Source organism: Actinacidiphila sp. bgisy160 (genome assembly GCF_965342435.1).
Taxonomy (GTDB): Bacteria; Actinomycetota; Actinomycetes; order Streptomycetales; family Streptomycetaceae; genus Actinacidiphila.
Window position 1 is genome coordinate 1 of record NZ_CBDRCM010000021.1, and the last position, 113,453, is coordinate 113,453.

General features: G+C 72.1%; 92 protein-coding genes, 3 pseudogenes and 1 riboswitch. Of the genes and pseudogenes, 62 read left to right on the forward strand and 33 right to left on the reverse strand.

Going from position 1 to position 113,453, the window contains the following annotated elements:
* Nucleotides 1-128 precede the first annotated feature (128 nt).
* The gene (locus ACRWNP_RS18255; protein ID WP_431962560.1) at nt 129-2,579 is read right to left on the reverse strand and encodes a DNA gyrase/topoisomerase IV subunit A; all 2,451 of its coding nucleotides are present in this window, start codon (nt 2,577-2,579) and stop codon (nt 129-131) included.
* 205 nt (nt 2,580-2,784) lie between these two features.
* Between ACRWNP_RS18255 and ACRWNP_RS18260 the strand changes: the two genes are divergently transcribed.
* The 4 genes from ACRWNP_RS18260 to ACRWNP_RS18275 all read left to right on the forward strand — a co-directional run bounded on the left by ACRWNP_RS18260 (nt 2,785) and on the right by ACRWNP_RS18275 (nt 8,055).
* Nucleotides 2,785-4,137 carry a M16 family metallopeptidase gene (locus ACRWNP_RS18260; RefSeq protein WP_431962562.1) on the forward strand — a complete coding sequence of 451 codons (1,353 nt, stop codon included), beginning with the start codon at nt 2,785-2,787 and terminating at the stop codon, nt 4,135-4,137.
* 17 nt (nt 4,138-4,154) lie between these two features.
* On the forward strand, nt 4,155-5,525 hold the full coding sequence (locus ACRWNP_RS18265; protein ID WP_431962725.1) for a M16 family metallopeptidase: 1,371 nt from the start codon (nt 4,155-4,157) through the stop codon (nt 5,523-5,525).
* A 685-nt stretch (nt 5,526-6,210) separates the two neighbouring features.
* Nucleotides 6,211-6,366: riboswitch (cyclic di-AMP (ydaO/yuaA leader) on the forward strand.
* 15 nt (nt 6,367-6,381) lie between these two features.
* Nucleotides 6,382-7,143: a M23 family metallopeptidase gene (locus tag ACRWNP_RS18270; protein WP_431962564.1), complete on the forward strand. Its 762-nt coding sequence runs from the start codon at nt 6,382-6,384 to the stop codon at nt 7,141-7,143.
* Nucleotides 7,144-7,362: 219 nt separating this feature from the next.
* Complete coding sequence (locus ACRWNP_RS18275) at nt 7,363-8,055, forward strand: GntR family transcriptional regulator (RefSeq protein ID WP_431962566.1); 693 nt, start codon at nt 7,363-7,365, stop codon at nt 8,053-8,055.
* 213 nt (nt 8,056-8,268) lie between these two features.
* Here the strand turns inward: ACRWNP_RS18275 and ACRWNP_RS18280 are convergent, their stop codons facing one another.
* Nucleotides 8,269-8,550, reverse strand: a complete 282-nt coding sequence (locus ACRWNP_RS18280; RefSeq protein WP_431962568.1) for an HPr family phosphocarrier protein — start codon at nt 8,548-8,550, stop codon at nt 8,269-8,271.
* 120 nt (nt 8,551-8,670) lie between these two features.
* Here ACRWNP_RS18280 and ACRWNP_RS18285 point away from each other — a divergent pair, with 120 nt between their 5' ends.
* From ACRWNP_RS18285 to ACRWNP_RS18300, 4 genes are all read left to right on the forward strand, one after another.
* Nucleotides 8,671-11,394, forward strand: coding sequence for a GNAT family N-acetyltransferase (locus tag ACRWNP_RS18285; protein WP_431962570.1), 2,724 nt, complete (start codon nt 8,671-8,673; stop codon nt 11,392-11,394).
* Nucleotides 11,395-11,422: 28 nt separating this feature from the next.
* On the forward strand, nt 11,423-12,019 hold the full coding sequence (locus ACRWNP_RS18290; RefSeq protein WP_431962572.1) for a DUF5998 family protein: 597 nt from the start codon (nt 11,423-11,425) through the stop codon (nt 12,017-12,019).
* Nucleotides 12,019-13,203, forward strand: a complete 1,185-nt coding sequence (locus ACRWNP_RS18295) for an alkaline phosphatase family protein (RefSeq protein WP_431962574.1) — start codon at nt 12,019-12,021, stop codon at nt 13,201-13,203. The genes ACRWNP_RS18290 and ACRWNP_RS18295 overlap by 1 nt, the downstream gene beginning before the upstream one ends.
* 63 nt (nt 13,204-13,266) lie before the next feature.
* A complete protein-coding gene (locus tag ACRWNP_RS18300) occupies nt 13,267-13,911 on the forward strand; it encodes a thymidine kinase (RefSeq protein ID WP_018561859.1) in 645 nt (214 codons plus the stop codon).
* Here ACRWNP_RS18300 and ACRWNP_RS18305 read toward each other — a convergent pair.
* Nucleotides 13,908-14,702: a VOC family protein gene (locus ACRWNP_RS18305; RefSeq protein WP_431962577.1), complete on the reverse strand. Its 795-nt coding sequence runs from the start codon at nt 14,700-14,702 to the stop codon at nt 13,908-13,910. The genes ACRWNP_RS18300 and ACRWNP_RS18305 overlap by 4 nt on opposite strands.
* 128 nt (nt 14,703-14,830) lie before the next feature.
* Here ACRWNP_RS18305 and ACRWNP_RS18310 point away from each other — a divergent pair, with 128 nt between their 5' ends.
* Nucleotides 14,831-15,670: a sulfurtransferase gene (locus tag ACRWNP_RS18310; protein WP_431962579.1), complete on the forward strand. Its 840-nt coding sequence runs from the start codon at nt 14,831-14,833 to the stop codon at nt 15,668-15,670.
* A gap of 22 nt (nt 15,671-15,692) precedes the next feature.
* On the opposite strand, the gene ACRWNP_RS18315 is transcribed toward ACRWNP_RS18310, so the two are convergent.
* The 6 genes from ACRWNP_RS18315 to ACRWNP_RS18340 form a co-directional block, all read right to left on the reverse strand.
* Entirely contained in the window at nt 15,693-15,941 is a 249-nt protein-coding gene (locus tag ACRWNP_RS18315; RefSeq protein ID WP_431962581.1) for a hypothetical protein, read from the reverse strand.
* Nucleotides 15,938-17,593 (reverse strand): FAD-dependent oxidoreductase, encoded by a 1,656-nt coding sequence (locus ACRWNP_RS18320; RefSeq protein WP_431962583.1) that lies wholly within the window; start codon nt 17,591-17,593, stop codon nt 15,938-15,940. Before ACRWNP_RS18320 ends, ACRWNP_RS18315 begins: the two co-directional genes overlap by 4 nt.
* 140 nt (nt 17,594-17,733) lie before the next feature.
* The gene (locus ACRWNP_RS18325) at nt 17,734-18,483 is read right to left on the reverse strand and encodes a ferric reductase-like transmembrane domain-containing protein (protein ID WP_431962585.1); all 750 of its coding nucleotides are present in this window, start codon (nt 18,481-18,483) and stop codon (nt 17,734-17,736) included.
* A gap of 629 nt (nt 18,484-19,112) precedes the next feature.
* Entirely contained in the window at nt 19,113-20,213 is a 1,101-nt protein-coding gene (gene sepH, locus ACRWNP_RS18330; RefSeq protein WP_431962587.1) for a septation protein SepH, read from the reverse strand.
* A gap of 331 nt (nt 20,214-20,544) precedes the next feature.
* Nucleotides 20,545-21,867, reverse strand: a complete 1,323-nt coding sequence (locus ACRWNP_RS18335) for a D-arabinono-1,4-lactone oxidase (protein WP_431962589.1) — start codon at nt 21,865-21,867, stop codon at nt 20,545-20,547.
* Nucleotides 21,824-23,071 carry an MFS transporter gene (locus ACRWNP_RS18340; RefSeq protein ID WP_431962591.1) on the reverse strand — a complete coding sequence of 416 codons (1,248 nt, stop codon included), beginning with the start codon at nt 23,069-23,071 and terminating at the stop codon, nt 21,824-21,826. Before ACRWNP_RS18340 ends, ACRWNP_RS18335 begins: the two co-directional genes overlap by 44 nt.
* 137 nt (nt 23,072-23,208) lie before the next feature.
* Here ACRWNP_RS18340 and ACRWNP_RS18345 point away from each other — a divergent pair, with 137 nt between their 5' ends.
* Both ACRWNP_RS18345 and ACRWNP_RS18350 read left to right on the forward strand, forming a co-directional pair.
* Entirely contained in the window at nt 23,209-24,342 is a 1,134-nt protein-coding gene (locus ACRWNP_RS18345; protein ID WP_431962593.1) for a ferrochelatase, read from the forward strand.
* 29 nt (nt 24,343-24,371) lie between these two features.
* A complete protein-coding gene (locus ACRWNP_RS18350) occupies nt 24,372-25,172 on the forward strand; it encodes an inositol monophosphatase family protein (protein WP_431962595.1) in 801 nt (266 codons plus the stop codon).
* 141 nt (nt 25,173-25,313) lie between these two features.
* Here ACRWNP_RS18350 and ACRWNP_RS18355 read toward each other — a convergent pair whose 3' ends face one another.
* Entirely contained in the window at nt 25,314-25,487 is a 174-nt protein-coding gene (locus tag ACRWNP_RS18355; RefSeq protein WP_319132283.1) for a hypothetical protein, read from the reverse strand.
* Between the two features lie 330 nt (nt 25,488-25,817).
* Here ACRWNP_RS18355 and ACRWNP_RS18360 point away from each other — a divergent pair, with 330 nt between their 5' ends.
* The 4 genes from ACRWNP_RS18360 to ACRWNP_RS18375 all read left to right on the forward strand — a co-directional run bounded on the left by ACRWNP_RS18360 (nt 25,818) and on the right by ACRWNP_RS18375 (nt 29,199).
* Nucleotides 25,818-26,471 (forward strand): response regulator transcription factor, encoded by a 654-nt coding sequence (locus ACRWNP_RS18360; RefSeq protein ID WP_431962597.1) that lies wholly within the window; start codon nt 25,818-25,820, stop codon nt 26,469-26,471.
* 99 nt (nt 26,472-26,570) lie between these two features.
* Nucleotides 26,571-27,740, forward strand: a complete 1,170-nt coding sequence (locus ACRWNP_RS18365; protein WP_431962599.1) for a sensor histidine kinase — start codon at nt 26,571-26,573, stop codon at nt 27,738-27,740.
* A gap of 398 nt (nt 27,741-28,138) precedes the next feature.
* The gene (locus ACRWNP_RS18370) at nt 28,139-28,438 is read left to right on the forward strand and encodes a DUF4193 domain-containing protein (RefSeq protein WP_018561848.1); all 300 of its coding nucleotides are present in this window, start codon (nt 28,139-28,141) and stop codon (nt 28,436-28,438) included.
* Entirely contained in the window at nt 28,360-29,199 is an 840-nt protein-coding gene (locus tag ACRWNP_RS18375) for a hypothetical protein (RefSeq protein ID WP_431962727.1), read from the forward strand. The genes ACRWNP_RS18370 and ACRWNP_RS18375 overlap by 79 nt, the downstream gene beginning before the upstream one ends.
* Before the next feature lie 41 nt (nt 29,200-29,240).
* Here ACRWNP_RS18375 and ACRWNP_RS18380 read toward each other — a convergent pair whose 3' ends face one another.
* Both ACRWNP_RS18380 and ACRWNP_RS18385 read right to left on the reverse strand, forming a co-directional pair.
* Nucleotides 29,241-29,690, reverse strand: a complete 450-nt coding sequence (locus ACRWNP_RS18380) for a DUF3093 domain-containing protein (protein ID WP_431962601.1) — start codon at nt 29,688-29,690, stop codon at nt 29,241-29,243.
* Nucleotides 29,691-29,716: 26 nt separating this feature from the next.
* Nucleotides 29,717-30,601: an SDR family oxidoreductase gene (locus ACRWNP_RS18385; protein ID WP_431962603.1), complete on the reverse strand. Its 885-nt coding sequence runs from the start codon at nt 30,599-30,601 to the stop codon at nt 29,717-29,719.
* Between the two features lie 105 nt (nt 30,602-30,706).
* On the opposite strand from ACRWNP_RS18385, the gene ACRWNP_RS18390 reads away from it, so the two are divergent.
* From ACRWNP_RS18390 to ACRWNP_RS18435, 10 genes and pseudogenes are all read left to right on the forward strand, one after another.
* Complete coding sequence (locus tag ACRWNP_RS18390; protein WP_431962605.1) at nt 30,707-31,312, forward strand: PaaI family thioesterase; 606 nt, start codon at nt 30,707-30,709, stop codon at nt 31,310-31,312.
* Complete coding sequence (gene dut, locus ACRWNP_RS18395; protein ID WP_431962607.1) at nt 31,309-31,842, forward strand: dUTP diphosphatase; 534 nt, start codon at nt 31,309-31,311, stop codon at nt 31,840-31,842. The genes ACRWNP_RS18390 and dut overlap by 4 nt, the downstream gene beginning before the upstream one ends.
* 1 nt (nt 31,843) lies before the next feature.
* Nucleotides 31,844-32,608, forward strand: coding sequence for a DUF3710 domain-containing protein (locus tag ACRWNP_RS18400; RefSeq protein ID WP_431962609.1), 765 nt, complete (start codon nt 31,844-31,846; stop codon nt 32,606-32,608).
* Nucleotides 32,609-32,906: 298 nt separating this feature from the next.
* Complete coding sequence (gene kdpF / locus ACRWNP_RS18405; RefSeq protein WP_431962611.1) at nt 32,907-32,996, forward strand: K(+)-transporting ATPase subunit F; 90 nt, start codon at nt 32,907-32,909, stop codon at nt 32,994-32,996.
* Between the two features lie 9 nt (nt 32,997-33,005).
* Nucleotides 33,006-33,314 (forward strand): hypothetical protein, encoded by a 309-nt coding sequence (locus ACRWNP_RS18410; RefSeq protein ID WP_431962613.1) that lies wholly within the window; start codon nt 33,006-33,008, stop codon nt 33,312-33,314.
* A pseudogene (locus tag ACRWNP_RS18415) lies at nt 33,308-33,787 on the forward strand (potassium-transporting ATPase subunit KdpA); the annotation flags it as partial. The gene ACRWNP_RS18410 and the pseudogene ACRWNP_RS18415, both read left to right, overlap by 7 nt.
* Before the next feature lie 288 nt (nt 33,788-34,075).
* Nucleotides 34,076-36,617: pseudogene (locus ACRWNP_RS18420) on the forward strand (DUF4118 domain-containing protein).
* Between the two features lie 58 nt (nt 36,618-36,675).
* Nucleotides 36,676-37,359 (forward strand): response regulator, encoded by a 684-nt coding sequence (locus ACRWNP_RS18425; protein ID WP_431962615.1) that lies wholly within the window; start codon nt 36,676-36,678, stop codon nt 37,357-37,359.
* A 39-nt stretch (nt 37,360-37,398) separates the two neighbouring features.
* Nucleotides 37,399-37,797: an OB-fold nucleic acid binding domain-containing protein gene (locus ACRWNP_RS18430; protein ID WP_431962617.1), complete on the forward strand. Its 399-nt coding sequence runs from the start codon at nt 37,399-37,401 to the stop codon at nt 37,795-37,797.
* A 3-nt stretch (nt 37,798-37,800) separates the two neighbouring features.
* Complete coding sequence (locus ACRWNP_RS18435; protein WP_431962619.1) at nt 37,801-38,559, forward strand: DUF3159 domain-containing protein; 759 nt, start codon at nt 37,801-37,803, stop codon at nt 38,557-38,559.
* A gap of 90 nt (nt 38,560-38,649) precedes the next feature.
* Here ACRWNP_RS18435 and ACRWNP_RS18440 read toward each other — a convergent pair whose 3' ends face one another.
* Entirely contained in the window at nt 38,650-39,327 is a 678-nt protein-coding gene (locus ACRWNP_RS18440) for a potassium channel family protein (protein WP_431962621.1), read from the reverse strand.
* Nucleotides 39,324-39,992 carry a potassium channel family protein gene (locus ACRWNP_RS18445; protein WP_431962623.1) on the reverse strand — a complete coding sequence of 223 codons (669 nt, stop codon included), beginning with the start codon at nt 39,990-39,992 and terminating at the stop codon, nt 39,324-39,326. Before ACRWNP_RS18445 ends, ACRWNP_RS18440 begins: the two co-directional genes overlap by 4 nt.
* 138 nt (nt 39,993-40,130) lie before the next feature.
* Between ACRWNP_RS18445 and ACRWNP_RS18450 the strand changes: the two genes are divergently transcribed.
* The 3 genes from ACRWNP_RS18450 to ACRWNP_RS18460 all read left to right on the forward strand — a co-directional run bounded on the left by ACRWNP_RS18450 (nt 40,131) and on the right by ACRWNP_RS18460 (nt 45,973).
* Nucleotides 40,131-42,182, forward strand: a complete 2,052-nt coding sequence (locus ACRWNP_RS18450; RefSeq protein ID WP_431962625.1) for an APC family permease — start codon at nt 40,131-40,133, stop codon at nt 42,180-42,182.
* Nucleotides 42,183-42,259: 77 nt separating this feature from the next.
* A complete protein-coding gene (locus tag ACRWNP_RS18455; RefSeq protein WP_431962627.1) occupies nt 42,260-43,612 on the forward strand; it encodes a class I SAM-dependent RNA methyltransferase in 1,353 nt (450 codons plus the stop codon).
* Between the two features lie 777 nt (nt 43,613-44,389).
* Entirely contained in the window at nt 44,390-45,973 is a 1,584-nt protein-coding gene (locus tag ACRWNP_RS18460; RefSeq protein ID WP_431962629.1) for a hypothetical protein, read from the forward strand.
* 118 nt (nt 45,974-46,091) lie between these two features.
* Here ACRWNP_RS18460 and ACRWNP_RS18465 read toward each other — a convergent pair.
* Nucleotides 46,092-46,759, reverse strand: a pseudogene (locus tag ACRWNP_RS18465) (nucleotidyl transferase AbiEii/AbiGii toxin family protein).
* A 5-nt stretch (nt 46,760-46,764) separates the two neighbouring features.
* On the reverse strand, nt 46,765-47,157 hold the full coding sequence (locus ACRWNP_RS18470; RefSeq protein WP_431947561.1) for a hypothetical protein: 393 nt from the start codon (nt 47,155-47,157) through the stop codon (nt 46,765-46,767).
* Between the two features lie 825 nt (nt 47,158-47,982).
* Here ACRWNP_RS18470 and ACRWNP_RS18475 point away from each other — a divergent pair.
* The 4 genes from ACRWNP_RS18475 to ACRWNP_RS18490 all read left to right on the forward strand — a co-directional run bounded on the left by ACRWNP_RS18475 (nt 47,983) and on the right by ACRWNP_RS18490 (nt 53,571).
* Nucleotides 47,983-48,606 carry a TetR/AcrR family transcriptional regulator gene (locus ACRWNP_RS18475; RefSeq protein WP_431962631.1) on the forward strand — a complete coding sequence of 208 codons (624 nt, stop codon included), beginning with the start codon at nt 47,983-47,985 and terminating at the stop codon, nt 48,604-48,606.
* Nucleotides 48,607-49,174: 568 nt separating this feature from the next.
* Nucleotides 49,175-50,380, forward strand: a complete 1,206-nt coding sequence (locus ACRWNP_RS18480; protein WP_431962729.1) for an acyl-CoA dehydrogenase family protein — start codon at nt 49,175-49,177, stop codon at nt 50,378-50,380.
* An 871-nt stretch (nt 50,381-51,251) separates the two neighbouring features.
* Nucleotides 51,252-51,869: a TetR/AcrR family transcriptional regulator gene (locus tag ACRWNP_RS18485; RefSeq protein WP_431962633.1), complete on the forward strand. Its 618-nt coding sequence runs from the start codon at nt 51,252-51,254 to the stop codon at nt 51,867-51,869.
* Between the two features lie 28 nt (nt 51,870-51,897).
* Entirely contained in the window at nt 51,898-53,571 is a 1,674-nt protein-coding gene (locus tag ACRWNP_RS18490; RefSeq protein WP_431962635.1) for an acyl-CoA dehydrogenase family protein, read from the forward strand.
* 48 nt (nt 53,572-53,619) lie between these two features.
* On the opposite strand, the gene ACRWNP_RS18495 is transcribed toward ACRWNP_RS18490, so the two are convergent.
* Nucleotides 53,620-53,859, reverse strand: coding sequence for a hypothetical protein (locus ACRWNP_RS18495; RefSeq protein WP_431962637.1), 240 nt, complete (start codon nt 53,857-53,859; stop codon nt 53,620-53,622).
* A gap of 290 nt (nt 53,860-54,149) precedes the next feature.
* Here ACRWNP_RS18495 and ACRWNP_RS18500 point away from each other — a divergent pair, with 290 nt between their 5' ends.
* A complete protein-coding gene (locus ACRWNP_RS18500) occupies nt 54,150-55,163 on the forward strand; it encodes an alcohol dehydrogenase (RefSeq protein ID WP_431962639.1) in 1,014 nt (337 codons plus the stop codon).
* Between the two features lie 205 nt (nt 55,164-55,368).
* Nucleotides 55,369-56,364: an extracellular catalytic domain type 1 short-chain-length polyhydroxyalkanoate depolymerase gene (locus ACRWNP_RS18505; RefSeq protein WP_431962641.1), complete on the forward strand. Its 996-nt coding sequence runs from the start codon at nt 55,369-55,371 to the stop codon at nt 56,362-56,364.
* A gap of 37 nt (nt 56,365-56,401) precedes the next feature.
* Here the strand turns inward: ACRWNP_RS18505 and ACRWNP_RS18510 are convergent, their stop codons facing one another.
* Nucleotides 56,402-56,944 (reverse strand): DUF1697 domain-containing protein, encoded by a 543-nt coding sequence (locus tag ACRWNP_RS18510; RefSeq protein WP_431962643.1) that lies wholly within the window; start codon nt 56,942-56,944, stop codon nt 56,402-56,404.
* A gap of 102 nt (nt 56,945-57,046) precedes the next feature.
* Between ACRWNP_RS18510 and ACRWNP_RS18515 the strand changes: the two genes are divergently transcribed.
* From ACRWNP_RS18515 to ACRWNP_RS18565, 11 genes are all read left to right on the forward strand, one after another.
* Complete coding sequence (locus ACRWNP_RS18515; RefSeq protein ID WP_431962645.1) at nt 57,047-58,318, forward strand: AAA family ATPase; 1,272 nt, start codon at nt 57,047-57,049, stop codon at nt 58,316-58,318.
* 10 nt (nt 58,319-58,328) lie between these two features.
* The gene (locus tag ACRWNP_RS18520; RefSeq protein ID WP_431962647.1) at nt 58,329-58,661 is read left to right on the forward strand and encodes a nucleotide pyrophosphohydrolase; all 333 of its coding nucleotides are present in this window, start codon (nt 58,329-58,331) and stop codon (nt 58,659-58,661) included.
* Between the two features lie 159 nt (nt 58,662-58,820).
* Nucleotides 58,821-59,276 carry a DUF6099 family protein gene (locus ACRWNP_RS18525; protein ID WP_431962649.1) on the forward strand — a complete coding sequence of 152 codons (456 nt, stop codon included), beginning with the start codon at nt 58,821-58,823 and terminating at the stop codon, nt 59,274-59,276.
* Nucleotides 59,277-59,394: 118 nt separating this feature from the next.
* A complete protein-coding gene (locus ACRWNP_RS18530; RefSeq protein WP_431962651.1) occupies nt 59,395-60,318 on the forward strand; it encodes an LLM class F420-dependent oxidoreductase in 924 nt (307 codons plus the stop codon).
* Between the two features lie 31 nt (nt 60,319-60,349).
* Nucleotides 60,350-61,312 carry a homocysteine S-methyltransferase gene (gene mmuM / locus ACRWNP_RS18535; RefSeq protein ID WP_431962653.1) on the forward strand — a complete coding sequence of 321 codons (963 nt, stop codon included), beginning with the start codon at nt 60,350-60,352 and terminating at the stop codon, nt 61,310-61,312.
* Entirely contained in the window at nt 61,303-62,760 is a 1,458-nt protein-coding gene (locus ACRWNP_RS18540) for a 3' terminal RNA ribose 2'-O-methyltransferase Hen1 (protein ID WP_431962655.1), read from the forward strand. Before mmuM ends, ACRWNP_RS18540 begins: the two co-directional genes overlap by 10 nt.
* Nucleotides 62,757-65,303, forward strand: coding sequence for a polynucleotide kinase-phosphatase (locus ACRWNP_RS18545; RefSeq protein ID WP_431962657.1), 2,547 nt, complete (start codon nt 62,757-62,759; stop codon nt 65,301-65,303). The genes ACRWNP_RS18540 and ACRWNP_RS18545 overlap by 4 nt, the downstream gene beginning before the upstream one ends.
* Before the next feature lie 75 nt (nt 65,304-65,378).
* Nucleotides 65,379-66,602 carry an arginine deiminase gene (locus tag ACRWNP_RS18550; RefSeq protein WP_431962659.1) on the forward strand — a complete coding sequence of 408 codons (1,224 nt, stop codon included), beginning with the start codon at nt 65,379-65,381 and terminating at the stop codon, nt 66,600-66,602.
* 111 nt (nt 66,603-66,713) lie between these two features.
* Nucleotides 66,714-67,718 carry an ornithine carbamoyltransferase gene (gene argF / locus ACRWNP_RS18555; RefSeq protein ID WP_431962661.1) on the forward strand — a complete coding sequence of 335 codons (1,005 nt, stop codon included), beginning with the start codon at nt 66,714-66,716 and terminating at the stop codon, nt 67,716-67,718.
* A 99-nt stretch (nt 67,719-67,817) separates the two neighbouring features.
* A complete protein-coding gene (locus ACRWNP_RS18560; RefSeq protein ID WP_431962663.1) occupies nt 67,818-68,645 on the forward strand; it encodes an enoyl-CoA hydratase family protein in 828 nt (275 codons plus the stop codon).
* A gap of 2 nt (nt 68,646-68,647) precedes the next feature.
* Nucleotides 68,648-70,915, forward strand: coding sequence for a bifunctional salicylyl-CoA 5-hydroxylase/oxidoreductase (locus ACRWNP_RS18565; RefSeq protein ID WP_431962664.1), 2,268 nt, complete (start codon nt 68,648-68,650; stop codon nt 70,913-70,915).
* 18 nt (nt 70,916-70,933) lie between these two features.
* Here the strand turns inward: ACRWNP_RS18565 and ACRWNP_RS18570 are convergent, their stop codons facing one another.
* The 3 genes from ACRWNP_RS18570 to ACRWNP_RS18580 all read right to left on the reverse strand — a co-directional run bounded on the left by ACRWNP_RS18570 (nt 70,934) and on the right by ACRWNP_RS18580 (nt 74,031).
* A complete protein-coding gene (locus ACRWNP_RS18570) occupies nt 70,934-71,515 on the reverse strand; it encodes a Uma2 family endonuclease (RefSeq protein ID WP_431962666.1) in 582 nt (193 codons plus the stop codon).
* An 82-nt stretch (nt 71,516-71,597) separates the two neighbouring features.
* Nucleotides 71,598-72,422 (reverse strand): PaaX family transcriptional regulator, encoded by an 825-nt coding sequence (locus ACRWNP_RS18575; RefSeq protein WP_431962668.1) that lies wholly within the window; start codon nt 72,420-72,422, stop codon nt 71,598-71,600.
* Between the two features lie 4 nt (nt 72,423-72,426).
* A complete protein-coding gene (locus tag ACRWNP_RS18580; RefSeq protein ID WP_431962670.1) occupies nt 72,427-74,031 on the reverse strand; it encodes an AMP-binding protein in 1,605 nt (534 codons plus the stop codon).
* A 95-nt stretch (nt 74,032-74,126) separates the two neighbouring features.
* Between ACRWNP_RS18580 and ACRWNP_RS18585 the strand changes: the two genes are divergently transcribed.
* Nucleotides 74,127-75,233 (forward strand): acyl-CoA dehydrogenase family protein, encoded by a 1,107-nt coding sequence (locus ACRWNP_RS18585; RefSeq protein ID WP_431962672.1) that lies wholly within the window; start codon nt 74,127-74,129, stop codon nt 75,231-75,233.
* Nucleotides 75,230-75,628, forward strand: coding sequence for a RidA family protein (locus tag ACRWNP_RS18590; protein WP_431962674.1), 399 nt, complete (start codon nt 75,230-75,232; stop codon nt 75,626-75,628). The genes ACRWNP_RS18585 and ACRWNP_RS18590 overlap by 4 nt, the downstream gene beginning before the upstream one ends.
* A 226-nt stretch (nt 75,629-75,854) precedes the next feature.
* Here the strand turns inward: ACRWNP_RS18590 and ACRWNP_RS18595 are convergent, their stop codons facing one another.
* From ACRWNP_RS18595 to ACRWNP_RS18625, 7 genes are all read right to left on the reverse strand, one after another.
* A complete protein-coding gene (locus ACRWNP_RS18595) occupies nt 75,855-76,208 on the reverse strand; it encodes a YciI family protein (RefSeq protein ID WP_431962676.1) in 354 nt (117 codons plus the stop codon).
* Nucleotides 76,209-76,352: 144 nt separating this feature from the next.
* Complete coding sequence (locus ACRWNP_RS18600) at nt 76,353-79,265, reverse strand: hypothetical protein (RefSeq protein ID WP_431962678.1); 2,913 nt, start codon at nt 79,263-79,265, stop codon at nt 76,353-76,355.
* On the reverse strand, nt 79,265-81,109 hold the full coding sequence (locus tag ACRWNP_RS18605) for an HSP90 family protein (protein ID WP_431962679.1): 1,845 nt from the start codon (nt 81,107-81,109) through the stop codon (nt 79,265-79,267). Before ACRWNP_RS18605 ends, ACRWNP_RS18600 begins: the two co-directional genes overlap by 1 nt.
* Before the next feature lie 50 nt (nt 81,110-81,159).
* Nucleotides 81,160-81,984 (reverse strand): hypothetical protein, encoded by an 825-nt coding sequence (locus tag ACRWNP_RS18610; RefSeq protein ID WP_431962681.1) that lies wholly within the window; start codon nt 81,982-81,984, stop codon nt 81,160-81,162.
* 321 nt (nt 81,985-82,305) lie between these two features.
* Nucleotides 82,306-83,835, reverse strand: a complete 1,530-nt coding sequence (locus ACRWNP_RS18615; protein ID WP_431962683.1) for a helix-turn-helix domain-containing protein — start codon at nt 83,833-83,835, stop codon at nt 82,306-82,308.
* A gap of 14 nt (nt 83,836-83,849) precedes the next feature.
* Nucleotides 83,850-84,350, reverse strand: a complete 501-nt coding sequence (locus ACRWNP_RS18620) for a methylated-DNA--[protein]-cysteine S-methyltransferase (protein WP_431962685.1) — start codon at nt 84,348-84,350, stop codon at nt 83,850-83,852.
* A 9-nt stretch (nt 84,351-84,359) separates the two neighbouring features.
* Nucleotides 84,360-85,850: an AlkA N-terminal domain-containing protein gene (locus ACRWNP_RS18625; RefSeq protein ID WP_431962687.1), complete on the reverse strand. Its 1,491-nt coding sequence runs from the start codon at nt 85,848-85,850 to the stop codon at nt 84,360-84,362.
* Between the two features lie 133 nt (nt 85,851-85,983).
* On the opposite strand from ACRWNP_RS18625, the gene ACRWNP_RS18630 reads away from it, so the two are divergent.
* From ACRWNP_RS18630 to ACRWNP_RS18685, 12 genes are all read left to right on the forward strand, one after another.
* On the forward strand, nt 85,984-86,811 hold the full coding sequence (locus ACRWNP_RS18630) for an isocitrate lyase/PEP mutase family protein (protein WP_431962689.1): 828 nt from the start codon (nt 85,984-85,986) through the stop codon (nt 86,809-86,811).
* A gap of 638 nt (nt 86,812-87,449) precedes the next feature.
* Nucleotides 87,450-90,164, forward strand: coding sequence for an aconitate hydratase AcnA (acnA, locus tag ACRWNP_RS18635; protein ID WP_431962691.1), 2,715 nt, complete (start codon nt 87,450-87,452; stop codon nt 90,162-90,164).
* 266 nt (nt 90,165-90,430) lie between these two features.
* Nucleotides 90,431-91,822, forward strand: coding sequence for an N-acetylglucosamine/diacetylchitobiose ABC transporter substrate-binding protein (ngcE, locus tag ACRWNP_RS18640; protein ID WP_431962731.1), 1,392 nt, complete (start codon nt 90,431-90,433; stop codon nt 91,820-91,822).
* 105 nt (nt 91,823-91,927) lie between these two features.
* Nucleotides 91,928-92,860, forward strand: a complete 933-nt coding sequence (locus ACRWNP_RS18645) for a carbohydrate ABC transporter permease (RefSeq protein ID WP_431962693.1) — start codon at nt 91,928-91,930, stop codon at nt 92,858-92,860.
* 16 nt (nt 92,861-92,876) lie between these two features.
* A complete protein-coding gene (locus ACRWNP_RS18650) occupies nt 92,877-93,812 on the forward strand; it encodes a carbohydrate ABC transporter permease (RefSeq protein WP_431962695.1) in 936 nt (311 codons plus the stop codon).
* A gap of 226 nt (nt 93,813-94,038) precedes the next feature.
* On the forward strand, nt 94,039-95,235 hold the full coding sequence (locus ACRWNP_RS18655) for an ROK family transcriptional regulator (RefSeq protein ID WP_431962697.1): 1,197 nt from the start codon (nt 94,039-94,041) through the stop codon (nt 95,233-95,235).
* A 146-nt stretch (nt 95,236-95,381) separates the two neighbouring features.
* On the forward strand, nt 95,382-96,482 hold the full coding sequence (locus ACRWNP_RS18660; RefSeq protein WP_431962699.1) for a sugar ABC transporter substrate-binding protein: 1,101 nt from the start codon (nt 95,382-95,384) through the stop codon (nt 96,480-96,482).
* A gap of 187 nt (nt 96,483-96,669) precedes the next feature.
* Complete coding sequence (locus tag ACRWNP_RS18665; RefSeq protein ID WP_037733039.1) at nt 96,670-97,458, forward strand: ATP-binding cassette domain-containing protein; 789 nt, start codon at nt 96,670-96,672, stop codon at nt 97,456-97,458.
* Entirely contained in the window at nt 97,455-98,753 is a 1,299-nt protein-coding gene (locus tag ACRWNP_RS18670; protein ID WP_431962702.1) for a sugar ABC transporter permease, read from the forward strand. Before ACRWNP_RS18665 ends, ACRWNP_RS18670 begins: the two co-directional genes overlap by 4 nt.
* A 136-nt stretch (nt 98,754-98,889) precedes the next feature.
* The gene (gene dxs, locus ACRWNP_RS18675) at nt 98,890-100,818 is read left to right on the forward strand and encodes a 1-deoxy-D-xylulose-5-phosphate synthase (protein WP_431962703.1); all 1,929 of its coding nucleotides are present in this window, start codon (nt 98,890-98,892) and stop codon (nt 100,816-100,818) included.
* A 148-nt stretch (nt 100,819-100,966) separates the two neighbouring features.
* Nucleotides 100,967-102,478, forward strand: a complete 1,512-nt coding sequence (locus ACRWNP_RS18680; RefSeq protein WP_431962705.1) for an amino acid permease — start codon at nt 100,967-100,969, stop codon at nt 102,476-102,478.
* Between the two features lie 37 nt (nt 102,479-102,515).
* Nucleotides 102,516-104,030: an ArnT family glycosyltransferase gene (locus tag ACRWNP_RS18685; protein ID WP_431962707.1), complete on the forward strand. Its 1,515-nt coding sequence runs from the start codon at nt 102,516-102,518 to the stop codon at nt 104,028-104,030.
* Here the strand turns inward: ACRWNP_RS18685 and ACRWNP_RS18690 are convergent, their stop codons facing one another.
* The gene (locus ACRWNP_RS18690) at nt 104,031-104,441 is read right to left on the reverse strand and encodes an NTP pyrophosphohydrolase (protein WP_431962709.1); all 411 of its coding nucleotides are present in this window, start codon (nt 104,439-104,441) and stop codon (nt 104,031-104,033) included. It lies immediately after the preceding gene.
* Nucleotides 104,442-104,606: 165 nt separating this feature from the next.
* Between ACRWNP_RS18690 and ACRWNP_RS18695 the strand changes: the two genes are divergently transcribed.
* The 3 genes from ACRWNP_RS18695 to ACRWNP_RS18705 all read left to right on the forward strand — a co-directional run bounded on the left by ACRWNP_RS18695 (nt 104,607) and on the right by ACRWNP_RS18705 (nt 107,649).
* The gene (locus ACRWNP_RS18695) at nt 104,607-105,344 is read left to right on the forward strand and encodes a DsbA family protein (protein WP_431962711.1); all 738 of its coding nucleotides are present in this window, start codon (nt 104,607-104,609) and stop codon (nt 105,342-105,344) included.
* 89 nt (nt 105,345-105,433) lie between these two features.
* A complete protein-coding gene (locus tag ACRWNP_RS18700) occupies nt 105,434-106,696 on the forward strand; it encodes a peptidoglycan-binding protein (protein WP_431962713.1) in 1,263 nt (420 codons plus the stop codon).
* Complete coding sequence (locus ACRWNP_RS18705) at nt 106,693-107,649, forward strand: SPFH domain-containing protein (protein ID WP_431962715.1); 957 nt, start codon at nt 106,693-106,695, stop codon at nt 107,647-107,649. Before ACRWNP_RS18700 ends, ACRWNP_RS18705 begins: the two co-directional genes overlap by 4 nt.
* 3 nt (nt 107,650-107,652) lie before the next feature.
* Here ACRWNP_RS18705 and ACRWNP_RS18710 read toward each other — a convergent pair whose 3' ends face one another.
* The 4 genes from ACRWNP_RS18710 to ACRWNP_RS18725 all read right to left on the reverse strand — a co-directional run bounded on the left by ACRWNP_RS18710 (nt 107,653) and on the right by ACRWNP_RS18725 (nt 113,412).
* On the reverse strand, nt 107,653-107,781 hold the full coding sequence (locus tag ACRWNP_RS18710; RefSeq protein ID WP_431962717.1) for a hypothetical protein: 129 nt from the start codon (nt 107,779-107,781) through the stop codon (nt 107,653-107,655).
* Between the two features lie 256 nt (nt 107,782-108,037).
* On the reverse strand, nt 108,038-110,176 hold the full coding sequence (locus ACRWNP_RS18715; RefSeq protein ID WP_431962719.1) for a 3-hydroxyacyl-CoA dehydrogenase NAD-binding domain-containing protein: 2,139 nt from the start codon (nt 110,174-110,176) through the stop codon (nt 108,038-108,040).
* Nucleotides 110,173-111,393: a thiolase family protein gene (locus ACRWNP_RS18720; RefSeq protein ID WP_431962721.1), complete on the reverse strand. Its 1,221-nt coding sequence runs from the start codon at nt 111,391-111,393 to the stop codon at nt 110,173-110,175. The genes ACRWNP_RS18715 and ACRWNP_RS18720 overlap by 4 nt, the downstream gene beginning before the upstream one ends.
* 777 nt (nt 111,394-112,170) lie before the next feature.
* The gene (locus tag ACRWNP_RS18725) at nt 112,171-113,412 is read right to left on the reverse strand and encodes an HRDC domain-containing protein (protein ID WP_431962723.1); all 1,242 of its coding nucleotides are present in this window, start codon (nt 113,410-113,412) and stop codon (nt 112,171-112,173) included.
* Nucleotides 113,413-113,453 lie beyond the last annotated feature (41 nt).

Genomic DNA, 113,453 nt, shown 5'->3' on the forward strand with positions numbered 1-113,453 from the left:
CCCCCCCCCCCCCCCCCCCCCTTTCCAAAAAAAAAACCCCCCCCCAGATAGTCCAATGTGACTGGAGTTCAGACGTGTGCTCTTCCGATCTCCGGGTGCCGCGCCCCTCATCGCCGTGTGCGTGCCGGTCACACCGGCCCGGCGACCACCGCGACCCGCTTGGTGAGGGCCACACCCGAGCCGTCCCGGCGCGGGTCCTTCGGCGGGAGGTCGGCCGGCGCGCCCGTGGCGGTGGCGGCACGTGCGGGGGCGCCACCGGCCCAGGCCAGGAGCAGCATGTCCTCGCCCTTCAGGAAGCGCTGGCAGCGCACGCCGCCGGTCGCCCGTCCCTTGCGCGGGAACTGGTCGAACGGCGTGAGCTTGGCCGTGCCCTCCTCGGCCCCGGCGAGCGTCTCCCGGGCCCCGGCGAGGGTGAAGACCACGGCGTCCGCCGACGGGTCGACCGCGGTGAAGGAGATCACCTTCGCCCCGTCCGTCAGCTTGATGCCCGCCATGCCACCCGCCGGACGGCCCTGCGGACGCACCTGGCCCGCCGGGTAGCGCAGCAACTGGGCGTCGTCGGTGATGAAGACCAGGTCCTCCTCACCGGTGCGCAGCTCGACCGCGCCGACGATGCGGTCGCCCTCCTTGAGCGCGATGACCTCCAGGTCGTCCTTGTTCGCCGGGTAGTCCGGCACGACGCGCTTGACCACGCCCTGCTCGGTGCCGAGCGCCAGGCCCGGGGAGGACTCGTCGAGCGTGGTCAGGCAGAGCACCTGCTCGTCGGGCTCCAGCGACAGGAACTCCGCGAGCGGCGCACCGCCCGCCAGGTTCGGCGCGCCGGACGGCTCGGGCAGGATCGGCAGGTCGATCACGGCGAGCCGCAGCAGGCGCCCGGTGGAGGTGACCACACCGATGTCGGCCCGCGCCGTCGTCGGGATCGCCGAGACGATCACGTCGTGCTTGACCCGCTTGCCGTCGCCGGGGGCCAGTGCCCCGCCGTTCGCCGTACGGGCCAGCAGCCCGGTGGAGGAGAGCAGCACGCGGCACGGGTCGTCGGCGACCTCCAGCGGCACGGCCGTCACTGGCGCCGCGCCCGGTTCCATCAGCAGGGTGCGGCGCTCGGTGGCGTACTTCTTGGCGACCGCCGCCAGCTCGGCGCTGACCAGCTTGCGCAGCTCGGCGTCGGACTCCAGGATCCGGGTCAGCTCCTCGATCTCCGCGGTCAGCCGGTCCCGCTCGGACTCCAGTTCAATCCGGTCGAAGCGGGTCAGCCGGCGCAGCGGGGTGTCGAGGATGTACTGGGTCTGGATCTCCGACAGCGCGAAGCGCTCGATGAGGCGCTCCTTGGCCTGCGCGGCATTGTCGCTGGAGCGGATGATCGAGATGACCTCGTCGATGTCGACCAGGGCGACGAGCAGGCCCTCCACCAGGTGGAGGCGGTCCCGGCGCTTGCCGCGGCGGAACTCGCTGCGCCGCCGGACGACCTCGAAGCGGTGGTCGAGGTAGACCTCCAGCAGCTCCTTCAGGCCCAGCGTGAGCGGCTGGCCGTCGACCAGCGCCACGTTGTTGATGCCGAAGGACTCCTCCATGGGGGTCAGCTTGTACAGCTGCTCCAGGACGGCCTCGGGGTGGAAGCCGTTCTTCACCTCGATGACCAGCCGCAGTCCGTGCTCGCGGTCGGTCAGGTCCTTGACGTCCGCGATGCCCTGCAGCTTCTTCGAGCCGACCAGGTCCTTGATCTTGGAGATGACCTTCTCCGGGCCGACCGTGAAGGGCAGCTCGGTCACCACCAGGCCCTTGCGGCGGGCCGTCACGTCCTCCACGGACACCGTGGCGCGGATCTTGAACGTGCCGCGGCCGGTCTCATACGCGTCCCGGATGCCGTCCAGGCCCACGATCCGGCCCCCGGTCGGCAGGTCCGGGCCGGGAACGTGGCGCATCAGCGTCTCGAGGTCCGCGTTCGGGTGGCGGATCAGGTGGCGGGCAGCCGCGATGACCTCGCCCAGGTTGTGCGGCGGCATGTTCGTCGCCATGCCGACCGCGATGCCCGAGGCGCCGTTGACCAGCAGATTCGGGTAGGCGGCCGGCAGGGCCACCGGCTCCTGCTCCTGGCCGTCGTAGTTCGGCGTGAAGTCGACGGTGTCCTCGTCGATCGACTCGACCATGAGCATCGCGGCGGGAGCCGTACGGCACTCCGTGTAACGCATCGCGGCCGGCGGGTCGTCGTTGCCGAGCGAACCGAAGTTGCCGTGACCGTCGACCAGTGGCACGCGCATCGAGAACGGCTGGGCCATGCGCACCAGCGCGTCGTAGATCGAGGCGTCGCCGTGCGGGTGGAGCTTACCCATCACCTCGCCGACGACGCGGGCGCACTTCACGAAGCCGCGCTCGGGGCGCAGCCCCATCTCGTTCATCTGGTACACGATCCGCCGGTGCACCGGCTTGAGCCCGTCGCGGGCGTCCGGGAGCGCACGTGAGTAGATGACCGAGTAGGCGTACTCGAGGAAGGACCCCTGCATCTCGTCGACGACGTCGATGTCGAGGATGCGCTCCTCGAAATCGTCCGGCGGCGGGGTCTTCGTGGTGCGGCGGGCCATCAGGGCGCTGCTCCTTCGGCTGGACCTCATCGGATAAGGACACGGGACTGACGCGGACCATTGTGGACCGCCCCACCGACAGCCCGGACCACCCCCCGGCTCATACGTGGCGGTGACGGGAACTTCGCGGGCCGTTTGTCCGCTGCCTAGAGTGGCAGGTCTCAGCACAAAACAACGAGTACGCGACCGGAAGGACAGCTTGCCCATGGGTCACACGGCCACGCCGGAGGCAGATTCCGGCGGCCTCACCGCGACCGAGCACCGCCTGGCCAACGGCCTGCGCGTCGTGCTCTCCGAGGATCACCTCACCCCGGTCGCCGCGGTCTGCCTCTGGTACGACGTCGGTTCCCGTCACGAGGTGAAGGGCCGTACCGGACTCGCCCACCTCTTCGAGCACTTGATGTTCCAGGGTTCTGCGAACGTCAAGGGCAACGGCCACTTCGAACTGGTCCAGTCCGCCGGCGGCTCCCTCAACGGCACCACCAGCTTCGAGCGCACCAACTACTTCGAGACCATGCCGGCCCACCAGTTGGAGCTCGCGCTCTGGCTCGAGGCCGACCGCATGGGCAGCCTGCTGTCCGCTCTGGACCTGCAGAGCCTGGACAACCAGCGCGACGTGGTCAAGAACGAGCGCCGCCAGCGGTACGACAACGTGCCCTACGGCACCGCCTTCGAGCGGCTGACCGCGATGGCGTACCCGGACGGCCACCCGTACCACCACACCCCCATCGGCTCGATGGCGGACCTGGACGCCGCCTCCCTGGAGGACGCGCGGGCCTTCTTCCGGACGTACTACGCGCCGAACAACGCCGTCCTCGCGGTCGTCGGCGACATCGACCCGGAGCAGACGCTGGCCTGGATCGAGAAGTACTTCGGCACCATCCCGTCCCACGACGGCAAGCCGGCGCCGCGTGACGGTTCACTCCCCGGAGTGATCGGCGGGCAACTCCGCGAGGTCGTCGAGGAGGACGTCCCCTCGCGCGCGCTGATGGCCGCCTACCGGCTGCCGCACGACGGCACCCGCGAGGCCGACGCCGCGGACCTGGCGCTGACCGCCCTCGGTGGCGGTGAGTCCTCCCGGCTGCACAACCGCCTGGTGCGCCGGGACCGCAGCGCTGTCGCGGCCGGGTTCGGCCTGCTGCGGCTGGCCGGGGCGCCGTCGCTCGGCTGGCTCGACGTGAAGACGTCCAGCGGTGTCGAGGTGCCCGCCATCGAGGCGGCCGTCGACGAGGAGCTGGCCCGGTTCGCCGAGGAGGGCCCGACCCCGGAGGAGATGGAGCGGGCCCAGGCCCAGCTCGAGCGTGAGTGGCTGGACCGGCTCGCCACGGTCGGTGGCCGCGCCGACGAACTGTGCCGGTATGCCGTGCTGTTCGGCGACCCGCAGCTCGCGCTGACCGCCGTCAAGCGCATTCTGGACATCACCGCCGACGAGGTGCGCGCGGTCGCCGCGGCCACCCTCCGGCCCGACAACCGCGCGGTGCTGGTCTACGAGCCCACGGGCTCCGCGGCCGCGTCCGGCGAGGACTCCGACGAGGACGAGGAGGGCGCGGACCAGTGACCGACGTCCACACCACCATGACGTTCCACCCACAGCCCCGGCCGGGGCAGCCCAAGCCCTGGGACTTCCCGGCGCCCGAGCGGTCGACGCTGCCCAACGGGCTGACGGTGCTGCGCAGCCAGCGGCCCGGTCAGAAGGTCGTCGCCGTCGAGGTGCTGCTCATGGCGCCACTCGACGCCGAGCCCGAGGGCCTGGACGGCGTCGCCACGATCATGGCCCGGGCGCTGTCCGAGGGCACCGACAAGCACACCGCCGAGGAGTTCGCCGCCGAGCTGGAGCGCTGCGGGGCCACCCTCGACGCCCACGCCGACCACCCGGGCGTGCGGGTCTCCCTGGAGGTCCCCGCCTCGCGTCTCGACAAGGCCCTGGGCCTGCTCGCCGACGCGCTGCGCGCCCCGGCGTTCCCGGACGGCGAGGTCGAGCGGCTGGTGCGCAACCGCCTCGACGAGATCCCGCACGAGCTGGCCAACCCGGCGCGGCGCGCGGCCATGGCGCTGTCCAGGGAGCTCTTCGCCGCCGACCTGCGTTGCTCCCGGCCGCGCCAGGGCACCGAGGAGACGGTCGCGCGCATCGACGCGTCCGCCGTGCGGGCCTTCTACGACATGCACGTACGGCCGTCCACCTCGACGGTCGTCGTGGTCGGCGACCTCACCGGGATCGACCTGGAGGCGCTGCTCGAGAGCACGCTGGGGGAGTGGAGCGGCAAGCCCGCCGAGCGACGTCCGCTGCCCGCGATCACCGCGGACGACACCGCGCGCGTGGTGATTGTGGACCGCCCCGGGTCCGTCCAGACCCAGGTGCTCATCGGCCGCGCCGGCGCGGACCGCCACGATCCCGTCTGGGCCGCCCAGGTGCTCGGCACGTACTGCCTCGGCGGCACGCTGACCTCGCGCCTGGACCGCGTCCTGCGGGAGGAGAAGGGCTACACCTACGGCGTGCGGGCCTTCGGCCAGGTGCTGCTCTCCACGCCCGAGGGCACGGGTGTCTCCCTGCTCGGCATCAGCGGGTCCGTGGCGACCGACGTCACCGCGCCCGCCCTCGCCGACACCTGGCAGGTGCTGCGCACCCTTGCGGCGGAGGGGCTCACCGACGAGGAGCGGGACGCCGCCGTGCAGAACCTCGTGGGCGTCGCGCCGCTGCGCTACGAGACCGCCTCGGCGGTGGCCGGGACCTTCGCCGACCAGGTCGAGCAGTCCCTGCCGGACGATTTCCAGGCCCGCCTCTACGAGCGGCTGGCCGCCACGGGCACGGTGGAGGCGACGGCCGCGGTTGTCAACGCCTTCCCCCTGGACCGGCTCGTGGTCGTCCTCGTCGGCGACGCCTCTGTCATCGCGGACCCCGTCCGCGAGCTGGGTATCGGCCCGGTGGAGGTCGTCACGGGCGGCTGACCGCCACCCCACAGCGGCCCCGGGTGCCCTCGGGCGCCCGGGGCCGCGGCGTGCGGGGGTGCGGGAGGTGCCCGTTCAGCAGGCCGGCCGGGCCCGCCACGTTGACGCACATGCCGGCGCCGGTCGGCGCGGGCCGCCGGCGGGCGAGGCCGGCGCGCCCTCCGACAGGTCGATAGCCGCGGGAACCTCGGCCCCGGGTCCGGCGAGCACCTCCAGCAGGGGCCGTCCGCGCAGCCCCGGTCCAGGCCCCGGCGGGCAGCGGCGACACGCTCGGCGAGCACCGGTAGCTCGTCCGCCCGTCGCGGGTGGGGGGCGGCCTCGGTCCCCTCGGCCCGACGGCCGGGCGTCCGGTCGTGGCAGGCGCGCAGGAAGTCCTTCTTGGCGCGGGCGGCGTCGGTGGCCGCTCCTGGTGTGACCCTACGCACGCGGTTCCGTCACCGGGTTCCGTTCGGCGGGGCCGGCCGGTGACGCGGGTCACCGCGGTCCGCGCAGCGGACGTGCGGGGCTTCCCGGAGGGGGCACACCGCCGGGGGAGCTGCGGAGTCGCGGAATTGCGGACGGTTGCGACCGCTTGGCGTCCGGTGTGGCATCCCGCACATATCGCCGGATTTTTTTGGAACCGCGAGCAACACCTGGTTAACGTCCTCGGGTTGCCCGGCGGAAGCAGCCGCCTCCCGCGGCACCGGAGCAACGATCGCCGAGTCCCCGTCAGGCGCGAGCCTGGGGAGCCGGGGACCCACCTGAGATGTCCCTGGGGTGAATCGGGCGGCGTGCGCCGCCCGTAGGAGACCTTCCTGCTCCGAACCCGTCAGCTAACCCGGTAGGCGAGAAGGAAGGAAAGGATCTCCGCCTGCCCATGGCGTCGTTCTCCATACGCTCCACCTTTGCCGGCGCTGCCGCGCTGACCACCATCACGACCGGCGCGTTCGTCGTGCCCGCCGCGGCCGCCGACGCCAAGGCCGAGGGTTCCGCCTTCGCCCGCTGCGCCGCGGTCGCCGGGGACCTCGCCGCGCATCTCGCCGACCAGGCGTCGGCCCAGCACCGGGCCGCCGTCGTCGCACGCAAGCGCCACGAGGCCCATGTCGCGCACGCCGAGCGCGCCGCCCGTGAGCGCGCCGCCGAGGAGGCCGCGGCCAAGGCCGCCAAGGCCAAGGCGGCCCGCGACAGCGCCGCGCACGCGTCGCGGAGTGCCGCACAGGGCCGCGGCACGCTCGGCGGCTGGGTTCGGCCGGTCGCCGGTACCATCGGCACGCCCTACCGCGCGACCAGCAGCCTGTGGTCCTCCGGCCACCACACCGGTGTGGACTTCCACGCCTCTGTCGGCACCCCGGTGCACGCCGTCGGCGCGGGCACCGTCGTCGAGGCGGGCTGGGGCGGCTCGTACGGCAACAACATCGTGATCCGCCACGCGGACGGCATGTACACCCAGTACGGCCACCTGTCCTCGCTGGGTGTGTCCGTGGGCCAGACCGTCTCCGCGGGCCAGCAGATCGGCCTGTCCGGTGCCACCGGCAACGTGACCGGGCCGCACCTGCACTTCGAGGCCCGTACGGCCCCGTCCTACGGCGCCGACGTGGACCCGCTGGCGTACCTGCGCTCCAAGGGCGTCCGCATCTGAGCCATTCCCCTCCCCCCACGCCGAAGGCCCCGGTTCCCGCCGGGGCCTTCGGTGTGGGGGCGCTTCCCGGCCGCCGGGTGTCCAAAAATGCTCCATGAATTCAGGGCGGCCGTCGGAATCGGCGCCGCGCTGGAATAGAGTCGCGGCAGAAACGCCGGCTCCTCCGTTACGCGGGGATTAAAGGACGGCCGTCGGCGCGCACTGAAAGGAACCTGCGATGTGGGGTCGTACGTGAACGGGACGGGCGGTGCGGGCGGCCGGATTTCGGCCCGGGCGGTGTGCACGGCGATCCGTGACGACATCATCAGCGGGTTCTTCGCGCCGGGGAGCCGGCTGACCGAGGAGCAGCTGGCCAAGCGCTACGGGGTGTCCCGGGTCCCGGTGCGCGAGGCGCTGCGCACCCTGGAGTCCGAGGGCTTCGTGCAGACCCGCCGGCACGCCGGGGCGTCCGTCGCCGAGCCGACCGAGCAGGAGGCCGCCGACCTGCTGGACATCCGCGCCCTGCTGGAGCCGCTGGGCGCCGCACGGGCGGCGCAGCGGCGTACCGAGGCCCATGTGAAGGTGCTGCGCGGGCTCGTCCGGCTGGGCCAGGAACGTTCCCTCCGCCGCCAGTTGTCGGACCTGCCCGCGCTGGACGGCTGGTTCCACGAGACGCTGGCCCAGGCCTCCGGCAGCCCGACCCTGGTGGCGCTGCTGACCCAGCTGCGGCACAAGATCGCCTGGGTGTACGCGGTCGACACCCCGGGGCGCGCCGTGGAGTCCTGGGAGGAGCACGGCGCGGTGGTGGACGCGGTGGCGCGTGGCGACGCGGAGCGGGCCCGGCGGCTCATGGCGGCCCACGTGGAGCGGGCGACGGCGGTGCACCGGCTGCGCCGTCCGCAGAGCACGGGACGCGGTGCCGCGGCGCGGTGAGAAATCCGAAACACGCCGTACACACTTCGCGCGGCCGGGTTTAACAGAAGTGCCGTATACAACGTGGGTAATTGTCCGCGGGCTTTTCAGCGCGCTATTGTGCTGCACGCTGCCCGGAAATTGCCCGGCAACGACGAAGGGGCGGGTCCGCGAAATCCGGCCGGATTTCACGCGGCGGCCCGCCCCTTTTGTCGAACGCGGCTTCGCGCGGCGTCAGACGGTCTCGGGGAGCTCGTCAAGCCCCTCGGAGACGAGCTTGGCCAGGCTGCCGAGAGCGGCGTCCGCGCCCTCGGCGTCGGAGGCCAGGACGACCTCCTCGCCGCCGGCCACGCCCAGGCTCAGCACGGCGAGCATCGAGGCGGCGTTGACGGGGGCGCCGTCCGCCTTCGCGATGGTGACCGGCACGCCCACGGCGGTGGCGGCGCGGACGAAGATCGAAGCGGGACGTGCGTGCAGGCCCTCGGCCCAGCCGATGGTGACGCGGCGCTCAGCCATGGTGTTGCCCTTCGGGTCGTTCCTGGGAGGTCTAGACCAGTCTGCCATGCCTCGGACACCGGTCCGTCACCACATCGTCGCACCGGGCCCGCGGTGGCGAGGTGCCCGTACGCTGGGGCCATGACGACGCCGCCCGCCGCAGAGCGCGACTACCCGGTCCACTGGGAGGCGGACGTGGTCCTGCGCGACGGCGGGATCGCGCACGTCCGGCCCATCGCGCCGGACGACGCCGAACGGCTGGTGAGCTTCTACGAGAAGGTCTCGGACGAGTCCAAGTACTACCGCTTCTTCGCGCCCTACCCCCGGCTCTCCGACCGGGACGTACACCGCTTCACCCACCACGACTACCGCGACCGCGTCGGCCTGGCGGCCCTGGTCGGCGGCGAGTTCATCGCCACCGTCCGCTACGACCGCACCGACGACGGCGAGGCCGAGGTCGCCTTCCTCGTCCAGGACGCGCACCAGGGCCGCGGTGTGGCCTCCGCCCTGATGGAGCACATCGCCGCGGTGGCGCAGGAGCGCGGCATCCGCCGTTTCATCGCCGAGGTGCTGCCCGCCAACCGCAAGATGATCAAGGTCTTCACCGACGCGGGCTACACCCAGCAGCGCAGCTTCACCGACGGCGTCGTCCGGCTCGAGTTCGACCTGGAGCCCACCGAGCAGTCCCTCGCCGTCATGCGCGCCCGCGAACAGCGCGCCGAGGCCCGCTCCGTCCAGCGGCTGCTCGCCCCCGCCTCGGTCGCCGTCATCGGCACCGGCCGCAGGCCGGGCGGCGTCGGCCGCGGGGTCCTCCGGAACATCGTCGCGGGCGGCTACACCGGCCGCGTCCACGCCGTGAACCGCTCGTTCCCCGCGGACCTGCGCACCCTCGACCCCGAGGGCGTCCCCGCCCACCGTTCCGTCGCCGAGATCCCCGACAGCGTCGACCTCGCCGTGATCGCCGTGCCCGCCGACAACGTCGCCGAGGCCGTCGACGCATGCGGCCGGCACGGCGTCCTCGGTCTGCTGGTGATCTCCTCCGGTTACGCGGAGTCCGGTGCCGACGGCCGCCGCAGGCAGCGCGCCCTGGTGCGGCAGGCCCATTCGTACGGCATGCGCGTCATCGGCCCCAACGCGTTCGGCGTCCTCAACTCCGCCGAGGACGTCCGGCTCAACGCCTCCTTGTCACCCGAGACCCCGGACGCCGGACGGCTCGGGCTGTTCACCCAGTCCGGAGCCATCGGCATCGCGATGCTCTCCGGGCTGCGCCGGCGCGGTGCCGGGCTGTCGTCCTTCGTCTCGGCGGGCAACCGGGCGGACGTCTCGGGCAACGACATCCTGCAGTTCTGGTACGACGACCCGGCCACCGACGTCGCCCTGCTCTACCTCGAGACCCTCGGCAACCCGCGGAAGTTCTACCGCCTCGCCCGGCGAACCGCCGCCGTCAAACCGGTCGTCGTGGTCAAGGGCGCCCGGCACTCGGCGGCCGCCCCGCCCGGACACGCGGTGCCCCCCGCCCGCATCCCCGACAGCACCGTCTCCGCCCTGCTGCGGCAGGCCGGCGTCATCCGCACCGACACCGTCACCGAGCTCCTCGACACCGGACTGCTGCTGTCGTGCCGGCCGCTGCCCGCCGGACCCCGCGTCGCGATCCTCGGCAACTCCGAGTCCCTCGGGCTGCTCACCTACGACGCCTGCCTCACCGCGGGCCTGGAGCCCGGCCTCCCCCTCGACCTCACCACCGCCGCCGGCCCCGAGGACTTCCGGGCCGCCCTCACCGCGGCCCTCGCCGACCCCGCCCACGACGCGGTGGTGGTCACCGCCATCCCGCGCGTCGGCTCGGAGCTCGCCGAGGCCCCCGCGAACAGCGACGACCCCGCACTGGCCGAGGCCCTCCACGCCGCCGTGGACGGGGCGGGGACCGGCAAGCCCGTCGTGATCGTGCACACCGCCCTGGAGGCCATGGCCACCCGGCTCGCGGCCGTCCGTATCCCCGCCTACAGCGCCGCCGAACGCGCCGTGAAGGCACTGGCCCGGGCCGCCGCCTACGCCCAGTGGCGCAGGGACGCCCAGATGCCCGGCAAGGTTCCGGAGTTCGAGGACGTCGACGAGGCGGGCGCCTGCCAGGAGGTCACCCGGCTGCTCGACGAGGCGGGGGAGCCCGCCGGGGAGACCCACGGCGTGGCCCTCGACGACTCCGCGGCCGCCGCCCTGCTGGCCCGCTACGGCATCGCCGTCCGGCCCACGCTGCCCGCCCCCGGGATCGACGCGGCCCTGGAGGCGGCCCGCCGGCTCGGCTACCCGGTCGCCCTCAAGACCACCGCGCCCCACCTGCGGCACCGCGCCGACCTCGGCGGCGTACGCCTGGACATCGCCGACCCCGACGACCTCAGCCGCGCCTTCGGGGAGCTGACCGCCCGGCTGGGCAAGCCCGAGGAGCTGCACCTGGTCGTGCAGGCCATGGCGTCGCGCGGCGTCGACACGGTCGTACGCGCCACCGTCGACCCGGCCGCCGGCGCCGTGCTCTCCTTCGGCATCGCCGGCGCCCCCTCCGAACTCCTCGACGACATGGCGCACCGGCTGGTCCCGGCGACCGACCGGGACGTCGCCGAGCTGGTCCGCTCCATCAAGGCGGCCCCGCTGCTGTTCGGCTGGCGCGGCGCGGAGCCGGTGGACACCGGCGCCCTGGAGGAACTGCTGCTGCGCGTGTCACTGCTGGTCGACGACCTGCCAGAAGTGGTCTCCGTAGACCTCGAGCCGGTCGTGGTGGCCCCCGCCGGCCTCACCGTGCTCGGCGCCTCCGTGCGTCTCGCGCGGCCCCCGGCCCGCACGGACCTCGGGCCTCGCGCACTGTCGTCCTTCTGAACAGATGCTCCGCACTAGGATGGTCGCCATGGCGAAGACCGGTACGACGACCCAGGGGCTGCGCGCGGCCATCGAGCGCAGTGGCTACTACCCCGCCCTCGTGGCCGAGGCCGTGGAGGCCTCCGTCGGTGGGGAGCCGGTCGCGTCGTACCTGGTCCACCAGGAGACCACCTTCGACGCGAACGAGGTCCGCCGGCACGTCACCGTCCTGGTCCTGACCGGCACGCGCTTCATCGTCAGCCACACCGACGAGCAGAGCGCCGACGACACCTCCCCGAGCCCCTACGCCACCACCTCCACCGAGTCGGTCAAGCTCGAACGGATCTCGTCGGTCGTACTGAGCCGGGTCGTCGCCAACCCCGAGTCGTACACCCCGGGCACCCTGCCCCGCGAGGTCGTGCTGACCATCGGCTGGGGCGCGGTCAGCCGTATCGACCTGGAGCCCGCCGCCTGCGGCGACCCCAACTGCGAGGCCGACCACGGCTACACCGGCTCCTCCACCGCCGACGACCTGAGCCTGCGGGTCAGCGAGGCGGGCGACGGCCCCGAGACCGTCCGCCAGGCCCTCGCCTTCGCACAGGCGCTCTCCGAGGCGACCGCGAGCACCGCGAGCGCGGCCTCCTGATGGTCCATCCCGCCCCGTCCTACGAACCGCTCGATCCGTACGCCGCCCCCGCCCCCCGCTACGGCACCGGCGCGCTGAGCGACCTGCTGCCCGCGGTCGCCGCCGGGCTCGGCATCACGGGCGTCCCGCCGACGGCGCTCGACCTCGCGCCCGCGGACCGCGTCTGCGTGTTCCTCGTCGACGGCATGGGGTGGGAGCTGATCCGTCGGCATCCCGACGAGGCGCCGTTCCTCACCTCCCTGATGGCCGGCTCGGCCACCGGCAGCGGCCGGTCGATCACCGCGGGCTTCCCCTCCACCACCGCGACCTCGCTCGCCTCCGTCGGCACCGGGCTGCCGCCGGGCGCGCACGGCCTGGCCGGGTACACCGTGCTGGACCCGGACACCGGCGCGTTGATGAACCAGCTGCGCTGGCAGCCGTGGACCTCCCCGACGGAGTGGCAGCCGCACCCCACCGTCTTCCGGCTCGCCCAGGAGGCCGGGATCGAGACCTGCCAGGTCACCTCGCCCACCTTCGAGCACACGCCGCTGACCAGGATCGCCCTCAGTGGCGGCACCTTCCACGGCCGGCTCACCGGCGAGGAGCGCATGGACCTCACCGCCGAACGGCTCGCCGCGGCCGACCGGGCGCTGGTCTACACGTACTACAGCGAGCTGGACTCCATGGGCCACCGGCACGGCGTCGACTCCGACGCCTGGCGCGGCCAGCTGATGATGGCCGACCGGCTCGCCCAGCGGCTCGCCGAGCAGCTCCCGCCGCGCAGCGCCCTCTACGTCACCGCCGACCACGGCATGATCGACATCCCCTTCGACCCGGAGTCGCGGATCGACTTCGACGAGGACTGGGAGCTGCGCGCCGGCGTCGCCGTCCTCGGCGGCGAGGCCCGGGCCCGCCACGTCTACGCCGTGCCCGGCGCCGCCGCCGACGTGCACGCGGTGTGGAGCGAGGTGCTCGGCGAGCAGATGTGGGTGGCCTCCCGCGAAGAGGCGATCGCCGCGGGCTGGTTCGGCCCGGTCGTGGAGGACCGGGTGCGCGGCCGGATCGGCGACGTCGTCGCCGTCGCCCGGGACGACATCGCGATCGTCGCCACCCGCACCGAGCCCGGGGAGTCCACCATGGTCGGCCTGCACGGCTCGATGACTCCCGTGGAGCAGCTGGTGCCACTGCTCGAAGTCCGAACCTGACGCACCCCGAACCGCTCCCTCCGTACCGCCCACCGCCCCGCCCCGAAAGGCCGCCGCCTCCTCATGCCTGAGCTCGTGTTCTTCTCCGGAACGATGGACTGCGGGAAGAGCACCCTCGCCCTGCAGATCGAGCACAACCGCTCGGCACGCGGCCTGGAGGGCCTGATCTTCACCCGCAACGACCGGGCCGGCGAGGGCGTCCTGTCCTCCCGCCTCGGCCTGGAGACCAAGGCCGTCGAGGCCGCCGACGACTTCGACTTCTACGGTTACCTCGTCACGCACCTGTCCGGCGGCGCCCGCGCCGACTACGTCATCGTCGACGAGGCCCAGTTCTTCACCCCGGACCAGATCGACCAGCTCGCGCGCATCGTCGACGACCTGCGGCTGGACGTCTTCGCCTTCGGGATCACCACCGACTTCCGCACCAGACTCTTCCCCGGCTCCCGGCGGCTGGTGGAGATGGCCGACCGAATAGAGGTGCTCCAGGTCGAGGCCCTGTGCTGGTGCGGCGCCCGGGCCACGCACAACGCCCGTACGGTGGACGGGAAGATGGTCGTCGAGGGCGAGCAGGTCGTCGTCGGCGACGTCAACCGCCCCGGCACGGCGATCGGCTACGAGGTGCTTTGCCGCCGCCACCACATCCGGCGGATGACCGCCGCCGCGGCCCGTGCGGCGGCGATCTCGCCGGACGTCCTGCCGGTCGACTAGCTGCTGCCGGCGCCCTGCTGCGGCAGGGAGCGGATCACGGTGAAGACGGCCCCTTCCGGGTCCGCCACGGTGGCCAGGCGGCCGTACGCGCAGTCGCGCGGCGTGCGGATGACGCTGCCGCCCAGTTCCAGAACCTGGCGGGCGGCGGCGTCGGTGTCGGCGACCTCGAAGTACGTCATCCAGTGCGCCCCGCGGTCGCGCGGCAGGGCCCGGCCGACGCCGTGGATGCCGCCGACCGGACGGCCGGCGAGGTGAAGCGTGAGGTAGTCGACGTCGGTGGAGACGACCGCGTCGGTCTCCAGCCCGAAGACCACCGAGTAGAACTTGCCCACCAGTGAAGTGTCCCGGGTGACCAGTTCGTTCCAGACCGGCGCGCCCGGCTCCCCGGAGACCTCGGTCCCGTGGTGGCGCCGGGCCTGCCACACCCCGAACACCGCACCCATCGGGTCGGAGGCGACAGCCAGCCGTCCCGCGTCGTCCGCGTCCAGCGGGCCGACGCCCACCGTGCCGCCGCAGATCCGGATCAGCTCGGCGGTCTTGTCGGCGTCGTCCGCGGCGAAGTAGGTCGTCCAGGCGATCGGCAGGTGCCGGTCCCCGGCCAGCTCGCCGATGCCGGCCACGCTCCTCCCGTCCAGCGTGGCGCGCACGTACAGGCCCAGCGAATGCGGACCGGGGTGGAACTCCCAGCCGAACAGCTGGCTGTAGAACTCCTGCGTGGCCTCGACGCTGTGAGCCAGCAGGCTGACCCAGCACGGGGTGCCGTGCGGGTGGCGGTTCCCTACCTCGGTCATCAATTCTCTCCTGGGGAGCAACGCTCGGGCTTGCAGGGGACGTGCCACAGCGATGCTCGCACCACCGGGTGTGCCGCGTACCGGGGCCGCGCCGCGGATTTCCCGCGCCGGGTGACCACAATGGGCTTATGCATCCTGTCATTACCGTAACCGAATTGGCCGCGCTCCCGAAGGGGTCCCCGACAGACGCCGCGCTTCTGGACGTCCGCTGGCAACTGGGCGGCCCGCCCGGCCGTCCCGCGTATGAGGCCGGTCACCTGCCCGGCTCGCACTACGTCGACCTGGACACCGAGCTCGCCGGGTCACCTGGGCCGGCCGGGCGTCATCCCCTCCCGGACCTCGCGGTGTTCACCGCCGCCATGCGCCGCGCGGGCGTCCGCCGCGACCGCGACGTCGTGGTCTACGACGGCGGTCTCGGCTGGGGCGCGGCCCGCGCGTGGTGGTTGCTGCGATGGGCCGGGCACGAGCGGGTCCGCGTCCTCGACGGCGGTCTGGCGGCGTGGACGGCGGCGGGACTGCCTCTGGAGACGGACGTCCCCGCCGACGAGGAGGGCGACTTCACCGCCACGCCGGGCGCGCTTCCCGTGCTCACCGCCGACGAGGCGGCGGCGCTGGCCCGCCGCGGCGTGCTCCTGGACGCCCGGGCGCCGGAGCGCTACCGGGGCGAGACCGAGCCCATCGACCCCGTCGCCGGTCACATCCCCGGCGCGGTCAACGCCCCGACCACGGAGAACGTCGTCCCGGACACGGGTGTCCTCCTCGCCGCCGACGAACTGGCGGCGCGCTTCGGCAAGGCCGGTGCCACGGCCGAAGCCGAAGTCGGCGTCTACTGCGGCTCGGGCGTCTCCGGCGCCCACGAGGTGCTGGCCCTGGCGGTCGCCGGGATCCCCGCGGCACTGTACGTCGGCTCCTGGAGCGAGTGGTCCGCCACCGGCCGGCCGGTGGCGACGGGGCCGCAGCCGGGCTGACCCCTGGAAGCCGCCTCAGCTGTCAGCCGGCGTCCGGCGGCGGGTCCGCCTCCGCCCGCCCGTCGCCGGACTCCGCGGTGGGAGCCTTGCCCGGAGGCATAGCAGGTGCAGTCATCAACACCCGCGCGTACGCGCCCATGGCCACCACCATGACGGCGAGGATCACCAGCCAGCGCATATGGAGACGCGCGGGAAGACTCAGCACACGTACGGAGAAGCCCCCGTACATCGGCCGCGCGATCCGTCGTCTGCGGTTGGTACGGCGGCTCAACGGCGCTTCCTCCTGTTCACGGTCCGCGAGGGCGGACGGGTGCGGCCTATGGAGTCCCGGTGCTCCAGCAGTTCCAGCGGCATGTCGAAGGCCACGGCGGCCACGACCTGGGGCCCGTGCGGCGTGTCCCGGGAGTAGCGGGCGACGAACCGCTCGGAACGCAGTGATCCGTCGACCACCTCGACGTGCTCCCCCAGCGCGGGGATTCCCACCGCCTGCATCCGGACCCCGTGCTGCTCCGACCAGAATCGCGGCACCGGAGTGAAGGACTGCGCACCGGGGCCGCGCAGCAAGGAGTCCGCGGCATGCTGGCCCATCTCGACGGCGTGGATCAGATGCTCGACACGCCGGGGCGTGGCGTCGAAGCGCGCGTTGGGCCATCGGGCCACGTCCCCGGCCGCGACGATCGTCCCCACGAGGCGCCCTGAAACGTCGGTCGCGTGGCAGGTCGGCCCGCAGAGCACACCGTCGGAGACCTCCAGGCCGCTGCCGCGCAGCCACTCGGTGCGGGGCACACTGCCGAGCCCCAGGACGACGAAGTCGCAGTCGAGGACGTCGCCGGTGTCCAGTCGCAGGCGCAGCCCCTCGCCTTCGTCGGACCAGTCGGTGATGCGCGTGCTCAGCCGCACATCGACACCCGCCCGCTTCTGGATCCCGGCGACCACCTCGCCGACCCGCGGGCCCAGCACCCGGCGCAGGAGCGGGGCGCTGTGCACCACCAAGGTGACGTCCATGCCGTGCTCCCGCGCCGTGCAGGCCAGCTCGCAGCCGACGAAGCCGCCACCGAGGATGACGACGCGGCGGGCCCGTGCGGCGTGCAGCGCGCGCTGCACCGCGGCGGCGTCCTCCAGCGTCCGGATTGTGCGCACCCGGTCGCTGAACACCGGCGCCTCGGGGAGCCGCTTCGCGTCCACGCCCGTGGCGATGACGAGGCCGTCGTACGGCAGGCGCTCCCCGCCGCGCAGTTCCACCGCTCTGCCGGGAAGGTCGAGCCCGACCAACCGGGTGTCCAGCAGCCAGTGGGCGTCGAGCGCCTCGTCCGCCCGGAAGGTGAGCTGCTCCGCGCCGAGCCGGCCGGCGAGGTACTGCTTCGACAACGGCGGACGGCTGTACGGCCGGCGGCTCTCCTCACCCACGATCACCAGCTCGCCCTCGAAGCCCCGTTCCCGCAGCCGGGTCGCGGCGCTCAGCCCGGCGAGTCCGCCGCCCGCCACGACGATGCGCCGCCTGCTGCCGCGAGTGGCCAGGCCGCTGCGCTGCCTCCGGACGGGCTGTCGTCCGCCCGGGGCCGAGCCGCTGCGGATCCCGATGGCCTGCATCGGACAGCAGCGCACGGCCTGCCGCGCCTGCGCCGCGAACTCGGCCGGCACATTGCGCGTGTAGTGGAGCGAGCCGCTCCCGGAGATCCGGAAGACCTCGGGGGCCTCCTGCTGGCAGATTCCGTAGATGTGGCAGCGGTTGTTGTCGACGCTGATCCGGACGGGCGCCGTCTCGGGCACGAGCGCCGGAGCCGGGGACTGGAAGGACTGCGCCGGAATCGGCGGGTGCTCCCGCTCCGGGACGGCGAGCGGGGAAGGCACGGCGTCGTGCGGTACCGGGCGGTCGTCCTGACGCTGCTGCTGGTGCGGGACGTACGGGGCGGGGTGCGACAAGGCATACCCGGGCGGCCCCGGCCGCAGGGGGGCGGATCCGGGGTGGCGGTCCGCCGGGGCCGGGTGGGGGTACCCGGAGTGCGCGGCCGGCTGCCGGGGGGCGTAGCCGCCGTGGGGCTGGGCATCCGGTGCGGGGTACGTCAACGCAGGCCCTCCGAGGCCAGAGCCGAGCGCTGCCGCAGCCTGGAGCGTGACGGCAGGACACGGATCAGGAAGGCGAGCAGGCACGCGCCCGCTCCGCCCGCCACGACGACCGCGACGACGTCGAGATGGCGTGGTTCCGGATGCACCGTGAAGACATGGAGCCAGATCAGGAGGAACGCCGCGTAGGCGAGCTGGTGGAACCTCAGCCACCGGTGGTACCCCAGCCGCTGCTGCAGCCACACCGAGCAGCCGACCGCGATCCCCAGTTCCGTTCCCAGAATCCCGAACCCCACCGGCAGCCGCTGCAGACCGCCGGTGAAGGGCAGGGTGAGTTCACTCACCCCGATATGCCAGATCGGCTGGTAGAGGAAGGTGACGCCGTGAATGGCGCCGAAGATCAGCGCGGACAGCGCCAGAGTCATGTGGGCTCCGTAGACCGTCGCCCGGTTGACCGTGCGCTGCAGGAACCTGAGCCGCAGTACGACGCCGAACAGCACCGTGGCCACCATCAGGGTGTAGGAGATCAGGGCCGCGAGGCGGGCGATCTCGTGCACGCCGGTGTCGTACGCGATGTGCCGGTTGTAGGCGTCCAGGGGCGAGCCGGGTATCGGGGCGGAGGACACTGCTGCGGACGCCTCCGGCGCGACGGCGACCGGCAGGACGAGCACCAGCAGCAGCGCGGCGATGCGGCCGGCCGATGCGAGCGCTCCGCGCCGTCCGTACGGAAAAGTGGATTTTTCGATCACGCCTGAATTCCCTGCTCCTCCGTGCCGGGGCAATGTGACGGAACAAGCGTGGCGGTATTCGTATGGACGTGCATCCGCCCCCATGATGCGCTTTCACGCGATTGCCCGACACCGTTTCCGCCGGCTCGGGAAACCTCGGCCCAGGCCACTCGCCACTTCGAACGGAGACGCTACACCATGGGTCTCCTGTGACTCTTTCGCTCACAGGGCATCCACGAGATGCGCACATCCCCGAGGGCACCGGCGAACAATACGCACACAAGGTGCGTATCCGCACCGGTCCGCGGGTCGTCCGCGGTACGGCATATACCTCTCCTCAGTGCATAGCGGGATCGATGTGCCACGTTCGAGGAGTGAGCGCGGGGAGCCCGGCTGGGAGCACTCCCTGTCTCGTGCCGAAGACTCAGAGGAATCTCAGAAGTTGTGCACGGCGCGCTCCAGGCGATTCGCCTGCTGTGCCCGCTTTCCGCCGGATGTCATCTTGGGACTTTCATTCCTGCCTGGGCGACCCGTCGGCGGGCGCAGGGCTATGGAAAAGAGCCGGACCCGATGCCGGGTCCGGCTCTCTGCGTGTGGTTGGGGAATCGGCGGGTCGGGACCGGCCGTTCTGACTTCCGGGAGGCGGAACGCTAGTCCTGCTTCTTGCGTCGGCTCCCGAACACGATCTCGTCCCAGCTCGGCACCGTCGCCCGCCGCCCCGGACGGACCCCGTCCGCCTCGGCCTGGCGGTCCGTTGAGCCGACCAGCCGGTCGCGATGGGCGCCGACCGAACGCGGCATCAGGACGTCGGCGTACGCGGAGCCCGCGCCGGCGCTGGCAGCGGGCGGTGCCGCCTCGTCCGCCTCGGACGCGTCGGGTTCGGCATCCGTGGCCGCGGTCGCGGTCGCCGTGTCGGGCGTGGTGGAGGGCGGCCCGGCCTGGGCCGGCACGACCATGTCGCCGCGGAAGCTGGGTACCGCCTCCAGGAGGCTGGTCAGGGAGTCGCGCTCTTCCTCCGCGCGCTCCTCGGCGGTGCGCTCTGCCCGCTCCGTCCGCTCGGTGCGGTCGGCCCGGTCCAACGCCCGGTCGCGCGGCAGCCGCGCGATCCTCGGCACGAAGGGGTAGCTCGGCTCCTGTGCCGGCTCCTGGGTCGTCTCCCCGATGAGTGCGCGCGCCTCGTCGTCCACGGCCTGGACGAGCCGGCGCGGCGGGTCGTACGTCCAGCTCGCGGAGTGCGGCTCGCCGGCCACCCGGTAGACGAGGAGGACCTCCCACGTGCCGTCGTCACGGCGCCAGGAGTCCCACAGGACGCTGTCCTTCTCGGCGCCGCGCAGCAGCAACCGCTCGGTCACCGCCTCACCGAGCTGCGGACCGGTGCTCTCGCCCTGACGCCGCACCGCGGTCTTGCGGGCCCGCTCGGCCATGAAGGCGCGCTCCGCCAGCACCGGGCCCTCGAAGCGCCGGACGCGCTCCACGGGGATCCCGGCGAGCTGCGCGACCTCCTCCGCGGTGGCCCCGGCTCGTATCCGCGCCTGGATGTCACGCGGGCGCAGATGGCTCTCGACCTCGATCTCGATCTGGCCCAGCCGCGCGCGGTCGTTGCGAATGGCGGCACGCAGACGTTCGTCGATCGGAAGCGTGTACTCCGTGCTGTCGGCAGCCTTGAGCACCAGTCGTGTGCCGTCGTTGCTGACAGCCACGACACGCAGTTCGGGCACGGTTACCTCCCGGGTGGTGCCTGCCGACGTCACGTGCGTCGCTGCTCCCGATGGACGAGTGTGACCTGCCCGGGTGCAGCCTGCCACAACCTTGCTGAGTTTCCCGGCGTGTCGGGCATGTGCCGTGACACGCCGTTATGGCACGGTTACCTATTTGCAACGCTGAGTGACCAAACGCACCACTCGGCGTCAAGTGCCTCCGGTTCGATCGACGGCACCCCGGGACGAGTGCGCCGTCTCCCCCCGGAGCCAGGATTTGTCACAGTACTCCATTTGGGCCATGTCGGTGGGGCGCCGCGCCGTCGAACTTCGCGCACGCCAAGGGAGTTGGGGCAGGATCTTCGCAAAAACCCCACAAGCGGAACTATTCGCCGAGCACCCGCCGCAGGTAGTCGTTGCGGAACAGCCGGTCCGGGTCGAGCCGGTCGCGCAGGGCGGTGAACTCCGGGAAGCGCGGGTAGGCCTCGGCGAAGTACTCCGCGTCCCGGGTGTGGATCTTGCCCCAGTGAGGGCGGCCCTGATGGGCGGTCATGATCTGCTCGACCGCGGTGAAGTACTCCTGGTACCGGCTGCCGCGGTACATGTGCACCGCGACGTAGGCGGTGTCCCTGCCGGAGGCCGTCGAGAGCGCGATGTCGTCCGCCGGGGCGACCCGCACCTCCACGGGGAAGCTGATCCTGAACTCCGACGACTCGACCATGGACTTCAGTTCGCGCAGCACCTCCACCGCGGCCTCGCGCGGCACCGCGTACTCCATTTCCACGAAACGCACACGCCGCGGGTGGGTGAACACCTTGTACGGGATGTCGGTGTAGGTGCGGGCCGACAGGGCCCGGCTGGAGACCTGGGCGATGCCCGGGATGAGGGAGGGCGCCGCCCGGCCCAGGGCGCAGGCCGCCTGGAAGACCCCGTTGGACAGGAGCTCGTCGTCGATCCAGCCGCGCACCCCCGGGACTGGGGCGGCGGGGCCCTGGCTGCGGTTGTTCCGCTTGGTGTTGCAGCCGTCGGTGTGCGGGAACCAGTAGAACTCGAAGTGCTCGTTCTCCTCGACCAGCTGGTCGAACTCGGCGACCACCCGGTCGAAGCGCATGGGTTCCTCGCGCGCGGCGAGAAGGAAGAGCGGCTCGACCGCGAAGGTGATCGCGCTGACCACGCCGAGCGCCCCCAGCCCGATCCGGGCGGCGGCGAAGACCTCGGCGTTCTCCCGCGCCGAGCAGCGGAGCACCGAACCGTCGGCGAGCACCAGTTCCAGCGCCTTGATCTGGGCGGCTATGGAGCCCGAGTCGCGGCCCGTGCCGTGGGTACCGGTGCTGGTCGCGCCGGCCACGGTCTGTTCCATGATGTCGCCCATGTTCGTGAGCGACAGGCCCTCGGCGGCGAGCATCGCGTTGAGGTGCTTGAGCTGGACACCCGACTCCACCGTGATCGTGCCGGCCTCGCGGTCGATGTCCCGCACCGCGGTCATCCGCTCGGGCCGGATCAAAACGCCCGAGGTCGCCGCGGTCGAGGTGAAGGAGTGCCCGGTGCCCACCGCCTTGACCGGGAGCCCGTCGGCGGCCGCCTTGCGGACCACGGCCGTCAGTTCGTCCACCGAGGCGGGCGACTCGGTCCGCGCGGGCAGGGCCCGCACGTTGCCCGCCCAGTTATGCCATGTGGTCTTCCCGGCGGTCCTGCTCGTCGTACCCATGCGCACGCGTCCCCTCCAGCTCCGGCGCCGGCTCCAGCCGGCGGTACCCCAGGAAGGCCGCCACCACGGCGAGAGCCGCGGCGGAGGCGGGTACCGCGAACGCGGCCCGGGCCCCCGCCGCGTCGATCACCCACCCGGCCAGAGAGGCGCCGAGCGCCACACCGACCGCGAGCCCCGTGCTCGTCCACGTCATGCCCTCGGTCAGTTTCGCGCGCGGTACCAACTGCTCGACGAGCGCCATGGTGGTGACCATCGTCGGTGCGATGGACAGGCCCGCGACGAACAGCGCCACGGCCAGGAACGGCAGGTTCCCGACCAGTAGTGGCGGGATCATACTCACCGCCATGGCCGCCACCCCCAGCAGGAACCGGCGGGAGGCCGTTCCCGTCGGCCTCATCAGGCCGAAAAGCACACCCGCGAGGCAGGAACCCGCCGCGTAGACCGCCAGCACCACGCTCGCCGCGGCCTTGTGGCCCTGCTCCTCGGCGAAGGCCACCGTGTTCACGTCCACGGCGCCGAAGATCGCCCCGGTCGCGACGAAGGTCAGCACGAGCACCTGCAGTCCGCCCGAGCGCAGCGCGGATCCGGGGGAGTGCTGCTCGCGCGGGTGCGGCGGCGGCTCCGTGGCGCGCTGCACCGTCAGCAGCCACACCCCGGCCGCCAGGAAGAGCACCGCCAGCAGCGGCCCCGCCTCCGGGAACCAGATGGTGCACAGCCCGATCGACAGGATCGGGCCCACGATGAAGCAGACCTCGTCGACGACGGACTCGAAGGAGTAGGCGGTGTGCAGCAGCGCCGGCGACCCCCGGTGGATCATGGCCCACCGCGCCCGCACCATGGCGCCCAGGCTCGGTGTCGTCCCCGCCGACGCGACGCACGCGAAGAGCGTCCAGTCCGGAGCCCCGGTCCTTACGCACACCAGCAGGCCCGCCACCGCCAGCACCGTGATCCCGGCGGCCGGGCGCAGCACCCTGCGCTGCCCGTAGCGGTCGACCAGGCGGGAGACCTGCGGGCCCAGCGCCGCCCCGGCCAGCGCCAACGTGGCCGCGAGCCCGCCCGCGACCCCGTAGCGGCCGGTGACCTGGGACATCATCGTCACGATGCCGATGCCGAGCATGGACAGAGGCATCCGGCCGATGAAGCCGGCCGCCGAGAAACCCCTCGTCCCCGGAATGGAGAAGATCGCGCGATAGGGACTGGACACAGGGCGCTCCACGGCTACGTCGCCGATGTTCAGGGGGTTCAGGTAAGGAATGTGACTGCGTCACACAGCTTACAAAGGGAGCGCAAGCGATTTTCGCCGGTTCCTCGGCCGCCGCCACCGGGTGGGAGGATCGGAACATGTCCGATCACACCGAGGCCGGCACCGCCGCTCCGTACGACGCACTGCTCCTGCTGTCCTTCGGGGGGCCCGAAGGGCCCGACGACGTCGTCCCCTTCCTGGAGAACGTCACGCGCGGCCGGGGCATCCCCCGTGAGCGCCTGAAGGAGGTGGGGCAGCACTACTTCCTCTTCGGCGGGGTCAGCCCCATCAACGCGCAGAACCGCGAACTGCTGGAGGCGCTGCGCAAGGACTTCGCCGGGCACGGCCTCGACCTGCCCGTCTACTGGGGCAACCGCAACTGGGCGCCCTACCTGACCGACACCCTGCGCGAGCTGGCCGAGGACGGCCACCGCCGGGTGCTGGTCCTGGCCACCAGCGCGTACGCCTCCTACTCCGGCTGCCGGCAGTACCGCGAGAACCTCGCCGACTCCCTGGCCGCCCTCAAGGCCGAGGGCCGTCCCGTGCCCCGCGTGGACAAGCTGCGGCACTACTTCAACCACCCCGGCTTCGTCCGGCCCATGATCGACGCGGTGCTGACCGCCCTCGCCACGCTCCCCGAGGACGTCCGCGACGGGGCCCACCTGGCGTTCACCACCCACTCGATCCCCACGGCCGCCGCCGACACCTCGGGACGGCCCGAGGCGCACACCGAGGACGGAGCCGGCGGCGCCTACGTCGCCGAGCACCTGGACACCGCCCAGGTGATCGCCGATGCCGTCCGCGAGGCCACCGGCACCGACCGCCCGTGGAAGCTCGTCTACCAGTCCCGCAGTGGCGCTCCGCACATCCCGTGGCTGGAGCCGGACATCTGCGACCACTTGGAGGAGCTGCACGCCTCCGGGGCCCCCGCCGCCGTCATGGTGCCGATCGGATTCGTCTCCGACCACATGGAGGTCAAGTACGACCTCGACACCGAGGCGACCGCCAAGGCCGCGGAACTGGGCCTGCCCGTCGCCCGCGCCGCCACCGTGGGAGCGGACCCGCGCTTCGCCGCCGCCGTGCGCGAGCTGGTGCTGGAGCGCGCCGCCACCGAGCGGGGCCTGACCCCCGAGCGGTGCGCGCTGGGGGCGCTCGGGCCCAGCCACGACGTGTGCCCGGTGGGCTGCTGCCCGGCGCGCAGCCCCCGTCCCGCAGCCGCGGGCGCCGAGTGACCGACGTACCCGTAAGCACGAGGAGTACCGTGACCGACCACCTCAAGGACGAACTCCTGGCCGTGGCCGTGGAGGCCGCCCGCAGGGCGGGTGAGCTGCTGCGCGACGGCCGCCCGGCCGACCTCGGCGTGGCCGCCACCAAGAGCAGCCCGATCGACGTCGTCACCGAGATGGACATCGCCGCCGAGAAGCTGATCGCCTCCTTCATCACCGAGCGCCGCCCGGACGACGGGCTCCTGGGCGAGGAGGGCGCCAGCACCCCGGGCAGCAGCGGGGTCCGGTGGGTGATCGACCCGCTGGACGGCACCGTGAACTACCTCTACGGCCTGTCGTCGTGGGCCGTGAGCATCGCGGCGGAGCTGGACGGCGAGACGCTCGTCGGGGTCGTCGAGGCCCCGATGCACGGCGAGAGCTACCGCGCGGTGCTGGGTCGGGGCGCGTGGGTCAACGACCGCGAGGCGGCCGTCCGCCCGGCACCGCCGCTGGAGCAGGCGCTGATCGGCACCGGCTTCGGCTACCTGAAGGAGCGCCGCGAGGGCCAGGCGAGGGTGCTGCGCGAGCTGGTCCCGCGGCTGCGGGACATACGCCGTGGCGGATCCGCCGCCATCGACCTGTGCGACGTGGGTTGCGGCCGCCTCGACGGCTACTACGAGCGCGGTCTCAACCCGTGGGACTACGCGGCGGGCGCCCTGTTCGCCCGCGAGGCCGGTGCCCTGACCGGGGGCCGCCCGGGAGTGGCGGAATCCACGGAGCTGACCGTGGCGGCCCCGCCGGGGCTGTTCGAGCCCCTGCAGCGGCTGCTCGACGAACTCGGGGCCTGGCACGACTGAGGCCGCCGCCTCCGCTGCCTCCGCCGCCGGGCGACGTCCGGCGCCCGGCGCCCGCCGCCGACCGGCGGCGGGCAAGCGAACGCCCCGGCACCTGTCCAGGTGTCCGGGGCGCGGCGTTCGGCTGTGCCGCCCTGGGCGATCTCAGGCGATCTTGGGCAGCACCTGGACGCCGTGCTCAGCGGCGAGGCGGCGCAGGTCCGCCAGCTCGGCCTCCTCGACCTCGGCCAGGAAGTCGTCCCCGTCCTCGCGGGCGCGCAGAAGGTCGGATTCGGTGCTGTGTATGCGCTGCAGGATTCCAGTGGTGAATGCGTCCATCAGGTGGCGCCCCCTCGTCGTCGTGGGTTGACACAGGGATATTCGGGGTCGTGCGATGTGCGGGGTCGTTCACAGGTCTTGTCGGGGACCCCTCGGATCACACAGCGGCTGGTGCCACGGGAGTCACGGACGCCCTGCGGGCGTGATCGGGGGTGTGCAGTCGTCCTCCCCAGGCCCGCCGGAGCAGAAACCTCCGGGACGCGAAGAAATCGGCGCCACCACCTCTTACCCCTGTTTTACGGCCGCCCGGTGCAGGATGGAGGGGCGTTCAGCCTGCACAGGCAGGCTGTGCACGGCTCTTCGAGAAGTGCCTAGGGAAGGAACAGCGCCTTGCGCGTACTGGTCGTCGAGGACGAGCAGCTGCTCGCCGATGCGGTAGCCACCGGACTGCGCCGTGAGGCCATGGCCGTCGACGTCGTCTATGACGGCGGTGCCGCCCTGGAGCGGATCGGGGTCAACGACTACGACGTCGTCGTCCTCGACCGCGACCTGCCGGTCGTCCACGGGGACGACGTGTGCCGCAAGCTGGTGGCACTGGGCCTGCCGACCCGGGTCCTGATGCTGACCGCCGCCGGTGACGTGAGCGACCGCGTCGAGGGCCTGGAACTGGGCGCCGACGACTACCTCCCCAAGCCCTTCGCCTTCACCGAGCTCACCGCCCGCGTACGCGCCCTCGGGCGCCGCACGACCGCGCCGCTGCCGCCCGTGCTGGAGCGCTCCGGGATCAAGCTGGACCCCAACCGCCGCGAGGTGACCCGGGAGGGCCGGCAGGTCCACCTGGCCCCCAAGGAGTTCGCGGTGCTGGAGGTCCTGCTGCGCAGCGAGGGCGCCGTGGTCTCCGCGGAGCAGCTGCTGGAGAAGGCCTGGGACGAGAACACCGACCCCTTCACCAACGTCGTGCGGGTCACCGTCATGACGCTGCGCCGCAAGCTCGGCGAGCCCGCGGTGATCGTCACCGTGCCCGGCTCCGGATACCGGATCTGATCCGCCGTGCCCGCGCCCTCGTCGTCTTCGACGACCCCGCCTGCTCCGCAGGCGGTCCCGCCCAAGCCCACCTGGGATCCCAAGCAGGCCGCCCGGCCCATGCCGCTGCTGCGCCCGACGATCCGGATAAGGCTCACCCTGCTCTACGGCGGCATGTTCCTGATCGCCGGGGTGATACTGCTGTGGATCATCTACATGCTGGCGGCCCAGGCCATCCGCCAGGGCACCGAGGCGCAGTTCCACGTCGAGGCGGGCCGGCTGTCGCTCACCGGGCTGTGCCCCGAGCTTCCCACCGGCCCGACCAATCCCGACGCCTTCAACAAGGCCTACGTCCACTGCCTGGCCGTGCAGCGCGAGTACGCCCTGAATGTCCTGCTGAAGCGCTCGCTGTTCGCCCTCATCGGTCTGGCCGTGCTCGCCTTCGCCTTCGGCTACCTGCTGGCCGGCCGGGTGCTGGCGCCGCTGGGCCGGATCACCCGCACCGCGCGCGGTGTGGTGAGCTCCGACCTGACCCAGCGGATCCACCTGACCGGCCCGGACGACGAGCTCAAGGAACTGGCCGACACCTTCGACGACATGCTGGAGCGCCTGGAGCGGTCCTTCGACGCCCAGCGCCGCTTCGTCTCCAACGCCTCCCACGAGTTGAGAACGCCGCTGGCGATCACCCGCACACTGCTGGAGGTCCAGCTCGCCGACCCCAACGCCTCCCCGGACATGCAACAGCTGGGCAAGAACCTGCTTGCCACCAACACGCGCAGCGAGCAGCTGGTGGAGGGCCTGCTGCTGCTCGCCCGCAGCGACAACGAGATCGTCGACCGCAAGCCGGTGGATCTGGCCGAGGCGGCGACCCAGGCGCTGGAGCAGACCCGCAGCGAGGCCGAGGCCAAGGGCGTGGAGCTGCGCGCCGCGCTGGGCGAGGCCGTCGTGCAGGGCAACGGGGTGCTCCTGGAGCGCATCGCGTTGAACCTGGTGCAGAACGCCGTCCGGTACAACGTCGCGAACGAGGGCTGGGTGGAGGTCGTCACGGGCGTCGAGCCGGGCTCCGCGGTCCTGACGGTCACCAACACCGGGCCCGTCGTCCCCGCGTACGAGATCGACAACCTGTTCGAGCCCTTCCGGCGGCTGGGCAACGAGCGCACGGGCAGCGACAAGGGGGCCGGCCTCGGGCTGTCCATCGCCAAGTCCGTCGCCCGGGCCCACGGTGGAACGATCACCGCGGTCCCGCGCGAGGGAGGTGGCCTGGTCATGCGGGTTGTCATTCCCGTGTGACCCGTCACACGACACCCCCGGGTACATGTTCGCTTTGCGCGGAATTTTGCGGTCTGCGCGCCTCCGGGGCATGCTGTGAGCGATCACACATACGATTTCGGACGCCGGTACTCTCCGTGGTCGCAACCTCCGGGAAAAGAGCGGAAAAATCCATGTTTCCGCAGGTCATGATCACGGGAAGTACACGTGGAGGCGCGAGCAAGGTGCGACAAGTGGGCCGTTTCCGGTCATCACCGGCGGCGGTTGCGATCACCTCTTCGGGGGTGCGGTTGGGTGTCGATTGAGTAACGGCACTTGATGTAAGGCAAAATCTCCGCTTCGGGCCGGGCACAAGACCGGCCTCCCGTGCGTTACGTGCGCTGGAGACACCGCAGACACCCAGAGGGGGAGAGCGATACATGGCTACTGATTACGACACCCCACGCAAGACCGACGATGACGTCAACGAGGACAGCATCGAGGAACTGAAGGCCAGGCGGAACGACAAGTCGACCTCCACGGTCGACGTGGACGAGTTCGACCAGGCCGAATCCCTCGAGCTGCCCGGAGCCGACCTCTCCAACGAGGAGCTGTCGGTCCGGGTGCTGCCGAGGCAGGCGGACGAGTTCACCTGCATGAGCTGCTTCCTCGTGCATCACCGCAGCCAGCTGGCGACGGAGAAGAACGGCAACCCGATCTGCCGCGACTGCGCGGCCTGACGGAAAGCCGGACCGTGGCGAGCGACGACGAGCGAGGCCATGAGGCCTCGCTCGCGGGCGCAACGGAGGGGCCGGCGGGCGATCTCGTCCCGCTCCGTCCCCCCGGCCGTGCAGCAAGGGCACGTGCACGCGCCAAGGCGGCGCTGAACACCTTCGTCGACGGGCTCGTCGAGACGGCCCCGAGGGTCCCCGTCAGGGACCTGGAGACGCTTCGCCGCCAGTTCCCCGGGCTCGGGCCCGAGGAGCTGGCCGACAAGCTGGTGTACGCCGCCACGATGGGCACCGCGACGGTCGGCGCCGGCATCGGCGCCGCCGCCATGCTGCCCACGCCGCCGGCCATGCCGGCGGAGCTGGCCTCGGAGACCCTCGGGGTCGCCCTGGTCGAGTACAAACTCATCGCCGAGCTGCACGAGGTCTACGGGCTGCGCGCCCCGGGTTCACTGCGACAGCGCTCGACGATGTACCTCGCCGAGTGGACCGAGCGGCGCGGGATCGACTTCTCCAAGCCGTCCACGCTGAACATCGCGCTCGGCGGCAGGATGAAGCGCGAACTGCGCCAGCAACTGATGAAGCGCACCATGCGCAACCTGCCGACGCTGACCCCGTTCATGGTCGGCGCGGCCGTCGGTGCCGTGATGAACCGGCGCGACACCAGGAAACTCGCGGAGCAGATCCGCAAGGACCTGCGCCACCGCCAGGTGCCCTGGGGCCTGCTGTCGGCCGAGGAGGAACCCCCGCCCGCGCTCGGGCCCGGCGGCTGACCCGCCCGGCGCCCAGCGCCGTGCGCCGGGGCGCCCCGGGCTCAGACGCGTACGTCCCGCAGGGCCGCGGCGAGGCGCTCGGGTGAGCGCGTCGACAGGTACAGGTAAGGCGTCGGGTCGTCCGGGTCGGTGACCTCGACCTTGAGCGCGGTCGGCACGTAGGCGCGCAGCAGCATGAAGGCGCGCGGATCGGCCTTGTACGACCGCCAGGCCAGGGCCTCGTCCCGGTCCAGCACCGTGGCCTCGCCGAGCGCCGTCACCGGGATCCTGGCGTCCCCGGCCACCAGCGAGCCGGCCACCACCCGCAGCCGCGGCGAGCCGTAGGCGCTGACCAGGGCCGCGCCGACGGCCGTGCCGCCCACGAGCCCGCCGAGCAGTGCCAGCGGCCCGAGGGGCAGCAGGATCAGCGCCAGCGAGATGCCCGCGCCGACGGCGAGCGCCCACCACGAACGCGGCGCGGTGAGCCGCTCCTCATAGGTCATGACGGTCATGACACCCAGCTTGTCATGCCGCCCGGTCAGCGCCCGCCCCGGGACCGCAGCCTCGTCAGCGTGTGCGCGGCGCGCGGGGGCCGGCGCAGCCCCATGGCGATCTGCTTGGCCCAGTCGGTCGCGGCGGTCGGCAGGGCGGCGTCCAGGACGGCGGAGGACCGGGCGTCGGCGCCCACCAGGTAGCGGGGGAGCGGCCGCGGCGCCGTGAGCGCCTTCAGCACCGTGCGCGCCACCGGGCGCGGCGAGGGCAGCTCCCGCTTGACCAGTTCCTCGGCGGCCTCGTACTGGTGCCGGTAGGCCGAGTTGCGGCGCTGCGGGAGCCGGCTCGCGCCGCGCTGCCAGATGTCCGTGCCGTACGAGCCGGGCTCCACCAGCACGACCTTGACCCCGAACGGGGCGGCCTCCATCCGCAGCGCGTCCGTCATCGCCTCCAGGCCCTGCTTGCTGGCGCAGTACCAGCCGAGCAGCGGCATCGAGACCCGCCCGGAGACCGAGGAGATGTTGACGATCCGCCCCGCGCGCCTGGCCCGCATCGTGGGCAGCACCAGGCGGGCGATGCGCGCCGGGGCCACCAGGTTGGTCTCCAGCTGCTGCCGCACCTGCTCGTCGTCGACGTCCTCGATCGCGCCGGGCTGGGCGATCCCCGCGTTGTTCACCACGGCCCACGGGCCGCCGTCCGTCATCGTGGCGATCTCGGTGAACGCCCGGACGGAGGACGTGGCGTCCGTGACGTCCAGGAGCACAGTGCGCACCGACGCGCCGGTGCGCTCCACCGCCTCCCGCAACGCCTCCGCCTTCTCCTGACTCCGTACCGTCCCGATGACGTCGAGACCGGCGTGGGCCAGTTCGAGGGTGATGGCGAGGCCGATCCCGCACCCGGCTCCTGTGACGACGACGGACCTGGGGGTCATGGGGTGCTCCAAGGGAGGGTGCTCCGGTGATGGGCGGGCCGCGGGGCCGGAAGGACAACGGCCGGGCGGCGGGAAACGATCCCGCAGGAGGGTAGGGTCTCCCGCGTGAGTGGAGCTACGACCGACGCCGGCCCGGACCGTCCGGGCCTGACACCGCCGCGCGACGCCGTCGCGCCCGAGCGGCACCCCGACGCCCCCGCCCCCGGCCAGCCGCTGGGCGCGCACTACGACCACTGCTTCGGCTGTGGCGAGGCGCAGCCGCACGGTCTGCACCTGGAGGCCACGGCAGGTGAGGGCGTCAGCGTGACGGCAGAGTTCACCGTCCAGCCCGCCCACCAGGGTGCCCCGGGCCTGGCGCACGGCGGTGTGCTCGCCACGGCGCTCGACGAGACGCTCGGCTCCCTCGCCTGGCTGCTGCGCACCATCGCCGTGACCGGCCGCCTGGAGACCGACTTCGTGCAGCCCGTGCCGGTCGGCGCCACCCTCCACCTGGAGGCCCGCTGCACCGCCGTGGCCGGGCGCAAGATCTACTCCACCGCGGTCGGCCGGATCGGCGGCCCCGACGGCCCCGTCGCGGTCCGCGCGGACGCGCTGTTCATCGAGGTCAAGCTGGAGCACTTCACCGACCACGGCCGCCCCGAGGAGATCCACGCCGCGATGTCCGACCCGGACCAGATCAAGGTCGCGCGCGCCTTCGAGGTGAACCCGTGACCGGCGGCGGTCGCCCCCCGGTCGACGTCCTCATCCACCGTTTGCACGAGGACGTCCCGATTCCTTCCTACGGGCACCCGGGCGACGCCGGGGCCGACCTCGTCACCACCGAGGCGGCCGAACTGGCCCCCGGCGAACGCGCCGTGCTGCCCACGGGGGTGTCGATCGCGCTGCCGGACGGCTACGCCGCCTTCGTGCACCCGCGCTCGGGCCTCGCCGCGAGGTGCGGAGTGGCCCTCGTGAACGCCCCGGGAACGGTTGATGCCGGGTACCGTGGGGAGATCAAGGTGATCGTGGTCAACCTGGACCCGCGCGAGAGCGTACGGTTCGCAGCAGGGGACCGGATCGCCCAACTGGTCGTCCAGCAGGTCGAGCGGGTCCGCTTCCACGAGGTGGCGGAACTGCCCGGTTCGGTACGGGCGGCAGGGGGCTTCGGCTCCACGGGGGGTCATGCCGCGGTGGATGGCTCGCCGGTCGGTCCGTCCGGCAATGGATACGCATCGGTCATCGCTGACCGGGAAGGACAGTGACGTGTTCCGTCGTCGTCGCAAGGAGCGCGGAGACGCCCTCGACGAGCTCGCGGCCGAGAGCCCTGACGAGCTGGCCGAAGACGCCGAGGAGTCGGACGACTCCATGGAGTCCCGTCGGTACAACCTTCCGCCCGCCCCGAGGCCGGACGGCCCGTGGGACGTGAGCGAGGTCAGGGACCCGGCCGAGGGCCGGGTCGACCTGGGCGGGCTGTTCGTGCCCGGTGTCCAGGGCATGGAACTGCGCGTCGAGGTGGCCGGGGAGTCCATCGTCGCCGCGACCGTGGTGCTCCGGGAGAGCGCCGTCCAGCTGCAGGGCTTCGCCGCCCCCAAGTCGGAGGGCATCTGGGGCGAGGTCCGCGACGAGATCGCGTCCGGCATCACCAAGCAGGGCGGCATCGTCGACGAGGTCGAGGGTCCGCTGGGCTGGGAGCTGCGTGCCCAGGTCCCGGTGCAGCTGCCCAACGGGGCCAACGGTGTACAGGTCGTACGCTTCGTCGGCTGTGACGGACCGCGCTGGTTCCTGCGGGGCGTCATCTCCGGGCAGGGCGCCGTCCAGCCCGAGACCGCCGGCCTGCTGGAGCAGATCTTCCGCGACACCGTCGTCGTCCGCGGCGAGTCGCCGATGGCGCCGCGCGACCCGATCGTGCTGAAGCTGCCCAACGACGCCCAGATGGTGCCCGAGGGCATCGCCCAGGAGGAGAGCGGCCGCTTCTCCGACGGCATCGACCCGATGCGCCGCGGCCCGGAGATCACCGAAGTGCACTGAACCCCGGGGCCCGGCGCCCCAGCCTTGCCCTACGCCCGTGGGCCGACCTGTGACAACAGGTCGGCCCACGGGCGTTTTCACAGGTCAGCGGGGTGAACGTCAAAGGGCCGTCAAGGCGTCGTGAGGGCCCGTACGGAAGCCGTCAACGGTGTCCGCGAGCGGCGGGAACGGAGGTTCCCTGGCCTGGTCAACGTCCGATCCAGAGCTAGGAGCACACGATGGCCGACCTGGCCTTCGTGGTCACCACGATCACGGTCTTCGCACTGGTGGCCCTCATCGCCAAGCAGGTGGCGAAGCTGTGAGCGCCGAGAACATCGCCGGCCTCGTCGTCGCCGTCGCCCTGCTGGCCTATCTGGTTCTGGTATTCGTCCGGCCCGAGAGATTCTGAGGCCCGGACATGAGCCCCATTACCGCTGACGTGCTCCAGGTCACCGCCCTCGTCGTGGCGCTGGCGCTGGCGTACCGCCCCCTCGGCGACCACATGGCCGCCGTCTACAGCTCCGACCGGCACCTGCGGGTCGAGCGGCTGGTCTACCGCTGCCTCGGCGCCGACCCGGACGCCGAGCCCGGGAAGATGGCCGGCAACCTCAGGCAGGGCTACGCGATCCTCGCCGCCATGGGCCTGATCTGGGTCGGCTTCGTGACGCTGATGACCTGGGCCGAGTTCGCGCACCCCGGCTCGGCGGACCACATCGCGGGGGCCTGATGGTCGGCCGCACCCCGGAGTACCTGGGCAAGAAGATCGGCACCCGCGAGATCAAGCTCGCCGCCCTCTACATCCTGGTCACCCCGGCCGTGGTCCTGGTCTTCACCGCCCTGGCGATGGCCCTGCCGAACCCGCCGCACTCCATGCTCAACAGCGGGCCGCACGGCTTCTCCGAGGTCCTGTACGCCTACACCTCCGTCGGCAACAACAACGGCTCCGCCTTCGCGGGCCTGAACGCCAACACGCAGTGGTACAACAGCACGCTCGGCCTCGCGATGGTCCTCGGCCGCTTCGTGCCGATGGTCTTCGTCCTGGCCCTGGCCGGCTCGCTCGCCAGGCAGAAGGCCGTGCCCGCGACGGCGGGCACCCTGCGCACCGAGAAACCGCTCTTCGCGAGCCTGCTCGTCGGCGCGATCCTGATCATCACGGGCCTGACCTACTTCCCGGCGCTCGCGCTCGGCCCGCTGGCGGAGGCGGCGCCGACGGTCGCGCTGCCCCTGGACGGGTCGGCGCCGCCGAGCACGAGAGGAACTTCCTCGACGAGAGCCGGCGGCTCGTGCGCCTGCCGGACGTCACCTGAGGCATCGATGACGACCCCGTCCTGCCCGGGCCCTCGACACGTACCGAGGGGAGGGCGTCAAGGGCGCGTCAACGTGTTCCCAGCAGGGGCATCACATCCGATTTGTCCGCTGCTGGGACCATAGGATGCTTACTGTCGGACGCGCCCTGAAGGGGCACGTCACGAGGTGGAACGTGGAGCCATGGCACGCGGGACTTTGCGGATATACCTGGGGGCGGCCCCAGGAGTGGGCAAGACCTACGCCATGCTCTCCGAGGCCCACCGGCGCCTGGAGCGCGGCACCGATGTGGTCGTCGCCTTCGTCGAGCACCACGACCGCGCCCGTACCGAGGTCATGCTGACCGGCCTGGAGGTCGTGCGGCGGAAGGAGATCGGCTACCGGGACACCGTCTTCACCGAGATGGACGTCGACGCGGTGCTCGCACGCCGGCCCGAGGTCGCCCTCGTCGACGAGATGGCCCACGCCAACATCCCCGGCAGCCGCAACGACAAGCGCTGGCAGGACATCGAGGAACTGCTCCAGGCCGGCATCAACGTCATATCGACGGTGAACATCCAGCACCTGGAGTCGCTCGGCGACGTCGTCGAGTCGATCACCGGCGTGCGCCAGCGCGAGACCGTGCCCGACGAGGTGGTCCGCCGCGCCGACCAGATCGAGCTGGTCGACATGTCGCCGCAGGCGCTGCGCCGCCGCATGGCGCACGGCAACATCTACGCCTCCGACAAGGTCGACGCGGCCCTGTCCAACTACTTCCGGCCCGGCAACCTCACCGCGCTGCGCGAGCTGGCCCTGCTGTGGGTGGCCGACCGGGTCGACGAATACCTGCGGCAGTACCGCACCGACCACCGGATCTCCGCCACCTGGCAGGCCCGCGAGCGCATCGTGGTGGGCCTCACCGGCGGGCCCGAGGGGCGGACCCTGATACGGCGCGCCGCCCGGATGGCCGCCAAGGGAGCGGGCGGTGAGATCCTCGCCGTCCACATCGCGCGCAGCGACGGCCTGACGGCCGGCTCGCCCAAGGAACTCGCCGTCCAGCGCACCCTCGTCGAGGACCTCGGCGGTTCCTTCCACCACGTGGTGGGCGAGGACGTCCCCGGCGCCCTGCTGGACTTCGCCCGCGGCGTCAACGCCACCCAGGTCGTGCTCGGCACCAGCCGCCGGCCCGCGTGGCAGTACGTCTTCGGGCCCGGCGTGGGCGCGACCGTGGCCCGTGAGTCCGGGCCCGACCTCGACGTGCACATCGTCACCCACGAGCACGCCGCCAAAGGCCGGGGAATGCCCGTGGCGCGCGGCGCTCAGCTCGGCCGCTCCCGGGTGATCGCCGGCTGGCTGACCGGGGTGCTCGGCCCCGCGCTGCTCTGCCTGTTCCTCACCCAGTTGCACCCCGCCCTGGGCATCGCCACCGACATGCTGCTGTTCATGACCCTGACGGTCGCGGCCGCCCTCATCGGCGGCCTCTACCCGGCACTGGTCTCGGCGGTCGGCGGCTCCCTGCTGCTGAACTACTTCTTCGCGCCGCCCCTGCACACCTTCACCATCGCCCAGCCCGAGAACCTGATCGCCATCGTGATCTTCGTGGTGGTCGGCGTCGCGGTGGCCTCCGTGGTGGACCTGGCGGCACGCCGCACCCACCAGGCCGCCAGACTCCAGTCCGAGGCCGAGATCCTGTCGTACCTGGCCGGCAGCGTGCTGCGCGGCGAGCACTCCCTGGACGCCCTGCTGGAGCGGGTCCGGGAGACCTTCGGCATGGAGGCTGTGTCGCTGCTGGAGCGGGCCGGCGAGCACGACGCCTGGACCTGCGCCGCCGGCGTCGGCAACCGGCAGTGCCTGCGCCCCGAGGACGCGGACGTGGAGGTGCCGGTCAGCGACAACCTCTCCCTCGCCCTCGTCGGCCGGGTGCTGCCCGCCTCCGACCGGCGGGTGCTCTCCGCCTTCGCGGCCCAGGCCGTCGGAGCCCTGGACCGGCAGCGGCTGGAGGACGAGGCCGCCAGGGCCCACAAGCTCGCCGAGGGCAACCGTATCCGCACAGCCCTGCTCGCCGCTGTCTCCCACGACCTGCGCACCCCCCTGGCGGCCATCAAGGCGGCCGTCAGCTCGCTGCGCTCCGGCGACGTCGCCTGGTCCGAGGAGGACGAGGCCGAGCTTCTGGAAGGCATCGAGGAGGGCGCGGACCGGCTCGACAACCTGGTCGGCAACCTCCTCGACATGTCGCGCCTGCAGACCGGCACCGTCACCCCCCTGATCCGCGAGGTGGACCTCGACGAGGTCGTCCCCAAGGCCCTGCGCGGCGTCCCCGACGGCAGCGTCGTCCTCGACGTCCCCGAGACCCTCCCGATGGTCTCCGTCGACCCCGGCCTCCTCGAGCGCAGCGTCGCCAACATCGTGGAGAACGCGGTCAAGTACAGCCCCTCCGGCACGCAGGTGCTGGTCGCCGCCAGCGCCCTGGGCGACCACGTCGACCTGCGCATCGTCGACCGCGGGCCCGGTGTTCCCGACGCCGCGAAGGAACGGATCTTCGAGCCGTTCCAGCGGTACGGCGACGCCCCTCGGCAACGGCGTGGGCCTCGGCCTCGCGGTGGCCCGCGGCTTCGCCGACTCCATGGGCGCCACTCTGCAGCCCGAGGACACCCCGGGAGGCGGCCTGACGATGGTGCTCACCCTCCCGGCCGCGCCCGGCAGCATCCCCGCCGCCCCGGACCTCCCGGCCGAGGCGACGACCTGACGGTGCCCGCACCGCATCCCCGCTCCACCCCCCTCACCATGAAGGAAAGGCAGGTTCCATGAACCGGGTGCTCGTGGTCGACGACGAGCCGCAGATCGTGCGCGCTCTCGTGATCAACCTGCGGGCCCGCAAGTACGAGGTCGACTCCGCCCACGACGGCGCCACCGCGCTGCGGCTGGCCGCCGCCCGCCACCCCGACGTCATCGTGCTCGACCTCGGCCTGCCAGACATGGACGGCGTCGAGGTGATCCGGGGGCTGCGCGGCTGGACCCGGGTGCCGATCATCGTGCTCTCCGCCCGCCAGGCCTCCGACGAGAAGGTCGAGGCCCTCGACGCGGGCGCCGACGACTACGTCACCAAGCCCTTCGGCATGGACGAGTTGCTCGCCCGGCTGCGCGCCGCCTTCCGCCGCGCGACGCCCGGCGGCCCCGAGGACGGTGCCGCGACCGTGGAGACCGAGTCCTTCACCGTCGACCTCGCCGCCAAGAAGGTCAACCGCGACGGAGTCGACGTCCGGCTCACGCCCACCGAGTGGCACCTGCTGGAGGTGCTGGTCCGCAACACCGGCCGCCTGGTCAGCCAGAAACAGCTGCTCCAGGAGGTCTGGGGCCCGTCCTACGGCACCGAGAGCAACTACCTGCGGGTCTACACGGCGCAGTTGCGGCGCAAGCTCGAGGCCGACCCGGCGCATCCGCGGCACTTCATCACCGAGCCAGGCATGGGCTACCGCTTCGAGAAGTGATCAGTGATCCGTTCACCCCGGCCCGGTACCCTTCCAGGTATGAGTGGTACCACCCGTTCGGACCGGCCGGCCGGCCGCTTCCGCAGGATGCTCGACCGACTGTCCAGCTCCCAGGAGGAGCTGCACTCCGACGAGCTGCGGCAGGACACCGCGGACGTCGGGTGCACCCGGATCAGCGACTGCTCCGATCGCGACATAGTCACCGTGACCGGTACACTACGCGCTGTCACTCTGCGCCCGCGGGCCGGTGTGCCCGCCCTGGAGGCCGAGCTGTTCGACGGCTCCGCACCGCTGGACGTGGTGTGGCTGGGCCGGCGCAGCATCGTCGGCATCGAGCCGGGCCGCAGGATCATCGCGTCGGGGCGGATCTCCATGAACCGCGGCCGTCCGGTGCTGTTCAATCCCAAGTACGAGTTGCGTCCGGTCGGACAGGAGTAGCCGGTGGCGTCGATCGACAAGCGGACCGGGGCACAGCCCACGACCAGGACCGAACAGGGTCCGGAGCACGACGCGGCGGCCTCGAAGGCCGCCGCCGACCACGCGCTCCTGGAGGCCTTCGGCGGCGTCTGGGGCATGATCGACACGACGGTGCCCGGACTCGTCTTCGTCCTGATCTACACGATCAACCGGGACATCCACACCGCCGCCATCGCCGCGCTGGGCCTGACCCTGGTGCTGGCGCTGGCCCGCCTGGTGCGCCGGCAGACCCTCAAGCACGCGTTCAGCGGTGTCTTCGGCGTGGCCTTTGGCGCGGTGTTCGCGATGATGTCGGGCGACGCGAAGAACTTCTACCTGCCCGGCATGCTCTACACCCTCGGGCTCGCCGTCGCGTACGTCGCCTCCGCGCTCGCGAAGTACCCGCTGATCGGACTGCTGCTCGGTCCGATCCTCAAGGAGAACCTGTCCTGGCGGACGCGCAACCCGGGCCGGCTCGTCGCTTACACCAAGGCCACCTGGGCCTGGGGCATCATCCTGCTCGTCAAGTCGGCGATCCTCTTCCCGCTCTACATCTGGGGGAACGCCACCCAGCTCGGCTGGGTCAAGGTCGCCCTCGGAATCCCGCCGTTCCTGCTCTGCGTCTACCTGACCTGGATCTTCCTGGCCAAGGCCCCGCCGCCGATCGACGTGATCGCGGAGATGGAGGAGGCCGAGCGCGCCGAGCAGGCCGAGCGGGCCGCCAAGGAGGCCGCCGGCAACTGACCCGGCGCCCCCGCGCCGGCAGCGAACGCACGAGGGGCGGTCGGAACCGACGGGTTCCGGCCGCCCCTCGTCTACGCGCGGTCGTACGTCCTACGCCCCGGCCCCGGCGCTGCGAACCGAGAGCAGGTCCTCCAGCTGCTCCTCGCGGTGCGGAGCCGCGACGAACAGCAGCTCGTCGCCCGCCTCGAGTACGTCGTCCTTGGACGGGGTGAGCACGCGGTGCCCGCGGATGATCGTGACCAGCGAGGTGTCCTCCGGCCAGGCGACCTCACCCACCCGGGTGCCCACCAGCGCGGCCTCCTCCGGCAGGGTCAACTCGACCAGGTTCGCGTCGCCCTGGCTGAAGCGCATGAGCCGGACGAGGTCGCCGACGCTCACGGCCTCCTCCACCAGGGCCGACATCAGGCGCGGGGTGGAGACGGCCACGTCCACGCCCCAAGCCTCGTTGAACAGCCACTCGTTCTTGGGGTTGTTCACCCGCGCGACGACGCGCGGGACGCCGTACTCCGTCTTGGCGAGCAGCGAGACGACCAGATTGACCTTGTCATCACCGGTGGCGGCGATCACCACGTTGCAGCGCTGCAGCGCCGCCTCGTCCAGCGACGTGATCTCGCAGGCGTCGGCCAGCAGCCACTCCGCCTGCGGGACCCGCTCCACCGAGATCGAGGTCGGGTTCTTGTCGATCAGCAGGACCTCGTGGCCGTTCTCCAACAGCTCGCCCGCGATCGAGCGGCCGACCGCCCCGGCCCCGGCAATGGCGACCCTCATCGGTGCGCCTCCTCAGGGCCGTTCGCGCACGCGGCCTCCACCTGCTCGACCTCGTCCGTGCGCATCATCACGTGCACCAGGTCGCCTTCCTGCAGGACCGTCTCCGAGGTGGGAAGCATCGCCTCGCCCAGCCGGGTGAGGAACGCCACGCGCACCCCCGTCTCCTCCTGGAGCCTGCTGATCTTGTGGCCCACCCATGCGGTGTCCGTGTGCACCTCCGCGAGCTGCACACCCCCGCTCGGGTCGCGCCACAGCGGCTCCGCGCCGGACGGCAGCAGGCGGCGGAGCATCTGGTCGGCCGTCCACCGGACGGTGGCGACGGTGGGAATGCCCAGGCGCTGGTACACCTCGGCGCGCCGCGGGTCGTAGATGCGCGCGGCGACGTTCTCGATGCCGAACATCTCACGGGCCACCCGGGCCGCGATGATGTTGGAATTGTCACCACTGCTGACGGCCGCGAACGCGCCCGCCTCCTCGATGCCGGCCTCGCGCAGCGTGTCCTGGTCGAACCCGACCCCGGTCACGCGGCGTCCGCTGAACCCGGCGCCCAGGCGGCGGAAGGCCGTCGGGTCCTGGTCGATCACGGCCACCGTATGACCTTGCTGCTCAAGGGAGTGTGCGAGAGTGGAACCCACTCGCCCACATCCCATAATCACGACGTGCACGACCGTCCTTCCGGCTGCCAACAATTCCGGCCGATCCCTCTCAGGGTCTCAGACCGCGCCCAAAGCTACACACGCGCGCAACCCCTTGATAGGTGGGCGGGGGGATCGGAAGTCTTGACGATCCTCTAACATCGCGGGGTGTCCAAACTGACCGACCTTCCGAAACGGATCCTGATCGGGCGGGCGCTCCGCAGCGACAGGCTCGGAGAGACGCTCCTCCCCAAGAGGCTGGCGCTCCCCGTCTTCGCCTCCGACCCGTTGTCGTCCGTGGCGTACGCGCCCGGAGAGGTTCTCCTCGTCCTGTCGATCGCGGGAGTGTCGGCCTACCACTTCAGCCCCTGGATCGCGGTCGCGGTCGTCGTGCTGATGTTCACCGTCGTCGCCTCGTACCGGCAGAACGTGCACGCGTACCCCTCCGGCGGCGGCGACTACGAGGTCGCGACGACCAACCTCGGCCCGCGCGCCGGGCTCACCGTGGCCAGCGCCCTGCTGGTCGACTACGTCCTCACCGTGGCCGTGTCGGTCGCCTCCGGCGTGGAGAACCTCGGCTCGGCCGTGCCGTTCTTCGTCGAGCACAAGGTGCTGGGCGCCATCGGCATGATCGTCCTGCTCATGCTGATGAACCTGCGCGGTGTGCGCGAGTCGGGCACGATCTTCGCCATCCCCACCTACGCCTTCGTCTTCGGCGTCTTCTGCATGCTGGCCTGGGGGATCTTCCGGATCGCGATCGGCGACGAGATGCACGCGCCGACCGCCGGCTACACGATCAAGGCCGAGCACACCGGACTCGCGAGTTTCGCGCTCGTCTTCCTCCTGCTGCGGGCCTTCTCCTCCGGCTGCGCCGCGCTCACCGGCGTCGAGGCGATCAGCAACGGCGTGCCCGCCTTCCGCAAGCCGAAGTCCAAGAACGCCGCGACGACCCTGGCGCTGATGGGCGTCCTGGCCGTCACCATGTTCTGCGGCATCATCGCGCTCGCCCTCAACACCAACGTGCGCATGGCCGAGAACCCGGCCGCCGACCTGCTGGTGAACGGCAGGCCGGTCGGCCCCGGCTACACCCAGGACCCGGTGATCGCCCAGGTCGCCTCCGCCGTCTTCGGCGACGGGTCGATCCCCTTCGTCCTCCTGGCCGGTGCCACTGCGCTGGTCCTGTTCCTGGCCGCCAACACCGCGTACAACGGCTTCCCGGTGCTCGGCTCGATCCTCGCCCAGGACCGCTACCTGCCGCGCCAGCTGCACACCCGCGGCGACCGTCTCGCCTTCAGCAACGGCATCGTGCTGCTCGCCGCCTTCGCCTGCGTGCTGGTCTACATCTACGGGGCCGACTCGACCCGGCTGATCCAGCTGTACATCGTCGGCGTCTTCGTCTCCTTCACCCTCAGCCAGACCGGTATGGTCCGGCACTGGAACCGGCACCTGGCCACCGAGACCGACCCCGTCGCGCGCCGCCACATGATCCGCTCCCGGGCGATCAACACCTTCGGTGCCTTCTTCACCGGGCTCGTCCTCGTCGTCGTGCTGCTCACCAAGTTCACGCACGGCGCCTGGGTCGCCGTTCTGGGCATGGTCCTCTTCTACGGCATGATGACGGCCATCCGGCGCCACTACGACCGGGTCTCCAGCGAGCTCGCGGCCGCCGAGGAGCGCAGCGAGGAGGAGGTCAAGCCCTCCCGCGTGCACTCCATCGTCCTGGTCTCCAAGGTGCACAAGCCCACCCTGCGGGCCCTGTCGTACGCCAAGCTCTTCCGGTCGGACACGCTGGAGGCGCTCAGCATCAACGTGGACCCGGCCGACACCAAGGCCCTGCAGGCCGAGTGGCAACGGCGCGGCATCGAGGTGCCGCTGAAGGTGCTGGACTCGCCGTACCGCGAGATCACCCGGCCGATCATCGACTACGTCAAGAGCCTGCGCCGCAGCAGCCCGCGCGACGTGGTGTCGATCTTCATCCCGGAGTACGTGGTCGGTCACTGGTACGAGCACCTGCTGCACAACCAGAGCGCCCTGCGGCTCAAGGGGCGGCTCCTGTTCACCCCTGGTGTCATGGTCACCTCCGTGCCCTGGCAGCTGGAGTCCTCCGAGCGCGCCAAGCAGCGGGCCCGCAAGGGCGCCGAGTGGAACGCGCCGGGCTCCGTGCGACGCGGCGAGGTGGGACCGTCCAAGCGGCACCGGGAGTCCAGCGGGCGGGCGTGAAACGGGGGCGGCGACGGGCCGTAGACTGGTGAGCTGCCGTCCTTCCCCGCCCCCTGCCTCCAGGAGCCTGTTCCGTCATGCAGCACCGTACGAAGGCCCCTGAGGCCGACGCCCTCGTCGGCGAGCGCTACGAGGTCGAGGTCGGCCCGGTCGCGCACGGCGGCCACTGCATCGCGCGGACGGTCCTGCCGGGCCATGACCGGCCGCAGGTGATCTTCGTCCGGCACGCACTGCCCGGTGAGCGCGTCGTCGCCGAGATCACCGAGGGCGGCCCGGACTCACGCTTCCTGCGCGCCGACGCCGTGGAGGTCCTTCAGGCCTCCCCGGACCGCGTCGAGGCACCCTGCCCGTTCTCCGGCCCCGGCAAGTGCGGCGGCTGCGACTGGCAGCACGCGGCACCCGGCGCGCAGCGCCGGCTCAAGGTGCAGGTGATCACCGAGCAACTGCGGCGGCTCGCCCACCTCACCCCCGAGGAGGCCGGCTGGGACGGCACCGTCGAGCCCGCCCCCGGCGACAAGGTCGCCAAGGGCGAGGTCCCGGCCTGGCGCACCCGCGTCCAGTACGCCGTCGACGCCGAGGGCCACGCGGGCCTGCGCCGGCACCGCTCGCACGAGGTGGAGCGCATCGACCGCTGCCTGATCGCCGCCCCCGGGGTCTCCGAACTGGGCGTCGAGTCCCGCGACTGGCCGGGCATCGCCTCGGTCGAGGCCATCGCCGCCACCGGCTCCTCCGACCGTCAGGTGATCGTCACCCCGCGCCCCGGCGGCCGGCTCCCCATCGTCGAGCTGGACCGCCCCGTCTCCGTCCTGCGGGTCGACGAGCAGGGCGGCGTCCACCGTGTGCACGGCCGCGGCTTCGTGCGCGAGCGCGCGATCGACCGCACCTGGCGGGTCGGTTCGGGGGGCTTCTGGCAGGTCCACCCGAAAGCCGCCGAGCTCCTGGTCGAAGCCGTCATGCAGGGCCTCATGCCACGCAAGGGCGAGACCGCCCTGGATCTCTACTGCGGTGTGGGCCTGTTCGCGGGCGCGCTGGCCGAGCGGGTCGGCGAGACCGGCGCGGTCCTCGGCATCGAGTCGGGCAAGCGCGCCGTGGAGGACGCGCGCCACAACCTGGCCGACCTCGACCGGGTCCGCATCGAGCAGGGCAAGGTCGAGTCCGTACTGCCCCGCACCGGGATCACCGAGGCCGACCTCGTCGTCCTCGACCCGCCCCGCACCGGTGCCGGCCGCGCCACCGTGGAGCACGTCGCCTCCCTCGGCCCCCGCCGCATCGCCTACGTCGCCTGCGACCCCGCCGCCCTCGCCCGCGACCTCGGCTACTTCGCGGCGGCCGGGTACGCCCCGCGGCGGATGCGCGCGTTCGACCTGTTCCCGATGACGCACCACGTGGAGTGCGTGGCTATCCTTGAGCCTGCCGTGAAGGGCGCTTGACCTGCGGCTTTGTGGCGCAGGCGGGGCGACCGACCTGTTCCTCTCCATGCAGCGGGTCGAATGGACGGACCGACCCTTGAAGGTTGCCTGACCTGCGACTTCTTGAGGCGGACGGCCGCTTCGGCGGCGCTTTCAGCGGTTCCGTCGAGGAATCTTGACGCTCGGCTGACGCTCGCTTCGGGGCTCTGGGCGTTACTGGGGCCATCGCTGGATGATCTCGGTATCTCGCACCACACCGGGCAGCTCAGTTCTCGGCGTTCGAAAGTCAGTAACCGCGCGGGGGCCACGCGCACGGTACCGAGGCACACGACACGGTCGTCCTGGTCATCGCCGAACTCGCCGCGAACGCCGTTCTCCACGGCCGCGTCCCGGGCGGTGCTTAGACCCGCCCCTTTCCCACGACGAAAGTCTGGGCGTCGTCCGAATCGAGGTGACCGACCTTCACCCCACCCGGCTGCCGCGACCGGTTCCCGATCCGGACGAGGGCGAATGCCGCAGGCTGCTCCTTGTCGATGCGCTCGCCGCCGACTGGGCGTACGCCACCGCCCCGGCCCGGCAAGACGGTCTGGGCGGAGTGCACGACGGCTCCCCGTTTCATCTGGCCGTCGGGGCCAGCAGCTCTGGCGTTCGGTTGACCGGACGGTCGGCCCCGAAGCCCCGCCCAGGGCATTACGGACCTGGGCGCGGCGGTATTACGGTTGCTCTCCGAGCGGTGCCCTGACCGCTTTCGAGGGGGAAACGGTCGTCGCACAGGGCATTGGGGTGAGGGGAGCCGCCGTGCAGGCGCTGTATGCCGTCAGTTTCGACATCCGGTCCGCCCAGGAGCAGCCGGGCCACGTCTACGAGAGCCTTCGCGGCCATCTCGCCGACTGGCTCGGCCACCACGGACGCGTATCGGCACCGTCGGCGACCGAACTCGACAGGGATGGCCGGGCGGTGCTCGCCGGCAAGATTCCCGGCCATGGTGACCGCACAGTGAGCTGGACCGTGGCGGGCGACGAACTCACCCGCGCCCTGCGCATGACCATCCACCAGCCGCTGTCTACGGGACCGGCCCAGTTTGTCACCCGGGTCACGGTCTCCCAGTCGGGGGAAGGCGGCGGGCTCAGGATCGTCATGGGCAGGGAGATCCCCGACGGCTGGATAGCGCCGGTGCAGGATCCGCCGCTCAAGCGCCCCAACCTGTTGCGGGCGGTGCTCGGCGACGAGCGACTCGAAGTGCGGGTGCTGAGCCAGCTCGCCACAGGGCGATACGAGAGGATCCGGGAGGAGAGTCACGTTGACGTACTCCTCGACGTCCTGGCGCTGCGCACGCGCCTCCCCATTCTCCTGATGCACCCAAGGGACCAGGCGGGATGGAGCGCGGCGGCCGATGCGTCGGGACAACTCGCGGGCCTGGCCCAGGTGGTGACCCTGAATTACGTGACCGCACAGGCCGTCCGCCGGGCCCACGAGCAGGTGGCCGTACCCAGCGGTGGCGCCCGGCTGGTCTGGCCCGACCTCGGCTTGGAGCACCCCGCCTACTCACGGGAGGAGGTGTCTCAGACGGCCTTCGTGGAACGGCGGCTGATGCCGTCGCTCGCCCATCTGTCTGTCATCGCCCGCGGCAGTGACACGGCGTGGGAGCGTGCGCGACAGGCGTCGTACCGCGCGGGAGCCCGCAGGGCGGCGGAGCAGTTGTCGCGTGCCCAGGCCGCCGGAGACACGACCGCCGAGCTCGAAGCGCTGCAGAAACGTGTCCGGCAGCTCGAAGAGGACGCCACATCCTGGGAGGACCTGGCACAGAGCTGCATGGAGGAACGCGACAAGGCGCGAGACGATGCCGCCACCGCTGAGGCCCTGCGTCAGGACCGGGACTACTGGAAGAACGAGTACCTAAACCTGTCGAAGGGCGGCGGGCAGGCGGCCACATTCGACGCCTGGAGCGAGATTCCTCCTCTGGGAACGGACGCCGTACCCACTTTCGAAGCCCTCGTTAAGGCATCGGAGGAGCACATCGTGTTCACGGCGAGAGCGGCGCGTGCCTGGAAGGACTCCCGCTACCCGTACCCCCAGGAGATGACCGACCGGCTGACCGCCCTCGCGCAGGCTGCGACGGACCTGTACTCCAATTCCGGCAGGATGCCCAGGCTGGCCCAGTGGTTCTACGACAACCACGGACTGAAGTTCGCGCCCAACGACGAGAAACTCAGCAAGGACAAGGACAAGCGCTACTTCATTTTCAACGGAAAGCGTTGGGACGGACTGCCGCACATCAAGGTCCGGGACGCCGTCTCGCCCAATGAGGTCGGACGCATCTACTTCGCCCTCGACTCCGAGGAGAAGCGGTTCATCGTGAACCATGTGGGACTGCACCTGTAGCTGGCCCAGGCGGGCACCTTGCATCCGTGGGCACTCATGGTGACCACCCTGGCACTGTTCGGTACGGCGGATTTTAGCGCGCAAGTCCAGCAGTCTCACCGCGTCTTATTTGGACGTATCAGCCGATGTCCGGATCATCGGCCTCTTCGAGGAGAAGGGCCGCGAGGTCGTTGGCCCACTCCATGGCCCAAGCGCGGAGCGCGGTGATCGTGGCGTCATCGAGCCCATAGGCGGCGAAGGCTTCATCGTCGGTCCACTCGGCGCCCGTGAGGTTCGCCTGCAGATCCTCGCGCTCGAAGCGGCCGCGGGCGTGGCGACGGCCGAACTCCTCGAGCTCGGCATTGGTCCAGCGGCGGGAGGCCGCGAACACGTCGATCAGGTCGCGGGGCGCTCCGCGGTCGGCGAGGGCGCGGACCTTGGTCCCGATCACATCCTCCTCCGCGAGGACGGGGCCGTACGGGCTCTGGGCGACCGGCCGCCAGAAGATCTCCTTGAGGATGTCGACTTCGCACTCCTGCCCGGTGGCGGGGTCGGACACGGTGAAGCGGGCGGACAGCGGGGCGGTTTCCAGCGCGTGCACCGTCCAACCGCGGGCTTCCAGGCCGGCGCGGAGCGTAGCGGCGATGTCGGCCATGGGCGCCGGGTTCTCGGTGGCGACGTCGAGGTCTTGGCTGGGGCGGTTCACGAGGCGATGTGCCCGCACGGCGTATCACCGGTGAGAACCAGGGGATACGGGGAACCGAGCGCGATCACGTCCGCCAGGAGCCGCGTGTGCAGCTCCGGCATGTCAGTCACGCGGCTGCCCGGGTGCGTGAGGCGAGCTGGGGGAAGGCGTCTTCCCATACGGCGCGCACGGTGCGGCCGACGAGGGTGCGCAGTACCGGCCACAGCTGGAGGAGGAGGTCCTGGTTGAGGTAGCGGGGCAGGTCGTCGTGCAGGCCCTCGTGCAGGACGGTGCGGTACAGGCCCATGCGCTGGCGCGGTTTGCCCAGGTCGTACGAGGTCATCCCGGACCAGGCCATGTGCAGTGGTAGCTCCACGACCCCCTGGGTCGGACCGTGCAACTCGTTCAGCGACTCCGGTAGACGCCGCCGGAACTTCTCCCGGTACAGCCCCAGGTCGTCGGCGTCCGCGCCAGGGAGGTCCCTCGGCGGGGGTGCGGCGTGCTGTGAGCTGGGGGGCATGAGTCCATTATGGCGGCCGGAGGAGGGGCGCGGGTCATGATGAGCGAGCCGAGTCTGGAGTGCGAGGGGCAGATCCTGCTGGGGAGCCGGTTGTGACAGCTTGGTCTGCCCCGAGGTAGGCGGGATGGGCTTTCGGCCGTGACGCTCGTTTGACGCTCTGGGCCTCCGCACGCCTCGCGATGAGTCGTGAAGGCGTATCCGACCTGGCCTTTTCCCTCACTCGCTCAGGCTGACACCTTCCCGATGACGCATCAGGTGGAGTGCGTCGCCATCCTGGAGCCGGCCGCGAAGGGCTCCTGACCTGAGCCGGTCGCGCACCTTGACCAATCCCAAGGGTCGTCGCCGATGACGAACCGGACCCTGGTCGGACGGCGTTCGCACCGGTGACGCAGGAACTCGGTCCGGAACACCTCGGCGCCGGCCTGCCCACCTCCGGTCCGACACGGCGAAACGGCCCGTCGAGGGAACAGACGGGCCGTCACGCAAGGTCATGGTCGAACGCGGTTCCGACCGGCCGCAGCGCTCGGTGGACCCGGGCGCTGCGGCTGCCCGGCGGTCGCGGGCGTCACCAACGTGCTGCTTGCGCGATCCACGTGTCAGGCGCACCGCGGCGCATCAGCCCAGGCCCGTGAACCGGAGTGCGAGCGGCGTGCGCTGGAGGCCCTGCACGAAGAACTCGGGCTCTCACTTCCCCGTTTCGCGCTGACCCGGGGCAGCCCCGCACCCACCTTGGAATTGATCATCTAGGCTGGCAGGACCCGAGGCCCCAGCGCGCCCGCGCACAGCGGTCGGGCGCGCTCATCACAACAAGCCGGAGGAGGGGCGATGGCCGACGGACAGCGGACCACGCGGAAGTACGAGCTCCGGCGCCGCGCCGACGCAATGAACGAGACGCGTCGGCGCATCACAGAGGCGGCGATCTCGCTGCACGCGAAGGTGGGACCGGCCCGCACCACCATCGCCGACATCGCGGCGCTGGCGGGGGTGCAGCGGCACACGGTCTACCGCCATTTCCCGACCGAGACCGACCTGCTGCGGGCGTGCTCCAGTGAGTACTGGCAGCGCCACCCGTGGCCGGATGTGACAGCGTGGCGAGCGATCGCGTCACCCGGTGAGCGGACCACGACGGCACTCGGCGACCTCTACTCCTTCTACGGCTCCGTTGAGCGGATGCTCGCCAACACACTCCGGGACAGCGACCAGGTCATCGAGGTCAAGGAGAGCCTCGCGACCTTCCGCGTGTACATGAACACCGTGTGCGAGGCCCTGACCGTGGACCGGACGCCCGCCGCGAACGGCCGCACCCTCCTCCTAGCGGCAGTCCGGCACGCCACGGCCTTCGGTACCTGGCGGTCGCTCGTGCGCGACAGCGGCCTGGACGTGACGGCCGCCGTGGACTTGATGTCCTCGTTCATCGACTCGGTTGCGAAGCGGTCTGCCGCCCACTGAGACAAACCGGCGTCGCCGGCCGGCCGCGGACCGCGACCCCGTCCCTCCGGCTCCGCGAGCCATCGTCGCCCGGATCATCACGCACACCCCCGGGCACCCACCGTCCCGACATCGCGGAGCGCCGTACGGGCCGGCCTCGCCGCTCCCTGCGGAGTGACCGCCACCTGCGAAGCCTCCTGGGTGGCCCGCTCGCCACCGCCCTCACCGTGAGGCTCCTCGCGAGTTCGCCCCGAGAGTCACACGCGATGCCTCGACACACCCGACGCGACTTCCGGTGCACACGGCCGTGCGCTGAAATTTGACCGGATGCTCTCACGTGCCTACGCTTTCGGAGCACGAGCACGTGCAACGAAATGGCGTGTGCGTCACGGAAGCCGGAGAACCGTTCCGCGGAAAGCAACCGGTGCGAGCTCGAACGCTTCGGCGCGGGCACCTCGCCATACGCCGCACCGCAGCGCCACCAGCACCCCGCGACGGTCCGGCCGACACGGCCGCCGCCCCGCGGCGTTCCGGTCTTGTTTCCGCGTACGTGATCCACGACTGATGGAGACGATGAGAAGTGAGCACCATGCGCGACGACGGCATGCCGGGCGGTTCTGTCGAGGACGAAGTCAGGGCCGAACTGGTATCGCGGACGGTCGCCTTGCAGCCGCTGCTGCGGAAGCATGCCGCACAAGGTGACACAGACCGTGTGGTGCCCCGGGAAGTCGTCGAGGCACTGGCGGAAGCCGGTGTGTTCCGACTGCTGACGCCCAAGCGGTACGGCGGTTACGAGACCGACCTGCGGACGCTGACCCGGGTGTCGGAGACGCTCGGGGCGGCCGATGGCTCGGCGGCGTGGGTCGCCATGATCCTCTCGGTGACCAACTGGCTGGCGTGCCTCTTCCCCGACAAGGCGCAGGAGGAGGTCTTCGGCGCCGATCCGGACGCGCGGGTGAGCGGTGTGGCAGCGCCGACGGGTATGGGCGATCAGGTGCCGGGCGGCTGGCGGGTCAGTGGCCGCTGGTCGTACAACTCCGGTGCTCCCTACGCCACATGGGCGGCGGTCGGGGTGCTGCTCAAGGATGCCGACGGTGCGGTCACTGACCAGGCACTGGTGCTGATTCCCGCCTCGCAACTCACTGTGGAGGACACCTGGCACACGGCGGGCATGAGGGGAACCGCGAGCAACACCCTGGTCGCGCACGAGGTGTTCGTGCCCGAACACCGGGTGATGTCAGTGCCGGCCGCCGCGGAAGGTGCGTACCCGCGCTCATCCCGTGACGAGGCGCTGTACGGCTCGTCGTTCGGCCCGATGCTGCTGCTGTGCCTGGTCGGACCGCTGCTCGGGCTGGCGCAAGCCGCCCTGGACACGGTCGTGGAGGCGGCCGCCTCAAAGCCCCTGTCCTTCACCGTGCACGGCCGCCAGGCGGACTCCGTGGCGTTCCAGACACAGGTCGCCGAGGCCGCGCTGAAGCTGGAGACGGCCCGGCTGCACACCTACCGCGCGGTGGCCGAGGTGGACGAGGCCGCCGCATCGGGCCCGCTGGACTATCCGGCCCGCGCCCACATCCGCGCGCGGGCAGGCTATGCGGCCCAGCAGGTTCTCGAGTCGATCAACACACTGCTGAACGCCCACGGCTCGTCCGCCTTCGCCGACGCCAGCGCCCTCCAGCGCATCTGGCGCGACGCGAACACGGCGGCACGGCACGCCGGCCTGGTCCCGGCCGTGGGGCTGGAGGTGTACGGCAAGTCCATGCTGGGAATCGCCGATCGCGTCAGCCTCATGGTCTGACCGGCGCGTCATCACCAGCTGACGCTGAGGACGAGGCGGAGGAAGCCCCCTCGGACTTCGTCATCCCAGGGGGCGAGCCGCGGGGGCTGCGGGTGTGAGGACGCCGTCGCGCGGCGCCGCGGCGAGCGCTTCCTTCCGGTCCTCCGGCCAGTGCCCCTCCGCTCCCGCGACCTCCCACCGCACGGAAGGACCCGTCATGAGCACCCTGAGTCCCGGCCGGCCCTGACACGCCGCCTCGCGCGGCAGCCGCACCACAGCCGGCAGTTCCTACCGGCCCCCCGGCCACCCGCCCGGCGCCGTGCCGGCCGTCCTCACCGGCGCCACGCCGACCGGGAGGACGTGGCCCCCGCGGGGCAGGTGGCCGCCCGTGCCGGCACCAAGTGCGGTTGCGGGCCGAACCGGGGACCGAGCACGCCGCCGAGCCGACCGGGTTCACCGTCTGCGGATGAACGCCGTGCCGTGGTCGGCGGCCGTCCCGCACTGCCGGCACGGCGGCGGGTGACACGGGCGGGCGCGGCCGGCAGCGGTGGCGGCACGTCGCGCCCTGACTCGGCACCGGCCGCTGCCGGCACCGTGAGCAGATCCCCGGCGGCACCATCAGAGCGGCGGAGGGGTCCGGCCGCAGCCCAGCCGCGGCACAACTGCTCGACCACTTCCTGCTCGAAGTCCTCGTAGTCCTGTGCCGCCGCCGGCCGCGGCGGTCTACCGGACGACCGGACGACGAGCGTCATCGACGCCTCGGCCCGCTGCGAACGAATCACCGTGAGGATCCGCCGGTCGTCGGGGCGGTCGCGCGCGTACGCCCGGCTCAGGGGCGGCGCTGTCGACCGAAGGGTGGCTTGAAGCTCTGAACGGTGCTTCACTTGTTCCCATGGCCTACCGCAAGACGCCCGCAGTGCGGGACCGCCTGGCCGCCGCCAGGGAGCACCTGGTGGTGCGGGCCACGGCCGTCGTCGCCGAGGTGGGCTGGGCGAACGCGTCCGTCACGGCGGTGGCGGCCGCGGCGGGCATGTCCGTGGGCACGGTGTACCAGCACTTCCCCTCCAAGGGCGCGCTCGCGGTCGAGGTGTTCCGACGCGCCTCGGAACGGGAGGTCGAGGTCCTCGGCGAGGTGCTGCGCGACGGCAGCGGCGATCCGGTCCAGCGGCTGACCCTCGGGGTCACGGTCTTCGCCCGCCGCGCCATGCAGAACCGCGGACTGGCCCACGCCCTGCTCGCGGCCCCCGCGGAACCGGCGGTGGGCGTGGAACGGCTCGACTTCCGGCGCCGCTACCGCGCCGTCTTCGCCGAGGTGGTCCGCGAGGGGATCGCCGCAGGACTCCTGCCCGTCCAGGACCCGGAGGTCACCGCGGCGGCGCTGACGGGGGCCATCGGCGAGGTCCTGGTGGACCCGCTGGCCACCCCCGCCGAGGGAGCGGCCGCCGACCACCTCGTCGCCGAACTGGTGGCGATGTCCCTGCGCTGCGCGGGCGCCACGCCCGCCGTCTGACTCCCACGACCACGAAGGGCCGACTGCCATGACCGCGATCGCAGACACCGCGCCGCGCAGCAACCCCACGGCGCGTACGCACGAGGTGACCAACCAGCCGCCGCCGCTGGTGGGTCACGACGTCGCCGACGACATCGTCCTGCTGGAGGGCGTGCGCCGCGAGGGGGCCGGGTGGTACCTCGACGACCTGCACCGCCTGGGCCGGCTCGCCGGATCGGAGCAGGTGCAGCGCTGGGCCGAGGAGGCCAACCGGTACGAGCCGGTGCTGCGCACCCACGACCGGTACGGCAACCGCGTCGACGAGGTGGACTTCCACCCCTCCTACCACGCGCTCATGGAGGTCGCCCTCACCGAGGGACTCGGTGGCGCCCCCTGGGCCGACGAACGGCCCGGCGCGCACGTGGCCCGTGCGGCCGGCTTCATGGTGTGGAGCACCGCAGAGGCCGGCCACGGCTGCCCGGTGTCCATGACCTACGCCGTCGTCCCGGCGCTGCGCGCGGCCCGGGACCTCGCGGCGGTGTACGAGCCCCTGCTGACCAGCCGCGCCTACGACCCGGGCCTGCGTGTTCCCGCGGCCAAGCGCGGACTCCTCGCCGGCATGGGGATGACGGAGAAGCAGGGCGGCACCGATGTGCGGGCCAACACCACCACCGCCACCGAGCAGCCGGACGGCACCTGGCGGCTGCGCGGGCACAAGTGGTTCACCAGCGCGCCCATGAACGACCTGTTCCTCGTCCTCGCGCAGGCCCCCGGGGGCCTGTCCTGCTTCCTCGTACCCAGGGTGCTGCCGGACGGCAGCCGCAACACCTTCCGCATCCAGCGGCTGAAGGACAAGCTCGGCAACCGCAGCAACGCCAGCAGCGAACCGGAGTTCGACGACACCGTCGCCTGGCCGGTCGGCCCGGAGGGCCAGGGCGTACGCACGATCATCGAGATGGTCACCATGACCCGGCTCGACTGCATCCTCGGCTCCGCCTCCGGCACCCGGGCCGCGCTCGCCCAGGCGGCCCACCACGTCCGGCACCGTTCGGTGTCCGGGGCCCGGCTCATCGACCAGCCCCTGATGCGCAACGTCATCGCCGACCTCGGTCTGGAGTCCGAGGCCGCCACCACCCTCGCCCTGCGCGTCGCCGGAGCCGTCGACCGGGCCCGGCGCGGGGACGCCCAGGAGCGGGCGTTCCTGCGGCTGGCCACGGCGGTCGGCAAGTACTGGGTGTGCAAGCGGCAGCCGGCGGCGGTCGCGGAGGCGCTGGAGTGCCTGGGCGGCAACGGTTACGACGAGGCGTCCGGCATGCCCCGGCTCTACCGCGAGGCCCCGCTCAACGGCATCTGGGAGGGTTCCGGCAACGTCAACGCCCTCGACGTCCTGCGCGCCCTGACCCGCGAGCCGGACTCCCTGGAGGCCTTCCGTGCCGAGATCGAGGCCGCCTCCGGTGCGGACGCCCGCCTCGACGCGGCATGGCGACAGGTACGTGGCGAGCTCGTGCCCTCCGAGGACGCCCCGCTGCGGGCCCGCCGTCTCGTCGAGCGCCTGGCCCTGGTGCTGCAGGGCTCCCTGCTCGTGCGGCACGCCCCGGCCGCGGTCGCGGACGCCTTCTGCGCCTCCCGGCTGGCCGGCGACCGGGGCCTGGCCTTCGGCACACTGCCCACTGGTACGGACCTGGCCGCGGTCATCGACCGCGTACCGGGGGCCACGGGGTGAACGGTTGCGGGGTCCGCGGCCGCCTGCCGAGGTCGCGGACCCACGGGGTCAGGCCGCACCGCTGATGCTCTCGGCCTCGGTCACGTACATACCGCGCGCCTGGTCACGGCCTCCGTACCAGGGGTGTGGCCGGCCGGTGTACCTGGGCGAGAGCCTTTCGATGTGCTCGACCGTGCCCCGCGTGGGCAGCTCGCGCACACGCCCGCAGACCTGGAGGCAGGGCGACGCGCCGTCCGGGTCGGAGACGGCGACGGTCACGCGCGGGTCCCGGGCGCCGCGTCTTCGCATGGCCGCGCACGCTGTCGACGAGCGCATGCCCTCCGTCCGTCGGCCCACGTCCGGGTCGGCTGCGGCGAGCCTTCCGGCATGGTCGTCGCCGGGAAGCACAGGCTCGGGCGGTGCAGGAGGCCGAGCAGGCCGGCGGGGTTTCACGCCGGCCATCGGTCGGTTGTGCGCCACCTACGCCCCGCCGTGCCGGCCCCCGCGACCGGTGCTCGACGCGAGAAATCACGTCCTCCGGGCCACGATGGGTGTACAGGGCGCCACACGCGCCACACCCCTCACACCACGGACGGGCAATGAACTCCATGCGGGTGGCCCAGGTCTCCGAACCGGGCGGACCATTCGAAATCGTCGAGCGCGAACTACCCGAGCCGGGCCCCGGACACGTGCGCATCGCCGTCGAGGCGTCCGGTGTCTGCCACAGCGACGCCGGCATGGTCCACAACGCCTTCCCCGACCTGTCCTTCCCCCTCGTCGCGGGCCACGAGGTGGCCGGGCGCATCGACGCCCTCGGCGAGGGCGTGCGGCACTGGGCGGTCGGCGACCGCGTGGAGGTCGGCTGGTTCGGCGGCCACTGCGGGCACTGCCCGCCCTGCCGGGAGGGCGACTTCATCGTCTGCCGGAACCTTCAGGTACCCGGCTGGAGGTACGACGGCGGCTACGCCACCCACATGGTCGCGCCGGTCAACGCCCTCGCCCGGATTCCCGACGGGCTCACCGCCGTCGAGGCGGCGCCGCTCGGCTGCGCCGGCGTCACCACGTACAACGCCTTCCGCAAGAGCGCCGCCCGGCCCGGCGACCTGGTCGCGGTGATCGGCATCGGCGGACTCGGACACCTGGCCGTGCAGTACGCGGCGAAGTCCGGCCTCGAGACCGTCGCCGTCGCACGCGGCGAGGACAAGCGGGCCCTGGCCATGGAACTCGGCGCCCACCACTACATCGACAGCGCCGCCACCGACACCGCCAAGGCACTGCAGGCCCTCGGCGGGGCCACCGCCGTGCTCGCCACGGCCTCCAACTCCCAGGCCATGGCGGCGGGCGCCGACGGTCTGCGGCCCTGCGGCGAACTGATCGTCATCGGCATCGACGACCAGCCGCTGCCGATCACACCGGCCCAGCTGATCCTCTCGGCGCGTTCGGTCGTCGGCCACCCCTCCGGCACCTCACGCGACATCGAGCACACGATGAACTTCAGCGCGCTCGCCGGGATCCGCCCGATGACCGAGACGGTGCCGCTGGAGGAGGCCAACGAGGCCTTCGCCCGCATGATGTCGGGCGCCGCGCGCTTCCGCATGGTCCTCGTCCCCTGAGCCGCCCGGGTGCCGCCGGCCGGGGGCAATCCGGTCGCCCCCGGCCCGCGGCCTCTGCCGCACTGCCGGGACCACGGCCCATCGACCGGGGAGTCGTGATCACGCGGGGACTGCCCCCGCGGCCGCCGGGGCACCACGCGCGGCCTCCGCGTTGTGGTGCCCCGGGCCATGTCGCGGGCGCCGTAGCGCTCCTACCGTCCGGCGCATGACCTTACTCAGAGCCGCACTTGAACGGGGCCGCCCGCGCGCCGCCCTGCTCGCCGTCCTCGTGGCGTTCCTCGCCGCGCTCGTCCCCGTCCGGCCCGCCCACGCCGCGGGAACGATCGAGGAGGTGACCGGCTTCGGCAGCAACCCGGGCGCGCTGCGGATGTACCGCTACGTCCCCGCCGGGCTGCCGCGGGGCCGGCCGGTCGTGGTCGCCCTGCACGGCTGCACCCGGAACGCCCAGGGGTACGGCGCCCAGAGCGGCTGGACCGCCCTGGCGGACCGCTGGGGCTTCTCCGTGGTGCTTCCCGGGCAGACCTCGGCCAACAACCTCAGCCAGTGCTTCAACTGGTTCCAGACCGGCGACATCGCGCGCGGCCAGGGCGAGGCCCTGGCCATCCGGCAGATGACCGCCCGTCAGATAGTCGACACCGGCGCCGATCCGTCACGGGTGTACGTCACTGGGCTCTCCGCGGGCGGGGGGATGACCGCGGTGATGATGGCGGCCTACCCCGACGTGTACGCCGCGGGCGGCGTCGTCGCAGGGCTGCCGTACGGCTGCGCGCAGGCGGCGGGCTCGCCGTACGTGTGCATGTACGTCGGCGCGACGCAGACACCCGGGCAGTGGGGCGGCCGGGTTCGCGCCGCCTTCCCCGGCTACGCGGGACCGTGGCCGCGGCTGACCGTCTTCCAGGGCACCGCCGACTACACGGTCAAGCCCGTCAACATGGACGACCTCGTACGGCAGTGGACGAATGTGCACGGCGCCGACCAGACCGCCGACGCCTCCGACACCGTCGCGGGCTTCCCGCACCGGTCGTACAAGGACGCCTCCGGCGCCGCGGTCGTCGAGACGTACAGCATCACGGGCATGGGCCACGGCCAGCCCGGCGACCCGGGCAGTGGGGCGGCCCAGTGCGGCACGGCCGCCGCCTACATGCTCGACGTCGACCTCTGCGCGGCCTACCGGCTCGGGACGGACTGGGGCCTGGGCTGAACCGGATGGGGTGACGGGGCGCGCGCCGGCCCGTCCGTCACTCCGCGGCCATCGCCGCCAGGCGGGTCACGGTGTTCCAGTTGCGGGCGGTGGCCGTCAGCCCCAGGCGCTTCTCCCACAGCGCGTGGGACAGCCGGGTCTTCTGCACTCCGTTCGGGCAGTGCACATAGATCTCGCGCTCGCCGGGGCGGAATGCGTCGGGCGCGAAGCCGGCCGGGTCGAGTCCGGCGATCAGGTCCGGCTCGACCGGCCCGGACAGGAAGGTGACCAGGAAGCGCGCGGGGTCGACGCCCGTCATGTCGAAGGGGTTGCGCTCGACGACCCCGGCGAGCCCGGCCGCCTCGCGGACGACGCACGGCACCTTGCGGCCGTCGAACGCGGCGGCGATGGCCGCTTCCAGCGCGTCCGCGAGCCTTTCCGGATCGGTCTGCCCGTGCTCGAACAGGGCGTTGCCGCTCTGCAGATGGGTGCGCACGGACGTGCCGCCGATCTCCCCCAGCAACCGCCGCAGGTCCTGCATCGGGAGCCTGGTCGTCGGCCCGACGTTGATCCCGCGCAGGAGCGCCACGTATCCGGTCACCCCGCCACATTAACCGCCGCCTCGCCGGGCGTACCCACTTTCGGAGGACCACCGGCCCGGCGGAACGGTTCGGCAGCGGGTGCCGCCGCTACGTTCACGTCCATGAGTACGAAGCGTGACCGCCCGGTCGTCACCGAACTGCGGCTCTCCGCGTTCAAGTCGCATCGCGGCGCGAGCTTCCCGCTCGGGCCGCTCACCCTGCTGGCCGGGGCGAGCGGGACCGGCAAGTCCAGCGTCCTGGAGGGGCTCGGCCTGCTCGGCCGGCTCGCCGCCGGCGAGGAACTGACGACGGCGTTCGACGGGGCGCGCGGGGGAGTGGCGGCGTGCGTGCCCCACGCCGCCAGGCCGGATGCGGAGGGGCGGCGCGGCTTCCGCATCGGCTGCACGGTGGACGGCGCCGTCGGACCGGTCGTGCTCGACGTCGCCGTCCAGACCGAACCCGGACTGCGCATCGTCGGCGAGCGGTTGACCGGCGCCGGGGAGACCCTGCTCGCCACCGCGCTGCGCGACCCGGGACGGCGCACGGTCCAGGCGGCCTGGCACACCGCGGGGCTGGTCCCGGTGACCCGGGCCCCGCTGCCCGACGACCGGCTGGCCACCTCGCTGCTGCCGCTGCGCGTCGCGGGCACGACCGAGGGACAGCGGCTTGTGCTCGCCGCCGCCGAGCAGATGGTGCTCGCGTTGCGCGGGGTGTTCCCCGTCGACCCCCGGCCGCACATGATGCGGGAACCCGCACGGGTGGCGGACGGACTGCTCCGCGGCGGCTGCGACAACCTCTCGGCGGTGCTGCGCCGTACCCAGGGCGAATGCCGTACGCGGCACGCGGCGCTGGTCGGTGCCCTGCGGGCGGTGTGCAGCCCGCCCGTCGAAGGGCTGACGGTGATCCCCGCCGGGGAGCCGGGGACAGGGGCGTACGCGGAGTCGGTGCTGGCGGCCGTCGACCGGGGACCGCTGGGGCTGGTGCCGGTCGACCGGCTCGGCGACGGGGAGTTGCGCTTTCTCGCGCTGGCGCTGGTGCTGCTCACCGGGCCGGGCGTGCTGGAGGTGGACACCAGCGGAGAAGTGCCGGACGCCGTACAGGTGCTCACGGTGCTGGCGGACGGCCTGGACAGCGGTCTGGACCGGGCGCAGTCGCGGCAGTTGCTGGCGCTGGCCGCGCTGGTCGCCGAGCGCGGCCACATCAGGCTGCTCGGCACGGTGCACGACCCCTCGGTGGCCGAGGACGCGGACGGGGTCACCCTGCTGCGCCTCGGGAACGCCGTGGCCGACGGGGAACGGGTGCCGGCGCAGGGGCCGGGTCCGGAGACGCCGGCCGCCGGGGCCCCGCCGGCCGGGCAGGCCCCGCCGCAGCACGCGACGGCGGCGATGGGGTAGACCTGCGGGTGTGACCGAGGATCTGCACGCGCTGCAACGCAGGCTGGCCGCGTTCGCGGCCGCCCGCCGCTGGGAGCCGTACCACACCCCGAAGAACCTGGCCGTGGCCCTGAGCGTCGAGGCCTCCGAGCTCCTGGAGATCTTCCAGTGGCTCACGCCCGAGCAGGCGGCCCGGGTCATGGAGGACCCCGGCAGCGCGCACCGGGTGCGGGACGAGGTGGCGGACGTGCTCGCGTACCTGCTGCAGTTCTGCGAGGTGCTCGGCGTCGACGTGCTCCAGGCGCTGTCCGCCAAGATCGACCGCAACGAGCTGCGCTTCCCGCTGCCGGGGGCGGAGGGCTGAGGCGCGGCGGCCGTCGCGCCGCGCGGGGCACGCTCGTCACACGGACGGGCGAGCGGGTTGTCCACAGGCGGGAACCGGCCACTTCCACATCACGTCACGGTCGGTCACTCTGAGCGAGAAGGCGAGATCGACGGGTGAGGACGGGGGAGGTGCGTCGTGATGGACGCGGTACGGCTGATCCGGGCCACGCGGGAGGCGCTGAGCAGCGGTGGGACCGAGCGCGAGCTGATGGCGGAGGCCTGGCAGGTACAGGCGCTGACGGAGGCCATCGGCAGCCACCTGGCGCTCCATGGAGGGCCCGAGCTGCGCACCCCCGGCTTCTCCGTCTGCGAGGCGGGTGGCCGGGCGTGCGTCGCCCCGGGGCCACCGGGTGTGGCGTCCGGACCGTTGCGCGCCGCCCTGCTCACCGAAGTGCGCGAGCCGGCCGGGGCCTTGCGCGAACTGCGTGAACTGCTGTCGGAGCTGGGCATGGCCCTGGTCTCGGTGGCCTGTACCGCCGAGAGCGAGACGGAGTACTGGCAGTGCATCGACGCGGTCGACGCCGCCGACGAGTCCAAGGACCGGGTGGGTGTGCTCCTACGCGCGGTCGAGGCACGGCAGCAGGAAGACGCGTGAGCGGCAAGTCGCCCGAGCGGGAGCGCGGTTGGCGGATTGCCGCCGTCCCCCGCCGGAGAAGGTGCCCCGCGCGACCGGTTGCCGATCGATTCAGGGCCGACAGGTGCAGGATGGAGTCATGGATCTTCGAATATTCACCGAGCCCCAGCAAGGGGCCTCGTACGACACCCTGCTCTCCGTCGCCAAGGCGACCGAGGAGCTCGGTTTTGACGCCTTCTTCCGCTCGGACCACTACCTCAAGATGGGTGACGTGGACGGTCTGCCGGGGCCGACCGATGCGTGGATCACCCTGGCCGGCCTCGCCCGCGAGACCAAGCGGATCCGGCTCGGCACCCTGATGACGGCCGCCACGTTCCGGCTGCCAGGTGTGCTCGCCATCCAGGTCGCGCAGGTGGACCAGATGTCGGGCGGCCGCGTCGAGCTGGGCCTGGGCGCCGGGTGGTACGCGGACGAGCACGCCGCGTACGGCATCCCGTTCCCGAAGGAGAAGTTCGCCAGGCTGGAGGAGCAGCTCGCCATCGTCACCGGCCTGTGGGGGACACCGGCGGGGGAGACCTTCGACTTCAAGGGCACGCACTACACCCTGGAGAACTCGCCCGCGCTGCCCAAGCCCGCCCAGGCGAAGCTCCCCGTCCTCATCGGCGGCCACGGGGCCAAGCGCACCCCGCGGCTCGCCGCCCGGTACGCCGACGAGTTCAACCTGCCGTTCGGCTCACTGGAGGACACCGCCCAGCAGTTCGCCCGGGTGCGGGAGGCCGCCGAGGAGCACGGCCGGGGCAAGGACGAAATCGTCTACTCCAACGCCCTCGTCGCGTGCGTCGGCAAGGACGACGCCGAGGTCGCGCGCAGGGCCGCGGCCATCGGCCGTGAGGTCGACGAGCTCAAGGCCAATGGCCTCGCCGGTTCCCCCGCCGAGGTCGTCGACAAGATCGGCCGCTTTGCCGAGCTCGGTGCCACCCGCTTCTACCTGCAGATTCTGGACCTGAGTGACCTCGGGCACCTGGAACTGATCGCCTCCGAGGTGCAGCCGCAGCTCGGCTGACCCCGGCACTCCGCCGCGAGGAGCACCCGCGATGCCCACACCCGACCGGTCCCTGGCGCAAGCCCTCGCCGAGGGCGCCGTCGTCCTCGACGGCGGGCTGTCCAACCAGCTCGCCGACCAGGGCTGCGACCTGGCCGATGCGCTCTGGTCGGCCCGGCTGCTCGCCGACGCGCCCGGGCAGATCCAGGCGGCGCACACCGCCTACCTGCGGGCGGGCGCGCGGGTGCTCATCACCTCCAGCTACCAGGCGACCTACGAGGGGTTCGCCGCGCGCGGCATCGGACGGCAGGAGGCGACCGCCCTGCTGCGGCGCAGCGTCGCCCTCGCCCGCGCCGCCGCGGGCGAACGCGACGACGTATGGGTGGCGGCCTCCGTGGGACCGTACGGCGCGATGCTCGCGGACGGCAGTGAGTACCGGGGCCGATACGGGCTGAGTGTCGCGGAGCTGGAGCGCTTCCACCGGCCAAGGATCGAGACGCTGGCCGAGGCAGGTCCCGACGTCCTGGCGCTGGAGACCGTGCCTGACACGGACGAGGCGGAGGCGCTGCTGCGAATCGTCGAGGGCCTCGGGGTCCCGGTCTGGCTGAGCTACACCGTCTCGGGCGGGACGACCCGGGCCGGCCAGCCGCTGGAAGGGGCCTTCCGGATCGCGGCGGACGCGAAAGCGGTGATCGCCGTCGGCGTCAACTGCTGCGACCCGGCGGACGCCGCCCACGCGGTGGAGACGGCGGCGGCGACCGCCGGCCGGCCCGTGGTCGTCTACCCCAACAGCGGCGAGACCTGGGACGAACGGGCCCGCCACTGGCACGGCGGCTCGGCCTTCGACCCGGCCCTGGCGTCCGGCTGGCAGCGGGCCGGTGCCCGGCTCATCGGGGGATGCTGCCGGGTCGGGCCCGCGCAGATAGCCGCCCTGGCCGCCGCACTCGCCCCACAGCCGGGGAAAACCGCTGTTCGGGGCGGCGGCGGGCAGGCGATACTCGGGCGGTGTTCCTGACGATATCGACCACCGGCAACGGCGGCATGCCCGCCACGGACCTCGGCTTCCTGCTGCACAAGCATCCGGAGAAGGCCCAGGTGTTCTCGACCTCCTACGGCGACGCCCACGTCTTCTACCCCGAGGCGTCCGAGCAACGGTGCACGGCCGCGGTGCTGCTGGAGGTCGATCCGGTGGCGCTCGTCCGGCGCGGCAAGGGCAAGGGCCGGGGCGGGGCTCCCGGCTCCGCGCTCGGCCAGTACGTCAACGACCGGCCGTACGCCGCCTCGTCGCTGCTCGCGGTCGCCCTCCGTACGGTGTTCGCCAGCGCCCTGAGGGGGGTTTGCGACGCCCGCCCGGAGCGCGCCGCGCAGCCGCTGCCGTTGCGGATCGAGATCCCCGCCGTGCCCGCGCGCGGCGGCGCCGCCCTGGTCCGCCGGCTGTTCGAGCCGCTGGGCTGGACCGTCGAGGCCGAACCGGTCGGGCTGGACGAGCGGTTCCCCGAGTGGGGTGAGTCGCGGTACGTACGGCTGGTGCTCGAAGGCGAGCTGCGGCTGTCGGAGGCCCTGCGGCACCTGTACGTGCTGCTTCCGGTGCTGGACGACGCCAAGCACTACTGGGTCTCGCCCGACGAGGTCGACAAGCTGCTGCGGATGGGCGACGGATGGCTCGCCGGCCACCCGGAGCAGCGGCTGATCACCAGCCGCTATCTGTCCCGCCGCTGGTCGCTGACCCGGCAGGCCATGGAACGGCTGGAACTCGCCCGGCTCGCCGAGGCCGACGACAGTGAGGCGGAGGAACTGGACAACGCCGTCGACGAGGAGGTGGACACCGAGGAGAAGCCACTGCCACTGGCGGTGCAGCGCCGCGAGGCGATCCTGGCGGAGCTGCGCGACGCCGGGGCGAGCCGGGTCCTCGACCTCGGCTGCGGTCAGGGCCAGCTGGTCGGCGCTCTGCTGAAGGACGTCCGCTTCACCGAGATCCTCGGCGTCGACGTGTCGGCCCGGGCCCTGGGCGAGGCGGCCCGGCGGCTGCGGCTGGAGCGCATGGGCGAGCGGCAGTCCTCCCGCGTCCGGCTGGTGCAGGGCTCCCTGACGTACACCGACGCCCGCCTCAAGGGCTACGACGCCGCCGTGCTCAGCGAGGTCGTCGAGCACCTCGACCTGCCCCGGCTGCCCGCCCTGGAGTACTCCGTCTTCGGTGCGGCGCGTCCCGCGACCGTGGTCGTGACCACACCGAACGTCGAGTACAACGTGCGCTGGGAGACCCTGCCCGCCGGGCACGCCCGGCACGCCGACCACCGCTTCGAGTGGACCCGCCAGGAGTTCCGCTCATGGGCCGAGCAGGTCGCCGGACGGCACGGCTACGGGGTGCGGTTCGTCCCCGTCGGCCCCGACGACCCCGAAGTCGGCCCGCCCACCCAGATGGCGGTTTTCACGATGACCGCGAAGGAGGTCGCATCCGCATGACCGGCAAGCACACCCTCCCGGTGACCGACCTGTCCCTCGTGGTCCTGATCGGCACCACCGGCTCCGGCAAGTCCACCTTCGCCCGGCGCCACTTCAAGCCCACCGAGGTGATCTCCTCGGACTTCTGCCGCGGCCTGGTCAGCGACGACGAGAACGACCAGGGCGCCAGCGGCGACGCCTTCGACGTACTGCGCTACATCGCGGGCAAGCGGCTGGCCGTCGGCCGGCTCACCGTCGTCGACGCCACCAGCGTGCAGCAGGAGAGCCGCCGTCAGCTCGTCCGGCTCGCCCGGGAGCACGACGTGCTGCCCATCGCGATCGTCCTGGACGTCCCCGAGCAGGTCTGCATCGAGCGGAACGCGTCCCGGCCCGACCGCGCCCACCTGCCCCGGCACGTCGTGCAGCGCCAGCAGCGCGAGCTGCGCCGCTCCTTGCGGCAGCTGGAGCGCGAGGGCTTCCGCAAGGTCCACATCCTGCGCGGCGTCGAGGAGGTCGAGGCGGCCGAGGTCGTGCTGGAGCGCCGCTACAACGACAAGCGCGAGCTCACCGGTCCGTTCGACATCATCGGCGACGTCCACGGCTGCAGCTCCGAGCTGGAGACCCTGCTGGGCAAGCTGGGCTACGTCGACGGCGTGCACCCCGAGGGCCGCACGGCCGTCTTCGTCGGAGACCTCGTCGACCGCGGCCCCGACAGCCCCGGCGTGCTGCGCCGCGTCATGGGCATGGTCGCCGCAGGCAGCGCCCTGTGTGTGCCCGGCAACCACGAGAACAAGCTGGGCCGCTGGCTGAAGGGCAAGAAGGTCCAGCACACCCACGGCCTCGCCGAGACGATCGAGCAGCTGGAGAAGGAGGACGCCAGGGACCCCGCCTTCCGCGAGCAGGTGCGCGAGTTCATCGAGGGACTCGTCAGCCATTACGTCCTCGACGGCGGCAGGCTGGTCGTCTGCCACGCCGGCCTGCCCGAGAAGTACCACGGCCGCACCTCCGGCCGGGTCCGCTCGCACGCCCTGTACGGCGACACCACCGGAGAGACCGACGAGTTCGGCCTGCCCGTGCGCTACCCGTGGGCCGAGGACTACCGCGGCCGCGCCGCCGTCGTCTACGGCCACACGCCCGTGCCGAGCACATCGTGGCTCAACAACACCATCTGCCTCGACACCGGCGCCGTGTTCGGCGGGCGGATGACGGCCCTGCGCTGGCCCGAGCGCGAGATCGTCGACGTCCCGGCGGAGCGGGTCTGGTACGAGCCGGCCAAGCCGCTCGCCTCCGAGGCCCCCGGCGGGAACGATGGCCGGCCGCTCGACCTCGCCGACGCCATCGGCCGCCGGATCGTGGAGACCACGCACCACGGACGGGTCGCCGTCCGCGAGGAGAACGCGGCCGCCGCGCTGGAGGTGATGAGCCGCTTCGCGGTCGACCCGCGGCTGCTGATGTACCTGCCGCCGACGATGTCGCCGTGCGCGACCTCGCAGCTGGAGGGCTACCTGGAGCACCCGCACGAGGCGTTCGCCGCCTACCGGGCGGACGGCATCGGCCAGGTGCTCTGCGAGGAGAAGCACATGGGATCGCGCGCGGTGGCGCTGGTATGCCGCGACGCGGAGACGGCCGCCGAGCGCTTCGGGGTGGCCGGCGGTGTGACGGGCGCCCTGCACACCCGCACGGGCCGTCCGTTCTTCGACGATCCGGCCGTCACCGAGCAGGTCCTCGGCCGGCTGCGGGCCTCCGTCACCGCCGCCGGCCTGTGGGAGGAACTCGGCACGGACTGGCTGCTGCTCGACGCCGAGCTGCTGCCCTGGTCACTGAAGGCCTCCGGGTTGCTGCGCAAGCAGTACGCCGCGGTGGGTGCCGCCTCCGGCGCGGTCTTCCCGGGCGCGCTCGCCGCCCTGGAGTCCGCCGCCGCGCGCGGCACCGACGTGGCGGCCCTGCTGGAGCGGCAGCGCGGCCGGTCCGCGGACGCCGCCGCCTTCACCGAGGCGTACCGGCGCTACTGCTGGACGACCGAGGGCCTGGACGGGGTGCGTCTCGCGCCCTTCCAGATCCTGGCCGCCGAGGGCCGCAGTCTCGCCGCGCTCCCGCACGACGAGCAGCTGGGGCTCATCGACCGCCTGGTCGCCGGCGACCCGACGGGTCTGCTCCAGGAGACCCGCCGGCTGCTGGTCGACACCCGAGACGAGGAGTCGGTTGCCGCCGGTACGCGGTGGTGGCTGGAACTGACCGAGGCCGGCGGCGAGGGCATGGTGGTCAAGCCGCTCCAGGCCCTGGTGCGCACCGAGAACGGCAACCGCCTGGTCCAGCCCGGCGTCAAGTGCCGCGGCCGGGAGTATCTGCGGATCATCTACGGCCCGGAGTACACCCGGCCCGACCAGCTGCTCGGGCTCCGCTCCCGGGCCCTGGGCCACAAGCGCTCGCTCGCGCTGCGCGAGTACGCGCTGGGCCTGGAGGCGCTGGACCGGCTGGCCGCGGGCGAGCCCCTGTGGCGCGTGCACGAGGCGGTCTTCGCCGTCCTGGCCCTGGAGTCCGAGCCGGTGGACCCCCGGCTGTGACGGGTGAGGGGCGGGCACCCGGTTGCCCGCCCCTCCCTGGCGGTAAACCCTTGCCAAGTGGGAATGTCTAGCTCCATGGCATTCCATGTGGACTCCGAGGCAGGGCGGCTGCACCGCGTCATCCTCCACCGCCCCGACCTGGAGCTGAAAAGGCTCACGCCGTCGAACAAGGACGCCCTGCTCTTCGACGACGTCCTGTGGGTGCGCCGGGCCCGCGCCGAGCACGACGGCTTCGCCGACGTGCTGCGCGACCGGGGCGTGGCCGTGCACCTCTTCGGCGACCTGCTGCGGGAGACGCTGGGCCTGCCCGAGGCCCGGCGCATGGTGCTGGACCGGGTCTTCCACGAGAAGGAGTACGGGCCGGTGGTCACCGACCACCTGCGCGCCGCCTTCGACGAGCTGTCCGCATCCGAGCTGGCCGAGGCCCTGGTCGGCGGCGTGACCAAGCGGGAGTTCCTGGCCCGCTTCGCCGAGCCGACCTCGGTCCGCTTCCACGTGATGGACCTGGACGACTTCCTGCTCAACCCGCTGCCCAACCACATCTTCACCCGGGACACCTCGGCCTGGGTCTACGACGGGGTCAGCATCAACGCGATGCGCTGGCCGGCCCGCTGGCACGAGACGATCCACTACGAGGCGATCTACCGCCACCACCCCCTCTTCGCGGGCGGGTCCTTCCACGTGTGGTCCGAGGGCCAGGCGGCCTACCCCTCCACCATCGAGGGCGGCGACGTCCTGGTGATCGGCAACGGCGCCGTGCTCATCGGCATGAGCGAGCGCACGACCCCGCAGGCGGTGGAGATGCTGGCCCAGCGCCTGTTCAACGCCGGGTCGGCCACCACGATCGTGGCCTTGGACATGCCCAAGCGGCGTGCCTTCATGCACCTGGACACCGTGATGACCATGGTCGACGGCGACACCTTCACCAAGTACGCGGGCCTGGGCATGCTCCGCTCGTACACCATCGAGCCCGGCGCGGGGGAGCGCGACCTGAAGGTCACCGACCACCCGCCGGAGCACATGCACCGGGCGATCGCGGCGGCCCTCGGTCTCGACGACATCCGCGTGCTCACCGCGACCCAGGACGTCCACTCCGCCGAGCGCGAGCAGTGGGACGACGGGTGCAACGTGCTCGCGCTGGAGCCGGGCGTCGTCCTGGCCTATGAGCGCAACGTCACCACCAACACCTTCCTGCGCAAGCGCGGCATCGAGGTCATAGAGATTCCCGGGAGCGAACTGGGGCGCGGCCGCGGCGGCCCGCGCTGCATGAGCTGCCCCATCGAGCGGGACCCGGTCTGACGGGAGGCGGTCCGTGGGGCGGCTGTATAAGGATGCGAGTGTTCGTATAGACTTCCATGGTCCCGGCGCACTCATGTTCGGCACCCGGCCGACCCCGACCTAGGAGCCCCCATGGCCATCGACCTCACGGGCCGTCACTTCCTCAAGGAGCTGGACTTCGCCCCCGAGGAGTTCCGCGGGCTGGTGGAGCTGGCCGCCGAGCTGAAGGCGGCCAAGAAGGCGGGCACCGAGGTGCGGCGGCTCGGCGGCAGGAACATCGCCCTGATCTTCGCCAAGACCTCCACCCGCACCCGCTGTGCCTTCGAGGTCGCCGCGGCCGACCAGGGCGCGTCCACGACCTACCTGGACCCGGCCGGCTCCCAGCTCGGCCACAAGGAGTCGGTGAAGGACACCGCCCGCGTGCTCGGCCGGATGTTCGACGGCATCGAGTACCGCGGCACGGGCCAGGAGGTCGTCGAGGAGCTGGCCGCCCACGCCGGGGTGCCGGTGTGGAACGGCCTCACCGACCAGTGGCACCCGACCCAGATGCTCGCCGACGTCCTCACCATGACCGAGCACTCCCGCTCCCCGCTGGAGCGGACCGCCTACGCCTACCTCGGCGACGCCCGCTCCAACATGGGCAACTCGCTGCTGGTCACCGGCGCCCTCCTCGGCATGGACGTGCGCATCGTCGCCCCGCGGAAGCTGTGGCCGGACGACTTGGTCGTCACCCGGGCGCGGCGCCTCGCGGAGACCACCGGCGCCCGCGTCACCCTGACCGAGGACGTCACCGAGGGCGTCGCCGGCGCGGAGTTCGTCCACACCGACGTCTGGGTGTCGATGGGCGAACCCGCCGAGGTGTGGGACGAGCGCGTCGCACTGCTCAAGCCGTACGCCGTGACCATGGACGTGCTGCGGGCCACCGGGCGTCCCGACGCGAAGTTCATGCACTGCCTGCCCGCCTTCCACGACCTCGGCACCACCCTGGCCCGGGAGATCCACGAACGGCACGGACTGACCTCCCTGGAGGTCACCGACGAGGTCTTCGAGTCGGCGCACTCCATCGTCTTCGACCAGGCCGAGAACCGGATGCACACCATCAAGGCCGTCCTCGTCGCCACGCTGGGAGGCGCGTGAGGCGCCTCGCGTATCGCGCACTCGTGACGGCGGTCACGAAGGAGTGATAACTTCGCGGTGTTGGCAAGCCTGCCTCCCCCCGCGAAGGAGGACGTGCCCATGAGCCCCTACCGAGGCTCCGCAGGCCGTACCGAGGAATGGCGGCACCTGCGGGTCGAGCACGCCGACGGTGTCGTCACCGTCACCCTCGACCGCCCCGACAAGCTCAACGCGCTCACCTTCGGTGCCTACGCCGACCTGCGCGACCTGCTCACCGAGCTGCCGCACCACGGCGACACCCGGGTGCTGGTGCTGGCCGGGGCCGGTCGCGGCTTCTGCTCCGGAGGGGACGTCGACGAGATCATCGGTGCCACCCTCGCCATGGGCGCCGGACAGCTCCTGGACTTCACCCGCATGACCGGACAGGTCGTCCGCGCCATCCGCGAGGCCCCCTTCCCCGTCATCACGGCCATCCACGGCGTCGCGGCCGGAGCCGGTTCCGTCATCGCCCTCGCCTCCGACTTCCGGATCGTCGAACGCTCCGCCCGCTTCGCCTTCCTCTTCACCAAGGTCGGCCTCGCGGGCGCCGACATGGGCGCCGCCTATCTGCTGCCGCGCGTGGTCGGCCTCGGCCACGCCACCCGGCTGCTGATGCTCGGCGACACCGTAGGCGCCGCGGAGGCCGACCGTATCGGCCTGGTCAGCGAGCTCGTCGACGACGGGCAGGCGGACGCGAGCGCCGCCGCCCTCGCCAAGCGGCTGGCCGCCGGCCCCGCGCTGGCGTACGCCCAGACCAAAGCACTGCTCACCGCGGAGCTCGACATGCCGCTCGGCGCCGCCGTCGAGATGGACGCCGCGACCCAGGCCCTCCTGATGACCAGTGAGGACTACGCCGAGTTCCACGCCGCGTTCACCGGGAAGCGCAGCCCCAACTGGAAGGGCCGCTAGCCGTGCGGGTGGCCATCATCGGCGGCGGCCCCGGCGGGCTCTACGTGGCCGCGCTGCTCAAACGCCTCCACCCGGAACGGGACATCACCGTCTGGGAGCGCGGCTCGCCCGAGGACACCTTCGGCTTCGGCGTCGTGCTCTCCGACGAGACGCTCGGCGGCATCGAGCACGCCGACCCGGTGGTCTTCCGCGCCCTGGAACGGGAGTTCATCCGCTGGGACGACATCGACGTGCACCACCGCGGCCGTGCCGTCACCTCCGGCGGCCACGGCTTCGCCGCGGTGGACCGGCGCACGCTGCTGGCGATCCTCCACGACCGCTGCCGCGACCTGGGGGTGACCGTCCGCACCCGCGAACTCGCCCCTGCCGCCGAGCGGCTGGCCCGCGACCACGACCTCGTCATCGCCGCCGACGGCGCGGGCAGCGCCACGCGCGGTGCCCACGCCGACGTCTTCCGGCCCACCCTCACCGGGCACCGCTGCCGCTACATCTGGCTCGCCACCGACCGCGTCCTGGACGCCTTCCGCTTCGAGATCGCCGAGACCGAGCACGGCGTGATGCAGGCCCACGGCTATCCGTTCCGGCCGGACGAGAGCACCTTCATCGTCGAGATGCACGAGGACGTCTGGCGGCGCGCCGGACTGGACCGGCTGGACGAGGCCGAGTCGATCGCCCGCTGCGAGAAGATCTTCGCCGACGCCCTGCACGGCCACGGCCTGCGCGGCAACCGCTCCCGGTGGATCGCCTTCACCACCGTGGTCAACGAGCGCTGGCGGCACAGGAACATCGTCCTCCTCGGCGACGCCGCCCACACCGCGCACTTCTCCATCGGCTCCGGTACCAAGCTCGCCATGGAGGACGCCCTCGCCCTCGCCGCCTGCCTGCACGAGCAGCCCGGCGTCCCCGAGGCGCTGGCCGCGTACGAGGCCGAGCGCAAGCCCGTGGTCGCCAGCACGCAGCGCGCCGCGCGGGCCAGCCTGGAGTGGTTCGAGCACCTGGAGCAGTACACCGCCCAGCCGCCCCGGCAGTTCGCCTTCAACCTGCTCACCCGCAGTCGCCGCGTCACCCACGACAACCTGCGGCTGCGCGACGCGGACTTCACCGCCTCCGTGGAGCGGGAGTTCGGCACCGAGCCGGACATCCCGCCGATGTTCACCCCCTTCACCCTGCGCGGGCTGACCCTGCGCAACCGGGTCGTCGTCTCGCCGATGGACATGTACTCCGCCACCGACGGCACCCCTGGCGACTTCCACCTCGTCCACCTCGGCGCCCGGGCCCTCGGCGGCGCCGGCCTGGTCATGACCGAGATGGTCTGTGTCAGCCCCGAGGGCCGCATCACCCCCGGCTGCGCCGGCCTGTGGAACGACGGGCACGAGGCGGCCTGGCGCCGGGTCACCGACTTCGTGCACGCCCGGCCCGGCCCCGCGATCGGTCTCCAGCTCGGCCACAGCGGCCGCAAGGGCTCCACACGGCTGATGTGGCAGGGCATCGACCAGCCGCTCCCGGAGGGCAACTGGCCGCTCGCCGCCCCCTCCCCGCTGCCGTACCACCCCCAAGTCAGTCAGGTCCCGCACGCCCTGGACGCCGCCGGACTGGCCGCGATCCGCGAGCAGTTCGCCGCCTCCGCCGCGCGCGGCGCCCGCGCCGGGTTCGACCTGCTGGAACTGCACTGCGCCCACGGCTACCTGCTGTCGTCCTTCCTCTCCCCGCTCACCAACCGGCGCACCGACGCCTACGGCCGCGACCTGGCCGGACGGCTGCGCTTCCCGCTGGAGGTCTTCGACGCCGTCCGCGAGGTCTGGCCCGCCGACCGCCCGATGACCGTCCGCATCTCCGCCACCGACTGGGCCGAGGGCGGCACGACCGCCGACGACGCCGTCGAGATCGCCCGGGCCTTCGTCGCCCACGGCGCCGACGCCATCGACGTCTCCACCGGCCAGGTCGTCCCCGACGAGGTCCCCGACTACGGCCGCTCCTACCAGACCCCCTACGCCGACCGGATTCGCAACGAACTCGGCGTGCCCGTCATCGCGGTCGGCGCAATCTCCTCCTGGGACGACGTCAACTCCCTGCTCCTGGCCGGCCGCGCCGACCTGTGCGCGCTCGCCCGCCCCCACCTCTACGACCCCAACTGGACGCTGCACGCCGCCGCCGAACAGGGCTACTCCGGCGCCGGCGCCCCCTGGCCCCTCCCGTACCAGGCGGGCAGCCGCCGCCCGCCCACGGGCCGCACGGACGCCCCCCGGCCCCGGCTGACGCTGGACGTGTGAGGGACGGCCGGCTCCGGGTCAGCCGAAGAGGGAGGTGTCGAGGGCGAACGCGAAGGGCTCGGGGAGCTCGAGCTCCTTGCCGAACAGCACCCGGACGTCCTGGCGGTAGTCCTCGGCGTCCGGCTCGCTGTACAGGGTCACGGTGCCCTCGGTGCGGTCCACCAGCAGGTAGAAGGGGATGCCGGCAGCAGCGTAGCCGCGTCGCTTCGGGCCGCGGTCCTTGTCGGGCCGGATCGACGTCACTTCGACGGTCATGACCACGCCGTCCGGGTCCGCCCACGCGTCGAGACCGCGGAAGAAGCCGCGGGGGGCGACGGACGCGTCGGGGACGAATCGGCCGAGCGGGGTGATCAGCCCCTTCGTCCCCACGCCGTACAGCTCTGTGGCGGACTTCCTGGCGATCTGCCACAGCAGCTCGCCGACCGCGTCCTCGTGGTCTCCGTCGGGCGGCGGGGTCACGACGATCTCCCCCTCGATCAGCTCGGCGCGGTACCCCTCGGGGACCGTGAGGTCGAGGAAGGCGGCGAGCACCGCGTCGCCGCCGGAGCCCGAGCGTTCGGTCGCGGGCAGTGCCATCTCGCGTACCTCCTCGATCGTCATGGTTCCGCTCCGACGTGGTCAGGTTATGCCCCGCCGGGCGGCGTGGGCGTGCGTCCTGCCAACGATCAACCGCGGGGGCCGGTCACGTCATGCGATCGGCTGACCGCGCGAACTCCGCTCCCGCGTCGTGCAGCCGCGCGTGCAGGCCCTCGAAGACCGCTGCCGCGCGGCCGCCGGGCCAGTCGGGAGGGAGGAGGGCGGGCGGCAGGCCCGGGTCGGCGTAGGGGAGGCGGCGCCAGGAATCGAGGGCGCGCAGGTAGTCCGCGAAGGCCTCCTGCGGCGGGGTCGCCGCCCGGGCGCCCCAGGAGCGCAGGACCGGCTGGTGGGCGTCGAGGAAGGCGTGGTGGCGCTTGGCGACGGCGTCGAGGTCCCACCAGCGGCGCACGGCCGTGGCCGTCGGCTCGAAGCCGAGGTGGGTGCCGGTGAAGAGGTCCACGTAACGGTCGAGGCCGAGCCGGCGCAGGGTGTGCAGGGCCTCCTCGTGGAGGCGGGCGGGCGCGATCCACACGCCCGGCGCGGCGGTGCCGAAGCCCAGGCGGGCCAGGCGGGAGCGGAGCAGGTGCCGCTTGTGGCGCTCGCTCTCCGGGACGGAGAAGACCGCGAGCACCCACTCCTGGTCCCCCGCTCCGCCGGCCGGGTGACCGTAGATGCGCCGGTCGCCGTCGGCGAGCAGCTGGCGGGCGTCCTCGGACAGGGCGTAGCCCGCGGCGCCGTCGACGCGGTCCGGCTCCAGCAGGCCGCGGCGCTTGAGCCGGGAGACCGCCGAGCGCACCGACTGTGGGTCCACGTCCACCGCGCCCATCAGCCGGATCAGCCCGGCGACGGGTATCCGCCCGTCCCAGGCGTCGGCCCGGCCGTAGGCGCCGAAGAAGGTCAGGATCAGCGAACTGGGGGTGTGCTCGGTCACGCGATCACTGTAGGTCGCGCAGCCGGAAGCGCTGCAGTTTCCCGGTGGGCGTGCGGGGCAGGGCGTCGAGGAAGACGATCTCGCGCGGGCACTTGTAGCCGGCGATCTCCTCCCGGGTGAAGGCGCGCAGCGCCTCGACCGTGTGCTCGTCGCGCGGCGGGCCGTCCCGCAGTACGACGAATGCCCGGACGATCTGGCCGCGCTGGTCGTCCGGCACCCCGATGACCGCGGCCTCCCGTACGTCGGGGTGGCGCAGCAGCGCCTCCTCGACCTCGGGGCCCGCGATGTTGTACCCGGACGAGATGATCATGTCGTCGGCGCGGGCCACGTAGCGGAAGTAGCCGTCCGGCTCGCGCACGTACGTGTCGCCGGTGATGTTCCAGCCGCCCCGCACGTACTCCCGCTGCCGCTCGTCCGCCAGATAGCGGCAGCCCGTCGGGCCGCGCACCGCGAGCAGTCCCGGTTCGCCGTCCGGGACGGGGGACAGCGTCGCGGGGTCGACGACCCTGGCCTGGTAGCCCGGCACCGGCAGGCCCGTGGTACCCGGCCGGATCATGCCGTCGGCGGCCGAGATGAAGATGTGCAGCAGCTCCGTGGCCCCTATGCCGTTGATGATCCGCAGCCCCGTCGACTCGTACCAGGCGTGCCAGGTGGCCTCGGGCAGGTTCTCGCCCGCGGACACGCAGCGCCGCAGCGAGGACAGGTCGCGCGAGCCGTGCGAGGCGAGTATCGCCCGGTAGGCGGTGGGCGCGGTGAACAGCACGGTCACCCCGTGCTCCGCGACCGCGCGGGCGAGCTGCTCGGGACCGGCCTGCTCCAGCAGCAGCGCCGACGCCCCCACGCGCAGCGGGAAGACGACCAGGCCGCCCAGCCCGAAGGTGAACCCCAGCGGCGGGCTGCCGGCGAACACGTCCTCTGCGGTGGGTCGCAGTATGTGCGCGGAGAAGGTGTCGGCGATCGCCAGCACGTCCCGGTGGAAGTGCATGCAGCCCTTGGGCCGCCCGGTCGTCCCGGAGGTGAAGGCGATCAGCGCGACGTCGTCGGACGAGGTCTCCACGGCGGCGAAGGAGCCCGGCCGGCCGGCCGCGAGCCGCAGCAGGTCGTCCGGCGCCTCACCGCCGTACGTGGCGATGCGCAGTCCCGGCGCCTCGCACTTGGCGAGGTCGTCGAGCGCGCGGATGTCGCACAACGCGTGCCGGACGGCGGCGATCTCGCAGATCGTCGCCAGTTCGTGCGGGCGGTGCGCCGCGAGCACGGTCACTGCCACCGCGCCCGCCTTCATGACGGCGAACCAGCACGCCACCAGCCACGGCGTGGTGGGACCACGCAGCAGCACGCGGTTGCCGGGCACCACCCCGAGGTCCTCGGTCAGCACGTGCGCGATGCGGTCGGAGGCGGCGCGCAGGTCCGCGTACGACCAGACCTCACCGCCCGGCATCCGCAGGCAGGGCGCCTCGGGCAGGCCGGCGGCGAGGAGCTCGGTGCCGCAGTTGAGCCGGCCGGGATAGGCCAGCTCGGGGAGGTCTTGGGTCAGGACGGGCCACTGGTCACGCGGCGGGAGGTTGTCCCGCGGGAAAGTGTCCACGTGTGCTGACGGCAGCAGGTCCATGGCGGGTTCGCCCCTCGTTGGCCCCTGGTTGCGGACGGATTCAGCGTAACGTGTTTGTGACGGCAGTCAACGGTACGCGATACGGGAGGTGCCGCGTGGCATCGTTCGCGCTCGACCCGGAACAGCTCAAGTGGTGTGCGCAGGTCCGTGATTGGGCCGCCGAACGGCTTCGCCCGCTGGCGGGGTCCGGCGAACCCGGGCGGGTCAACCGGCCCCTGCTCGCCGCCCTCGGCGAACTCGGCCTGCTGTCCCGCCTCTTCCCCGGCACCGCCCTGGAGCTGTGCCTGCTGCGGGAGTCCCTGGCCCGCGAGTGCACCGAGGCCGAGACAGCGCTCGCCCTCCAGGGGCTGGGCGCCCATCCGCTGCTGGACTCCCCGGAACTGGCCGCCCGCTGGATCCCGCGGATCGTCTCCGGGGAGGCCGTCGCGGCCTTCGCGCTCACCGAGCCCGGCGCCGGCTCCGACGCCGCCGCCCTCGAACTGGCCGCGGAACCCGCGCCGGAGGGCGGCTGGCGGCTCACCGGCGAGAAGTGCTGGATCTCCAACGCCCCCGAGGCCGACGTCTACACCGTCTTCGCCCGGACCACCCCTGGCGCCGGGGCTCGCGGCGTCACCGCTTTCGCGGTCCCGGCCGACCGCCCGGGGCTCACTGGCGAACACCTCGACATGCTCTCCCCCCACCCCATCGGGCGGCTGCGCTTCGACGCCGTACCGGTCGGGGAGCAGGACGTGATAGGCGAGGTCGACCGGGGCTTCCGGGTCGCCATGACCACCCTCAACCGCTTCCGGCCCAGCGTCGGTGCGTTCGCCGTCGGCATGGCGCAGGCCGCGCTCGACGCGGCCACCGCACACGCCGCCTCCCGCACTGCTTTCGGCGCGCCCTTGAAGGAGCTCCAGGCCGTCGCCCATACCCTCGCCGAGATGGCCACCCGCACCGAGGCCGCGCGCCTGCTGGTCTACGCCGCCGCCGAGGCCTACGACTCCGGTTCGTCCGGCACCGCCCGCAGCTCCGCCATGGCCAAGCTCTTCGCCACCGAGACCGCCCAGTACGCCGTCGACGCCGCCGTCCAGATCCACGGGGCCCGCGCGCTGGAGCGCGGCCACCTCCTGGAGCACCTCTACCGCGAGGTGCGCGCACCGCGTATCTACGAAGGGGCCACCGAAGTCCAGCGGTCGATCATCGCCAAGGAGCTGTTCGCATGACCCTCAACCGGATCAACCCGCCGGAGCTCTCCCCGCCGACCGGCTTCAGCCACGCCGTCACCGCCACCGGCCGGACCCTCGTCCTCCTCGCGGGTCAGACCGCGCTGGACTCCGCGGGCAAGGTCGTCGGGGACACGCTCCCCGCCCAGTTCGAGCACGCGCTGATCAACCTGCTCACCGCCCTCCAGGCGGCCGGTGGCACCCCCGCCGACCTCGCACGCCTCACCGTCCACACCACCGACGTCGCCGCCTACCGCGAACACGCGCCCGAACTCGGCCGCATCTGGCGCGCCCTGGCCGGCCGCGACTACCCGGCGATGGCGGTCATCGGCATCACCCGCCTGTGGGACGAGGAGGCCTTGGTCGAACTCGACGGCCTCGCCGTGCTCACCTGAGCGGGCGGGCGTCAGGAGGTACCCAGGGTGCGGGGCATGGCCCGGCACGTCGGCAGTGGCCGCCGTCCCGCCGCCCCTGACGAGCGGCCCCTGACGAGCGGCCCCGGCCGGCGTCCGGGTCTGACGGCCGCGATCGCCGGGGCGGTGGGCGGCGAGGGCCGCCCGGGGCGGTGGGCAGCCGTCAGGATGTCCGCGACGCTTCGCGGCGGCTCCGGCACGCCGCCCGTCAGTCCTCGACCTCGTGCGCGAAGGGCCGGACCTCGATGGGCAGCGTGGTCACCCGGGACAGCCTGCTGCCCCACTCCAGCGCGGCGTCGAGGTCGGCCGCCTTCACGATCGTGAAGCCGCCGAGGTACTCCTCGCTCTGCGCGAACGGTCCGTCGGTGACGAGCACCTCGTCGCCCTGCGCCCGCAGCACGGTGGCCGTGTCCGGGGCGTTCAGGCCCGCGCCGAAGACCCAGGCCCCGGCCTCCTTCATGTCCTGGTTGAGGACGTCGAGGTCCGCCATGATCCGGGCGAGGACCTCGGGCGGTGGCGGGGTTCCCCCGGGCTGGTACACGCTGAGCAGGTAGTGCTTCATGTCGGTCGTCCTCGCGGTCCGGGCCGGCCCTTCGCCGGCGTTCCACCCCTCTGCACGAAGGGCGACCGCCCGGATCGACACCTCGTGCCCCGGATCCGCGGGGAACGGGCGCCGAGGGCGGTCGGCACGTTCGTACCACGGGTGTCAGCCCCGGCGGCGGGACGACACCTCGTCCCTGACCCGGGAGAGGATCGCGGCCGCCTGGTCGAGCCCCGCCGCCCGGCACCGGTTGATCGCGGGACCGAGCCGCGCCAGCGCCGCTTCCGGCCGGTCCAGGCCGTTCGCCTCGACCAGGGCGGCGATCCGGACGGCTTCGGCGCGCGGCGCCTCGCCCCGGGGCCCGCCCTCCTCGTGGGCGGCGATGGCCCGCTCCAGCTCGGCGAGCGCCTCGGGGAAGCGCTCGGCGCCGGCGTAAGCCCGGCCGCGCTGGTAGTGCGTGGCGCCGGTCTCGTACCAGAGGGCGATGTCCTCGTCGTCCGCGGGCACGGCCGCCAGCACCTCGTCGGCCTCGCGCAGATGGCCCAGGGCCCTGTCCAGGCCCCCGGCGCCCTCGGCCGACACGACGTACCCCGCGAAGTCCCGCATCATCTCCGCGACGGCGTGCGGGTTGGGCCCCTTGGCGTGCGAGGCGACGGCCCGGCCGTACGCGGAGCGCGCCGCCTCCTCGCGGCCGGCCGTCAGCAGGGCGACGGCGGCCTCCGAGGCGACGAGCGTGTGTGTGAACTGCTCTTCCCACGGCTCGACGGCGTCGGCCAGCAGCAGGAACTGCTCGGCGCTCGCGCGGTGCTCCTCCAGGTCCCGCAGGCCCCGTGCCAGCAGCAGCCGGGCCTGGGCGAGGGCGCGTTCGTCCATGCCGGCCGCGGCCTCGTCGTGGACCAGCGACTCCAGCACGGCGACGGCGTCCGCCTGGCGGTCGGCGCGGGCGAGCACGTCCGCCAGCTCCACCCGCAGCTCGGCGGCGCCGGGGGCGTCGCCCTCGCGATCCAGCCGCGCCGCCGCGTCGGACAGGTGACGTACGGCGGCGCTCAGGTCGCCCGCGTGGCCGGCGGCGTGGCCGAGCAGCGCGTGGGTGCGCGCCACCGGGAACGCCGTGTCGCCGTGGGCGCCGGCCGAGGCGAGCGCGCCGTGGAACTGCTCCATGGCCTCCTGAGGGCGGTGCTGCTGCAGCAGCACCTGGCCGAGCAACCCCCGCGGGCGCGTGGCCCGCCAGGGCGTCCCCGCCGCCTCCACGATCCGCAGCACACTCCGCAACTCCTGCTCGGCCCGGTCCAGGTCCCCCGAGCGCGCCGCGAGATCCGCCGCGTACACACGGGTGTTGACCATGCGCTCAGGGGCGCCGAGCCGCTCCGACTCGGCGACGGCCTCGGCCACGGCGGCGTCGAAGCGCTCGCGCAGCTCCGTGGGGACGTCGGGCAGCGCGGCCGCCGCCTCGGTGTGTGCCAGGAAGGCACGGCACTGCAGTACGACGAAGTAGGCGCGCACGACCCCGGCGGAGCCCTCGTCCAGCAGGGCGCGGGCCTCGGTCAGCACCGCGTCCAGCTCCGCCCGGCCCTCGGCGGCCTCCGGGCCGGGCTCCACGCCCACCGAGGCCAGCCGGGCTCGGGAGGTCAGCACGCGCTCGGGCATGCCGGCCAGGGCGAACAGCTCCCGTGCCTCGGCCAGCGCGGCCCTGGCCGCGGCCCGGTCCTCGTCCTCCATGGCCGTGAAGGCGCGGTGCTCGGCCAGTTCGCCCCGCAGCCGCTCCTCCGGGCCCAGCCGGGGGTCGTGGACATGGCCCTCGGCCCCGGCGCGCTCGGCGACGCGGCGCCACAGCTCCTCGTCGCCGGGTCGGCCCGCGTCCCCCATCTCGCGGGCCTTCTCCACCAGTTCGACGAAGTCCTCGGGCACCTCCCGCGCGGGCGCGGCCACGGGCGGTCCCGCCACCACGGGTCCGGCCGCCGGGGCGGGCACGGCCGCGGTACGCAGACCGAGCCGCAACGGCTCGGCGAGCGGCGGGCGCCGCTCGAGCCGGGCCCGGCGGCGCTCGCCGACCGCGCCGGTGCCGTTGCGCCGGTCGAACGCCGCCGCCAGGGCGTCGCCCTCCTCGCGCACGTGGTCCAGCAGCTCCTTCGCCGTCCAGGCGCGCCCCAGTGGTCCGGCGACGGGGGTCGTGTCGTACCCTTCGTCGACCAGGCGCCGGGTGAGGACCTGGACGCCGGTTAGGAAACCGAGCAGCGACAGCGGCGCGCCCGTGGTGTCGAACAGGGCGCGGTTCTCGGCGAGGATCTCCAGCGCCCGGCCCTCGTTGCCGGACAGCGCGCAGAACTCCACGTGCAGTCCGGTCTCCTCGGCCATGCCGACGCGCCCCCGGACGTGCCGGTAACCGGTCAGGTGGTGGGAGCGGGCCTCGTCGGTGCGGCCGAGGCGCAGCAACGGCAGCAGGGCGTGGGCCTGGGTGACCCAGGGCTCCTCCTCGCAACTCTGGAGGCCGCTCAGGACCGGCTCCCAGGTCCGCAGGGCCCGCTCGTCGTCGCCCGCCGCGAGATGGTGCAGCCCCTGGTGCCGGGTCTCGCAGGCCAGGCAGTCGCTGAGCTGTTCCCGGCGCCGGGTGACCCACAGGTCCCAGGCCGTCCCGCGGTCCGCGCCGGTGTGGGCGGCGATCCGGTGCCGCATGGCCGCCACCGGCTGCAGTCCCTCACCGGCCGCGCGGTAGCGCTCGCCCATCTGGCCGACCCAGGCGTGGACCGTCGCCAGCGGGACGTCCGGCACCTGGAGCAGGGAGGTCGTCACCCACTTGTGGCGCCACAGCACCTGGCGGGCCTCCCACTCGCTGAAGGAGTCCGGCACCTCCTCCCACAGCTTCAGGATCCGGGCGAAGACGACCGGCGACTTGCGGTGCTCGGCGGCGTACTCGTACGCCGACATGAGTTCGAGCAGTGCCGTCACCAGGACGTCCTTCTCCTCGAACTGCTCGGCCGCCTCGGCCAGTTCCTCGGCGATCACGGCGCGGGGCGTTCCGTAGGGGCGCTCGTTGTTCTCGCGGAGCGCCTCGAACACGGCCTCGGGGGTGTCCAGCATCAGTGCTCCTTGGCGTCCGGCCCGGACCCGGGGGTGTCCTGGTCGTGCATGGCGTGGGTGAGCAGGCCGATGAAGGCCCGGTTGAGCAGCGCGCTCTCCGAGGACTTCAGCGGCCGCCGGGTGAGCAGCAGCGCCTGCCCGTACAGGGCCTCGGCCGTGGTGAGGGCCAGCCCGCGCTCGGTGACGGTGGCGGCCCGGCGCACCAGCGGGTTGAGGTGGTTGAGGACGAGCTGGGCCCGCGGCGCCTGCGTGCGCAGCGAGCCGAGGATGTCCGCCCACAGCCCGTCGCTGCTCTCCGCGAGGCCCGCCCGGGTGCGCTCGTGGCGTGCCTCGCGGTTGTCCAGGAGCAGCGCGGGTGCGGTGACCGGCTGGAAGGCGCGCAGCACCACGTCGCAGTCGTACTGGCCGACGACCTCGCGGGCGACCGCGAGGAAGGAGCCGGCGGCGAGTTCGGCGGCCGAGTCGACGGGGTCGAGGTGCGCGGTGACGGTGGCCGGGTCCAGGTCGGTGACCGTGGTGCCGGGACGGATCTCCGGCAGCCGGTGCACCAGGTCCCGGTCGTAGGTGTAGCCGCCGTTGACGACGCCGAGGCCGGCCGCCGCCGCGATCGGGGCGACCTGCCGGAACTCGTCGACGCTGCGGGTGACCAGCACCGTGGGGTGGGCGCGGGCGAACTCCTCCAGCGTGACGTTGCCGTCCGTGGTCTCGAAGGGCAGCCATGGCAGCAGCATCCGCAGCAGCGCGTCGTCGTAGCGGGCCAGCGCCTTGACGGCGAGATGGTGACTGTCGATGAAGCGCTGAAGGAGCACCGGGTCGCTGGCGGCGAGCCCGGTCAGCCAGTCGCGGATGCGGGCGCCGAGGGCGTCGCGGACGGCCGCCAGCGTCTCGTCCTCGTACAGCGCCTCGCGGGAGGCCGTCGGGCGCAGGCTGGTGACGTCCACGACGCAGCGGACGAAGAACGCCCACTCCGGGAGGAGTTCGGCGGCCCGGTCCGAGAGCAGCATGCCCTTCAGGTGCACCCGGTGCCCGGCCCGCTCCGACGGGTTGACGGCGGTCGGCAGCACGTAGGCCACGCCGCGCAGCCCGGCGACGGGCAGGTCGAGGTCGATGGTGTCGAGCGGGGTGAAGCCGAACGTCGCGCGGCAGTGCTCGGAGAGCGCCTCGGCGCGGGCCAGCGGGGAGCCGTGGCGGCGCTCCCACGGCGGGGTCTCGTTGATCCGGGTGGTCCCGCCGCGCGGGTCGGCCACGGTGACCTCGTGCCGCAGCAGGCTGCCGTAGTGCCGGGCCAGCGACGCCACCCGGTCTGGCTCCGTCCACTCGCGGGCGTCCGCGCGCGGGGTCAGCGTCACGCGCGTGCCGGGCTCGGGCAGCGCGTCGGCGGGAAGCGTGCGGATGGTGTAGCTGCCGTCGGAGCGTCCGCGCCATTCGACGGCGGGGGCGCCGGGGGCGATGGCCGAGCGGCTGACGACCGTGATCTCGTCGGCAACCACGAAGCAGGCCAGCAGCCCGATGCCGAACTGGCCGATGAAGTCGCCGCGGGCGGCCTCGATCTCCCCGTCGGCGGCGCGCTTGGAGCTGCGCCCGATGGTGGCGAGGAAGGTGTGCACGTCGGCCTCGCTCAGCCCGACACCGGTGTCGGTGACGCTGAGCGTGTCACCGGTCCGCACGGTGATCCTGGCCGGTGCGCCCGGCTGGACCGCCTGCCGGGCGCTGATCGCGTCGACGGCGTTCTGCAGCAGCTCCCGAAGGTAGACGCGGGGGCTGGAGTAGAGGTGGTGGGAGAGCAGGTCGACCAGGCCGCGCAGGTCGACCTGGAACGTGTGCGCTGACGGGGACTGGGACACCGAAGGGGCCTTCCGGGCGGTGCGCGGACGGGGAACGGGGTGCGGGACGGTCAGGGACGCCCCGAGCGGGACCGCAGGGCGCGGTAGGCCGCGGCCGGGTCGTTGCCGTTGAGGTACTGCCACGGGAACTCGGTGACGAGGCCACCGGTGGCGGCGAAGGCCTCGGCGGCCGCCTTCTTCTCGCCGGCCAGCGCGAAGGCCATGGCGAAGACGTTGAGCGTCGCGACCGGGTCGAGGGCGTCCCGGTACCCCGCGTTGCGGTAGGAGCGGTCCGCGGCCTCGTGCAGTTCCTTCTCCACCTGCAGGCGCAGCATGTACGCCGTGTCGTCGCCGTGGTCGAGGTCGCCCCAGTGCTCGAGGTGCGCGATGGCGACGAGCACCCCCAGGTCGCTGCCCTCGGGGGCGGCGAGCATGGACTCCCGGGCGAAGGCGTGCATCTCCTCGTGCGAGCCGCCCCACTTGCGGCACACCTGCTGCAACTGCTGCTGGTGCGCCCCCAGGTGCAGCGGGGAGCGCCGTACGGCGGCCTCGAAGCGCAGCCGGGCGATGTCCGGGCCGACCTGCAGCCCCCGTCCGCTCATCTGCAGGAAGTACCAGGGGCAGGCCCACCCGGGTTCGAGCTCCGCGGCCCGGTACAGCAGGTCCTCGGCCACCTCCAGGCGTTCGTGGAACACCTGGAACTGCTCACGCGAGACGTGCTGGGCGCGCAGTCCGGTCCTGGCCTCCCAGGCCCAGGTCACCTGGCGGGCGCCCGCCACCAGCTGGGCGAGCCCGGAGCCGGGCTCGGCCGCGACGACGCCGGGCATCCAGCGCTCCCAGCCGTCGACGTCCACGACGTTCGCCACGAGCCAGCTGCGCTCACGGTCGTCGGTCACCGCCGACAGCCGCTCCCGTATCGCGGGCCAGTCCGCCGCGGCGGCGGACGCGCGCAGCGTCGCGAGCCCGGGGTTTCCCCGAGCCGGGTCGAGCCGGGGCGACGGGCGCGGCGCCCACCGCCTCAGTGAGAACGCCGAGCCGCGTCGCGCGCCACCGTCCACCGTCCCGCCTGCGGGACCACGTCGGACCGCCACCATGAAGACCCCCTCCTGGCCTGGCCGTTCCTCCCCCGAGGGCCATGATCCGCGGCCCGGAGCATGATTATCACGGCCGCCTTGCGGGGGAGTAGCCGGTTTCCCGGCCAGGAGGGGCGGGACGGGTCAGATGTCGCGGAACGTCTCGATCTGCGCCCCGATGGAGTTGAGCCGCTCGGCCAGCTCCTCGTAGCCGCGGTTGATGACGTAGACGTTCCGCAGCACCGAGGTGCCCTCGGCGGCGAGCATCGCCAGCAGGGTCACCACGGCGGGCCGCAGGGCCGGCGGGCACATCATCTCGGCGGTGCGCCAGCGGGTCGGGCCCTCGACCAGCACCCGGTGCGGGTCCAGCAGTTTGACGTTGGCGCCGAGCCGGGTCAGTTCGGTGAGGTAGATGGCGCGGTTGTCGTAGACCCAGTCGTGGATGAGGGTCGAACCCTGGGCGGTTGCGGCGATGGCCGCGAAGAACGGCACGTTGTCGATGTTGAGGCCCGGGAAGGGCATGGGGTGGATCTTGTCGATGGGGGAGCGCAGCTTCGAGGGGCGCACGGTGAGGTCGATCAGCCGGGTGCGGCCGTTGTCGGCGGGGTACTCGGCCGAGCGCTCGTGGTCCAGCCCCATCTCCTCCAGGACCGCCAGCTCGATCTCCAGGAACTCCACCGGCACCCGGCGGATGGTCAGCTCGGACTCGGTGACCACGGCCGCGGCCAGCAGGCTCATGGCCTCCACCGGGTCCTCGGAGGGCGCGTAGTCCACGTCCCGGTCGATCTCCGTGACGCCGTGCACGGTCAGCGTGGTGGTGCCGATGCCGTCCACCCGGACGCCCAGCTCCTCCAGGAAGAAGCACAGGTCCTGGACCATGTAGTTCGAACTGGCGTTGCGGATGACGGTCACCCCGTCGTGCCGGGCGGCCGCCAGGAGCGCGTTCTCGGTCACGGTGTCGCCGCGCTCGGTCAGCACGATGGGCCGCCGCGGGGCCACCGAGGGGGCGACCCGGGCGTGGTACATCCCGCTGGTGGCGGTCACGTCCAGCCCGAAGTGCCGCAGGGCGGTCATGTGCGGCTGGACGGTACGGGTGCCGAGGTCGCAGCCGCCCGCGTACGGGATGCGGAAGCGGTCGGTGCGGTGCATCAGGGGGCCGAGGAACATGATCACGCTGCGGGTGCGGCGGGCGGCGTCGGTGTCCATGGCGTCCAGATCCAGCCGCGCGGGCGGGACGATCTCCAGGTCGTTGCCGTCGTTGATCCAGCGGGTCCGCACGCCGATGCTGCTGAGCACCTCCAGGATGCGGTAGACCTCCTCGATCCGCGCGACGCGGCGCAGGGTGGTCCGCCCGGAGTTCAGCAGCGTGGCGCACAGCAGCGCCACGCACGCGTTCTTGCTGGTCTTGACGTCGATGGAGCCGGAGAGCCGGCGGCCACCGACGACGCGCAGGTGCATGGGCCCCGCGTAGCCGAGGGAGACGATCTCGCTGTCGAGCGCTTCCCCGATGCGGGCGATCATCTCAAGGCTGATGTTCTGGTTCCCGCGTTCAATGCGGTTCACCGCGCTCTGGCTGGTCCCGAGCGCCTCCGCCAGCTGCGACTGGGTCCACCCCCGGTGCTGGCGGGCGTCACGGATGAGCTTGCCGATGCGTGCGAGGTAGTCGTCTCCCATGGGGAGAGACTATCTCACATATGAGATGTCAACCCGAGTTCGAGGTCCAGGAGGTACCGCTTGCGCTCCAGCCCGCCCCCGTATCCGGTGAGGTCGCCGGAGGCCCCGACCACCCGGTGACAGGGCACGATGATGCCGACCGGGTTCCGCCCGCCTGCGAGCCCGACGGCGCGTGAGGCACCGGGGCTGCCGAGCTTGTCCGTCAGCTGACCGTACGTCATGACCGTGCCGTACGGGATGGCCCGCAGACCCGCCCAGACGCGCTGCTGGAAGGGGGCGCCGCGCAGGTCGAGCGGGAGGTCGAAAGCCGTCAACCCGCCCGTGAAGCAGGCCCCCAGCTGTTCGGCGGCCCGCGCGAACGGGGACTCGTCCGGGTCGCGCCGCGCCCCGAAGGACTCCTCCGGGGGCCGGTGGCGCTGCTCGGTCATGTAGAGACCGGACAGGACGCCGTCGGCCGCGACCAGGGTCAGCGGCCCGACCGGGCTGTCGGTCAGCGCGCGTGTGCGAAGGGACATGATCGTTCCTCAGGCTCGGTCGGCGGGCAGGACGTTGATGGGGTGGTCGCCGGTGGCCCACAGGTGCTGCACGGCGTACGCGCGCCACGGCCGCCAGGCGGCGGCCCGCCGGACGAGGGCGGCGGGGGTGGCCGGGAGGCCCAGTTTTTCCGCGGCCAGCCGTACACCCAAATCGGTGGCGGGGAAGGCGTCCGGGTCGCCGAGCGCCCGCATCGCGACCGCCTCGACCGACCACGGGCCGAAACCCGGCAGTGCCGCCAGCTGCCGCCGTGCCTTCTCCCAGTCACTGCCGACGTCCAGGTCGAGGCCCCCTTCGGTGAGCGCGGCGACCAGGGCCCGCAGGGTGTCCCGCCGGGTGCGCGGCATGGCCAGGGACTGCGGGTCCAGGCCCGTCAGCGCCCACGGCGAGGGGAACAGGTGGGTCAGCCCGCCCCCGGGGTCGGCGACGGGCTCGCCGTGCGCCGTCACCAGCCGGCCGGCAAGCGTGCGTGCCGCCGCCGTGGACACCTGCTGCCCGAGGACCACGCGCACCGCGAACTCCGCCCCGTCCACCGTGCGCGGCACCCGGCGCCCCGGGTCCTTGTCCACGTACGGGGCGAGCAGCGGGTCCTCGCGGAGCAGCGCGTCGACGGCGACCGGGTCGGCGTCCAGGTCGAGCAGCCGGCGGCAGCGGCTGATGGCGTGCGACAGGTCCCGCCAGTCGGTGAGGGAGAGCCGGCAGGCGACGTGGTCGGGCTCGGGCCGCAGGGCCACGATTCCGTGGCCGTGGGGCAGCCGCAGCGTGCGGCGGTAGGCGCCCTCGCGCCACTCCTCCACGCCCGGCACGGCGGTCGCGGCCAGGTGCCCGAAGAGGTTGCCGGGGCACAGCGGCGCCCGGAAGGGCAGCCGCAGCGCCAGGGAGCCCGACACGTCGGGGGCGGGGACGGAGCGCCGCCCCCGGGCCGCCCGCGCGCGCAGCTCGCTCGGGGTGAGCGCGAAGACCTCGCGCACGGTGTCGTTGAAGGTGCGGATGCTGCTGAACCCGGCGGCGAAGGCGACGTCGGCCATGGGCAGCGCCGAGGTCTCGATCAGCAGGCGGGCCGTCTGCGCCCGCTGCGCCCGGGCCAGGGCGAGCGGCCCGGCGCCGAGCTCGGCCCGCAGCTGCCGTTCGACCTGCCGTGTGCTGTAGCCCAGACGTGCCGCGAGCCCGGGCACGCCGTCCCGGTCGACGACCCCGTCAGCGATCAGGCGCATGGCACGGGCCACCAGGTCCGCCCGCTCGTTCCACTGCGGGGAACCGGGTGCGGCGTCGGGACGGCAGCGCTTGCAGGCGCGGAAGCCTGCCTGCTGGGCGGCGGCCGCGCTCGGGTAGAAGCTCATGTTCTCCGGCTTCGGCGGCACCGCGGGGCAGCCGGGCCGGCAGTAGATGCGGGTGGTCAGCACCGCGGTGAAGAACCACCCGTCGAAACGGGAGTCCTTCGACTGCACGGCGCGCACGCAGCGCTCGAAGTCCTCATGCACATCCCCCAGCATCCGTGGGCCGCGCGGGCCGGGGCTAGCGAGAATCCGACATGGATGTGAGCGGGGGCGGCCCGGGACGTAGGTGTCGGAAATCCGCCGGATCCGGCTCCCGGCCGGTGATGGACTGCGGTCCGTGATCAACGAACTCAAGGCCAAGGCCGGACTCCTCCGCTCCCTCCACGTCCCCGGCCGCCCGCTGCTGCTCGCCAACGCCTGGGACGCCGCCAGTGCCCGCCTCGCCGAGCGCGCCGGGGCCGCCGCCGTCGCCACCACCAGTTCCGGGGTCTCCTGGACCCTGGGCACCGCGGACGGCGACCACGTCGACCGCGGCCTCGCGCTGGAGCTGACCGCACGGGTCGCCGCGGCCGTCTCCGTCCCCGTCAGCGCCGACGTCGAGGGCGGCTACGCGGCCGACCCCGAGGGCGTGGCGGAGACGGTGCGGGCGGTGCTCACCGCGGGTGCGGTCGGCATCAACATCGAGGACTCCCACGACGGCGGCCCGGCCCCGCTGCGCGACGTGGACGACCAGGCCGCCCGCATCGCCGCCGCCCGCCGTGCCGCCGACGAGGCCGGGGTGCCGCTGTTCGTCCACGCCCGCACCGACACCTTCCTGCGCGGCGCCGGCGACCTGGGGGAGACCCTGGAACGTGCCGCCCGCTACCTCGCGGCGGGCGCCGACGGCATCTTCGTGCCCGGCGTGACCGACCCGGCCGTCGTCGGCGCCCTGGCCGCCGGCATCGACGCCCCCGTCGGCATCCTCGCCGGTCCCGGTGCGCCGCCCGTGTCCGTACTGGCCGCCGCCGGCGCCGCGCGGGTCAGCCTCGGCAGCGCGGTCGCCGAGGCCGCCTACGCCCTCGTCGACCGCGCCGCCCGCGAACTGCTCGCCACCGGCACATACGCAGCCGTCGCGGGCGGCATCCCCTGGGGCGAGCTCAACACGCTGATGCTCCCGCAGGCGTGACGGCTGAGCCGCCCCCGAAGACCGCCTGGCGTCCCCGGGCCGCGTGCGGTCGTCCGCGCCGGCGGCGGGCATCGGCCCGCGCCCTCCCTGCCCCGGCGGCAAGCCGGGGCAGCTCCCTCGTCCCCACGGCTGCGCGTGCCCCGCGCGCTCGTGGTGGGGCCGGGTGCCGCGCGAGCGTGCGGGGCGGCCCGTCCCCGCCCTGGCGCGGTCGGCCCGGCCTCGGCGCTCGTTGGGGGTCGCGCAGGGGCCGAGCCTTGGGCCGGCGGCGCGGAATCCCCTGGTCCGCAGGCTGCGAGCGGGTACGGGTCCTCCCCTGCCGCGGCCAGTGCAGGCTCGCGCGCGCGTCGTGGGGCCGGGTGCCGCGCCGGGCCCCCCGGGTCCCCACGGGCGCCCGCCGGCACGGCCTGTAGCGGCGGGCCCGTAGCGGCGGCGAGGGCGCGACGCCGCACACGTGCGGCCCAGCGCATGACCCGGCAGCGGTGATGTATTAGAGTTATCTCGACATCGAGATATCTGCCGAGGCGCACCGCTGCCGTCGAAGGTAAGGCTCACCTTATTTAGCCTTACCTTAGCGGATCGGCCAGGGGCCGAAGCGGCAGCATTGCGGTGGTACGCGCAAAGTTACGAAGGAGACTGTCGTGTCGGCGAACAGCTTCGACGCCCGCAGCACCCTGCAAGTGGGCGACGAGTCGTACGAGATCTTCCGGCTGGACAAGGTCGAGGGCGCCGCGCGCCTTCCCTACAGCCTGAAGGTGCTGCTGGAGAACCTGCTCCGCACCGAGGACGGCGCGAACATCACCGCCGACCACATCCGCGCGCTCGGCAACTGGGACTCGCAGGCCCAGCCGAGCCAGGAGATCCAGTTCACGCCGGCCCGCGTGATCATGCAGGACTTCACCGGTGTGCCGTGCGTGGTGGACCTCGCCACCATGCGCGAGGCCGTCAAGGAGCTGGGCGGCGACCCGTCCCGCATCAATCCGCTGGCCCCGGCCGAGCTGGTCATCGACCACTCGGTCATCGCCGACAAGTTCGGCACCCCGGACTCCTTCGCGCAGAACGTGGAGCTGGAGTACGGCCGCAACAAGGAGCGCTACCAGTTCCTGCGCTGGGGCCAGACCGCGTTCGACGAGTTCAAGGTCGTCCCGCCGGGCACCGGCATCGTCCACCAGGTGAACATCGAGCACCTGGCCCGCACCGTCATGGTCCGGGGCGGCCAGGCGTACCCCGACACCCTCGTCGGCACCGACTCGCACACCACCATGGTCAACGGCCTCGGTGTCCTGGGCTGGGGCGTCGGCGGCATCGAGGCCGAGGCCGCCATGCTCGGCCAGCCGGTCTCCATGCTGATCCCGCGCGTCGTCGGCTTCAAGCTGACCGGCGAGCTGCCGACCGGCACCACCGCCACCGACCTCGTGCTGACCATCACCGAGATGCTGCGCAAGCACGGTGTCGTCGGCAAGTTCGTCGAGTTCTACGGCGAGGGCGTGGCGGCCACCTCGCTCGCCAACCGCGCCACCATCGGCAACATGTCGCCGGAGTTCGGCTCCACCGCGGCGATCTTCCCGATCGATGCGGAGACCATTAACTACCTGAAGCTGACCGGCCGTTCGGAGCAGCAGCTCGCGCTCGTCGAGGCGTACGCCAAGGAGCAGGGCCTGTGGCTGGACCCGGCCGCCGAGCCGGACTTCTCCGAGAAGCTGGAGCTCGATCTCTCCACGGTCGTCCCCTCCATCGCCGGCCCGAAGCGCCCGCAGGACCGCATCGTCCTCGCAGGCGCCGCCGAGCAGTTCAAGGCCGACGTGCGCAACTACGTGGACGACGCCGACGAGGCGGGCAAGGAGTCCTTCCCGGCCTCCGACGCCCCGGCCGTCGCCAACGGCGTCCCGACCCGCCCGACCGTGGTCACCGCGCCCGACGGTTCGACCTACGAGATCGACCACGGCGCCGTCACCGTCGCCGCGATCACCTCCTGCACCAACACCTCGAACCCCTACGTCATGGTCGCCGCCGCCCTGGTGGCCAAGAAGGCGGTCGAGAAGGGCCTGACCCGCAAGCCGTGGGTCAAGACCACCCTGGCCCCGGGCTCCAAGGTCGTCATGGACTACTACGACCGGGCCGGCCTCACCCCGTACCTCGACAAGATGGGCTTCAACCTCGTCGGGTACGGCTGCACGACCTGTATCGGCAACTCCGGCCCGCTGCCGGACGAGGTCTCCAAGGCCGTCAACGAGCACGACCTGGCCGTGACCTCGGTGCTGTCGGGCAACCGCAACTTCGAGGGCCGGATCAACCCGGACGTCAAGATGAACTACCTGGCGTCCCCGCCGCTGGTCGTCGCGTACGCCATCGCCGGCTCCATGAAGGTGGACATCACCAAGGACGCCATCGGCACCGACACCGACGGCAAGCCGGTCTTCCTCCAGGACATCTGGCCCTCCGAGCAGGAGGTCAACGAGGTCGTCGCATCCGCGATCGGCCAGGACATGTTCAGCGCCTCCTACCAGGACGTCTTCGCCGGAGACGCCCAGTGGCAGTCGCTGCCGATCCCGACCGGCAACACCTTCGAGTGGGACCCGCAGTCGACCTACGTCCGCAAGCCCCCGTACTTCGAGGGCATGACCATGGAGCCGGACCCGGTCTCCGACATCACCGGTGCCCGCGTGCTGGCGAAGCTGGGCGACTCGGTCACCACCGACCACATCTCCCCGGCCGGCGCCATCAAGGCCGACACCCCGGCCGGCAAGTACCTCACCGAGCACGGTGTGGAGCGCCGCGACTTCAACTCCTACGGCTCCCGCCGCGGCAACCACGAGGTCATGATCCGCGGCACCTTCGCCAACATCCGCCTGCGCAACCAGATCGCGCCGGGCACCGAGGGCGGCTACACCCGCGACTTCACGCAGCAGGACGCCCCGGTCTCCTTCATCTACGACGCGTCGCAGAACTACCAGGCCGCCGGCATCCCGCTGGTCGTCCTGGCGGGCAAGGAGTACGGCTCCGGCTCCTCCCGCGACTGGGCCGCGAAGGGCACCGCGCTGCTGGGCGTCAAGGCCGTCATCGCCGAGTCGTACGAGCGCATCCACCGCTCCAACCTGATCGGCATGGGCGTGCTGCCGCTGCAGTTCCCCGAGGGCGCCTCGGCGGACTCGCTGGGCCTGACCGGTGAGGAGACCTTCTCGTTCTCCGGCATCACCGAACTCAACGACGGCACCACCCCGCGCACCGTCAAGGTGACGACCGACAGCGGCGTCGAGTTCGACGCCGTGGTCCGGATCGACACCCCCGGTGAGGCGGACTACTACCGCAACGGCGGCATCATGCAGTACGTCCTGCGCTCCCTGATCCGCAAGTAAGGATCACGGCCGCCGGGCACGAGGAACGGGCCCGCACCCCTGCCGGGGGTGCGGGCCCGTTCGCGTTACCGAGAGGTCTCAACTAGGGAAAGCTGTCTGTCAAAAGCGCGCATGACCTTGCCCACCTCGCGGGAAGTGGACTATACCTGTCGGCGTCCAGGAGGCCCGCTGAACGCGGGCTTGCGCGGGGGGAACGACGGGTGCGTGGCCCGTGCACAGATTCAACTCCGCACCGCATGGGTCCTGGAGAAGGTGAGGACTTGAGCATGAGATCCGACGTCAACCGGCGCGATCTGATCAAGCGGGCGGCAGCGGCGGGCCTGTTGGCCGCTCCCGCCGCCGGTCTGCTGAGTGCCTGTGCGTCCAGCGGCAGCGGCAACGACAAGGCCCCCGAGAAGGGCGAGAAGTCCAAGGACAACCCGTTCGGCGTGGCCAACGACGCCGCCCTGGACGTGGTGATCTTCAAGGGCGGCTACGGCGACGACTACGCCAAGGCGTTCGAGAAGCTCTACCAGAAGAAGTTCTCCGGGGCGAAGGTCAGCCACCTGGGCACCCAGGAGATCACCGGCAAGCTCCAGCCCCGCTTCAACGCCGGCAACCCGCCGGACGTCGTCGACGACTCCGGCGCGCAGCAGATCAAGCTGGACGTGCTCTACAAGAGCGGCCAGCTCACCGACCTCACCCCGCTCCTCGACGCACCCTACATCGACGACCCGAGCAAGAAGATCAGGGACGTCCTGCAGCCCGGCACCATCGAGATCGGCAGCTTCGACGACGGCAAGATGTACCAGCTGTCGTACATCTACACCGTCTGGGGCCTGTGGTACTCGGGCAAGCTCTTCAAGGAGAAGGGCTGGACGGCGCCGAAGACCTGGGCCGACTTCATGTCCCTGTCCGCGGAGATCAAGAAGTCGGGCATGGCCCCCTTCTGCCACCAGGGCAAGTACCCGTACTACATCAACATCGTGGTCATGGACCTGATCGCCAAGCACGGCGGTCCGGAGCTGGTCAAGCGGATCGACAGCCTCGACCCGACGGTGTGGGACGAGGACGCGGCGAAGGTGGCCGTCGAGTCGGTCTACCAGATCGCCGACAAGGGCTACCTGCTCCCCGGCACCAACGGCATGACCCACATCGAGTCGCAGACCGCCTGGAACGAGGGCAAGGCCGCCTTCATCCCCTGCGGTTCGTGGCTGGAGAACGAGCAGCTGAAGGCCACCCCATCGGACTTCGAGATGACCTTCCTGCCGATCCCCTCGCTGGACGGCGACAAGCTGCCCTTCGAGGCGATCCGGGCCGGCGCCGGTGAGCCCTTCATCGTCCCGAAGAAGGCCAAGAACCAGGCCGGCGGCCTGGAGTTCCTGCGGATCATGCTCACCAAGGAAGCCTCCAGCCAGTTCGCCCAGACGGCCAACTCGCTGACCGTGCTCAAGGACGGCGTCGGCTCCGACGTCCAGCTGCGCCCGGGCACCAAGTCCACCGTCACCGCGCTCAGCGCGGCCGGCAGCAACGTCTTCAACTACAACTACATCAACACGCAGAGCGCCTTCGACACCGACGTGCAGAACGCCAGTGCCGAGCTGATGGCCAAGCGCATCAAGCCCGCCGACTGGCTCAAGCGGGTCAAGGCGGCGGCCGAGAAGGCCAAGAAGGGCTAAACGTTCCCACCGGCCCTTGCGCACCGGGGCCCCGGTGCCCCCTGATGGACCAGGGGGCGTTCGGGGCCCCGGTGCGACGGTCTACCCGATGGCAGGAGCAGCGCCATGCGCTATCGCAAGTACCCGTTCATCGCGGGATTCCTCTTCATTCCGGTCGTGCTCTACGTCGTCTTCGTGATCTGGCCCTACCTCCAGACGTTCGGGTATTCCCTGACGGACTGGTCCGGGCAGTCCCAGGAGATGCACTTCGTCGGTCTGGAGAATTACACGAAGCTCTTCGGGGACCACGTCTTCCTGCAGGCGCTCCAGCACAACGTGCTGCTGCTGGTGTTCCTGCCGGTGATCACGATCCTGCTGGCGCTCTTCTTCGCCTTCATGCTCAACGTGGGCGGCCGCGGTGGCACCACGGGTGTCCGGGGAGTTCACGGATCCGCCCTCTACAAAGTGATCTTCTTCTTCCCCCAGGTGCTTTCCGTCGCCATTCTCATCGTGCTCTTCCAGGCGGTCTACCGCAGTGACGGAAGCGGCCTGCTGAACGGCATCCTGATCAAACTGCACCTCGAGGACCCGCAGGCCCCGATCGAATGGCTGAACAGTCCCAACCTGGTGATGTGGTGTCTGCTCGGCGTGCAGATCTGGGCCGGTGTCGGCTTCTACCTGGTGCTGTTCTCGGCGGCCATGCAGTCCGTTCCGAAGGACATCTACGAGGCCGCCCTGCTGGACGGTGCCGGGCGCCTGCAGACCTTCTTCAAGGTGACCCTCCCGCTCCTGTGGGACAGCGTGCAGACGGCCTGGGTGTACCTCGCCATCGCCGCGATGGACTTCTTCGCCCTGGCCTCGGTCCTCACCCCGGGATCGAATTTCGGCGGCGGCCCCGACTATCACGGTGAGGTCATGGCGACCTACCTGATGCGTAACTTCCTCACCTTCGGAAAGAGCGGCTACGCCTGTGCCATGGGCGTCGTCATCCTCTTCCTCACCCTGATCCTTTCCGCTGTCGCGCTGCGGGTCTCCCGTCGCGATCGCATCGAGTACTGAGCGGGGAGCGCATCCCATGGCCACTCCCATCAAGCAGCCCACTCCGGTTCCGGTCCTCAAAGGGCAGCCCACCACGATCGGCAGCAGGAAGACGGACCGGGAACGCTTCGCCGAAGGCGGCGCGACGCTCAACGTCTTCTCCCACGGTTTCCTGTTCCTGTGGGGCGTGATGATCCTGCTGCCCCTGGGCTGGATCATCCTGGGGTCCTTCAAGAACAATGCGGAGATCGGCGCGAGCGCCTGGTCCTGGCCCTCGCACTGGTCCTTCGACGCGTTCTCCCGGGCCTGGGAGAAGGGCATCGGCGACTTCTTCGTGAACACGGTGATCGTGCTGGTGTTCTCGGTGCCGCTGACGATGCTGCTCGGGTCGATGACCGCGTACGTGCTGGCGCGCTACGAGTTCCCCGGCAACCGGATCATCTTCTACCTGTTCGTCGGCGGCGCGATGTTCCCGGTGTACCTCGCCCTGGTGCCGCTGTTCTTCATGGTCAGCAACCTGGGCATGCTCAACACCTACCAGGGCCTGATCCTGGTGTACGTCGCCTACTCGCTGCCCTTCACCGTCTTCTTCATGCACTCCTTCTTCAGGACCCTGCCCACGGCGGTGCACGAGGCGGCCATGATCGACGGTTGCTCCCACTCCCGGGCCTTCTTCCAGGTCATGCTGCCGATGGCGAAGCCGGGCCTGATCAGCGTGGGAATCTTCAACGTGCTGGGCCAGTGGAACCAGTACATCCTGCCGATGACCCTGCAGCAGCAGCAGTCCAGCAGCGACCCCGACCGCTCGATGCTGGCCCAGGGCCTGGTGAACCTGGCCCAGCAGCAGGGGTACTCCGGCGACTACCCGGCGCTCTTCGCCGGCATGACGATCGCGATGCTGCCGGTGCTCGTGGTCTACCTCTCCTTCCAGCGTCAGGTGCAGGCGGGTCTGACGGCCGGCACCCTGAAGTAATCGGAAGGACACTCACCGTGGCCGCCGCCCGGTCGTCCGGACGGCTGAGCGGAAGCGGTCCCGCCACCCGCGGGGCCGCTTCTGGATTTTTCGGGCATTGCGTCAGCGGTCTGGTTCTGCCCCTTGACGGGAAGCGAGCCTAAAGGCTTGCTTAGAGTTCACATGTTGTAGACGACGGGGTCTCATCGGCGTGGCTCCCGTCCGGTTCGGCAGGAGTGGAATGGTCGTGGAGACTCCGGGATCCCAGTCGTCGCTGCACCGGGCCAACCTCGAGCGGGTGGTCCGGGCCGTACGGCTGGCGGGTTCGCTGACGCAAGCGGAGATCGCCCGTACGACGGGGCTGTCCGCCGCGACGGTCTCCAACATCGTCCGCGAACTGCGTGACAACGGGACGGTACAGGTCACCCCCACCTCCTCGGGAGGGCGCCGGGCCCGCGCGGTGGCGCTGTCCGGCGACGCGGGCGTCGTCGTGGGCGTCGACTTCGGGCACTCCCACCTGCGCGTCGCGGTGGGCAACCTGGCCCACCAGGTACTGGCCGAGCAGTCCGAGCCGATCGACGTGGACGCCTCGGCCTCCGAGGGCTTCGACCGGGCCGAGCAGCTCGTCGCGCGGCTGATCGAGTCGAGCGGCATCGACGCCGACAAGGTGATCGGCGTCGGCCTCGGCGTCCCGGGCCCGATCGACGTGGAGACCGGCGCGCTGGGGTCCACCGCCATCCTGCCGGGGTGGGGCGGCATCAACCCGCGCCAGGAGCTCGCCGAGCGGCTGCGCATGCCGGTCCAGGTGGACAACGACGCGAACCTCGGCGCCCTCGGGGAGCTGGTCTGGGGCAGTGGACGGGGCGTGAAGGACCTGGCCTACATCAAGGTGGCCAGCGGCGTGGGCGCCGGGCTGGTGATCGACGGCCGCATCTACCGCGGCCCCGGCGGCACCGCGGGTGAGATCGGCCACATCACGCTGGACGAGTCCGGCCCGGTCTGCCGCTGCGGCAACCGCGGCTGCCTGGAGACCTTCACCGCCGCCCGTTATGTGCTGGACCTGCTGCGCGGCAGCCATGGCCCCGACCTGACCCTGGCGCGCATGGTGCAACTGGGCAGGGAAGGGGATCCCGGCTGCCGTAGAGTGATCGCGGACGTGGGCCGGCACATCGGCATGGGCGTCGCCAGCCTCGCCAACCTTCTGAACCCGAGCCGGGTGGTGCTCGGCGGTGATCTCGCCGAGGCGGGGGAGCTGGTCCTGGCGCCCATCAGGGAATCGGTGGCGCGGTACGCGATCCCCAGTGCGGCCCGCCGTCTTTCGGTCGTCTCGGGGGCCCTGGGCGCCCGCGCCGAGGTCCTGGGCGCCCTGGCCCTGGCCCTCAGCGAGGTGGGGGATTCCACCCTTTTGGATGCTAACGTTCCTGCAGCGGTCGCTGTGCCGTAGGGATCACTCTGCGTTCATCTAGATAACGAAACGCACCGTTGCCATCTCGTTAAGTATTTACTTCTTGACGTCAAGGCTGTTGCCGAGTTGACTCACGCTCACCTCGGCCGCAGTCTCTTGCGGCCCTGTCAGGGAGGCAACCCCACATGAACGCAATGATGCGTCGCGTCGTGATCGGCACCGCGGCCGTCTCCATGGCCCTTTCCGTCGCCGCGTGCGGCAAGGCCGGCGATGACAAGGCGGACGGCGGCAGCAGCGCCGGCAGCAAGAGCAAGACCATCGGCCTGCTGCTTCCCGACAGCGTCACCGCTCGCTACGACAAGTTCGACAAGCCGCTGTTCGAGGCCAAGGTCAAGGAGCTGTGCGCGGACTGCGACGTCCAGTACGCGAACGCCGCGGGTGACTCCGGCAAGCAGGCCCAGCAGGTCAGTACCATGATCACCAAGGGTGTCAAGGTGATCGTGATCAGCGCCCAGGACGCCGCTGCCATCAAGTCCTCCGTCCAGGCCGCCGTCGACAAGGGCATCAAGGTCGTCGCCTACGACCGCCTCGCCCAGGGCCCGGTCTCCGCGTACGTCTCCTTCGACAACGAGAAGGTCGGCGAGCTGCAGGGCCAGGCGCTCCTCGACGCGCTCGGCGCCAAGGCCAAGCCGTCGGCGAACGTCGTCATGATCAACGGTGACGACGCCGACCCGAACGCCGCGATGTTCAAGGCGGGCGCCCACAAGGTCCTCAACGGCAAGGTCAAGATCGCCTACGAGCAGAGCGGTCTGTGGAAGGACACCGTCGCCAACCAGAAGATGACGGCGGCCATCACCCAGCTCAAGGCCAAGAACATCGCGGGCGTCTACGCCGCCAACGACGGCATGGCCGGCGGTATCGCCACCGCCCTCAAGGGCGCCGGCATCAGCGGCATCCCGCTGACCGGTCAGGACGCCGAACTCGCGGGCATCCAGCGGATCATAGCGGGCACCCAGTCGAGCACCGTCTACAAGGCGTTCAAGCCCGAGGCCGACGCCGCCGCCCAGCTCGCGGTGAACCTGGTCGAGGGCAAGGCCATCGACTCGCTCGCCACCACCACGCTGACCAGCGGTTCCGGTGACAAGGTCCCGTCCCAGCTGCTGACCCCGGTGTCGGTGACCAAGGCCAACGTCAAGGACACGGTCATCGCGGACAAGCTGTACTCCGTCTCCGAGATCTGCACGGCCGAGTTCGCCAAGGCCTGCGCGGCCGCCGGCATCCAGTAACACGGCAGGCCCTCCCTCCGGAGGCCGCCACGCGAACCTGTCCGGCGCCCGCCCCGTCCAACAGACCCCGCTGACGGGGCGGGTGCCGGACAGACAGTCCGCTCCCGTTCATGTAAAGCTGTGCAGTTTGCACAAAACTCCGCGCCCCTCCAAGCGCGGCATCCCCGCCGGTCAGGCGGCGAAGGAGATGGTTCACGTGTCCGCTACGCCCGTGCTGGCGTTGCGCGGAGTCTCCAAGCGATTCGGTGCGGTCCAAGCACTCACCGATGTCGACCTGGAGGTCCACGCCGGTGAGGTCGTCGCGCTCGTCGGCGACAACGGCGCAGGTAAGTCGACCCTGGTCAAGACGATCGCGGGTGTCCACCCCATCGATGAAGGCGTCATCGAGTGGGAGGGCAAGCCGGTCAGCATCAACAAGCCGCACGACGCCCAGGGCTTCGGAATCGCGACGGTCTACCAGGACCTGGCGCTCTGTGACAACCTCGACGTCGTCGCCAACCTCTACCTCGGCCGCGAGATCAAGCGCGCCAGTGTGATCGACGAGGTCACCATGGAGGCGCGGTCCAGGGAGCTGCTGAGCACCCTGTCGATCCGCATCCCGAGCGTCCGCATCCCGATCGCCAGCCTGTCGGGTGGTCAGCGGCAGGTCGTCGCGATCGCCCGCGCCCTGATCGGCGACCCCAAGCTGGTCATCCTCGACGAGCCCACCGCCGCGCTCGGTGTGGAGCAGACGGCCCAGGTGCTCGACCTGGTGGAGCGGCTGCGCCAGCGTGGCCTCGCCGTCATCCTCATCAGCCACAACATGGTGGACGTCAAGGCCGTCGCGGACAAGGTGGCGGTACTGCGCCTCGGTCGCAACAACGGTGTGTTCGACGTCAAGAGCACGTCCCAGGAAGAAATCATCTCCGCGATCACGGGCGCCACGGACAACGCCGTGACCCGCCGTCAGGCGCGGCGCACGGAGGATGCAAAGTGAGCGACACGTCGAAGACCGTAAAGAAGGACGTGGCAGCAGCGGTCGAGGACGCGTCCTCGGCGGCCGTGCCCATGGTCGACCCGCGCCTGCTCGTCCGTGAAGAGGGCTTCAAGGGCTACCTCACGGAGTTCAAGCGCAAGGTGCGCGGCGGTGAGCTCGGCTCGCTGCCGGTCATCATCGGCCTGATCATCATCTGGACCATCTTCCAGACCCAGTCCAGCCAGTTCCTCACCGCCGGCAACCTGGCCAACATCGGCTTCTTCCTGGCCGCCACGGGCATGCTGGCCATCGGCCTGGTCTTCGTGCTGCTGCTCGGCGAGATCGACCTCTCGGTCGGCTCGGTCAGCGGTCTGGCATCGGCCCTCTTCGCCATCTTCGTGACCAACCACGGGATGAACCCCTGGCTCGCGCTGGTCCTGACCATCGTGACCGGCGTTCTCATCGGTTCCCTGCACGGCTGGTTCTTCGCGAAGATCGGCGTCCCCGCGTTCGTCGTCACCCTCGCCGGCTTCCTCGGCTGGAACGGCCTCATGCTGCAGCTGCTCGGCGCCAGCGGAAGCCTCTCGATCCCGGACGACGGCCCCCTGCACATCCTGGGCCAGCGTTCCTTCTTCCTGGACCAGGACATCGCGGGCGCCTACCTGCTGGCCGGCCTCGGCACCGGGGCCATGCTCGCGGGCTCGCTCATCGAGCAGCGCCGCCGCCGCACCGCCGGCGTCCCGTTCCGCCCCACCAGTGAGATCGCGCTGCGGGTCGGCGCCCTCGCGATCATCTCCTTCGTCGCCGCCTACGTGCTCAACCAGGCGAACGGCGTGCCCAACGCGCTGGTCATCTTCCTGGCCGCCCTGGTGATCATCGACTTCGTGCTGCGGCGCACGGCCTATGGCCGCAAGATCTTCGCGGTCGGCGGTGGCATCGAGGCCGCCCGTCGCGCGGGTATCAACGTCGCCTTCGTCCGCATCTCGGTGTTCGCCATCTCCGGTGGCTTCGCGGCGCTCGGCGGTCTGTTCTTCGCCGCCCAGACCTACACCGCTTCCCTGGGCGCCGGTGGCGGCAACTACCTGATGCTGGCCATCGCGGCCGCGGTCATCGGCGGCACCAGCCTCTTCGGCGGTCGCGGCAGCGTCTGGTCCGCCCTGCTCGGCATGCTGGTCATCCAGTCCATCCAGACCGGCCTGGACCTGCTCAACATGAACACCGCGCTCCAGTACATGATCACCGCCGCGGTGCTCCTCGCCGCCGTGGTCATCGACTCGGTGTCCCGCAAGAGCCAGAAGGCCGCGGGCCGCGGCTGAGGGTTCGCACCGTACCAGTGGCGGGACGTGCCCGGCGCAGGGAAGATCATCCCAGCGCCGGGCACGGGTGTGTGCGGAGCTGAAAACGCGAACACATACACTCGGGAAACCGGAAAGCGACAACAAGGAGGCACGGGTGGCGCTGCTGACCCGTATCAAGGGACCGCGCGACCTCGACCGGCTCAGCCCGGAGCAGCTGGTCGAGCTGGCAGGCGAGATCCGTACCTTCCTGGTCGACGAGGTCTCCAAGACGGGCGGGCACCTGGGGCCGAACCTCGGTGTCGTCGAACTGACCATCGCCCTGCACCGTGTCTTCGACTCGCCGAAGGACAAGGTGCTGTGGGACACCGGACACCAGTCCTACGTCCACAAGCTGCTCACCGGCCGTCAGGACTTCTCCAAGCTCAAGGGCAAGGGCGGCCTGTCCGGCTACCCCTCGCGCGCCGAGTCCGAGCACGACGTCATCGAGAACAGCCACGCCTCCACGGTGCTCGGCTGGGCCGACGGCCTGGCCAAGGCCAACGAGCAGCTCGGCAAGCGCGATCACACCGTCGCCGTGATCGGTGACGGCGCCCTGACGGGCGGCATGGCCTGGGAGGCGCTGAACAACATCGCCGCCGCCAAGGACCGTCCGCTGGTCATCGTCGTCAACGACAACGAGCGCTCCTACGCGCCCACCATCGGCGGCCTCGCCAACCACCTCGCCACGCTGCGTACCACCGACGGCTACGAGCGCTTCCTCACCCGCACCAAGGAACTGCTGGAGCGCACCCCGGTCATCGGCCAGCCGCTGTACGAGACCCTGCACGGCGCCAAGAAGGGCTTCAAGGACTTCATCGCGCCGCAGGGCATGTTCGAGGACCTGGGCCTGAAGTACGTCGGCCCGATCGACGGCCACGACATCGCCGCCCTGGAGTCCGCGCTGCAGCGCGCCAAGCGCTTCGGCGGGCCGGTCATCGTCCACTGCCTGACGGAGAAGGGCCGCGGCTACACCCCCGCCCTGCAGGACGAGGCCGACCGCTTCCACGCCGTCGGCAAGATCCACCCGGACACCGGCCTGCCGATCGCCGCCTCCGGCGCCGACTGGACCTCGGTCTTCGGCGAGGAGATGGTCAAGCTCGGCAGGGAGCGCAAGGACATCGTGGCCATCACCGCCGCGATGCTCCAGCCCGTGGGTCTGGACAAGTTCGCCAAGGCGTTCCCCGACCGCGTCTACGACGTCGGCATCGCCGAGCAGCACGCGGTGGTGTCCGCGGCGGGCCTGGCGACCGGCGGCCTGCACCCGGTCGTCGCCGTCTACGCGACCTTCCTCAACCGCGCCTTCGACCAGGTGCTGATGGACGTCGCGCTGCACAAGTGCGGCGTCACCTTCGTGCTGGACCGCGCCGGCATCACCGGCACCGACGGTGCCTCGCACAACGGCATGTGGGACATGTCGATCCTGCAGGTCGTCCCGGGCGTGCGGATCGCCGCCCCGCGCGACGCCGACCAGGTGCGCGCCCAGCTCCGCGAGGCCGTCGAGGTCCCGGACGCCCCGACCGTGGTCCGCTACTCCAAGGGCGCGGTCGGCCCGGCGGTCAAGGCCGTCGGCAAGGTCGGCGGCATGGACGTGCTGCGTCAGGCCGAGCCCCAGGGTGACGGCGCCAAGCCGGACGTCCTGCTGGTCTCCGTCGGCGCGCTCGCCCCGATGTGCCTGGAGATCGCCGACCTGCTCGACGCCCAGGGCATCACCACCACCGTCGTCGACCCCCGCTGGGTCAAGCCCGTCGACGCGGCCCTGCCCGGTCTCGCGGCCGGCCACCGGGTCGTCGTCACGGTCGAGGACAACGGGCGCGTCGGAGGTGTCGGCTCCGCCGTCGCCCAGGCGCTGCGCGACGCCAACGTGGACGTGCCGCTGCGCGACTTCGGCATCCCGCAGGAGTTCCTCGACCACGCCAGCCGCAAGGAGGTCATGGCCGAGATCGGCCTGACCGCCCCGGACATCGCGCGCCAGGTGACCGGACTCGTCAGCCGGCTCGAGGGCCGTTACGCCGACGAGCCCGCGCCCCAGGTCGCGGGCGACTGACACCCGCTCCGACGGCTTCGGCACCACCGGGCCGGGCGACACCCGGGCGGGTGATCGCCCGGCCCTTCTGTCGGTGTGTAGGCGCGCCAGATCCGGTCACAAGCATCCGCGGGTGCTGTGATGCAGGAACAACTGTGGAGGTGCGCCGGTGGACGTGGGCGGTAACGCTACGAAGGGACGGAGCGGGTTCTTCCGTACCAAATCGGTCGAGGAATCCCTGAGGGACACCCAGGAGCCGGAGCACGCGCTCAAGAAGTCGCTGTCCGCCCTCGACCTCACGGTCTTCGGGGTCGGAGTGGTCATCGGCACCGGCATCTTCGTCCTCACCGGCAAGGTGGCGAAGGAGAACGCGGGCCCGGCGGTCGCGCTGTCCTTCGTCGCCGCCGGCGTCGTCTGCGCGCTGGCCGCCCTGTGCTACGCGGAGTTCGCCTCCACCGTGCCGGTGGCCGGGTCCGCGTACACCTTCTCCTTCGCCACCCTCGGCGAACTGCCCGCCTGGATCATCGGCTGGGACCTGGTCCTGGAACTGGCGCTGGGCTGCGCCGTGGTCGCCGTCGGATGGTCCGGGTACATGCGCTCGATCATGGACAACTGGGGCTGGCACCTGCCGTCCGTGCTGTCCGGCGGCGAGCAGAGCGGCTTCCACTTCGACGTGCTGGCCTTCCTGCTGGTGGCGGCGCTCACCGCCATCCTGGTCGCCGGGATGAAGCTCTCGGCCCGGGTCACCTCCGTGGTGGTGGCCATCAAGGTGACCGTGGTGCTGATCGTCATCGTCGTGGGCGCGTTCTTCATCAAGGGCCACAACTACACGCCGTTCGTCCCGCCCGCCGTGCCGTCCGAGGGGGCGGAGGCCGGCATCAAGGCCCCGCTGATCCAGCTGGTCTCGGGCTTCACGCCGTCCCAGTTCGGCGTCATGGGCATCTTCACCGCGGCAGCCGTGGTCTTCTTCGCGTACATCGGCTTCGACATCGTCGCCACCGCGGCCGAGGAGACCAGGAACCCGCAACGGGACGTGCCGCGCGGCATCCTCGGCTCGCTGCTCATCTGCACCGTGCTCTACGTCGCCGTCTCCATCGTCGTCACCGGCATGCAGCACTACTCCCAGCTGTCGGTGGACGCGCCGCTGGCCGACGCCTTCAAGGCCGTGGGCCACCCCTTCTGGGCCGGGCTGATCGCCTTCGGCGCGGTGGTGGGCCTGACGACGGTCTGCATGATCCTGCTCCTCGGGCAGAGCCGGGTCTTCTTCGCGATGAGCCGCGACGGGCTGCTGCCGCGCTTCTTCTCCCGGGTGCACCCCACCCGGGGCACGCCCTACCGCTCGACGATCCTGCTCGGCGGCATCGTGGCGATCGTCGCGGGCTTCACGACCATCGAGGAACTCGCCGAGCTGGTGAACATCGGCACCCTCTTCGCGTTCGTCGTCGTCGCCATCGGCGTCGTGGTGCTCCGCCGTACCCGCCCCGACCTGCCGCGGGCCTTCCGCACCCCGTTGGTGCCCTGGCTGCCCGCCGTGTCGGTGCTCGCCACGCTGTGGCTGATGCTCAACCTCCCGGCCGAGACCTGGTTGCGGTTCGCCGTCTGGATGGCGCTCGGCTTCATCGTCTACTTCCTGTACGGCTACCGGCACAGCCGGGTGCGCAAGCCGGCGCCGCAGGGGTGAGCTGACGCACCCGGAGGGCGCCCGGTACGTTGGGCACGTGACGACCCGCCCCGAGACCGCCCGCGCCGCCGCGCCCGCGCTCCCGCAACGGCGGGCGGACGCGGACCCGTCCCGCGCGATCTCCCCGTTCACCCGGTTCTCGTGGCCCCTGCTGCTCCCGCTGCTGACGCTCGTGGCGGCCGTGGTCCACCTGCCGTCCTTCGTACGCCCCGTCTGGAACCCCGACGAGGGTTTCCTCGCCACCCAGGCGCGTGTGCTCGCCTCCGGCGGGGTCCTCTACGACACCGTGGTGGACCGCAAGCCCCCCTTGCTTCCGTGGCTCTACCACGGCGCGTTCGCGGTCTTCGGCGACGGTTCGCTGTGGCCCCTGCGGGTGGCGGCGGTCCTCGCACACGTGGTGACCGCGGCGCTGCTCGTCGCCCTCGCCCGGCGCCGCTGGGGCGACCGGTGGGGCGCGGCCGCCGGATTCGGCTACCTGCTGCTGTCCGTGGGGCTGGCGCCCGAGGACACGCAGGCGGCCACCTTCGAGGTCTTCACCCTGCCGTGGACGGTCGCCGCCGTGCTCTGCGCCGAGCGCGGACGCTGGGGCGCGGCCGGGGTGGCGGTCGCCGGGGCGGCGCTGACCAAACAGACCGGCGCGGTGGTGCTCCTCCCGGTGCTCTGGATGTTGTGGCGGGCCCGGCGCGGGAGCCCGGGCGCGTGGGGACGGCTGGCGGCGGGCTGCGGGCTGCCCGTCGCGGCCGTGGCCCTGGCGACCGGCGGGGGGCGCTTCGTCTTCTGGACCGTCACCGGGTCCGGCGCCTACATGTCGCCCGAGGGCGCCTGGCTGCTCGCGGCCGGGCGGGGGCTCGGCAACGCCGCGATCCTCACAGCGGCCGGGGCGGGGCTGGTGCTGCCCGCCGTCCGGCTCGCCGCGCGCCGGAGGGCCGCCGCCACGGCCGAGCTGTGGATCTGGCTCGGCGCGGCCGCCGTCGCCGTCGTGGCGGGCTTCCAGTTCTACGGCCACTACTACCTGCAACTGCTGCCCCCGCTCACGCTCGTCGGGGTGGCCGCGCTGCGGCGGCTGCCCGCGCGCGGGCCCGCCAGGAGGGTCGCCGCCGTCTGGACGGTGCTGGCGGCGGCGGTGTGCACCGGCTGGGGCTTCGCCGCCCCGCGAGCGGAACTCGGCCACGCCCGCACCGTCGCCGCCGCGATCCGCGCCCACACCGACGCGGACGAGACCGTCCTGGTGTGGGGCATGCACCCGGAGCAGTACTGGTTCGCCGGCCGCGCACCGGCCGGCCGCTTCCTCACCGCGGGGTTCCTCACCAACTTCAGCGGCGGACGCGGCGGAGCCCGGGTCGGCGAGGAGTACGCCGTACCGGGTGCCTGGGCGGACTTCCGCCGGGAGTTCTCCACCGCGCCCCCGGCCGTCGTGGTCGACGACTCCCGGGGCGCCCCCTACGGCGCGGCGCACGTCCCGGGACTGCGCCGTCTGCTCGACCGGGGCGGCTACGAGCGGGTCGCCACCGCCGACGGCGCGGTGCTGTACGCCAGGCCGTCGCGCGGTTAGTCAGCCACGCACCGACCGCGGCCCCGCGACGGCCGCGCCGTGGGCGGTCACCCGGCGGCGCAGCTCCCGGTCGGCCGTCACGACCAGGCACGGCCGCTCGGGCGCCCGGGCCGCGACGATCCCGGCGATGAGGTCGTCACCGCTGCCGGGGGCCGCCTCGACCCGTACCCCCGGCACGGGCGCCACCTCCCGGGCCGCGCCCTCCACCACGAGCACGAGGTCGAGCGGTGCCCGCCGTGCCCATTCCGGCACGTCCGCCCGCTCCGGCAGCCCGGTCCGCGCCAGTCCCGCGAGGGCGTCCCGCAATCGCTCCGTCGCCCCGTGCCGGTCCCGCCACCACCCGTCGGGGACGGACCCCACGGTGTTGGCGGCGTCGACCACGACCAGGGGCGCTGTCCCGTCGTTCACCACCGGCCCACCCTGGCACAACCGGCCCGGTATGGGGCGAGTCCGGCCGGCCCCGGTGTCCGTCGGCGGCTTCGCGTCGGCGAATCGTCGCGCCCGCGGCCCGCTCCCCGTGGTGTGAGGACGTACCCTCCCACGGGGCGTGTTCGTACGCGGTGGTAGAAAGTCCCGGTGAAGCAGACGAAGTCCAAGCGCTGGCGGTCCTACGCCGGGACGGTGATCGTCCTGGGTGTGGTGTTCGGGGGTTCGGCCGTCCTCGGGGCGCATGTGCGCAGTGAGAAGCAGCACGAGGCCAAGGCACCGGCCGGCGCCTCGGGCCAGGAGCAGCTGGCGGTACCGGTCAAGCCGACGAAGCTGCCGGTGACGCTGACCGTGTACGAGGACCTGCGCAGCCCGGAGTCGAAGGCCTTCGCCGCCGAGTACGCGGACACCCTCGCGAAGCTGGTCGTCACCGGTCAGGTGCAGATCGACTACCGGCTGGTGACGCCGACCGACACCGCGGACGGCGGCAGCGGTTCCCTCGCCGCGGCCAACGCGGCCGCGTGCGCCCAGGACGTGGGCCGGTTCCAGGAGTACGTCGCGCAGGTGTGGGACGCCCAGCCCGCCGACACCCAGGACGACCCGTTCACCAGCGACGCGTTCCTGAAGAGCCTGGCGAAGAAGGCCGGCGGTGTGGACGAGACGCACTTCGTCCCGTGCGTCCAGGGCGGCGACCACGACGGCTGGGTGCGGCGCTCCCAGGAGGAGTTCGCCGCGGCCGGGTTCACCTCCGTTCCGGTCGTGCGGGTGAACGGCGAGACCGTCACCGATCCCACGGGCGGTGCGTCCGGGCTCACCCCCGAGCGCTTGACGAAGCTGGTCGACAAGGCCGTTGCCGAGGTCGTGAACGGCACCACCGCGACAGGCTGACCGCATCACCCGTTGTCGTTCCATCAGATTTACGTGGACATCGGGTAATAAGGGCATGTGGCACTCGATCGCGAGGAGTGGTGGTGCGCATGTCCACACCGGTGTTCGACGAGGTCGGGCCGCAGCCGGGCTGCGTCTGTGAGGACTGCGCCCGGCGACGGCTGATCCGGGCGGCGACCCGTGCCACGCCCCCCTGCGCGCCACCGGCTGCCGCTCCTGCCGCACTGGTCGTCCTGGCCACGGCCGGCGCGGCCGCCGTGGCGCCCGCCGCGGTGGCGGCCCCCGGTGAGGACGCGGGCCAGGCCGCGTCCGCAGGCCGGACCGAGCAGGCGCAGCCGGACCGGATCGGCGCCGCGGTCCCACTCCGCCTGACCCGCGATCAGATCCTGGAACGGGCCCAGGGGTGGATCGACGCCCGCGTCCCGTACGACATGCGCCGCCGCTGGCGGGACGGCTACCGGCAGGACTGCTCCGGATTCGTCTCCATGGCCTGGGGCCTGGGCACCAGCCAGTGGACCGGCACACTGCCCCGCTTCGCGGAACGGATCGGCCGCGACGAGCTCGAACCCGGCGACATCCTGCTCTTCCACAACCCCCGCGACCCGGTCGACGGTTCCCACGTCACGATCTTCGGGGGCTGGGCGAATGCCGCGCACAGCCGTTACGTGGCCTACGAGCAGACCCGTCCGCGTGCCCGGGTGCGCACGACGCCGTACGCCTACTGGGACCACTCCAAGCGCTACGTCCCCTACCGTTACAAGTACCTGCGCGGCGAGGGCTACGGCGACTTCTACGACGACCTCTACGGGGACCTCGACCTCGGCGACCTGGCCTCCGCCGGATACCCGGGGAGCTGGTCCTTCGGCCCCGGCGCCTCCAACGGATACGTCACCCGGCTCGGCAAGATGCTGCGGCAGCGGGGCGCGGGCACCTTCTACCACGACGGCCCGGGGCCCCGCTGGAGCGACGCCGACCGCCGTGCCACCCGTGCCTTCCAGCAGGCCCAGGGCTGGAAGGGCGATCAGGCCGACGGCTTCCCCGGCCCGCTGACGTGGCGTTACCTCACCCAGGGCGCGGGGTCCGACATCGCCGGTGGCGGCCGCCCGGCGGCAGCCCCGGACTACCCGGGCCTCGGCGGCTTCAGGCCCGGCCAGTCGGGCCCGCACGTGCTCGCGCTGGGACGGCAACTGGCCGCCAAGGGCTTCGGCCGGTTCTACGCGAAGGGCCCCGGCCCCCGCTGGGGCGAGGCCGACCGGCGCGCCGTCGAGGCCTTCCAGCGGGCCCAGGGGTGGTCGGGCAGCCGGGCGGACGGTTACCCGGGTCCCGAGACGTGGAGGCGGCTCTTCTCATGACGATCACCCCCCAGGGGAACCGGGCCGAACTCCCCGTTCCCGCTCCGGCACCCGTCGCCCACGGCGTCCACAGCCCAGCCGCCGCCGCGCCGCCGCCCGAGATCGCCGAACGTCCGGGACGCTGCCTGCCCGGCGGCCTCGCCGTGCTCACGGCCCTGGCGGCCGCAGGCGGCACCGCCGCGCTCCTCCTGGGCCCCGCCGGGACCTCCCCGGTCGTGCGCACCGTCGCCGTCGCCGTCCTCGCCGCGCTCACCGCCCTGACCGCGCTCGGCCTGGTCCGGGGCCGCCCTGGCTCCGTGTGGATGCTCACCCGGCACGGCGCCTACCACGGCACCGTCCGCCGTACCGGGCTGCTGTGGATCAGTCCGCTCCTCGCCCGCCGCCGCGTCGACACCAGCCTGCGTCACTGGCGCAGCAGCCCCATCGAGGCCACCGACGCCGTCGGCACCCCGTTGCAGACCACGGTCCTGGTGGTCTGGCGGGTCCGCGACACCGCGCGGGCCGCCTTCACCGTCCACGACCACGTGCGCTACCTGCGCGAACAGGTCGAGGCAGCGGTCGTCCGCTGTGTGTCCCGGCTGCCCGCCGACGACTTCCACGGCCCCGGTCCCACGCTCCGCGACGCCGACCGCCTCGCGGACGACCTCACCCGGATCGTCGTCCAGGACCTGCGACCCGTCGGAGTCGAGGTGTTCTCCGTCCAGCCCGTCCGGGTCGACTACGCCCCCGCCGTGGCCTCCGCCATGCGCCGCGCCCGACTGGCGGCGCTGGACGCCCGGCACCGCAGGGCCGCCCTCGACGATGCCCTCACCGCCGTCGGCGAGACCGTGCGCGGCCTCCTCGACCGCGGCCTGGTCGATCTCGACGACTACGAACGCAAGGCCCTGGTGCGTGACCTGACGGTCGCTTACTGCGCCGCCCGCCTTCCGGAGGGCTCCGCGCCCGCCGCGTGAGCCTCAGTTGGAGGTCGTGGACTTCGGCACCGGCTCGGGGATGCCGGTGTCCTCCCGGATCGCCTCCCCCAGACGGGCCGCCTGTGGCTCGGCGGCCACGACGTGGTTCGGGCCGATCTTGCCGTACGCCACCGGCAGCATGATCGTCGTTGCGCCGGGCGGCGGTTCGGCCCTGCGATGGGTCCAGCAGGTGCCCGGTGGTGCGATGGAGCGGGCTTCTGATCTGGCCGCCCCCGTCCGGGCCGACGTGCGACCACCACCCCTTCGCGGGCCGGTGGTGACGGCGACGCCATGGCGCGCCGGCCCGGACGGAGACCACCCGGAAGTGTTCCGCCCCGGTACCGCGGCAAGCGGTACCGGGGGGCAGAACCGGTGTTACGGCGGTGACTTACGCGGGCACGCTCGCCACGCCCGGGGCCAGGAACGGCTTGCCGTTCACCCGCTCCGAGACGCCCTCACGGTCCAGGTACGGCGTGATGCCGCCCAGGTGGAAGGGCCAGCCGGCACCGGTGATCAGGCAGAGGTCGATGTCCTGCGCCTCGGCGACGACACCCTCCTCCAGCATGATGCCGATCTCCTGCGCCACCGCGTCCAGGACGCGGTCGCGCACCTGCTGTTCCGTCAGGACGCTGTCGCCCTGCACCAGGAGCGCGGCGACCTCGGGGTCCAGCTCCGGCTTGAAGCCGTTCTCGGCGGCGTAGACGTAGAAGCCGCGCTTGCCCGCCTTGACGACGGCCGCCAGGTTCGGGGAGACCGTGAAGCGGTCCGGGAACGCGCGGTTGAGCGTCTCGGAGACGTGCAGACCGATCGCCGGGCCGACCAGCTCCAGCAGCACCAGCGGGGACATCGGCAGGCCGAGCGGCTCGATGGCCTTCTCCGCCGTCTCCACCGGGGTGCCCTCGTCGATGACGTTCTGGATCTCGCCCATGAAGCGGGTGAGGATGCGGTTGACGACGAACGCCGGGGCGTCCTTGGTCAGCACCGCGGTCTTCTTCAGCTTCTTCGCCACGGCGAACGCGGTGGCCAGGGAAGCGTCGTCGGTCCTCTCGCCGCGCACGATCTCCAGCAGCGGCAGCACCGCGACCGGGTTGAAGAAGTGGAAGCCGACGACCCGCTCCGGGTGCTCCAGCTTCGAGGCCATCTCGCTGACCGAGAGGGAGGAGGTGTTGGTGGCCAGGATGGTCTCCGGCCTCACCACCGCCTCGACCTCGGCGAAGACCTGCTGCTTGACGCCGATCTCCTCGAAGACCGCCTCGATGACGAAGTCCGCGTCCGCGAAGGCCGCGGCCTTGTCGAGGGAGCCGGAGACCAGGGCCTTGAGGCGGTTCGCCTTGTCCTGGTTGACGCGGCCCTTGACCAGCAGCTTGTCGATCTCGCCGTGGACGTAGCCGACGCCCTTGTCCACGCGCTCCTGGTCGATGTCGGTGAGGACCACCGGCACCTCCAGGCGGCGCGCGAAGAGCAGCGCCAGCTGCGAGGCCATCAGACCGGCGCCGACGACGCCGACCTTGGTGACCGGGCGGGCCAGGTTCTTGTCCGGGGCGCCGGCCGGGCGCTTGCCGCGCTTTTGCACCAGGTTGAAGGCGTAGATGCCGGAGCGCAGCTCACCGCCCATGATGAGGTCCGCAAGGGCCTCGTCCTCGGCGTCGAAACCGGCCGACAGGTCACCGTCCTTGACGGCGGCGATGATGTCCAGCGCCCGGTACGCGGCCGGGGCGGCGCCGTGCACCTTGGAGTCGGCGAAGGCACGGCCCTTGGCGACGGCCTCGTCCCACGCCGCACCGCGGTCCAGCTCGGGGCGGACGATCTGGATCTCGCCCTTGAGGACGGCGGCCGTCCAGATGAGCGACTGCTCCAGGAAGTCCGCGCCGTCGAACAACGCGTCGGCGATGCCCAGGTCGTAGATCTGGCCACCCTTCAGCTGCTTGTTCTGGTTGAGCGAGTTCTCGATGATGACGCTCACCGCGCGCTCGGCGCCGATGAGGTTCGGCAGCAGCGTGCAGCCGCCCCAGCCCGGGACCAGGCCCAGGAAGACCTCGGGGAGGGAGAAGGCCGGGATGGCCGACGAGACGGTGCGGTAACTGCAGTGCAGGCCGACCTCGACGCCGCCGCCCATGGCCGCGCCGTTGTAGTACGCGAAGGTCGGGACGGCGAGGGACCGCAGACGGCGGAAGACGTCGTGGCCGCCCTTGCCGATGGCCAGCGCGTCCTCACGGCGCTTCAGCAGCTCGACGCCCTTGAGGTCGGCGCCGACCGCGAAGATGAACGGCTTGCCGGTGACACCGACGCCGACGATCGCGCCGTCCGCGGCCTCCTTCTCGACCTGGTCGAGGGCGGCGTTCAGGTTCGCCAGCGACTGCGGGCCGAAGGTGGTGGGCTTGGTGTGGTCCAGACCGTTGTCCAGGGTGATGAGCGCGAAGCGCCCGGCGCCCTGCGGGAGGTCGAGGTGGCGCACGTGCGCCTGCGTCACGACCTCGTCCGGGAACAGCTCGGCCGCTCCCTTGAGGAGCTCGGCGGTGGTGGTCACTTGCTGCCTCCGTCGAAGTGCGGGTTCTCCCAGATCACGGTGCCGCCCATGCCGAAGCCGACGCACATGGTGGTCAGGCCGTAGCGGACGTGCGGCTGCTCCTCGAACTGGCGGGCCAGCTGCGTCATCAGACGGACGCCGGAGGAAGCGAGCGGGTGGCCGAACGCGATCGCGCCGCCGTACTGGTTGACGCGCGCATCGTCGTCGGCGATGCCGTAGTGGTCCAGGAAGGCCAGCACCTGGACGGCGAACGCCTCGTTGACCTCGAAGAGGCCGATGTCGGAGATGGACAGGCCCGCCTTGGCGAGCGCCTTCTCCGTCGCCGGGACCGGGCCGATGCCCATCACCTCGGGCTCGACGCCCACGAAGGCGTAGGAGACCAGGCGCATCTTCACCGGGAGGCCCAGCTCCCGGGCGACGTCCTCGGCGGCGACCAGGGAGGCGGTGGCGCCGTCGTTGAGCCCCGCCGAGTTGCCCGCCGTCACGTTGCCGTGGGCGCGGAACGGGGTCTTCAGGCCCGCCAGGTTCTCCAGCGTGGTGCCCGGGCGCATCGGCTCGTCGGCGGTGGCCAGGCCCCAGCCGGTCTCCCCGCCCTCGGGGGAGGTGCGGCGCACCGAGATCGGCACCAGGTCCTGCTGGATCCTGCCGTTCGCGTACGCCTTCGCCGCCTTCTCCTGGCTGCGGACCGCGTACTCGTCGGCGCGCTGCTTGGTCAGGTGCGGGAAGCGGTCGTGCAGGTTCTCCGCCGTCATGCCCATGAACAGGGCGGACTCGTCGACCAGTTTCTCCGACACGAAGCGCGGGTTCGGGTCCACGCCCTCGCCCATCGGGTGCCGGCCCATGTGCTCCACGCCGCCCGCGAGCGCCACGTCGTACGCGCCGAAGGCGATGCCGCCGGCGACGCTGGTGACCGCGGTCATCGCGCCCGCGCACATGCGGTCGATGGAGAAGCCGGGCACCGACTTGGGCAGCCCCGCCAGGATCGCGGCCGTACGGCCCAGGGTCAGGCCCTGGTCGCCGATCTGGGTGGTCGCGGCGATGGCGACCTCGTCGATGCGCTCCGGGGAAAGCGCGGGGTTGCGGCGCAGCAGCTCCCGGATGGACTTGATGACCAGGTCGTCGGCGCGGGTCTCGTGGTAGATGCCCTTCGGGCCCGCCTTGCCGAACGGGGTGCGGACGCCGTCGACGAAGACGACGTCCCTAGCGGTACGAGGCACGTTGGCTCTCCTCAAGATGCGGGTTCGCTTGCCGCGGGCAGAAGACGGCGGCTCCGCCGTACATGCTACTCGTGGGTAACCGATGTGCCCAGTGCGGGTGTGCGGCGTCACACGTTCGGCTGCGCCGGGCCGCCCGTTGTCGTTGTGTGCGGCGCGGTTCGTGGTTGCGGTCGGGGTTTCTCCCCCACCCTCCCTCCCCCCGGCCTTCGGCCGGGGAGACCCCCCACCGACCCCGCCCCCTCCGTCGGTTGCGCGACCAACGGCCGGTGGGGGGCGGGCGGTCCGGCGCAGGCGTGGCGGCACCACCCAGCGGTAGCCGGGGGAGGGTGGGCGCGACCCCACAGCGGCGCCGCACGTGCTCGGTGTGCACGGTCCTCGCCGTTCGCACGCCGGTGGGTGGGGGTGAGCCAACCCGCCCCCAGCCTTCGGCCAGGGGAATTGCGTGCGGTGGGAGGAACGACTGACCGTGCCCCCACCTCGTCCGGCCGCCGGCCGACCACACGACCGGAGGGGGTGGGCGTGGTGCCCCGCGGGGGACGAGCGGCGCGCGCTGCCGGACGATGTGGGGCAGCGCCACGAGCCCCGAGGCGGGGACACCCCCCGGCCGATGGCTGGCGATGTGCTGCGGTGCGGCTTCGAGCGCAACGTAACGGTGCGCGGGACCGCACAGACCGCGCCTGATGGGGTCCCCCCGGCCGAAGGCTCGGGGCGGGCGGGGATGCCCGCCCCAGGCGCAAACGAGCCGCACACGACAACCGGCCGTAGGGGCACCCCCGGTCAGGACGGCGGCGTCGCCGCCACCGCCGCCGTGAGAATCGGCGTCGTGAGTTCGACCTGCCACGGCCGCGCGCCGGCCTCCGTCAGGAAAGCCGCCACGGACTCGGGGCCGCGGTCGCGCGGGGGCGCCCAGCACAGGCGGCGGACGGTGTCCGGGGTGATGAGGTTCTCCTGGGGGAGGTTCAGCTGCTCCGCCAGCGCGGAGACCGCCGCCCGCGCCGCGGAGAGCCGGGCCGCGGCGGCCGGGTCCTTGTCGGCCCAGGCGCGCGGCGGCGGGGGACCGGTGTAGGCGGGGCCGGGCTGCGGCAGGTCCCGCTCGGGGATGCTGCGGGCGTGGTCGATCGCGGCCTGCCATTGCTCCAGCTGGCGCCGTCCCATGCGATGCCCGAACCCGGGGAGCGCGGCCAGCGCGTGCGCGTTGGGGGTGGCCTCCAGGGACGCGGTGACGATGGCCGCGTCGGTGAGGACGCGGCCGGGTGAGACGTCCCGCTCGCGGGCGATCCGGTCCCGGAGGGTCCACAGCTCGCGGACGACCGCCATCTGGCGGCGCCGGCGCACCTTGTGCATGCCGGAGGTGCGGCGCCAAGGGTCGACGCGGGGCGGGGGCGGCGGGGCCGCGGCGATGGCCGCGAACTCCTGCATCGCCCACTCCAGTTTGCCCTGGGCGCGCAGCTCCTCCTCCAGCGCGTCGCGCAGGTCGACCAGGAGCTCCACGTCCAGCGCGGCGTAACGCAGCCACGGTTCGGGGAGCGGCCGGGTGGACCAGTCGACGGCGGAATGACCCTTCTCCAGGGCGTACCCGAGGACGTTCTCCACCATCGCGCCCAGCCCGACCCGGGCGAAGCCGGCGAGGCGGCCGGCCAGCTCGGTGTCGAACAGCCGGGTGGGGCGCATGCCCGCCTCGTCGAGGCACGGCAGGTCCTGCGTGGCGGCGTGCAGCACCCATTCCGTGCCGTCGAGCGCGGCGCTGAGCGCCGACAGGTCCCGACAGGCGACGGGGTCGATCAGCGCGGTCCCTGCCCCGGTACGACGCAGCTGGACCAGATAGGCCCGCTGGCCGTAGCGATAACCGGATGCGCGCTCGGCGTCGACGGCGACAGGTCCGGAGCCCGCGGCGAAAGCCGCGACAACGTCGGCGAAGGCCTCCGGGCTGGCGGTCACCGGCGGGATTCCCTCGCGCGGGTCCAGCAGCGGGACCGGCGCCGGGGGTGCTTCTGTTGCGGTCTCTCGGGCGTCGGTCACCAGTCAAGAGTATCTGTGCACAGCAGGCGCCCGCCGACGGA

What these genes read in the sequence shown, in the direction of transcription:
- ACRWNP_RS18255 (WP_431962560.1), bottom strand. Translation starts at nt 2,579, where the DNA reads ATGGCCCGCCGCACCACGAAGACCCCGCCGCCGGACGATTTCGAGGAG.
- ACRWNP_RS18260 (WP_431962562.1), top strand. Translation starts at nt 2,785, where the DNA reads ATGGGTCACACGGCCACGCCGGAGGCAGATTCCGGCGGCCTCACCGCG.
- ACRWNP_RS18265 (WP_431962725.1), top strand. Translation starts at nt 4,155, where the DNA reads ATGACGTTCCACCCACAGCCCCGGCCGGGGCAGCCCAAGCCCTGGGAC.
- ACRWNP_RS18270 (WP_431962564.1), top strand. Translation starts at nt 6,382, where the DNA reads ATGGCGTCGTTCTCCATACGCTCCACCTTTGCCGGCGCTGCCGCGCTG.
- ACRWNP_RS18280 (WP_431962568.1), bottom strand. Translation starts at nt 8,550, where the DNA reads ATGGCTGAGCGCCGCGTCACCATCGGCTGGGCCGAGGGCCTGCACGCA.
- ACRWNP_RS18285 (WP_431962570.1), top strand. Translation starts at nt 8,671, where the DNA reads ATGACGACGCCGCCCGCCGCAGAGCGCGACTACCCGGTCCACTGGGAG.
- ACRWNP_RS18290 (WP_431962572.1), top strand. Translation starts at nt 11,423, where the DNA reads ATGGCGAAGACCGGTACGACGACCCAGGGGCTGCGCGCGGCCATCGAG.
- ACRWNP_RS18295 (WP_431962574.1), top strand. Translation starts at nt 12,019, where the DNA reads ATGGTCCATCCCGCCCCGTCCTACGAACCGCTCGATCCGTACGCCGCC.
- ACRWNP_RS18300 (WP_018561859.1), top strand. Translation starts at nt 13,267, where the DNA reads ATGCCTGAGCTCGTGTTCTTCTCCGGAACGATGGACTGCGGGAAGAGC.
- ACRWNP_RS18305 (WP_431962577.1), bottom strand. Translation starts at nt 14,702, where the DNA reads ATGACCGAGGTAGGGAACCGCCACCCGCACGGCACCCCGTGCTGGGTC.
- ACRWNP_RS18310 (WP_431962579.1), top strand. Translation starts at nt 14,831, where the DNA reads ATGCATCCTGTCATTACCGTAACCGAATTGGCCGCGCTCCCGAAGGGG.
- ACRWNP_RS18335 (WP_431962589.1), bottom strand. Translation starts at nt 21,867, where the DNA reads ATGGGTACGACGAGCAGGACCGCCGGGAAGACCACATGGCATAACTGG.
- ACRWNP_RS18345 (WP_431962593.1), top strand. Translation starts at nt 23,209, where the DNA reads ATGTCCGATCACACCGAGGCCGGCACCGCCGCTCCGTACGACGCACTG.
- ACRWNP_RS18355 (WP_319132283.1), bottom strand. Translation starts at nt 25,487, where the DNA reads ATGGACGCATTCACCACTGGAATCCTGCAGCGCATACACAGCACCGAA.
- ACRWNP_RS18365 (WP_431962599.1), top strand. Translation starts at nt 26,571, where the DNA reads ATGCCGCTGCTGCGCCCGACGATCCGGATAAGGCTCACCCTGCTCTAC.
- ACRWNP_RS18370 (WP_018561848.1), top strand. Translation starts at nt 28,139, where the DNA reads ATGGCTACTGATTACGACACCCCACGCAAGACCGACGATGACGTCAAC.
- ACRWNP_RS18380 (WP_431962601.1), bottom strand. Translation starts at nt 29,690, where the DNA reads ATGACCGTCATGACCTATGAGGAGCGGCTCACCGCGCCGCGTTCGTGG.
- ACRWNP_RS18385 (WP_431962603.1), bottom strand. Translation starts at nt 30,601, where the DNA reads ATGACCCCCAGGTCCGTCGTCGTCACAGGAGCCGGGTGCGGGATCGGC.
- ACRWNP_RS18410 (WP_431962613.1), top strand. Translation starts at nt 33,006, where the DNA reads ATGAGCCCCATTACCGCTGACGTGCTCCAGGTCACCGCCCTCGTCGTG.
- ACRWNP_RS18425 (WP_431962615.1), top strand. Translation starts at nt 36,676, where the DNA reads ATGAACCGGGTGCTCGTGGTCGACGACGAGCCGCAGATCGTGCGCGCT.
- ACRWNP_RS18430 (WP_431962617.1), top strand. Translation starts at nt 37,399, where the DNA reads ATGAGTGGTACCACCCGTTCGGACCGGCCGGCCGGCCGCTTCCGCAGG.
- ACRWNP_RS18440 (WP_431962621.1), bottom strand. Translation starts at nt 39,327, where the DNA reads ATGAGGGTCGCCATTGCCGGGGCCGGGGCGGTCGGCCGCTCGATCGCG.
- ACRWNP_RS18455 (WP_431962627.1), top strand. Translation starts at nt 42,260, where the DNA reads ATGCAGCACCGTACGAAGGCCCCTGAGGCCGACGCCCTCGTCGGCGAG.
- ACRWNP_RS18470 (WP_431947561.1), bottom strand. Translation starts at nt 47,157, where the DNA reads ATGCCCCCCAGCTCACAGCACGCCGCACCCCCGCCGAGGGACCTCCCT.
- ACRWNP_RS18475 (WP_431962631.1), top strand. Translation starts at nt 47,983, where the DNA reads ATGGCCGACGGACAGCGGACCACGCGGAAGTACGAGCTCCGGCGCCGC.
- ACRWNP_RS18480 (WP_431962729.1), top strand. Translation starts at nt 49,175, where the DNA reads ATGCGCGACGACGGCATGCCGGGCGGTTCTGTCGAGGACGAAGTCAGG.
- ACRWNP_RS18485 (WP_431962633.1), top strand. Translation starts at nt 51,252, where the DNA reads ATGGCCTACCGCAAGACGCCCGCAGTGCGGGACCGCCTGGCCGCCGCC.
- ACRWNP_RS18490 (WP_431962635.1), top strand. Translation starts at nt 51,898, where the DNA reads ATGACCGCGATCGCAGACACCGCGCCGCGCAGCAACCCCACGGCGCGT.
- ACRWNP_RS18495 (WP_431962637.1), bottom strand. Translation starts at nt 53,859, where the DNA reads ATGCGAAGACGCGGCGCCCGGGACCCGCGCGTGACCGTCGCCGTCTCC.
- ACRWNP_RS18500 (WP_431962639.1), top strand. Translation starts at nt 54,150, where the DNA reads ATGAACTCCATGCGGGTGGCCCAGGTCTCCGAACCGGGCGGACCATTC.
- ACRWNP_RS18505 (WP_431962641.1), top strand. Translation starts at nt 55,369, where the DNA reads ATGACCTTACTCAGAGCCGCACTTGAACGGGGCCGCCCGCGCGCCGCC.
- ACRWNP_RS18515 (WP_431962645.1), top strand. Translation starts at nt 57,047, where the DNA reads ATGAGTACGAAGCGTGACCGCCCGGTCGTCACCGAACTGCGGCTCTCC.
- ACRWNP_RS18525 (WP_431962649.1), top strand. Translation starts at nt 58,821, where the DNA reads ATGGACGCGGTACGGCTGATCCGGGCCACGCGGGAGGCGCTGAGCAGC.
- ACRWNP_RS18530 (WP_431962651.1), top strand. Translation starts at nt 59,395, where the DNA reads ATGGATCTTCGAATATTCACCGAGCCCCAGCAAGGGGCCTCGTACGAC.
- mmuM (WP_431962653.1), top strand. Translation starts at nt 60,350, where the DNA reads ATGCCCACACCCGACCGGTCCCTGGCGCAAGCCCTCGCCGAGGGCGCC.
- ACRWNP_RS18545 (WP_431962657.1), top strand. Translation starts at nt 62,757, where the DNA reads ATGACCGGCAAGCACACCCTCCCGGTGACCGACCTGTCCCTCGTGGTC.
- ACRWNP_RS18550 (WP_431962659.1), top strand. Translation starts at nt 65,379, where the DNA reads ATGGCATTCCATGTGGACTCCGAGGCAGGGCGGCTGCACCGCGTCATC.
- argF (WP_431962661.1), top strand. Translation starts at nt 66,714, where the DNA reads ATGGCCATCGACCTCACGGGCCGTCACTTCCTCAAGGAGCTGGACTTC.
- ACRWNP_RS18560 (WP_431962663.1), top strand. Translation starts at nt 67,818, where the DNA reads ATGAGCCCCTACCGAGGCTCCGCAGGCCGTACCGAGGAATGGCGGCAC.
- ACRWNP_RS18570 (WP_431962666.1), bottom strand. Translation starts at nt 71,515, where the DNA reads ATGACGATCGAGGAGGTACGCGAGATGGCACTGCCCGCGACCGAACGC.
- ACRWNP_RS18580 (WP_431962670.1), bottom strand. Translation starts at nt 74,031, where the DNA reads ATGGACCTGCTGCCGTCAGCACACGTGGACACTTTCCCGCGGGACAAC.
- ACRWNP_RS18590 (WP_431962674.1), top strand. Translation starts at nt 75,230, where the DNA reads ATGACCCTCAACCGGATCAACCCGCCGGAGCTCTCCCCGCCGACCGGC.
- ACRWNP_RS18595 (WP_431962676.1), bottom strand. Translation starts at nt 76,208, where the DNA reads ATGAAGCACTACCTGCTCAGCGTGTACCAGCCCGGGGGAACCCCGCCA.
- ACRWNP_RS18600 (WP_431962678.1), bottom strand. Translation starts at nt 79,265, where the DNA reads ATGCTGGACACCCCCGAGGCCGTGTTCGAGGCGCTCCGCGAGAACAAC.
- ACRWNP_RS18615 (WP_431962683.1), bottom strand. Translation starts at nt 83,835, where the DNA reads ATGGGAGACGACTACCTCGCACGCATCGGCAAGCTCATCCGTGACGCC.
- ACRWNP_RS18620 (WP_431962685.1), bottom strand. Translation starts at nt 84,350, where the DNA reads ATGTCCCTTCGCACACGCGCGCTGACCGACAGCCCGGTCGGGCCGCTG.
- ngcE (WP_431962731.1), top strand. Translation starts at nt 90,431, where the DNA reads ATGAGATCCGACGTCAACCGGCGCGATCTGATCAAGCGGGCGGCAGCG.
- ACRWNP_RS18645 (WP_431962693.1), top strand. Translation starts at nt 91,928, where the DNA reads ATGCGCTATCGCAAGTACCCGTTCATCGCGGGATTCCTCTTCATTCCG.
- ACRWNP_RS18650 (WP_431962695.1), top strand. Translation starts at nt 92,877, where the DNA reads ATGGCCACTCCCATCAAGCAGCCCACTCCGGTTCCGGTCCTCAAAGGG.
- ACRWNP_RS18660 (WP_431962699.1), top strand. Translation starts at nt 95,382, where the DNA reads ATGAACGCAATGATGCGTCGCGTCGTGATCGGCACCGCGGCCGTCTCC.
- ACRWNP_RS18665 (WP_037733039.1), top strand. Translation starts at nt 96,670, where the DNA reads ATGGTTCACGTGTCCGCTACGCCCGTGCTGGCGTTGCGCGGAGTCTCC.
- ACRWNP_RS18700 (WP_431962713.1), top strand. Translation starts at nt 105,434, where the DNA reads ATGTCCACACCGGTGTTCGACGAGGTCGGGCCGCAGCCGGGCTGCGTC.
- ACRWNP_RS18705 (WP_431962715.1), top strand. Translation starts at nt 106,693, where the DNA reads ATGACGATCACCCCCCAGGGGAACCGGGCCGAACTCCCCGTTCCCGCT.